Source organism: Streptomyces justiciae (assembly GCF_015163075.1).
GTDB classification, from domain to species: Bacteria; Actinomycetota; Actinomycetes; order Streptomycetales; family Streptomycetaceae; genus Streptomyces; species Streptomyces justiciae.
Genome location: NZ_JADDXU010000013.1, coordinates 1 through 115,343, shown reverse-complemented (window position 1 = coordinate 115,343; position 115,343 = coordinate 1). Strand labels below are relative to the sequence as shown.

General features: G+C 70.1%; 101 protein-coding genes and 4 pseudogenes (1 of these 105 running past the window's edge). 54 read left to right on the top strand and 51 right to left on the bottom strand.

The genetic code is table 11. The annotated features are described in order from the left end of the window. Together IQ210_RS31585 and IQ210_RS31580 are read right to left on the bottom strand one after the other, a co-directional pair. Positions 1-4,698: the 5' portion of a non-ribosomal peptide synthetase gene (locus IQ210_RS31585; RefSeq protein WP_194082581.1), read on the bottom strand. It extends 8,019 nt beyond the left edge of the window; 4,698 of the gene's 12,717 nt are visible here — the first part of the coding sequence; its start codon is at positions 4,696-4,698; its stop codon lies off the left edge, out of view. Beyond that, a complete protein-coding gene (locus tag IQ210_RS31580) occupies positions 4,695-12,521 on the bottom strand; it encodes a non-ribosomal peptide synthetase (protein ID WP_194082580.1) in 7,827 nt (2,608 codons plus the stop codon). Before IQ210_RS31580 ends, IQ210_RS31585 begins: the two co-directional genes overlap by 4 nt. 541 nt (positions 12,522-13,062) lie before the next feature. Here IQ210_RS31580 and IQ210_RS31575 point away from each other — a divergent pair. Genes IQ210_RS31575 through IQ210_RS31555 form a run of 5 tightly spaced genes read left to right on the top strand, consistent with a single transcriptional unit; the run spans position 13,063 to position 16,148 of the window. Next, the gene (locus tag IQ210_RS31575; protein ID WP_194082579.1) at positions 13,063-14,466 is read left to right on the top strand and encodes a class I adenylate-forming enzyme family protein; all 1,404 of its coding nucleotides are present in this window, start codon (positions 13,063-13,065) and stop codon (positions 14,464-14,466) included. Next, the gene (locus IQ210_RS31570) at positions 14,463-14,699 is read left to right on the top strand and encodes a hypothetical protein (protein WP_194082578.1); all 237 of its coding nucleotides are present in this window, start codon (positions 14,463-14,465) and stop codon (positions 14,697-14,699) included. The genes IQ210_RS31575 and IQ210_RS31570 overlap by 4 nt, the downstream gene beginning before the upstream one ends. A gap of 46 nt (positions 14,700-14,745) precedes the next feature. Continuing rightward, positions 14,746-14,946, top strand: a complete 201-nt coding sequence (locus tag IQ210_RS31565) for an MbtH family protein (protein WP_322657113.1) — start codon at positions 14,746-14,748, stop codon at positions 14,944-14,946. A 9-nt stretch (positions 14,947-14,955) separates the two neighbouring features. Next, positions 14,956-15,519 carry a hypothetical protein gene (locus IQ210_RS31560; protein ID WP_194082576.1) on the top strand — a complete coding sequence of 188 codons (564 nt, stop codon included), beginning with the start codon at positions 14,956-14,958 and terminating at the stop codon, positions 15,517-15,519. Continuing rightward, the gene (locus IQ210_RS31555) at positions 15,516-16,148 is read left to right on the top strand and encodes a DUF6875 domain-containing protein (RefSeq protein ID WP_194082575.1); all 633 of its coding nucleotides are present in this window, start codon (positions 15,516-15,518) and stop codon (positions 16,146-16,148) included. Before IQ210_RS31560 ends, IQ210_RS31555 begins: the two co-directional genes overlap by 4 nt. Positions 16,149-16,316: 168 nt before the next feature. On the opposite strand, the gene IQ210_RS47395 is transcribed toward IQ210_RS31555, so the two are convergent. Beyond that, the gene (locus IQ210_RS47395; protein ID WP_256785008.1) at positions 16,317-16,532 is read right to left on the bottom strand and encodes a GNAT family N-acetyltransferase; all 216 of its coding nucleotides are present in this window, start codon (positions 16,530-16,532) and stop codon (positions 16,317-16,319) included. A gap of 319 nt (positions 16,533-16,851) precedes the next feature. Between IQ210_RS47395 and IQ210_RS31545 the strand changes: the two genes are divergently transcribed. Together IQ210_RS31545 and IQ210_RS31540 are read left to right on the top strand one after the other, a co-directional pair. Then, positions 16,852-18,504, top strand: coding sequence for a glycosyltransferase family 39 protein (locus IQ210_RS31545; protein ID WP_194082574.1), 1,653 nt, complete (start codon positions 16,852-16,854; stop codon positions 18,502-18,504). Positions 18,505-18,771: 267 nt separating this feature from the next. Next, positions 18,772-19,140, top strand: coding sequence for a bleomycin resistance protein (locus tag IQ210_RS31540; RefSeq protein WP_228048654.1), 369 nt, complete (start codon positions 18,772-18,774; stop codon positions 19,138-19,140). A gap of 918 nt (positions 19,141-20,058) precedes the next feature. On the opposite strand, the gene IQ210_RS31535 is transcribed toward IQ210_RS31540, so the two are convergent. From IQ210_RS31535 to IQ210_RS31520, 4 genes are read right to left on the bottom strand one after another with little or no spacing between them, the layout of a single operon-like run. After that, the gene (locus IQ210_RS31535) at positions 20,059-20,532 is read right to left on the bottom strand and encodes a GNAT family N-acetyltransferase (protein WP_194082714.1); all 474 of its coding nucleotides are present in this window, start codon (positions 20,530-20,532) and stop codon (positions 20,059-20,061) included. Positions 20,533-20,558: 26 nt separating this feature from the next. Next, on the bottom strand, positions 20,559-20,978 hold the full coding sequence (locus tag IQ210_RS31530) for an arsenate reductase ArsC (RefSeq protein WP_194082573.1): 420 nt from the start codon (positions 20,976-20,978) through the stop codon (positions 20,559-20,561). A gap of 43 nt (positions 20,979-21,021) precedes the next feature. Then, the gene (locus IQ210_RS31525; protein ID WP_194082572.1) at positions 21,022-21,786 is read right to left on the bottom strand and encodes an aquaporin; all 765 of its coding nucleotides are present in this window, start codon (positions 21,784-21,786) and stop codon (positions 21,022-21,024) included. Then, the gene (locus tag IQ210_RS31520) at positions 21,783-22,169 is read right to left on the bottom strand and encodes an ArsR/SmtB family transcription factor (RefSeq protein WP_228048652.1); all 387 of its coding nucleotides are present in this window, start codon (positions 22,167-22,169) and stop codon (positions 21,783-21,785) included. The genes IQ210_RS31525 and IQ210_RS31520 overlap by 4 nt, the downstream gene beginning before the upstream one ends. Positions 22,170-22,256: 87 nt before the next feature. Here IQ210_RS31520 and IQ210_RS31515 point away from each other — a divergent pair, with 87 nt between their 5' ends. Continuing rightward, positions 22,257-22,766 carry an ArsI/CadI family heavy metal resistance metalloenzyme gene (locus IQ210_RS31515; RefSeq protein ID WP_194082571.1) on the top strand — a complete coding sequence of 170 codons (510 nt, stop codon included), beginning with the start codon at positions 22,257-22,259 and terminating at the stop codon, positions 22,764-22,766. A gap of 175 nt (positions 22,767-22,941) precedes the next feature. Here IQ210_RS31515 and IQ210_RS47390 read toward each other — a convergent pair. After that, positions 22,942-23,895: pseudogene (locus IQ210_RS47390) on the bottom strand (bile acid:sodium symporter family protein); the annotation flags it as partial. Positions 23,896-24,096: 201 nt separating this feature from the next. After that, the gene (locus IQ210_RS48305) at positions 24,097-24,423 is read right to left on the bottom strand and encodes a hypothetical protein (RefSeq protein ID WP_322657173.1); all 327 of its coding nucleotides are present in this window, start codon (positions 24,421-24,423) and stop codon (positions 24,097-24,099) included. Between the two features lie 22 nt (positions 24,424-24,445). Here IQ210_RS48305 and IQ210_RS48300 point away from each other — a divergent pair, with 22 nt between their 5' ends. Continuing rightward, on the top strand, positions 24,446-24,838 hold the full coding sequence (locus tag IQ210_RS48300) for a DUF4232 domain-containing protein (protein ID WP_322657158.1): 393 nt from the start codon (positions 24,446-24,448) through the stop codon (positions 24,836-24,838). Between the two features lie 484 nt (positions 24,839-25,322). After that, entirely contained in the window at positions 25,323-25,676 is a 354-nt protein-coding gene (locus IQ210_RS31500) for a hypothetical protein (RefSeq protein ID WP_194082569.1), read from the top strand. Between the two features lie 42 nt (positions 25,677-25,718). Here the strand turns inward: IQ210_RS31500 and IQ210_RS31495 are convergent, their stop codons facing one another. Continuing rightward, entirely contained in the window at positions 25,719-26,216 is a 498-nt protein-coding gene (locus tag IQ210_RS31495; protein WP_256784960.1) for a hypothetical protein, read from the bottom strand. Positions 26,217-26,723: 507 nt separating this feature from the next. Between IQ210_RS31495 and IQ210_RS31490 the strand changes: the two genes are divergently transcribed. The 3 genes from IQ210_RS31490 to IQ210_RS31480 all read left to right on the top strand — a co-directional run bounded on the left by IQ210_RS31490 (position 26,724) and on the right by IQ210_RS31480 (position 30,259). After that, positions 26,724-26,897, top strand: coding sequence for a hypothetical protein (locus IQ210_RS31490; protein ID WP_194082567.1), 174 nt, complete (start codon positions 26,724-26,726; stop codon positions 26,895-26,897). Positions 26,898-27,061: 164 nt separating this feature from the next. Beyond that, entirely contained in the window at positions 27,062-29,605 is a 2,544-nt protein-coding gene (locus IQ210_RS31485) for a DUF6185 family protein (RefSeq protein ID WP_194082566.1), read from the top strand. Positions 29,606-29,950: 345 nt separating this feature from the next. Next, on the top strand, positions 29,951-30,259 hold the full coding sequence (locus IQ210_RS31480; protein WP_194082565.1) for a hypothetical protein: 309 nt from the start codon (positions 29,951-29,953) through the stop codon (positions 30,257-30,259). Between the two features lie 341 nt (positions 30,260-30,600). Here the strand turns inward: IQ210_RS31480 and IQ210_RS31475 are convergent, their stop codons facing one another. Next, positions 30,601-31,056: a peptidase inhibitor family I36 protein gene (locus IQ210_RS31475; RefSeq protein WP_194082564.1), complete on the bottom strand. Its 456-nt coding sequence runs from the start codon at positions 31,054-31,056 to the stop codon at positions 30,601-30,603. A 190-nt stretch (positions 31,057-31,246) separates the two neighbouring features. On the opposite strand from IQ210_RS31475, the gene IQ210_RS31470 reads away from it, so the two are divergent. The 4 genes from IQ210_RS31470 (at position 31,247) to IQ210_RS31455 (ending at position 40,765) form a co-directional block, all read left to right on the top strand. Further along, positions 31,247-35,083, top strand: a complete 3,837-nt coding sequence (locus tag IQ210_RS31470; protein ID WP_194082563.1) for an nSTAND1 domain-containing NTPase — start codon at positions 31,247-31,249, stop codon at positions 35,081-35,083. A gap of 157 nt (positions 35,084-35,240) precedes the next feature. Further along, positions 35,241-36,983, top strand: coding sequence for a protein kinase domain-containing protein (locus IQ210_RS31465; RefSeq protein ID WP_228048651.1), 1,743 nt, complete (start codon positions 35,241-35,243; stop codon positions 36,981-36,983). 140 nt (positions 36,984-37,123) lie between these two features. Then, on the top strand, positions 37,124-39,196 hold the full coding sequence (locus IQ210_RS31460; RefSeq protein ID WP_194082562.1) for a DUF4139 domain-containing protein: 2,073 nt from the start codon (positions 37,124-37,126) through the stop codon (positions 39,194-39,196). Positions 39,197-39,202: 6 nt separating this feature from the next. Beyond that, a complete protein-coding gene (locus tag IQ210_RS31455; protein WP_194082561.1) occupies positions 39,203-40,765 on the top strand; it encodes a mucoidy inhibitor MuiA family protein in 1,563 nt (520 codons plus the stop codon). 692 nt (positions 40,766-41,457) lie between these two features. On the opposite strand, the gene IQ210_RS31450 is transcribed toward IQ210_RS31455, so the two are convergent. The 3 genes from IQ210_RS31450 to IQ210_RS31440 all read right to left on the bottom strand — a co-directional run bounded on the left by IQ210_RS31450 (position 41,458) and on the right by IQ210_RS31440 (position 43,650). Next, positions 41,458-42,276, bottom strand: a complete 819-nt coding sequence (locus tag IQ210_RS31450; RefSeq protein WP_194082560.1) for an SAM-dependent methyltransferase — start codon at positions 42,274-42,276, stop codon at positions 41,458-41,460. Positions 42,277-42,352: 76 nt separating this feature from the next. After that, a complete protein-coding gene (locus IQ210_RS31445) occupies positions 42,353-43,033 on the bottom strand; it encodes a DUF2461 family protein (protein ID WP_265680443.1) in 681 nt (226 codons plus the stop codon). Beyond that, positions 43,030-43,650, bottom strand: a complete 621-nt coding sequence (locus tag IQ210_RS31440) for a TetR/AcrR family transcriptional regulator (protein WP_228048649.1) — start codon at positions 43,648-43,650, stop codon at positions 43,030-43,032. Before IQ210_RS31440 ends, IQ210_RS31445 begins: the two co-directional genes overlap by 4 nt. Positions 43,651-43,710: 60 nt before the next feature. Here IQ210_RS31440 and IQ210_RS31435 point away from each other — a divergent pair, with 60 nt between their 5' ends. Further along, positions 43,711-44,541, top strand: coding sequence for a class I SAM-dependent methyltransferase (locus IQ210_RS31435; RefSeq protein WP_194082559.1), 831 nt, complete (start codon positions 43,711-43,713; stop codon positions 44,539-44,541). 54 nt (positions 44,542-44,595) lie between these two features. On the opposite strand, the pseudogene IQ210_RS48635 reads toward IQ210_RS31435, so the two are convergent. The 6 genes and pseudogenes from IQ210_RS48635 to IQ210_RS31405 all read right to left on the bottom strand — a co-directional run bounded on the left by IQ210_RS48635 (position 44,596) and on the right by IQ210_RS31405 (position 48,749). Further along, positions 44,596-45,702, bottom strand: a pseudogene (locus tag IQ210_RS48635) (cytochrome P450). A gap of 38 nt (positions 45,703-45,740) precedes the next feature. After that, positions 45,741-46,070 carry a hypothetical protein gene (locus IQ210_RS31425; protein ID WP_228048647.1) on the bottom strand — a complete coding sequence of 110 codons (330 nt, stop codon included), beginning with the start codon at positions 46,068-46,070 and terminating at the stop codon, positions 45,741-45,743. Then, on the bottom strand, positions 46,057-47,001 hold the full coding sequence (locus IQ210_RS31420) for a hypothetical protein (protein WP_194082558.1): 945 nt from the start codon (positions 46,999-47,001) through the stop codon (positions 46,057-46,059). The genes IQ210_RS31425 and IQ210_RS31420 overlap by 14 nt, the downstream gene beginning before the upstream one ends. Then, positions 46,994-47,245: a hypothetical protein gene (locus IQ210_RS31415; RefSeq protein WP_194082557.1), complete on the bottom strand. Its 252-nt coding sequence runs from the start codon at positions 47,243-47,245 to the stop codon at positions 46,994-46,996. The genes IQ210_RS31420 and IQ210_RS31415 overlap by 8 nt, the downstream gene beginning before the upstream one ends. A 114-nt stretch (positions 47,246-47,359) precedes the next feature. Then, entirely contained in the window at positions 47,360-47,524 is a 165-nt protein-coding gene (locus IQ210_RS31410) for a hypothetical protein (RefSeq protein ID WP_194082727.1), read from the bottom strand. Positions 47,525-48,140: 616 nt separating this feature from the next. Beyond that, the gene (locus IQ210_RS31405; RefSeq protein ID WP_228048646.1) at positions 48,141-48,749 is read right to left on the bottom strand and encodes a TetR/AcrR family transcriptional regulator; all 609 of its coding nucleotides are present in this window, start codon (positions 48,747-48,749) and stop codon (positions 48,141-48,143) included. 84 nt (positions 48,750-48,833) lie between these two features. Here IQ210_RS31405 and IQ210_RS31400 point away from each other — a divergent pair, with 84 nt between their 5' ends. Beyond that, positions 48,834-49,352 (top strand): cupin domain-containing protein, encoded by a 519-nt coding sequence (locus IQ210_RS31400; protein ID WP_194082556.1) that lies wholly within the window; start codon positions 48,834-48,836, stop codon positions 49,350-49,352. A gap of 50 nt (positions 49,353-49,402) precedes the next feature. Here the strand turns inward: IQ210_RS31400 and IQ210_RS31395 are convergent, their stop codons facing one another. The 3 genes from IQ210_RS31395 to IQ210_RS31385 form a co-directional block, all read right to left on the bottom strand. Beyond that, the gene (locus IQ210_RS31395; protein ID WP_194082555.1) at positions 49,403-49,702 is read right to left on the bottom strand and encodes a hypothetical protein; all 300 of its coding nucleotides are present in this window, start codon (positions 49,700-49,702) and stop codon (positions 49,403-49,405) included. Positions 49,703-49,787: 85 nt separating this feature from the next. Further along, positions 49,788-50,003, bottom strand: coding sequence for a hypothetical protein (locus tag IQ210_RS31390; protein WP_194082554.1), 216 nt, complete (start codon positions 50,001-50,003; stop codon positions 49,788-49,790). A gap of 477 nt (positions 50,004-50,480) precedes the next feature. After that, complete coding sequence (locus IQ210_RS31385) at positions 50,481-50,960, bottom strand: PIG-L family deacetylase (protein ID WP_194082553.1); 480 nt, start codon at positions 50,958-50,960, stop codon at positions 50,481-50,483. Between the two features lie 473 nt (positions 50,961-51,433). Between IQ210_RS31385 and IQ210_RS31380 the strand changes: the two genes are divergently transcribed. Beyond that, complete coding sequence (locus tag IQ210_RS31380; RefSeq protein WP_194082552.1) at positions 51,434-52,207, top strand: sulfite exporter TauE/SafE family protein; 774 nt, start codon at positions 51,434-51,436, stop codon at positions 52,205-52,207. A 91-nt stretch (positions 52,208-52,298) separates the two neighbouring features. Here the strand turns inward: IQ210_RS31380 and IQ210_RS31375 are convergent, their stop codons facing one another. Continuing rightward, the gene (locus IQ210_RS31375) at positions 52,299-52,691 is read right to left on the bottom strand and encodes an alpha/beta fold hydrolase (protein WP_194082551.1); all 393 of its coding nucleotides are present in this window, start codon (positions 52,689-52,691) and stop codon (positions 52,299-52,301) included. 33 nt (positions 52,692-52,724) lie between these two features. Here IQ210_RS31375 and IQ210_RS31370 point away from each other — a divergent pair, with 33 nt between their 5' ends. Further along, positions 52,725-52,874, top strand: a complete 150-nt coding sequence (locus tag IQ210_RS31370) for a hypothetical protein (RefSeq protein ID WP_194082550.1) — start codon at positions 52,725-52,727, stop codon at positions 52,872-52,874. A 254-nt stretch (positions 52,875-53,128) separates the two neighbouring features. Here the strand turns inward: IQ210_RS31370 and IQ210_RS31365 are convergent, their stop codons facing one another. The 4 genes from IQ210_RS31365 to IQ210_RS31350 are packed head-to-tail and all read right to left on the bottom strand — an operon-like array spanning position 53,129 to position 56,511. After that, positions 53,129-53,920, bottom strand: coding sequence for an MBL fold metallo-hydrolase (locus IQ210_RS31365; RefSeq protein ID WP_194082549.1), 792 nt, complete (start codon positions 53,918-53,920; stop codon positions 53,129-53,131). Positions 53,921-53,980: 60 nt separating this feature from the next. Beyond that, on the bottom strand, positions 53,981-54,775 hold the full coding sequence (locus IQ210_RS31360) for an alpha/beta hydrolase (RefSeq protein WP_194082548.1): 795 nt from the start codon (positions 54,773-54,775) through the stop codon (positions 53,981-53,983). Between the two features lie 11 nt (positions 54,776-54,786). Further along, positions 54,787-55,626 carry an alpha/beta fold hydrolase gene (locus IQ210_RS31355; RefSeq protein ID WP_194082547.1) on the bottom strand — a complete coding sequence of 280 codons (840 nt, stop codon included), beginning with the start codon at positions 55,624-55,626 and terminating at the stop codon, positions 54,787-54,789. Positions 55,627-55,686: 60 nt separating this feature from the next. Continuing rightward, on the bottom strand, positions 55,687-56,511 hold the full coding sequence (locus IQ210_RS31350) for an alpha/beta fold hydrolase (RefSeq protein ID WP_194082546.1): 825 nt from the start codon (positions 56,509-56,511) through the stop codon (positions 55,687-55,689). Positions 56,512-56,819: 308 nt separating this feature from the next. Here IQ210_RS31350 and IQ210_RS31345 point away from each other — a divergent pair, with 308 nt between their 5' ends. Then, the gene (locus IQ210_RS31345; RefSeq protein ID WP_194082545.1) at positions 56,820-57,749 is read left to right on the top strand and encodes a helix-turn-helix domain-containing protein; all 930 of its coding nucleotides are present in this window, start codon (positions 56,820-56,822) and stop codon (positions 57,747-57,749) included. 156 nt (positions 57,750-57,905) lie between these two features. Here the strand turns inward: IQ210_RS31345 and IQ210_RS31340 are convergent, their stop codons facing one another. Beyond that, positions 57,906-58,439 (bottom strand): sugar O-acetyltransferase, encoded by a 534-nt coding sequence (locus IQ210_RS31340; RefSeq protein ID WP_228048720.1) that lies wholly within the window; start codon positions 58,437-58,439, stop codon positions 57,906-57,908. Positions 58,440-58,584: 145 nt separating this feature from the next. Between IQ210_RS31340 and IQ210_RS31335 the strand changes: the two genes are divergently transcribed. Beyond that, positions 58,585-59,478 carry a phosphorothioated DNA-binding restriction endonuclease gene (locus IQ210_RS31335; RefSeq protein ID WP_194082543.1) on the top strand — a complete coding sequence of 298 codons (894 nt, stop codon included), beginning with the start codon at positions 58,585-58,587 and terminating at the stop codon, positions 59,476-59,478. Positions 59,479-59,509: 31 nt separating this feature from the next. Here IQ210_RS31335 and IQ210_RS31330 read toward each other — a convergent pair whose 3' ends face one another. After that, entirely contained in the window at positions 59,510-59,758 is a 249-nt protein-coding gene (locus tag IQ210_RS31330) for a winged helix-turn-helix transcriptional regulator (protein WP_194082542.1), read from the bottom strand. On the opposite strand from IQ210_RS31330, the gene IQ210_RS31325 reads away from it, so the two are divergent. Further along, positions 59,753-59,911 (top strand): hypothetical protein, encoded by a 159-nt coding sequence (locus tag IQ210_RS31325; protein WP_228048644.1) that lies wholly within the window; start codon positions 59,753-59,755, stop codon positions 59,909-59,911. The two genes, IQ210_RS31330 and IQ210_RS31325, sit on opposite strands and share 6 nt — an antisense overlap. A gap of 45 nt (positions 59,912-59,956) precedes the next feature. After that, on the top strand, positions 59,957-60,826 hold the full coding sequence (locus IQ210_RS31320; protein WP_194082541.1) for a PhzF family phenazine biosynthesis protein: 870 nt from the start codon (positions 59,957-59,959) through the stop codon (positions 60,824-60,826). Positions 60,827-60,990: 164 nt separating this feature from the next. Here the strand turns inward: IQ210_RS31320 and htpG are convergent, their stop codons facing one another. Then, positions 60,991-62,892: a molecular chaperone HtpG gene (htpG, locus tag IQ210_RS31315; protein ID WP_194082540.1), complete on the bottom strand. Its 1,902-nt coding sequence runs from the start codon at positions 62,890-62,892 to the stop codon at positions 60,991-60,993. A gap of 104 nt (positions 62,893-62,996) precedes the next feature. Further along, complete coding sequence (locus IQ210_RS31310) at positions 62,997-63,749, bottom strand: DUF4097 family beta strand repeat-containing protein (protein ID WP_194082539.1); 753 nt, start codon at positions 63,747-63,749, stop codon at positions 62,997-62,999. A 217-nt stretch (positions 63,750-63,966) separates the two neighbouring features. Between IQ210_RS31310 and IQ210_RS31305 the strand changes: the two genes are divergently transcribed. The 7 genes and pseudogenes from IQ210_RS31305 (at position 63,967) to IQ210_RS31280 (ending at position 70,308) form a co-directional block, all read left to right on the top strand. Beyond that, positions 63,967-65,091, top strand: coding sequence for a serine hydrolase domain-containing protein (locus IQ210_RS31305; RefSeq protein ID WP_194082538.1), 1,125 nt, complete (start codon positions 63,967-63,969; stop codon positions 65,089-65,091). Positions 65,092-65,156: 65 nt separating this feature from the next. After that, positions 65,157-65,810: a VOC family protein gene (locus tag IQ210_RS31300; protein ID WP_194082537.1), complete on the top strand. Its 654-nt coding sequence runs from the start codon at positions 65,157-65,159 to the stop codon at positions 65,808-65,810. Between the two features lie 187 nt (positions 65,811-65,997). After that, positions 65,998-66,918 carry an NADP-dependent oxidoreductase gene (locus IQ210_RS31295; protein WP_194082536.1) on the top strand — a complete coding sequence of 307 codons (921 nt, stop codon included), beginning with the start codon at positions 65,998-66,000 and terminating at the stop codon, positions 66,916-66,918. A 182-nt stretch (positions 66,919-67,100) separates the two neighbouring features. Further along, positions 67,101-67,169 (top strand): annotated as a pseudogene (locus IQ210_RS47970) (hypothetical protein); the annotation flags it as partial. Between the two features lie 167 nt (positions 67,170-67,336). Then, positions 67,337-67,660, top strand: coding sequence for an MmyB family transcriptional regulator (locus IQ210_RS47380; protein WP_265584721.1), 324 nt, complete (start codon positions 67,337-67,339; stop codon positions 67,658-67,660). A gap of 180 nt (positions 67,661-67,840) precedes the next feature. Then, complete coding sequence (locus IQ210_RS31285; RefSeq protein ID WP_194082535.1) at positions 67,841-68,689, top strand: DUF4253 domain-containing protein; 849 nt, start codon at positions 67,841-67,843, stop codon at positions 68,687-68,689. A 122-nt stretch (positions 68,690-68,811) separates the two neighbouring features. After that, on the top strand, positions 68,812-70,308 hold the full coding sequence (locus IQ210_RS31280; RefSeq protein ID WP_194082534.1) for a HEAT repeat domain-containing protein: 1,497 nt from the start codon (positions 68,812-68,814) through the stop codon (positions 70,306-70,308). Positions 70,309-70,312: 4 nt separating this feature from the next. Here IQ210_RS31280 and IQ210_RS31275 read toward each other — a convergent pair whose 3' ends face one another. Then, a complete protein-coding gene (locus IQ210_RS31275) occupies positions 70,313-71,488 on the bottom strand; it encodes an acyltransferase family protein (RefSeq protein WP_322657093.1) in 1,176 nt (391 codons plus the stop codon). Between the two features lie 284 nt (positions 71,489-71,772). Between IQ210_RS31275 and IQ210_RS31270 the strand changes: the two genes are divergently transcribed. The 5 genes from IQ210_RS31270 to IQ210_RS31255 all read left to right on the top strand — a co-directional run bounded on the left by IQ210_RS31270 (position 71,773) and on the right by IQ210_RS31255 (position 78,422). After that, entirely contained in the window at positions 71,773-75,489 is a 3,717-nt protein-coding gene (locus tag IQ210_RS31270) for an nSTAND1 domain-containing NTPase (RefSeq protein WP_322657091.1), read from the top strand. A gap of 116 nt (positions 75,490-75,605) precedes the next feature. After that, a complete protein-coding gene (locus tag IQ210_RS47965) occupies positions 75,606-75,734 on the top strand; it encodes a hypothetical protein (protein ID WP_265584720.1) in 129 nt (42 codons plus the stop codon). 299 nt (positions 75,735-76,033) lie between these two features. Continuing rightward, positions 76,034-76,804: a hypothetical protein gene (locus IQ210_RS31265; RefSeq protein WP_228048642.1), complete on the top strand. Its 771-nt coding sequence runs from the start codon at positions 76,034-76,036 to the stop codon at positions 76,802-76,804. Between the two features lie 80 nt (positions 76,805-76,884). Further along, complete coding sequence (locus IQ210_RS31260; protein WP_322657087.1) at positions 76,885-77,262, top strand: hypothetical protein; 378 nt, start codon at positions 76,885-76,887, stop codon at positions 77,260-77,262. Between the two features lie 170 nt (positions 77,263-77,432). Next, the gene (locus tag IQ210_RS31255) at positions 77,433-78,422 is read left to right on the top strand and encodes a winged helix-turn-helix domain-containing protein (protein WP_194082530.1); all 990 of its coding nucleotides are present in this window, start codon (positions 77,433-77,435) and stop codon (positions 78,420-78,422) included. Positions 78,423-78,434: 12 nt separating this feature from the next. Here IQ210_RS31255 and IQ210_RS31250 read toward each other — a convergent pair whose 3' ends face one another. From IQ210_RS31250 to IQ210_RS31230, 5 genes are all read right to left on the bottom strand, one after another. Further along, positions 78,435-79,058: a hypothetical protein gene (locus IQ210_RS31250; protein ID WP_194082529.1), complete on the bottom strand. Its 624-nt coding sequence runs from the start codon at positions 79,056-79,058 to the stop codon at positions 78,435-78,437. An 11-nt stretch (positions 79,059-79,069) separates the two neighbouring features. Then, on the bottom strand, positions 79,070-81,301 hold the full coding sequence (locus IQ210_RS31245) for a glycoside hydrolase domain-containing protein (RefSeq protein WP_194082528.1): 2,232 nt from the start codon (positions 81,299-81,301) through the stop codon (positions 79,070-79,072). A gap of 28 nt (positions 81,302-81,329) precedes the next feature. After that, positions 81,330-81,803 carry an RICIN domain-containing protein gene (locus tag IQ210_RS31240; RefSeq protein WP_194082527.1) on the bottom strand — a complete coding sequence of 158 codons (474 nt, stop codon included), beginning with the start codon at positions 81,801-81,803 and terminating at the stop codon, positions 81,330-81,332. 376 nt (positions 81,804-82,179) lie between these two features. Then, positions 82,180-82,971, bottom strand: coding sequence for a cyclase family protein (locus tag IQ210_RS31235; RefSeq protein WP_256784989.1), 792 nt, complete (start codon positions 82,969-82,971; stop codon positions 82,180-82,182). 222 nt (positions 82,972-83,193) lie between these two features. Next, the gene (locus IQ210_RS31230) at positions 83,194-84,810 is read right to left on the bottom strand and encodes an amidohydrolase family protein (RefSeq protein ID WP_194082526.1); all 1,617 of its coding nucleotides are present in this window, start codon (positions 84,808-84,810) and stop codon (positions 83,194-83,196) included. A gap of 230 nt (positions 84,811-85,040) precedes the next feature. Between IQ210_RS31230 and IQ210_RS31225 the strand changes: the two genes are divergently transcribed. After that, positions 85,041-86,048, top strand: a complete 1,008-nt coding sequence (locus IQ210_RS31225) for a TetR/AcrR family transcriptional regulator C-terminal domain-containing protein (RefSeq protein ID WP_194082525.1) — start codon at positions 85,041-85,043, stop codon at positions 86,046-86,048. Positions 86,049-86,077: 29 nt separating this feature from the next. Here the strand turns inward: IQ210_RS31225 and IQ210_RS31220 are convergent, their stop codons facing one another. After that, positions 86,078-87,298, bottom strand: coding sequence for an MFS transporter (locus IQ210_RS31220; protein ID WP_194082524.1), 1,221 nt, complete (start codon positions 87,296-87,298; stop codon positions 86,078-86,080). A gap of 120 nt (positions 87,299-87,418) precedes the next feature. Here IQ210_RS31220 and IQ210_RS31215 point away from each other — a divergent pair, with 120 nt between their 5' ends. Further along, positions 87,419-88,288, top strand: coding sequence for a LysR family transcriptional regulator (locus IQ210_RS31215; protein WP_194082523.1), 870 nt, complete (start codon positions 87,419-87,421; stop codon positions 88,286-88,288). A 134-nt stretch (positions 88,289-88,422) separates the two neighbouring features. Here the strand turns inward: IQ210_RS31215 and IQ210_RS31210 are convergent, their stop codons facing one another. Then, on the bottom strand, positions 88,423-89,301 hold the full coding sequence (locus IQ210_RS31210; RefSeq protein ID WP_194082522.1) for a helix-turn-helix transcriptional regulator: 879 nt from the start codon (positions 89,299-89,301) through the stop codon (positions 88,423-88,425). 103 nt (positions 89,302-89,404) lie between these two features. On the opposite strand from IQ210_RS31210, the gene IQ210_RS31205 reads away from it, so the two are divergent. Further along, positions 89,405-90,100: an SDR family NAD(P)-dependent oxidoreductase gene (locus IQ210_RS31205; RefSeq protein WP_194082521.1), complete on the top strand. Its 696-nt coding sequence runs from the start codon at positions 89,405-89,407 to the stop codon at positions 90,098-90,100. Between the two features lie 249 nt (positions 90,101-90,349). Here IQ210_RS31205 and IQ210_RS31200 read toward each other — a convergent pair whose 3' ends face one another. The 8 genes from IQ210_RS31200 to IQ210_RS31165 all read right to left on the bottom strand — a co-directional run bounded on the left by IQ210_RS31200 (position 90,350) and on the right by IQ210_RS31165 (position 100,875). Beyond that, a complete protein-coding gene (locus IQ210_RS31200) occupies positions 90,350-91,804 on the bottom strand; it encodes a DUF6351 family protein (protein WP_194082520.1) in 1,455 nt (484 codons plus the stop codon). 38 nt (positions 91,805-91,842) lie between these two features. Continuing rightward, positions 91,843-92,172 (bottom strand): DUF4387 domain-containing protein, encoded by a 330-nt coding sequence (locus IQ210_RS31195; RefSeq protein WP_194082519.1) that lies wholly within the window; start codon positions 92,170-92,172, stop codon positions 91,843-91,845. Continuing rightward, positions 92,165-93,550 carry an acyclic terpene utilization AtuA family protein gene (locus IQ210_RS31190; protein ID WP_194082518.1) on the bottom strand — a complete coding sequence of 462 codons (1,386 nt, stop codon included), beginning with the start codon at positions 93,548-93,550 and terminating at the stop codon, positions 92,165-92,167. The genes IQ210_RS31195 and IQ210_RS31190 overlap by 8 nt, the downstream gene beginning before the upstream one ends. Before the next feature lie 36 nt (positions 93,551-93,586). Next, entirely contained in the window at positions 93,587-94,567 is a 981-nt protein-coding gene (locus tag IQ210_RS31185) for a phosphoglycerate dehydrogenase (protein WP_194082517.1), read from the bottom strand. Positions 94,568-94,608: 41 nt separating this feature from the next. After that, positions 94,609-95,883: an MFS transporter gene (locus IQ210_RS31180; RefSeq protein ID WP_194082516.1), complete on the bottom strand. Its 1,275-nt coding sequence runs from the start codon at positions 95,881-95,883 to the stop codon at positions 94,609-94,611. A gap of 101 nt (positions 95,884-95,984) precedes the next feature. After that, complete coding sequence (locus tag IQ210_RS31175; protein ID WP_194082515.1) at positions 95,985-98,057, bottom strand: hydantoinase/oxoprolinase family protein; 2,073 nt, start codon at positions 98,055-98,057, stop codon at positions 95,985-95,987. Then, positions 98,054-99,733 (bottom strand): hydantoinase B/oxoprolinase family protein, encoded by a 1,680-nt coding sequence (locus IQ210_RS31170; protein ID WP_194082514.1) that lies wholly within the window; start codon positions 99,731-99,733, stop codon positions 98,054-98,056. The genes IQ210_RS31175 and IQ210_RS31170 overlap by 4 nt, the downstream gene beginning before the upstream one ends. Continuing rightward, positions 99,730-100,875, bottom strand: coding sequence for a tartrate dehydrogenase (locus tag IQ210_RS31165; protein ID WP_194082513.1), 1,146 nt, complete (start codon positions 100,873-100,875; stop codon positions 99,730-99,732). Before IQ210_RS31165 ends, IQ210_RS31170 begins: the two co-directional genes overlap by 4 nt. 148 nt (positions 100,876-101,023) lie before the next feature. Between IQ210_RS31165 and IQ210_RS31160 the strand changes: the two genes are divergently transcribed. The 10 genes from IQ210_RS31160 (at position 101,024) to IQ210_RS31115 (ending at position 109,740) form a co-directional block, all read left to right on the top strand. Next, positions 101,024-101,998 (top strand): LysR family transcriptional regulator, encoded by a 975-nt coding sequence (locus IQ210_RS31160; RefSeq protein WP_194082512.1) that lies wholly within the window; start codon positions 101,024-101,026, stop codon positions 101,996-101,998. 165 nt (positions 101,999-102,163) lie between these two features. Beyond that, a complete protein-coding gene (locus tag IQ210_RS31155; protein ID WP_194082511.1) occupies positions 102,164-102,883 on the top strand; it encodes a GntR family transcriptional regulator in 720 nt (239 codons plus the stop codon). Positions 102,884-103,106: 223 nt separating this feature from the next. Continuing rightward, entirely contained in the window at positions 103,107-104,354 is a 1,248-nt protein-coding gene (locus IQ210_RS31150; RefSeq protein ID WP_228048640.1) for an MFS transporter, read from the top strand. Positions 104,355-104,384: 30 nt separating this feature from the next. Next, complete coding sequence (locus tag IQ210_RS31145) at positions 104,385-105,746, top strand: acyclic terpene utilization AtuA family protein (protein ID WP_194082509.1); 1,362 nt, start codon at positions 104,385-104,387, stop codon at positions 105,744-105,746. Between the two features lie 3 nt (positions 105,747-105,749). Beyond that, positions 105,750-106,082, top strand: a complete 333-nt coding sequence (locus IQ210_RS31140) for a DUF4387 domain-containing protein (RefSeq protein ID WP_194082508.1) — start codon at positions 105,750-105,752, stop codon at positions 106,080-106,082. Further along, on the top strand, positions 106,079-106,954 hold the full coding sequence (locus IQ210_RS31135) for a PHB depolymerase family esterase (RefSeq protein WP_194082507.1): 876 nt from the start codon (positions 106,079-106,081) through the stop codon (positions 106,952-106,954). Before IQ210_RS31140 ends, IQ210_RS31135 begins: the two co-directional genes overlap by 4 nt. After that, the gene (locus IQ210_RS31130) at positions 106,951-107,130 is read left to right on the top strand and encodes a hypothetical protein (protein WP_194082506.1); all 180 of its coding nucleotides are present in this window, start codon (positions 106,951-106,953) and stop codon (positions 107,128-107,130) included. The genes IQ210_RS31135 and IQ210_RS31130 overlap by 4 nt, the downstream gene beginning before the upstream one ends. Positions 107,131-107,198: 68 nt before the next feature. After that, positions 107,199-108,548, top strand: a complete 1,350-nt coding sequence (locus IQ210_RS31125; RefSeq protein WP_194082705.1) for an MFS transporter — start codon at positions 107,199-107,201, stop codon at positions 108,546-108,548. Between the two features lie 114 nt (positions 108,549-108,662). Then, positions 108,663-109,067, top strand: coding sequence for a PaaI family thioesterase (locus tag IQ210_RS31120; RefSeq protein WP_194082505.1), 405 nt, complete (start codon positions 108,663-108,665; stop codon positions 109,065-109,067). 28 nt (positions 109,068-109,095) lie between these two features. Next, positions 109,096-109,740 carry a TetR/AcrR family transcriptional regulator gene (locus IQ210_RS31115; protein ID WP_194082504.1) on the top strand — a complete coding sequence of 215 codons (645 nt, stop codon included), beginning with the start codon at positions 109,096-109,098 and terminating at the stop codon, positions 109,738-109,740. On the opposite strand, the gene IQ210_RS31110 is transcribed toward IQ210_RS31115, so the two are convergent. Then, positions 109,663-110,286 carry a hypothetical protein gene (locus IQ210_RS31110; protein ID WP_228048638.1) on the bottom strand — a complete coding sequence of 208 codons (624 nt, stop codon included), beginning with the start codon at positions 110,284-110,286 and terminating at the stop codon, positions 109,663-109,665. The genes IQ210_RS31115 and IQ210_RS31110 overlap by 78 nt on opposite strands. Before the next feature lie 157 nt (positions 110,287-110,443). On the opposite strand from IQ210_RS31110, the gene IQ210_RS31105 reads away from it, so the two are divergent. Both IQ210_RS31105 and IQ210_RS48520 read left to right on the top strand, forming a co-directional pair. Further along, positions 110,444-111,832 (top strand): M1 family metallopeptidase, encoded by a 1,389-nt coding sequence (locus IQ210_RS31105; RefSeq protein ID WP_194082503.1) that lies wholly within the window; start codon positions 110,444-110,446, stop codon positions 111,830-111,832. A 59-nt stretch (positions 111,833-111,891) separates the two neighbouring features. After that, positions 111,892-112,066 (top strand): annotated as a pseudogene (locus tag IQ210_RS48520) (VOC family protein). A 12-nt stretch (positions 112,067-112,078) separates the two neighbouring features. On the opposite strand, the gene IQ210_RS31100 reads toward IQ210_RS48520, so the two are convergent. Next, positions 112,079-112,696 carry a class I SAM-dependent methyltransferase gene (locus tag IQ210_RS31100; protein WP_228048637.1) on the bottom strand — a complete coding sequence of 206 codons (618 nt, stop codon included), beginning with the start codon at positions 112,694-112,696 and terminating at the stop codon, positions 112,079-112,081. A 123-nt stretch (positions 112,697-112,819) separates the two neighbouring features. Here IQ210_RS31100 and IQ210_RS31095 point away from each other — a divergent pair, with 123 nt between their 5' ends. Together IQ210_RS31095 and IQ210_RS31090 are read left to right on the top strand one after the other, a co-directional pair. Continuing rightward, positions 112,820-114,016, top strand: a complete 1,197-nt coding sequence (locus IQ210_RS31095) for a sensor histidine kinase (protein ID WP_194082501.1) — start codon at positions 112,820-112,822, stop codon at positions 114,014-114,016. After that, complete coding sequence (locus IQ210_RS31090; protein WP_322657075.1) at positions 114,013-114,675, top strand: response regulator transcription factor; 663 nt, start codon at positions 114,013-114,015, stop codon at positions 114,673-114,675. The genes IQ210_RS31095 and IQ210_RS31090 overlap by 4 nt, the downstream gene beginning before the upstream one ends. A gap of 6 nt (positions 114,676-114,681) precedes the next feature. Here IQ210_RS31090 and IQ210_RS31085 read toward each other — a convergent pair. After that, positions 114,682-115,343, bottom strand: a 662-nt coding sequence (locus tag IQ210_RS31085) for a response regulator (protein WP_194082500.1), incomplete at its 5' end; no start/stop codon positions are given.

Below are 115,343 nucleotides of genomic sequence, written 5' to 3'. Positions count from 1 at the left end.
CGGACCCGCCCCCCGGCGCAGCAGGACGTGGGCGAGGCGGTTGGCGCGGCGGTCCAGCTCCGCATACGTCAGGGAGGTGTCCCCAGCGATCACGGCCACGGCGTCAGGAGTGGCGGCGGCCTGCTCGGCGAAGCGGACCGGCAGCAGCTTCTCGCCGACCTCGGTCTCGGTCTCCAGCCAGGTGCCCAGCAACTGCCGGTGTTCGTCGGGGGTGAGGATGTCGATGTGGTTGAGGGGCTGGTCGGGATGGGTGGTGGCGATGTCGAGGAAGTGCAGCCAACGGTCGAACAGGGCCTGGACGGTGGGCGCGTCGTAGATGTCGCTGGAGTACTCGATCGCACCGCTGATGCCCTGCGGCTCACCATGGGCACCGCGCTGCTCGGCGAGGCTGAAGAACAGGTCGAACTTCGCCGTCCCGGTCCGCCCAGGAGCAACCTCGATCGTCAGACCGGGGAGCTGAAAACTCGCCTCAGGGGCGTTCTGCAGCGCGAGCATGACCTGGAACAGCGGGTGGTGCGACAGCGTGCGGGTCGGGTTGAGCAGCTCGACCAGGTACTCGAAGGGGACGTCCTGATGCGCGTACGCGGCCAGGCTCCGCTCCCGCACCCGAGCGATCAACTCGGTGAAGGTCGGGTCCCCGGAGGTGTCCGTGCGCAGGACCAGCGTGTTGACGAAGAACCCGATCAGCTCATCCAGCGCCTGGTCGGTCCGGCCGGCCACCGGACTGCCCACCGGAACATCCTCACCCGCCCCCAACCGCGTCAACAGGGCAGCGAGTCCGGCTTGCAGCACCATGAACAAACTCGCACCCGACGCCCGCGCGACATCCGACAACCGCCGGTGCAGATCCGCATCGATATCGACCGTGAGGTAATCGCCCCGGTAAGTCATCACCGCCGGACGAGGACGGTCCGTGGGCAGCGTCAGCTGATCCGGCAGGCCCGCCAACGCCTCCGTCCAGTAAGCGATCTGCGTGGCGAACAGGCTGTCCGGGTCGTTCTGGTCCCCCAGCAGCTCGTTCTGCCACAACGTGTAGTCCCCGTACTGCACCGGCAACGCAGACCACTCCGGCACCCGCCCCTCCACCCGCGCCGTGTAGGCACGGGTCAGGTCGGTGGCGAGTGGGCCCAGCGACCAACCGTCACCCGCGATGTGGTGCAGGATCAGGACGAGGACGTGGCGGTCGGGGGCGAGGCGGAACAGCTGGGCGCGCAGCGGTATTTCGGTCACCAGGTCGAAGGGGTAGCGGGCCGCTGACTTCAGGGCGTCCGGCAGCTCCGTCTCGGTGATGTCGGTGGCGGGCAGCTCCACGTTCACGCTGTCGAGCACGTGCTGGTACGAGGTGCCGTCGGCCTCGGGGAACACCGTCCGCAGACTCTCGTGCCGGGCCACCACGTCACCGAGGGCGGCTTGCAGCGCGTCCCGGTCCAGGTCGCCGTTCAGCGTCAGAGTCAGTGGGATGTTGTAGGTGGCGCTCGGCCCCTCCATCTTGTGCAGGAACCACAGCCTGCGCTGGGCGAACGACAGGGGCACGACGTCGGGCAGTTGATGTTTGGTCAGGGCGAGCCGAGCGGGCCCGGCGGTGTCGAGCCGGGCCGCGACCGCGCCCGCGGTCCGTGCCTCGAAGAGCGTGCGCAGGCCGATCTCGACGCTGAACGCGGCACGGATGCGGGCGATGAGCCGGGTGGCCAGCAGTGAGTGGCCGCCGAGCTCGAAGAAGTCGTCGTCCACGCCGACGCGGGGCAGACCCAAGACCTGTGCGAACAGATCGCAGATGATCTGCTCCTGCGGCGTGCGTGCCTCCCGTCCGGATCCGGTCGGCGCGAAGTCGGGCGCGGGCAGGGCGGCGCGGTCGAGCTTGCCGTTGGCGGTCAGCGGCAGACCGTCCAGGAGTGCGACGGCCGAGGGCACCATGTGTTCGGGCAGCCGCTCACGGACGAACTCCCTTGCCTCCTCGGACCGCAGTGCCTCCCGGGCCACGACATAGGCCACGAGCCGGGTCCTGCCGGGCTGGTCCTCGCGGACGCCCACGGCGGCCTGGGTGATGTGGGGGTGCTCGGTGAGGACGTTCTCGATCTCGCCGGGTTCGATGCGGAAGCCTCGGATCTTGATCTGGTGGTCTGCGCGGCCGACGAACTCCAGCTCGCCGTCCTGGCTCCAGCGCACCAGGTCACCGGTGCGGTACATCCGCCCGCCGGGTTCGGACGCGTACGGGTCCGCCACGAACCGCTCGGCCGTCATACCGGGCTTGCCCAGATAACCGCGGGCGACACCGGCCCCCGCGATGTACAGCTCCCCCACCACGCCGGGCGCCACCAGCTCCAGCCCCGAACCCAGCACGTAGGCCCGGGTGTTGGCGATCGGTCGGCCGATCGGCGCGGTGAGCGGCCAGTTGTCGGGGTCGTCGCTCAGGGTGTGGGCCGTGACGACGTGGGTCTCGGTGGGGCCGTAGTGGTTGTGCAGCACGCGTTCTGGTGCCGAGGTGTGGAACTCGCGGACGACGCGGCTCAGCGTAAGGGCCTCGCCGGCCTGCGCGATGGTCCGCAGCCGGGGCAGCGCGCGGCCCTGCTCGACGGCTGCCTCGGCGACGGCCTCCAGTACGAGGTTGGGCGCGAAGAGTTCCTCCACTTCGTACTCGTCCAGCCACTCGACGAACCGGGCCGCGTCCCGCCGGACGTCCTCGTCCGGGATCACCAGGGTCTTGCCGAACATCAGGGCCGACAGCATCTCCTGCGCGGAGACGTCGAAGCTGATGGCCGTGAACTGCGCGGTCCTCGTGCCGGGTTCGCCGCCGATCGCCTCGTGGTGCCACTCCAGCAGGTTCACCAGCGCGCCCGCGGGCATGATGACGCCTTTGGGTCGGCCGGTGGAGCCGGAGGTGTAGATGACGTAGGCGGGATGCTCGGGCGCCAGTGCGGTGACGGGATTGCCGGAGGGCTGATCCGTCACGTCGAGCGTGTCCAGCAGCAGTACCGGCGTCGCGGCGACGGCGTCCGCCGAAGGACGGTGCCCGGTCGCCGTCAGCACCAGCACCGGCCGGGCATCACCGACCATGTGAGCCACCCGAGCCGCCGGATAGGCCGGATCAAGAGGAAGATACGCCGCGCCCGCCTTCAGCACCGCCAGCACCGCGACGACCAGGTCCGCACTGCGCGGCAGCGCCACCGCCACCACGTCCTCCGGACCCACACCACGCCCCACCAGCACATGAGCCAGCCGGTTCGCCCGCTCGTTCAACTCCCCGTACGACAGCGTGGACCCCTCCCACACCACCGCCGCCGCACCCGGCGCCGCCGCCACCCGCGCCTCGAACAACTCCGGCAACGTCACCCCCGACGACACCACAGCCGCCGGCACCCCCAGCACAGCCGCCCGCTCCTGCGCGGACAGCAGATCCACCCGCCCGATCGGCCGGGAAGGATCGGTGACGACGAGGTCGAGCACCCGGATCAGCCGGTCGACGAACGCGGCGGCCGTCGCCTGGTCGAACAGGTCGTCGCGGTAGTCCAGGCGAAGGTACAGACGCCGCCCCGGGGCTGCGATCAGGGTCAGGGGATAGTGCGTCGCGTCCCGCCCGCGCCCCAGGTCAGGGGTGATCCGCAGCCCCGTCTCCGGCCGCTCGCCGGGTTCGTCCCACGGGTAGTTCTCGAAGACCAGGGAGGTGTCGAAGAGGTCGCCCAGACCGGCCAGTTGCTGGATGCGGGCGAGTCCGAGGTGGTGGTGCCCGGTGAGCCGCGACTGCGCGCTCTGCACGTTTTCGACGATGGCCAGCAAGGACTGCGCCGGGTCGAGGGACACGCGCACGGGCACCATGTTGATGAGCAGCCCCACCATGCTCTCGACGCCGGGGAGTCGAGGATCGCGCCCGGCCACGACGGCCCCGAACACGACGTCGTCCTGGCCGGTGCGCCGGCTCAGCACAAGCCCCCACGCCGCCTGAAGCACGGCGTTCAGGGTCACCCCGTGCCGGCGCGCCCAGTCGGCCAGCGCTGCCGTGCGGGCCTCGTCCAGCTCCACCGTGATCCGCTCCGGCATCAGTCCGGGACGGCCCGGGGCCACCGGGGTGAGCAGCGTCGGCTGTTCGAGTCCGCCGAGCGCCTCCCGCCAGGCGGCCTCCGCCGCCGGCTGATCCTGCTGCGCGAGCCAGCCCAGGTACTGCCGGTAGGGAGCCACTCGGGGCAGCACGGTGGTGTCGCCCCGGCTGTCGTACAGCGCGGTCAGCTCACGCACGAGCAGTGGCGTCGACCAGCCGTCGAGCAGGATGTGGTGGGTGGTCATGATGAGGCGGTGCCGTTCGGCGGCCAGGCGCACCAGGGAGAAGCGCAGCAGTGGCGGCTCAGCCAGGTCGAACCGGCGTGCGTGCTCCTTGGCCGCGAGCCGGGCCAGCTCCGCCTCCGCGTCGGCATCGGGAAGCGGCGACAGGTCGAACTCGTCCCAGGGAACGTCGACCTGACGTGGTATCAGCTGTACGGTCCGGCCGGAGTCCACCTGCCGGAATCCGGCGCGCAGGTTCGGGTGCCGTTGGACGAGCGCGAGCACGGCGGCCCGCAGCCGCGCCGCGTCGAGGGCGCCCTCGATGGCGAAGACGTGCTGCACCGCGTAGACGTCCGCGCCGTCCTGCTCGTAGCGGGAGTGGAACAGCAGCCCCTCCTGCATCGGGGAGAGGGGGAGGATGTCTTCCAGGCCCGACGACGTCATTTCTGCACCCTCCACGCTGCTTCGAGCTGCTCGATGTCGTGCTGGCTGAGTTCGGTCAGGGGGAAGTCCGAAGGGCTGTGGCCGCCGGTGTCGAAGCGCTCGCCGTGCCGGACCAGTCCGCGGATCGCTCGGAACCAGTGGTCGGCCAGGGCTCGGACGTGCCGTTCGGTCCACAGATCCGGCGCCCAGGTCCAGACGGCCTCCAGTTCCGGCCCGTCCGGGGCGTCGCGGACCATGCTGTTCACCTCGAGCCCGTGCGCCAGGGCCGTCGCCGGGTCGGCGCCGCTCAGCAGGCCCGTCTCCGCGGCCACGGTCCATTCCGGGTGGCCGGGGACCACCGGTGAGCCCGCCGAGGGGAACCGGCCGAGGTAGTTGAATCCGAGTTGCGGTACGGCGAGCCCGGCCAGCACCGGCCCGGTGTCGGGATTGAGTTGCCGCAGCAGGCCGTAGCCGATGCCCCGGTCGGGCAGGGAGCGGACCTGTTCCTTGACCCGTTTCAGGGCCTGTCCGAGCGACGGCCCGCCGTCGACGACCTCTTCCCACGCCAGGGGGCCGGGGTCGACGCGGACCGGGTACAGCGAGGTGAACCAGCCCACGGTGCGCGAGAGGTCCACGCCCTCGACGATCTCCTCGCGCCCGTGTCCCTCCACGTCCACGAGGAGAGCCGTGTGCCGCCCGCGTGCGTGGGTCCGGCGCCACTGGGCGACCGCCAGGGCGAGCGCGGTGAGCAGGACGTCGTCGACCTTCGCGTGGAAGGCCGTGGGCACCGTCGTCAGCAGCGGGGTGGTGACCTCGGGTGGCAGGGAGAGCGTGAGCTCACGGGCCCGGCCCACGGTGTCCCGCGCGGCATCGAGCCGGCCAGTGGTCAGCGGTGGGTCAGCCGCGGTGAGCAGCCCGGTCCACAGCGCCGCCTCGGCGGTGCGGGCCGGCTGCCGGGCCTCGACCGTGAGGAGACTGGCCCAGCGGCGCAGGGAGGTGCCTGGCGGGTCCAGCCGTGGAGGTCGGCCGCCCCCGACGGCCTCGCAGGCGTCGATGAGATCGGGAAGCAGGATCCGCCAGGAGACCCCGTCGACGACGAGATGGTTGACGACGACCAGCAGCCTGCCCCGTTCGGCAGGTCCGGCGTCGAACCAGATCACCTGAACCAGCACGCCGCGCTCGGCCGACAGCCGGTGGGACGCCGCCTCCGCCTCTGCCCGGACCAGCGTCGCGTCGACGGCCGTGCCGGCGGTGTCGACACGATGCACCACGTCCGCGGCCGACACGGACCCCACCGGACCCACCTCGAGCGACCACGCCCCGTTGTCCTGACCGCTCGGTTTCCGGGTCAGCCGCAGCGCGTCGTGGTGGTCCACGAGTGCCTGCACGGCCGTCACGAGGTGGTCCTCACGCAACCCGGCCGGCACCTCCAGCAGCATCGCCTGGTGGAACGCGTCGATGCCGCCACCGCGCGCGTCGAACCAGCGCATGATCGGCGTCGGTTCCATCCCTCCCACGCCGGCGTGGTCGGAATCGGGTGCCGACACGCTCAGTTCCTCGGCGACCTCGGCCAGTCCGGCCGCGGTCCGCTGCTCGAAGACGTCCCGGACCGCCAGTCCGACACCCGCCGAGCGAGCGAGGCTGACGAGCCGGATCGAGACGATGCTGTCCCCGCCGAGCGCGAAGAAGTCGTCCTCGGGTCCTACCCTCTCCACGCCCAAGGCCTGCGCGACCAGCGCTGCCAGCAGTCGCTCGCGCTCGGTCCGCGGCTCCCGACGTGGCGCATCCGCCCGCGCCCTCTGCTCGGGTGCGGGCAACGCGGCCCGGTCGAGCTTGCCATTGGCCGTCAACGGCAGCCGGTCCAGGGTGACGTAGGTGAACGGCACCATGTACTCGGGCAGCCGCTGGCGCACGAACTCAACCAGGTCTGCCGGTGTTTCGCCGGTGTCGGGGACGACGTAGGCGATCAGACGGATGCTGCCGTGCTGGTCGTGATCGGCGACCACGGCGGCCTGGCCGATCGCCGGATGACCGGTGAGGACGTTCTCGATCTCGCCGGGTTCGATCCGGAAGCCGCGTACCTTGACCTGCTGGTCGGCGCGGCCCATGTACTCCAGATCCCCCCCGGCATTGACACACACCAGGTCACCGGTGCGGTACATGCGCCCGCCCGGCTCAAGACCGTAGGGATCGGCGACGAAACGCTCGGCCGTCATACCGGGCTTGTTCAGATAGCCACGCGCCAGACCGGCCCCGGCGACGTACAGCTCGCCCGTCACCTGCGGCGGCACCGGCCGCAAGTGTGCGTCCAGCACGTAGACACGGGTGTTGGCCATCGGACGGCCGATCGGCACCGTCGCACCGCCGACATAGGGGCGCGGCACACGGTGGTGGGTGGCGAAGGTGGTCGTCTCCGTCGGCCCGTAGCCATCCACGACCGTCAGCCCGGGGCAAGCCTCGTGCAGGCGCTGCACCGTGGCCCCGGAAACGGCCTCACCGCCGCTCCACACCTCCCGCACTGCCGACAGCGCGTCTACGGCGTGCTCGGCGACCACGTTCAACAGGGAATTGGTCAGCCACAACGCGGTCACACGCTGGCTGGTGATGGCCTGCTGGAGAGCGGGGACGTCCAGCTCACCGGCCGGGGCCACGACGACAGTCCCGCCGCTCAGCAGCGGCACCCACAACTCGTAGGTGGAGGCGTCGAACGCGGCCGGCGAATGCAGCAGCACCCGCTCATGCGCCGAGCGGTCAAACCGTGGGTCCAAAGCCAGAGCGGCGACATTGCGATGCGTCACCACGATCCCCTTGGGCGCACCCGTCGAACCCGACGTGTACATCACGTACGCCGCATCCCCCGACCCCACATCCACCCTGGGATCACCGGGGTCGGTCGCATGGGACCGAGGAGACTCGATGTGGAGCAACTCCACGGCCTCGGCACCTGATTCCGGAACCGACCGTTCGTCGGTGATCAGCAGGCGCGCGCCGGTGTCGGCCAGGACATGGCGGATGCGGTCGGCCGGATAACGGGCATCGAGGGGCACATAGACAGCGCCGGCCTTCATCAGCCCCAAGACCGTGGTGACCGTCGCGATCGAGCGCTCCAGAAGCACACCGACCGCGTCACCCCGCCGCACTCCCCGGGCGATCACCTCATGCGCGAACTGATCGGCACGCGCGTCGAGTTGTGCGTACGTCAGCGTGGCGGCGCCATCGGTGACCGCCAGGGCATCGGGCGTCTCAGCCACCTGCCGTACGAACAGCTCGCCCAGGGAGACATCCGGCACCACATGCGCCGTGTCGTTGAACTCGACCACTGCACGCCGGTGTTCCTCGGGGGTGAGGATGTCGATATCGGCCAGGGGACGGTCGGGCTCAGACACGGCCGCGTCCAACAGCCTCAGCCAACGGTCGAACAGGGCCTGCACGGTGGGCGCGTCGTAGATGTCGCTGGAGTACTCGACGGCACCGGTGATGCCCTGGGGCTCGCCGCGTTCCCCACGCCGCTCCGCAAGGCTGAAGAACAGGTCGAACTTCGCCGTACCCGTCCTGCCCAGCTCGACCCCGGCTCGCAGCCCGGGAAGCTCCAGCTCGGTCTCGGGGGCGTTCTGCAGCGCCAGCATGACCTGGAACAGCGGATGGTGCGACAGCGTGCGGGTCGGATTGATCAGCTCGACCAGGTACTCGAACGGGACATCCTGGTGCGCATAGGCGGCCAGACTCCGCTCCCGCACCCGAGCGATCAACTCAGCGAACGTCGGATCACCGGAGGTGTCCGTGCGCAGCACCAGCGTATTGACGAAGAACCCGATCAACTCATCCAGCGCCTGATCAGTCCGGCCGGCCACCGGACTGCCCACCGGAACATCCTCACCCGCCCCCAACCGCGTCAACAGGGCAGCGAGTCCGGCTTGCAGCACCATGAACAGACTCGCACCCGACGCCCGCGCGACATCCGACAACCGCCGGTGCAGATCCGCGTCGATATCGACCGTGAGGTAATCGCCCCGGTAAGTCATCACCGCCGGACGAGGACGGTCCGTGGGCAGCGTCAGCTGATCCGGCAGACCCGCCAACGCGTCCGTCCAGTAGCCGATCTGCGTGGCGAACAGACTGTCCGGGTCGTTCTGGTCACCCAGGAGCTCGTTCTGCCACAGCGTGTAGTCCCCGTACTGCACCGGCAACGCACGCCACTCCGGCACCCGCCCCTCCACCCGCGCGCTGTAGGCACGGGTCAGGTCGGCGGCAAGCGGGCCCAACGACCAACCGTCACCCGCGATGTGATGCAGGACGAGCAGCAGCGCGTGTCGGTGTTCGGACACCGTGAACAGCTCGGCGCGAAGGGGGATTTCGGCCGCCAGGTCGAAGGCGTGCCGGGCCGCTAACTCCAGGGCGTCCGGCAGTTCCGTCTCGGCGATGTCGGTGGTGGGCAACTCGACGCTCGCGCTGTCGAGGACGTGCTGGTACGGAGTGCCGTCGGCCTCGGGGAACACCGTCCGCAGACTCTCGTGCCGGGCCACCACGTCACCGAGGGCGGTCCGCAGCGCGTCACGGTCCAAGGTGCCGGTCAGTCGTACGACGAGGGGGATGTTGTAGGTGGCACTCGGCCCCTCCATCTTGTGCAGGAACCACAGCCGCCGCTGGGCGGACGAGAGGGGAAGGGCCGGGGGCCGTTCCCGCGCCGCCAGGGGCGGCCGAGCAGGTCCAGCGGTGTCGAGGAGTGCCGCCACCGCGGCCGGCGTCGGTCCGTCGAACAGTGCGCGCAGCTCCAGCTCGGCTCCGAACGCGGCACGGATCTGGGCGATGAGGCGGGTGGCCAGCAGGGAGTGCCCGCCCAGGTCGAAGAAGTCGTCGTCGACGCCGACCCGCGGCAGACCCAAGACCTGCGCGAACAGATCGCACACGATCTGCTCCTGCGGCGTGCGCGCCTCCCGCCCCGACCTGGTCACGCTGAAGTCCGGCTCCGGGAGCGCCGCCTTGTCCAGCTTGCCGTTGGCGGTGAGGGGCATGCGGTCCAGTACGACGACGGCCGCCGGAACCATGTAGTCGGGCAGCCGGTCCCGCGCGAACTCCCGTACGTCTCCGTCGCGGAGGGCTCCCCGTGCCACCACGTAGGCGATGAGGCGGGCATCACCGGACGGTTCGTCCCGGACCACCACCGCGGCCTCGGCGATGTCGGGGTGGTCGGTCAGCACGTTCTCGATCTCGCCGGGTTCGATGCGGAAGCCGCGGATCTTGATCTGGTGATCGGCGCGGCCGACGAACTCCAGCTCGCCGTCCTGGCTCCAGCGCACCAGGTCGCCAGTGCGGTACATCCGCGTGCCCGGCTCGGTAGCGTACGGGTCCGCCACGAACCGCTCGGCCGTCAGGCCGGGCCTGCCCAAGTAGCCGCGGGCGACACCAGCCCCCGCGACGTACAGTTCCCCCACCACGCCGGGCGCCACCAGCTCCAGCCCGGGACCGAGCACATACGTCCGCAGGTCGGGGATGCCGACGCCGATGACGCTGGCTGCCGCCGCGGTCGCTCGCTCCCGGGTCAGCGGCTGGTACGTCACGTGGACCGTGGTCTCGGTGATGCCGTACATGTTGATCAGGGCCGGCGTGTCGTCGGGGTGGCGCCGGAACCAGTCCGCGAGGCGGGACGGTTGGAGTGCCTCACCGCCGAACACCACGGTGCGCAGGGCGAGTTCGCGGCCCGGCGGGGAGGCGTCGGCGTCAGCCTGGGCCAACTGGTAGAAGGCCGACGGCGTCTGGTTGAGGACGGTGACGCCGTGATCGGCCAGCAGGTCGAGGAAGGCGCGGGGCGTCCTGCTGACCTCGTAAGGGACCACGATGAGTCGGCCGCCGTGCAGCAGCGCTCCCCACAGCTCCCAGACGGAGAAGTCGAAGGCGTACGAGTGGAACAGCGTCCACACGTCGTCGGGGCCGAAGCCGAACCACTTCCGGGTGGCGTCGAAGAGCCGCACCACGTTGCGGTGGGCGACGACGACGCCTTTGGGTCGGCCAGTGGAGCCGGAGGTGTAGATGACATACGCGGGATGATCGGGCGCCAGTGCGGTGACGGGATTGCCGGATGGCTGATCCGTCACGTCGAGCGTGTCCAGCAGCAGTACCGGCGTCGCGGCGACGGTGTCCGCCGGGGGACAGTGCCCGGCCGTCGTCAGCGCAAGCACCGGCCGGGCATCACCGACCATGTGAGCCACCCGAACCGCCGGATAGGCCGGATCAAGAGGAAGATACGCCGCGCCCGCCTTCAACACCGCCAGCACCGCGACGACCAGGTCCGCACTGCGGGGCAGCGCCACCGCCACCACGTCCTCCGGACCCACACCACGCCCCACCAGCACATGAGCCAGCCGGTTCGCGCGCTCGTTCAACTCCCCGTACGACAGCGTGGAACCCTCCCACACCACCGCCGCCGCACTCGGCGCCGCTGCCACCCGCGCCTCGAACAACTCCGGCAACGTCCCCCGCGACGACACCACAGCCGCCGGCACCCCCAGCACAGCCGCCCGCTCCTGCGCGGACAGCAGATCCACCCGCCCGATCGGCCGGGAGGGATGGGTTGTCGTGACGGCGCGCAGAGCCGTGAGCAGGCGTCGGTGGTGAACGGCCAGTTCGTCGTGCGTGCACAGTTCGGGGTGGGCGTTCACGTCGACGACCGGTCCGGTGCCGTCACGGCGGTCCCACACGGCGAGGGTGAGGTCGCCCACCAGGCCGGAGGTGAGGTTGTGCGCGGTGGTCGGCAGTCCGGCGAACGTGATCGCGTAGTCGAAGGACATGACGTTGACGACCGGTGCGTACCACGTGCCCGTGCGACCGGGCAGGGCGAGGTCGCGCTGGATGTCCTCGGCCCGGTACCGCTGGTGGCGGCCCAGTTCGCGCACGCGCTCGCCGATCTGGGTGAGGAGTTCGCCGAGGGTCAGCTCCGGTCGTAGCGTGAGCCGGAGCGGTAGGACGTTGGCAGCCGTGCCGGGAGTGCGACGCTCCACCTGGGTGAGGCGTGCTGTCACCGGCAGGCCGAGGACGACGGTGGCCGCGCCGGTCGTCCGGTGGACGTGGAGGGCTGCGGCGGCGATGACCAGGTGCGACCAGGGGGCGCGGGCCCGGCGGGCCGCGTCGCGCAGAGCCGTGTGGTCCGCCGGCTCCCACGTGGTGGTGTGCCGGAGATAGCGCTCCGGTGTGGTCGACGGCGTGCCGACGATTTCCGCCGGTTGTGGACGGTCGGCGAAGCGTTCTGCCCAGTAGGCCCTGTCCTGGGTGAACTGCTCCGATGCCTGGTAGGTGTGTTCGGCTGTGATCAGGTCGGACAGCGTGCCGAACGGGCTCGCTCCCACCGGGCCGCCTCGGGCGAGTGCGGTGTAGACGTCGGCGACCCGGCGTGTGATCAGCAGGGACCCGAAGGCGTCCATCACGGCGTGGTGGTAGCCCTGGTACCACCAGAAGCGGTCTGCGCTCAACTTCAGCAGCGCGTACTCGAACAGTCGGTCCTCGGTCAGGTTCATGGGCCGGGCGACCGCGGCGTCCATCCAGTCGCGGGCGGCCTGTTCCGGGTCCGGCTCCGCGCTCAGGTCGGTGACCGCGAGCGGCCAATCGGCGGGCTCCTGAAGGACTTGCCGGACCTCGTCACCTTCCTGGACGAAGCGGACGTGCAGCGCCTCCGCCTCGCCGACGACGAGACGCAGGGCTTGCACGAACAGCTCCGGGTCCACGCCTCCGTGGATCTCCAGGTACTCCCCCACCCGGAAAACTCGATTCCCTCTCCCCAACCGCTGCTCGGCGATCCATATTTCGCGTTGCGCAGCCGTGAGGGGCAGCGTGCTGCCGGCACTGACGGACAAGTCTCCACCTCCGAGAATTCCCCCGCACGGACGGCCGGAGAGGCAGGAATAGAAAACTCACAATGTCCTGGAATACGCGTCGTCATTCGATCGCGCAGAAGTGAGACGGCGAACTCCGCACTGTCGGATCTCGCGGATCGCCGTGTGCGTACAGGAGTCGGACGTAACCGCCCGGAAACACGACTGAGGGAAACCTAACCCTGGGAGATCCGGAGGGTCAAGGAGATCAATCGGCTATGCCACGCGCATGTCCGGCACCTTGTCCCGCCGGCGGGACACACGGCACGACCCGGCGGGACCCCGCGCGCACGCCTCCCATCGACTGTGCCGTCCGCCGACGCGGTCGGGCGGCCAACTGCCCCTGGACCGGCTGGTGGAGGCCTGCCGCGTGCGGCGACCGGCGTCGGGGCCCGGGCGTCGCCCGCGGGCCGGCCCGTCTTGATCGACGGCTCTTGCCCGTCGTTTATCGACGGTGTTAGCTTCAATTTCCACAAATGCCGATCGCACGTTTCCCGAGGCTGTTTCACAAAAGGAAACCCGTATGGCAAAAACACAGTGGGTGAGTCATCTGCTGAACCGCGGTGCGGACGACGACCGGTGGGCCGTGTCGAGCGCTCCGGTCACCCGGGGACAGTTACGCAGTGCGGTGGCCGAGTTCGAGGAGCGTTTCCGGAACCAGGGAATCGGCGAAGGCAGCTCGGTTCTCCTGAGGATGACGCCGAGTTTCACGTACGTTCAGGCGCTCTTGGCCCTGTGGAGCCGTGGGGCGCAGGTGGTCCTGGTCGACTTCCGGCTGAAGCCGGCCGAGTACGCACCGCTGGTCCAGCAGGTGCGTCCGCAGTACCTCGTCGCCGCGGCCGACGCCGGAGGGCCGGTGGCCGGATTCCGTCAGGAGTCGGACTTCACGGTCCAACAGCTGCCGGACGGCCGGCCCGCCGTCGACGGCATACGGCTGGTGCAGTTCAGCTCGGGCTCGTCCGGCCGGCCCAAGGTCATCGGCCGATCCGCCGACTCCGTACTGGCTGAGATCGACCGGCACGCCGCCCTCCCCGGAATCCCCGGCGCGGACGACCGGATGATGCTGCTGAACTCGGTCATGCACAACATGGGCCTGGTCAGCGGCGTGCTGCACGCCCTCGCGTCCGGGGCGACACTGATCATTCCGCCGACGCTGCGCCCGGCCGAGGTCGTACGGTTCATGGCCGCCACCGGGACGAGCGCCGTCTACGGAACGCCCGTGCACTACGACCTGCTGTCCCGCGTCGCCGACCCGCCCCAACTGCCCGCACTCCGCCTCGCGGTGTCCGGCGGCGAGCGGGTACCGCAGGAGACGTACGAGAACTTCCGCGCACGCTTCGGCCTGCCGATCAGCCCGGTCTACGGACTCACCGAGATCGGACTGATCGCGGGTGACCTGTCCGGCACGTCCGTCCCTCCGCAGCTGGGGCTCCCCGTGCCGGGGGCCGAGGTCAAGGTCGTCGACGAGGAGCTGTATGTGCGGATGGACCGCTCACCGTATCTGTACGGCGAGCACACCGACCGCTACACCGACGGCTGGCTGCGGAGCTTCGACCGGGTCCGTCAGGACCCCGCGACCGGGGTGCTCAGCATGCTCGGCCGGGCCGACTCGCTGGCCGTGATCGGCGGACTGAAGGTCGACCTCACGGAAGTCGAGAACGTGCTCCTGACCCACGACCGGGTGACGGAGGCCGTCGTGACACACCACGAGGTCATCGAGGCGTTCGTGGGCGCCGACCCCGCCGTCACCGCGGACGAGCTGACGGTCTGGTGCCGGGAGCGGCTGAGCCCTGTCAAGATCCCCAAGCGGTTCCACATCACGCGGCTGCTGCCGCGGAACTCGATGGGGAAGCTGATCCGCGACCGTGCGCTGATGCACGGACGCGTCCTGTCGGAATCGCCCTCGCGGGCGCAGGAGGACCGGTGATCTCGAAAGACGACCTCAGGGCGATATTGACCGAGAACGCGGGACTCGGGCCGCGCGAGGAGCTGACCGACGACGCCGAGCTGGTGATCGACTCCTTCACGCTGGTGGTCCTTCAGCACGTCCTGGAGCAGCGGCACGGCGTGGTCATCGAGCCGCAGTTCGACGACATGGCCCAGTTCACCTCGATCGACGGCATCCACACCTACGTGACCAGAGTCGCGCAGCAGCACTGACCGGCACACCCGGCCCTTATCCGACGGCATTGCGCAGGGAGCGATGATGAGCAACCCCTTCGAGAACCCCGACGGCACCTTCCTGGTGCTCGTCAACGACGAGGGCCAGCACTCGCTGTGGCCCTCGTTCGCCGAGGTGCCCGCAGGCTGGACGGTCGCGCTCGGCCCGAGCGACCGCCAGACCTGCCTCGCCTACGTCGAGGAGCACTGGACCGACATGCGCCCACTGAGCCTCGTGCGCCGATAGGAGACCTCGATGGACGACGCCGCATTCCAGCAACTGCTGTTACGGGAGGAGGACCTCGAGGAGTCGTTCTACGGCGAGGAGCCGAGCGCCGCCTACGATCCCGTCTACGTCTCCGGCGACGAGTCGGGGCGGGCCATCGTCGACCTGACCAACATGCTCACGCACGGCACGCATCCCGAGACGGTGCACCACGCCTCCGCGCTGTTCACGAACGTCGTGGGGTCGGTGGTGTTCCACCATGTCGCCGAGTTCGGCCACGGGACCTGCCGGCAGATCTACCAGGAGCTCCTCGACGCGGTGCACGCCTGCGCGCAGTACCGGATGGAACTCAACGACGGCGTGCAGCTGGACATCTCGAGGGTGGAACTGGGGCCGGTCGAGCTGGGAGACGGCGGCTTCCTCGTGCGGTGGCTGTCCACCGTCGACCACTTCCGCATCGAGACCGCCTGGGTGATCGTCGCCAAGGACGACATTCTCACCTTCGTCAACGCCCGTGTCCCGGACGAGTCGGAGATCCAGCGGCTCGCACGGGTCGCCGTCGACCGCGTCGCCGAACTGACCGGTGCATCATGACGTCCACGGCGTCCCTGGTCGACTTCGCGTCCGCGCTGGAGACCGTCGAGGAATGGCTGACCGAGTACATCTCAGCGAGCCATCCGGAGATCGGCCGCACCGGACCCATCTGCCCCTTCGTGGCACCCTCGCGCAAGAACCGGACGATGGAGATCCGCCTGCGGTTGGCCGGCCACGCGCCCACGCTCGACCTCATCGAGGAGATCGCCCGCAGCAGTCTGCGCGAGTACGAGCTGACGACCTGGCAGGGCCGCAATCCCATGCTGCGGGCCATGGTGGTCGCACTTCCCGACCTGCGCAGCGAGGACACCGGACTGCTCGACCAGGCCCACGCCCGGGTGAAGGACACCTTCGTGGCACAGGGGCTCATGATCGGCCAGTTCCACGAGAACTGCGAGGTGACGGCCGCACGCAACCCCCGCTTCACTGTGAGCAAGGCACCCTTGCCCCTGTTCGCCATCCGCGCCATCGCCCTGCACGACGTCTTCTTCCTGTCCGAGCGACCGCACTGGTTCCAGCAGTACCGGGAGCGGTTCGGCAAGTTCTTCGGACCAGGGTCCACCGTGATGGACCCGCACTTGGTGCAGCGTTACCAGGAGGCCGAGCAGGCGTACGGGGGGCCGCCGTAGACTCCGCCGATCTCTTGGCCTCGGCGGGGTCAGCGCGGCACTTCCACCTCGATACCGCCGAGCGGGTATTGGCAGCGCCGGTCGGACCGGGAGCCGCTTTTCCGGGCGCCCTTGAGGTTCTTCACGAAGGCCATGAACCATGACCGGCCGGTGCCCTGCGGTTTTGACTCAAGGTCTCGCACACGTCGACGAGGCGCCCTCGTGCCGGTGCCAGACGCTGTCCATCTCGCGGCCGTCGGGCAGGGTGTGGCGGGTGCGGGGACCGGGGGCCGCCACGAAGCCCGCGCGCTCCAGGGCGCCGCAGCAGGCGAGGTTCTCCGTCGCTGTTCCCGCCCGTAGCGTCGGCAGACCGGTGTGGCTGTGGGCGAACTCCGCGCCGGCCAGAAACAGTTCAGTGCCGAGGCCCTGGCCTCGATAGTCGGGGCGGGATTGCCGCCGATCTCACCACTGTCGTGGTGGAGTTCGAAGGGCTCGGCCAGCTCGGGGTTGGACCGGATGAACCAACAGGGGCACCCATGCCCAACAAGGCCTGTCTGGTGTCCGCGTCCGGTACGACCTGGCCCATCTGGTTCCCCTGCCAGTGCTGGGCATCGGGGTCCGCTCGTGTTCGAACCGCTCGGGCAACCGGTATGTTCCGTCTGTTGCAGCTCGAACTGCACAACTGGGTCCGGGATGGCGGGGGTTGGTAGTGGGGGAAAGCCGTGTGCGGGCCGTTGCGCTGGGCAGCCGCCGGGTTCTGCTGGAGCGCTTACGCGTCTCGCCGGCTCTGTTCCGGGCGCGCGCGACAACGGTGCTCGGCTATCTGGAGACTTGGACGGCACCTGCCCTGCGGCATCCGGTGCTTGATCAGGATCGGCTGGAGCGCAGGTATCGGCAGCTGCTCGCCGCCGGCCTCGTCCTGCTGACTTCGCTGGTGAGTCTGTGGAAGCTCGACCGTGACGCGACGTCTTGGCGGGACGAGACGGTGAGCTACGCCGTGGCCAAGCGCACCCCAGGAGAACTGTGGCTCCTGGTGCAGAACATCGACGCTGTCCACGGCCTCTACTACTTCCTTGCCCATCTTGCACTTGAGGTACGGGACGACGGCATCCTGACACTGCGGATCCTGTCGGTGCTCGGCACGATGACCGCTGCGTTGGGGGTCTACGCCATCGGGAACCGACTCGGTGACCCAGCAACCGGATTCCTCGCCGGAGTTGCCTTCCTGTGCATTCCCCAGGTGCAGTTCTACGCGCAGGAGGCCCGCTCCTATGCGTTGGTGAGCGCCGCGGTGATATGGGCGACGTGGTTCTTCGTGCGCGCGCTGCACGACGGCCGACGATGCTGGTGGGCCGGGTATGCAGGGCTGCTGATGCTGGGTGGATGGCTGCATGTGTTCGCGCTGTTGGTCATCCTCGCGCACGCCGTGACGCTCTGGCGCGGTGGATACCTGCGCCGCCTCGGACGCAGCTGGATGGTGATGATCGCCATCGTCGGTTGCGCCGTGGCGCCGCTGGCCGTTGTAAGTGCCGGCCAGGCGTCAGCGCAGTTGGACTGGCTGGGCCGCCCGAGCCTTCAGGACTGGCTGGGGTTCGTCGTTCCCGCCGCCGTGGCAGCCGCTTTGGGGGTCGCGCTTCGTGGGCACGACGCGGGCGCGGCCAGGACCGTCACGTTTTCGACGCTCGGCGTGCCCCTCCTGATCGTCCCCGCCGGATTCCTGCTCACGGTGTCCCTCGCAAAGCCGTGGTACGTCGACCGCTACGTCCTGTACTGCATGTCCGGCCTGGCGCTCCTTCTCGGCCAGGCCCTACGGCAGTGGCAGCGGATTCTGCGAGCGGAGGCAGCTTCAGGGCGCGAGCGGCGCAAGCTGTACGCCACAGCGGCCGTGGCGTTCGCTCTCTTCTCAGCGCTCGGCCCCTGGTACTGGCAGATGCGCTCCGCTGCCAGTCGCACCGACACGGTGGAGAGCTATTGGGGGCTCACCGTCACCGTCCCGGGAGACCCCGAACCCGTTCTCTTCCAGCCTGCACGCCGCCGCGCATGGGTACTTGCCCGGCCTGCTGTTTTCGGGCCGCTCGACGACATCGCGCTGCAGCAGACGCCGGCTGCGTCCGGAACGTTGTACGGCGTCGAGGCCTCCCCCGACGTCATCCGGCAGCGTATGCTCCAGCATCGCGAGATCAATGTCTTGCGCGACCGTCCCGGTCAGCCCCTGGACGACACTCCCGCCGAGATCACCAAGAGAGCAGTCCTGCGCCAGCACTACCAGCTCTGCTGGGTGATACCGGTCAATGGAGGCGAGTCCGCAATCTTCATCCGTCGCGACGCCGCATTGACGAACCCCCTGTGCGCACCCGGGCGCGATATCTACAGCTGATCGGCTCGGCATCCGACTCAGGGCGGCCCCGAGTCGGTGGTTTCGCTGACGCTGATGCCGAGGGTGTCACTGAGCTCTGACGCGGGCAGGTCAGCGGGCCGAGCGCAGCAGGGCCTCAACAGCGGACGACCACCTCGGTCACCTCCAGGCACAATTTCTCCAGCGAGGACAGCAGCAACTCCTCGCGTTGCCGCAGTACTTCACTCATTGCGCCGCACTGTCGGCCGACCCGGCGACGCTCCGGGCACCGCATGCGAGACTGACCAGATGTCAGAAGTGGTCTTCACCAGCGTCGCGCCCGTGGTCCCCGTCCGAGACCTTGACGCCGCGCTCGATCGATACCGTCGCCTGGGCTTCGCCGTGCACGCCTACGAAGGCCCGCACCGCTACGGCTTCGCCGAGCGGGGCGCAATGTCCGTTCACGTCAGCGAGTGGGCCGAACACGATCCTTCCCGCACCGGCGCTGTGATCTACCTCTATGTGAGCGACGCCGACGCGATCTACGCAGAGTGGAAGAACTCCGGTGTTGAAGGGCGCTTCACACAGCCCGCGGACACACCCTACGAACTCCGAGAATTCACGTACGTCGACCTCGACGGAACAGCCCACCGCGTGGGATCACCCCTGGCAACCTGACGCGGCGTCTCAAGAGGCAGGAGCCGGCACCGCCTCAAGATCGCGTCGTTGGGTGAACCGGTGGACGACCACGGCGTACGGCTCGGCCATCGAGTTGAGCGTCGGCGGCCCCGGCGACAGGGAGCACTCACGCCCCCACCGCAAGACCCGATGGAGAGGTCCGTACCGTCCAGCGGTCCCGTTCCCGAGCGAACAATTGTACGACTGTGCGGCGCGGAAGAGGGAATCTCAGGCCCTGTGCGATGGTGCCTGGACAGTGGAACGCCCATGCTTGCCGACGGCGCCCTCCGCGCCGTCGCCATGCTGCGCGCGGTTCCGGATCCGGAGACCGAGGTGTACGGCAGGTCCGCGAACGGACGTGGCTGATGCGGCGGCCACGTCACTGGAAGGCAGATATCAGACCTATCGCCCGCTCTGGCTTGGACCGATCGCCCCGCGGCGCGGAATCAAGCCCGGTGGGTTCAGGGTCAGTTCAGGGGTGGTGTCAGTGGAGCCGACGGTAACCCGCGGCCAGGACATTCCCGAACACCTGCGCATCGCGCGCACAGCCCAGCAGACACTGGCCGGCAGAACGAGGACCCGCACCACGGCCCTGTTACCCCACCGCCTCGCTCCCCTGCCCCTCTTCACGAGAACCCAGCCAGACCGGGCGGCCTCCGCGCAGAGCGAGGCGAACGCGCTGTACCAACAAGGCCTGCAGCAACTGCCCAAGCGCACACCTCTTGGCGCGCCGTCCACCGCAGGTCCGTCGGCACACCCTGCGACGACGCGCAGGACCGCGACGAGGTCATCCTGCTGCCGGCCCTCACCGAATGGCACAACGCCCCCGCCTCCCTGGCCTACACGCATGTCCCTGGACGCGGCACACCGCGGCGTTCGCCGGGCGGAGGGGCCGCCCGGCCTTACCCGAAGCCCGGGTCAGGCCACGGCGGGGCTGCGGCGCTCGACGAGGACGACGTCGCGCCAGCGACCGCGGTGGCGGCCGAGGCGTTCGCGGGTGCCGACGATGCGGAAGCCGGCCTTGATGTGCAGGGCGAGGCTGGCGGTGTTCTCCGGGAAGATGCCGGACTGGACGGTCCAGATCCCGGCCGCGTCCGTGGAGGCCAGCAGCGCCTGGAGCAGGGCGAGGCCGACGCCGCGCCCTCGGGCACCGGGATCGACGTAGACGGAGTGCTCGACCACCCCGGCGTACGCACACCGGTCGGAGACCGGGACCACGGCGGCCCAGCCGAGCACCCGGCCGTCGCCGTCGAGGGCGGCCATGCGGTGCTCGGTGAGCCGGGTGGCGTCGAAGGCCTGCCAGGTGGGGGCGGCTTCCTCGAAGGTGGCGTCGCCGTCGTCGATCCCGGCCTGGTAGATCGCCAGGACCTGGTCGGCGTGCTCGGGGAGCATCGCGGCGACGGTCACCGCGGCGGCCGTCACGGTGTGGCCTCGATGTCGAGCTCGGCGAGCAGGCCGCGGATCCGCTGCTCGATCTGGTCGCGGATCGGGCGGACGGCGCCCGTGCCCTGGCCGGCCGGGTCGTCCAACTGCCAGTCCAGGTACCGCTTGCCGGGGAAGTAGGGGCAGGCGTCGCCGCAGCCCATGGTGATGACGACGTCGGAGGACTGGACCGCCTCGGTGGTGAGGACCTTGGGAACCTCGGCGGAGATGTCGATGCCGACCTCGGACATGGCCTCGACGACGGCCGGGTTCACGGTGTCGGCCGGGGCGGAGCCTGCGGAGCGCACCTGGACGCGGTCGCCGGCGAGGTGGGTGAGGAAGGCGGCGGCCATCTGGGAGCGGCCGGCGTTGTGCACGCAGACGAACAGCACGGAGGGGATCGCGGGAGCGGTCACGGGGAGGGTTTCCTTCTGGGGCGGGCGGGGTGGTGCAGCAGGGTCAGTGGCCGATTTCGGCGGGTTGGCGTTCGCCGTGCGGGACGACCACGGCTTCGGCTTCAGCCTCGGCTTCGACGGCTGGAGGGGTGCGGCCGAACAGCGCGGTGACCAGGCCCAGTCCGGCCATGAGACCGACGAGCTGGGCGGCGATGAACGGCAGCACGGAGGCGGGCGCGATCCCGGCGAAGGTGTCGGTGAAGGCCCGGCCGACCGTCACACCAGGATTGGCGAAGGCCGTGCTTGAGGTGAACCAGTAGGCCGCGCCGATGTAGGAGGCGACCGCGACCGGGGCCAGGTGCGCGCGGCCGGTCCGGGCCAGGCCGAGGATCAGCAGGACCAGGCCGGCGGTGGCGACGACCTCTCCCAGCCACAGGTGTCCGGACCAGCGGGCGTGGGCGGACCAGCGCACCAGCGGCTCGGCGAACATCGCGTTGGCGAGAACGGCGCCGCCGATCGCACCGGCGATCTGGGCCGGTACGTACGCGGCGACCTCGCGCAGGCCCCTGCCCTCACCGTCACGGCGGGCGGTCCACCAGGTGGCCAGCGTGACCACCGGGTTGAAGTGTGCGCCCGAGACCGGGCCGAGCAGCGCGATGAGCACGCCGAGGCCGAACACGGTGGCCAGGGAGTTGGCCAGCAGCTGTAGCCCGACGTCACCGGTGAGCTTGGTGGCCTGGATGCCCGAGCCGACCACGACGGTGACCAGCGCGGCCGTCCCGACGAACTCCGCGGCCGTCCGGCGGCCGAGTACCCCTGTCGCGGTCATCTCGCCGCTCCCGCACTCGCGCCGGCCGGGGCTTGCAGCAGGGAGGAGAGCTTGGCCAGGGCGGCGGGCAGGACCCAGTAGTAGACCCAGGTGCCGCGCCGCTCTGAGCCGACCAGTCCGGCCTCGCGCAGCACCTTGAGGTGGTGGGAGATGGTCGGCTGGGAGACGTCGAACGGGCCGGTCAGGTCGCACACGCACGCCTCGCCGCCTTCGTGGGAGGCGATCAGCGACAGCAGCCGCAGCCGGACCGGGTCCGCCAGCGCCTTGAACATCTTCGCGAGGTCGGCGGCGGCTTCCTCGTCCAGCGGCTCGCGGACCATCGGCGAGCAGCACGCGACCGCCTCCGCGTCCTGGTCGAGCACCTTCAGCTCCAGATTCGACATACGTCTATGTTGACATCCGTCTAACCGGAGAGGCAAGCTCGCTGTATCGACAGACGTCGAAACAAGGACCGAATCAGGGAGACCGCCATGTCCCGTGTTCAGCTCGCCCTGCGCGTCGCCGACCTCGAAGGCTCCATCGCCTTCTACGCCAAGCTGTTCGGCGCCGAGCCGGCCAAGCTCCGCCCCGGCTACGCGAACTTCGCCCTCACCGAGCCCCCGCTCAAGCTCGTCCTGATCGAGGGCGAGGCCGGCGAGGACACCCGCCTGGACCACCTCGGCGTCGAGGTCGACAGCACCGAACAGGTCACCGCCGCCACCGCCCGGCTCAAGCAGGCGGGCCTTGCCACCTTCGAGGAGAACAACACCTCCTGCTGCTACGCCGTCCAGGACAAGACCTGGGTGACCGGCCCGGGCCAGGAACCCTGGGAGGTCTACGTCGTCAAGGCCGACGCCGACACACTCGGCAAGACCACGGCAACCGCACCGGACGCATGCTGCGGCACCACCGCCTGCTGCACCCCCGACGAGCAGGCCATCGATCCCGTCCAGACACCGGCCGAGGCCAAGACGGCAGCGGGCTGCGCCTGCGACGGCTGACCGGGAACCCGCGCCGGACCGATCGGAGTCCGGCTTGTCCGCGTCTCGCATGGCGCCCTGCTGCGCGGGGCACTACACGGCGTGCCCCTGTACGGGGGCCCACAGATGGGGGCTTCTGCTTCGGACGGGGTGGCTTGCCTGCTGTTCCTGCGACCAGTTTCCGCAGCAGGCTGTAGGAGAGGGTCGGCAGCAGCACCTCGGGGCGGTGGGAGAACCAGCCGGCGGCCAGCACGGCCGCGGCGCTGCTGTTGTTCATACCGGTGGCGAAGGTGAGAGAGAGCCGCTCCGGCTGGTCGTCGCCCGTCCAACGGGCCATCCATCGGCCGCAGGCGAAGGCCAGACAGCACACCGCACCGGACAGACCGAGCGCGAGCACCAGCAGGTCCGGGTCCGGGTGGGCGAGGGCCTGCCCGAGGGCGCCGGCGGCGTTCAGGTAACAGAGCAGCAGAATGTTCAGCAGGTTGACCGCTTTGGCCGTGGGCAGGAGCCGGCGCGTGCGGGCCTCGCCGAGCGCGGCCCGCACGGCGATTCCGGCGAGGCACGGCACCACCACCGACACCAGCGCGAACGCTCCGGCCCCGGTCCGGGCGATGAGGTCGACCGCGCTCGTGTCGTCCAGGACACTTGCGCCGTCAGGGCCGACCAGGACGCCGGCCAGCTGCATCCCCAGCGGGATGGTGAGCGGGCTGAGCAGCGCGGAGCCCATCACCATGGCCACGATCAGGGGGACGTTGGCGCCCGCGTTCTGCCCCCAGGAGGCGGCACCGCCCGCGATCGGCATCGCCAGCACCAGCATCAGCCCGACCGCCAGCCCCTCCGCCTCGGCCGTATCGGGCCACGCACGCAGACCCAGAGCGACGACGGGCAGCACGAGCAGCGGAAGCACGGCGTTGGCTGCGAGGCCGAGCACCAGCCGCACCGGCCGGGACACCACAGCGCGCAGGTCCGCGACCCGTACCCCCAGACCGGCGCTGAACAGCATCACCGCCAACAGCACCATCGACACCGTCACAGCTCTGCCACCCGCAGAGATCGGCAGCGTCAGTCCCCGCAGCTTCTCGCCGGGAGCCGGGAACACGCCGGCCAACACGTAGCAGGCCAGCATCAGCCACAGCAGCCACCGCTGCACGATCTTCACGCAGTGGAGTCTATTGGTTGCACACTGCTACCTTCGCGCCGCACTGCGAGCGACCAGGCAAGAGCGGCGCCATGACGGCTACCCGCCCTTCTCGGACAGCCCCCAGGGTCAGTCCGGCCCGTTCCACGGTGGCTATGGCCGGATTTCGTCACCAGTGGGTCACAGGCCACAGTGCGGCAGAACTGACCACCTTCACCGTTCTGTCTGGTTCGACGGAGCGGCGAAGAGCCACGCTCCGGACAACTGGGATACGGGGGACAGCATGCGGTACATGAACGCAGTGCGCGGTTCGGCGTTGGCGGTCATCGTGGCTTCAGCGGCGCTGGCAGTGTCGGGATGCCAGCCCGATGGGGGCGGTGCGGACAACGGAGACAGCAGCGTCACCCCGTCCGCGGCCGTCAGCTCGGCGGCCCCGTCCACACCCGACGCCCCGGAACCCGCCGACTCCGTCTCCGCGCCGCCGTCGTCCGCGCCCGCTCCGGGCGGTTCGGCGACAACCTGTTCCGCGGGCAGTCTCAAGGCGACCGCACGTCAGGCCGACGTGCGGCCGGCCGGTACGGGGACCGGGGCGGCCGTCGTCGAGTTCACCAACACGTCCGGAGGCACGTGCGTCCTCACGGGGCACCCCACCGTGGCCGGCGCCGGAAACGGCTCTCCCGAGATGAACGTGCCTCTCACCGTCAAGCAGAGCGGAGCCACGGCGTCAGTGACGGTGGCCCCTGGCGGCAAGGCGTGGGTGAAGCTGACGTTCGTGCAGGTGCAGGGAGAGGGCGACGGATACTGCGTGTCCGGTTCAGCGCCCGTGCTGTATCCCACGATGGTCGTCGGGCTGCCGGGATCTGGAGCGCATCAGGTGGCCCTGGACGACGGGCAGTTCGCCGAGTGCGACGACACGGTGACCGTCACCGCCGTATCGGCGGTCAAGCCCTCTTGACCGGTCCAAGGCGGCAGCGGGCCGGCAGTGCCACCCGCAACTGGTGAAGGCCATCGTCACGCCCTGGGCCGGGGCCCGCAGCAGGGTGGGAAACAGTTCCTGGGACCAGACCTTGTAGATGGACCCTCCGGCGAAGGAGTTGCCCAGGCCGGAGAGGAGCATGACGGCGACCAGGGTGAACCGGCTGGGGCCGAGCAGCACGGGAAGCGCCCAGGCGAGGACGATGAGAGCGCTGCCGACGCCGAACCAGGCATGCCGGGCGGGCCGGTCGACGACCCGCATGAACACCAGGCCGGAGAGGAAGCCGGCCGGTAGTCCGAGGAGGGGCAGCTGGGAGAACCGGGCGACCTCTCCGTCGGCGAGCGCGGTCCACAGGAAGGTGCCGAACTGGCCGAGCGTGTTCGCACCGAGGTTCCAGGTCGCGTAGTACGTCAGATAACCCCATGGCCCCGAAAGAGGGACGGCAGCTCCCCCGATAGAGGCCATGCCCCTCTCCGGGCGTGCCACCGGCGTGCCCCGGCGCGTTGGCCTCGCCATGGATTGCACCGTCACCACCGGGCCGCTCTTCCTGGAGCGGGACGACCGGCCGACGTCCTTCGGCGCGCCGAGCCCGCTACGGCGACCGGACCCGCCCATCTACGCCCGCCTGGTCGCGGAGTGGCAGGCCCGCGGCCGGACCGTGCCCGGCGCGCCGGACGCGCAGTGGACCGACCTCGCCTCCGATGCCCCCTCGGTGACACGAGGGTCCCGGTACGTCACCCCCCAGGGACAGGGCCGGCGAGAACCTCGTATCGACCCGCCCTCGGTGAGCAAGGCCGCGCTGGTGCCGGTGCGTTGACCCCACCCCCGCTCCCCTTTCTCTCCTCTCGCACGCGAGGGGTCAGCCCGTGCCGTCGGTGCCGCGCTGGAGGGGCCGTGCCCTGGGTGCCCCGCACATCGGGCAGCGCCGCTTCGGATCACCGTGGGTGGCGCGCCGGCCGAGCGCCAGCTGCAGGGCCAGTTCCACGGCTGCCGGAACGAACAGCGAACCGGTGCCGTCAGGTGGGACCAGCCAGCGCAGCCGTCCGGCCACCCGGTGTGGTGCGGGCACGGCGATCCACGCGCCTCGGCCTGCGTAGCGGATGCCCGAGCCGATCCAGCGGCCCTGCGGATCCGGCGGCAGGAAGAAGGCCACCCGACGGGCGGCGGCGTCCGCCAGCGCGGGCCCGGGCGGTTGCGGGATACACAGCAGCGCGTCCAAGGCCGGCACACCCAGGTCCTCCGGCACACTCAAAACGTCCCAGAACCGCCCGCAAGCCAGTACGGCGACCCCGCCCTCGTCGTGCCACTGCCGCTTGCATATCCGCGGGTCGCTCGCGGCGGCGGCTAGCCATTCCACAGCCTGCTTCGTCCCTGAGCGCAAGGTGTCCTCCGGGATCCGTTGGCCCGCGCGAAGCGGGACCGCTCATTCCTCCCACTGCCAGGGCGGCCGACCAGGCTCTTTACATGCTGGTAGATATTTCTATGGACCGGAAGGGGTGGCGCACCATGGCGAATACCTCCCGAGTGTTCGCAGACGCAACAGATGTTCCCTACGTGCCAGTCGATCGTGCACACCCATGAAGAACGTCGTGTCGTGGATCCGGCGCCGCCGACAGGCGCGTCGCAACAGACCCTCCGCACCGTGGCGGCCTTTCACGAAGGACCCTCTCGAATCACTGGTGGAGACGGCACGACGCCTGGACTACGGCACCGGACAGATCCACTACAGAGAAGATGGCGATACGTAATCAGCTGGGGGGATGGTGCCGATGTCCGACGTGCGTGAACCCGTGATGCCCGCACCACTGCGAGCCGTACAGCGCTCTGCCTCACGTACGACGGAAGCGCACGTGGCGGGGTGCGGATGACGACCGTCGTGCTGATGGCGCTCATGGTGCTGCCGACCGTCACTCGCCTGGGCGAGGCGGAGTCGGCCGGGCCGTTCCTCGAAGCGGCGGTGCGGATCCTGCTCGGGGTGCCCGTGGTCGTGCTGTTGTTCCTGCCCGAGTCAACGGCCTGGTTCGACCGCGAGCGGTGACCAGATCGCCCGGTGTCGCGCAGGGCGAGGTGGCGGGGGCGCACGGTGCCATCGGCATGGCGCGTTTCGTGCGGGGGGAGTCGTGGTGTGAGCTCGTGGGCAACATGACCGGCATCACAGCTTCATGAGTCGGTCGGGGGGCAGGCTTGTCGAAGAGCCGGGCGTTGGCAGGGATTGTGGCAGCGGTCGTGGGGGTTCTGCTCTTCTCCGCCTCCGCGCGGGCCTCGGACGTTCCGGATCCCGCGTGCGTCAGTGCAGGCCTCACCGATGCCCGGGTCTCCACCAGTGTCGAACTCCTCCATGACGACCGTACGTTCACCAAAGTCGTCACCAAGCTCACCGTCGACGTGCCCGGCGACTGGGTCTTCGCGGAGGCGCTGCTGCTCAGTGGGCACAGTCCCGGATACACCACCGCGATGGCTTGCCTCACTCGCCAGGCGACGGGCTGGCAGGAGCCGCCGCGCTGGTGGGAGTGGCGTCCCGGGCTGCCCGAGGTCACGGCGGAGAAGGACGGCCGGGTCCATGTGGTCTACGAGGCGCACTCCTGGGTCAGCCAGTTCGACAAGGACCTCGACGTCGGGATCTGGCGGCTGCGGGCCGGAACCAACACCTGGTCCCTCACGCTCCGGCCGCCGCCCGCGCTGGGCGGCGCCCAGTGGGACAAGATCACGGTCGATCCAGGTGCGCCCGGGATCGAGAGCGCGCAGCCGTGGCCGGCGGCCGAGGAGGACGGTTCCCGACTGGTGTGGCGTCCGGAAAACCGTGTGTCGGGGGCGCGTTCGGCTCCAGCCATGGTCGTGGTCGTCAGGCCGTCCTGGCAGCGCTCATGGGCCGCGCAGAACGAGCGTCTGACTGCGCAGGGCCTTGGCTGGGTCGGCGGGCTGCTGTGGACGGCGGCGACGTCCGCCCTGCTCCTGTGGGCGGTGGCTCGCTACGGCCGGCGCCACCGAAGGCCTGACCTGGTCCTGGACAACCTCGCCCACTGGGCCGTCGTCGCCGTCGCACTCTTCGTACTGACGTACACCGACGATCTGATCCGCTGGTACGACGAGAGCCGCCGCAGCGAATGGTGGTTCGAGGATGCGCTGTTGCGGGGGCACGTCTTTGCGCTGGCCGCCTCCGCCCTGCTGCTCGCCTTCGCGAAGCCGCCCCGGCGCGTCTGGATCGCTGGTGGCCTGTTGATGCTTCCGCCCGCGGTGATCATGGCCCGGCCGCAGACCTTCCACCTCCGCCACGACGGTCGGCCGATGACCTCGGATCTCGCGCTCGCCGCCGAGACGACGGCCTCGTGCTGTCTGCTGGCGGTGACGGTCCTCGGATTCCTCGCCGTGGCCTGGCGGCTCGCCGCCGACGGCAAACTCATACCGAAGAGCCGCCGACCTGTTGCGCGCGGCGCACCACCGGCGGACCGCGAGCTGAGACTGCGGATAGTGGTACCCGCCGTAGTCGCATGGACCGTGGCTGTGGCCCTCTGCTACGCCTTCATCGAGGAACGCAACTGGCAGCGTGCGTCCTGGCTCAGCGACCGCGGCGACCCCCTGTACGGATACCGGCATCGCGAGGACTTCCTCTGGGAGGCGATGCGGTCCGCCTCCGACGGACAGGAATGGCTCCTCGGCTACGCCTGGATTCTCACCGGCATCGCCATGCTCGCCGTCCTGCGCACCAAGCACGCCTCGAAGCACTCACCCCTGGACGATCCGGCGGACCGCCTGTTGTTCCTCGCGTTCTTTCCCATCGCGGTGTCCGTCAGCGGCGACCATCTCGCGAACTCACTCGCCGAATTCCTGTGGACTCCCGTCTACATGCTCGCCCTGTACGCGGCGGTGGCCCCCTGCCGGGAATTCGCCGTCCTGGAGCAGCGCTTCGAGCGCTCCCAGTGGCCCCTCGCGGCGGCCGCCGGCACCGCCACCCGCCGCAAACTGATGAAGGACTCACGGATCTACCGGGAGACGCACGCGGCGCTGCGCCGCCTCGACCAGGGATTGTTCGGCGACGAACCACCTCAACGACAGTCGCTGGAAGACGAGTTGGACAACCTGCACGACTGGCCGGCCGGCGGCCCCCTGCCGTTTCGCGACCGCCTTCCCGCCCATGTGTCCGTGGTCGACGCGGCACTGGCACTGGGGCCGCGGGACAGCTGGTGGGACAACGGCGTACGCGGGGCCCGCTGCGCGCTGATCCCCAGCCTGCTCGCGACACTCCTCAGCATCTGGGCAGGCTTCGTCCGCGGAGGGGCCTGGCGAGACACCCTGCTGGACCTGTTCGGCCTGCCCAGCATGGTGCTCGCCATCCTCTACTGGATGGCCACCTGGGTCGGCGGCGGGTTCTTTCTGGGGGCGCTGTGGCGTGTCCTGCCCGGGCGGCGCGGCGCGGTCAAGGCGATTCCGGTCGCGCTCGCCTTCGCTGTTCCGGTTGCGCTGGACGCGCTGTTCGGCTGGTTCACCCGGGAAGGCGCCGCCAACCTCGCGCTGCACGCCGCGACGATGCTGCTCGTCCTCACCGTCACCGGCATCGCGCTGGACCTCGACACGTTCCGAGGTGAACGCCGGTACTGGCAGAGCCGCCTGGGGCTGCTGCTGTCCATCTACCAGATGCGCTACTACTCGTTGCAGGTCGCCTACGTGATCGGTCAGATCATCGCCGTGATCACGATCTGGCAGTTCTTCGCCGAGCCCGCGGCGACACCACCCGCCGGCGGCAAGTGACGTCCCCGGAAAACCTGACCGCCGAGAACGTCCGAGGCTTCCCATCACTGCCCAGACGCCGGGTCGTAGAGCGGTCCGTTGCCTGGGTTTCTCCGCCGGCGCCTGGATCAACAACGGATCGAGACTCCCCCTCAGGCTGCAACCTTTTTCAGGGGTTGTTTGTTCGCCACCGGTGCCCGAACACGAACAACGCCCAAGCCACTACACCTGGGACGGACGGCGCCGTCCTGCCGGCCCGTCCCGACTGATCGCCGCATCCGACCGCATCGCACGGGCCCGCACGGCCAGGCGCATGCGTCCTCGATGCGACCCGACGTCCCGCTCATGCGGGAGAAATGAGATTCGATGATCAAGAAGAGGATAGTGGGCCTCGCGGCTGGCATCGCCCTGACCCTGAGCGGCACCGCCTCGGCCGGCGTCGCGGCGGCCGCGCCTGCCGGCCCGGACCGTCCGGCGAGCGCGCCGGCGGTGTGCGGATACAACGACAACATCAACGGCCGCGCCCTCTGGCGGAACTGCAGCAACGACGGCGACTACATCCGCACCACCAACTTCATCGGTGGTGAGAGCTACCAGTGCACCGCAGCGCACAGCGATCACGACCTGGGGCCGACCTGGTTCATCGACCACTCCGTCCTGCTCGGGAAGTGCTAGCCACCGATACCGCGCGGACCGGGCCAACGAACCTTGCAGGTGCGCGCCCTGGTTGACAGTAGGTGGCACCGGTCGAAGTAGTGCCGTAGGGCGGCATCGTCTCGCTCTCGGCGGAGCCGTGGAACACCACTCCGGGGGTGGCGGTGTCCAGGCGTTCGTCCAGCGAGCAGAAGCCGATCTCGCCGCGCCGTCGTTCGCCGACCATGTTCACCAGGTCCTTGAGTAAGTGCCGGACTTGAGGGCGTGGCCTCCCCCAGCCCGCCGGCTGCCTATCGCTGTGCAGGGTGTCGTCCAAGCCGACCACCGTCAGGTCGTCGGCTTGGACGACCAGGTGCGCCGACCTACACGTAGCCCATCCCGTCCGCCTTGTCGCTGTTCACCCAGCCGCTGGCGACCCAGGTGCCAGGGTTGAGACTGCCGATGGGGGTCCACGTACTGCCGTAGATGTTGAAGAAAGTGATCGGGACGGTGAGGGTGTTGTTGAACGCCGAGTACACGTGGTCCTGCCACACGGTGTTGAACCACGACACGGCGTCACCACGCGCGATGCTGCCGGTGAAACCGATGCCGCTGCCGGTGAAGTTCGTCCCGGTCCAGATGCACACGTAGTGCACCGGACAAGCGCCCCGTCCTTGCCCGACGCTGATCGTGCGGTCCCAGCCGGCCGGTTGGGCCTCGTCGCCGAGTATCGCGTGTTGCTCGGTTTCGGTCGTGGCCGCGGTGTCCGCCTGCGCGGACGGGGCAGCGACCAAGGCCGCACCCACAACGATGGTGATCGCTCCGAGCTGAGCCGTCATTCTCCGTAGGACAGACATCTGCGCACCTCCGCAATCCATTGCGCCTGACCGGGAATTGGCCGCTCCCGTTGTAGCCGCTTTCACGTTGTTCGCTTTCGAGGCACTGGTGCCGGACAAACAACTCGTGAAAAATGTGACGCGGCTTCAGACCGGGTCCTGAGGGACCGGGAAGCAACGGGGAGGTGCGGCGATGCCGCGCAAGGAGCGACCGATCGACGCGGACGGCGGTCCGTTACCCGAGTTCGCCGCGGGCTTACGGGAGTTACGGCGGAAGGCGGGCAGTCCGCCGTACCGGATTCTGGCAGAACGGGCCCACTATTCGATCTCGACGCTGTCCTCCGCCGCGGCCGGGCAGCGGCTGCCGACCCTTGCGGTGACGCTGGCGTACGTGCGCGCCTGTGACGGGGACGCCCAGGAATGGGAGCAGCGTTGGCGGACGGCGGCGGACCGGCTCGGTTCTCAGGAGGCAGCTCTCGGCCCGGCGGAAGGGTCCGCGGCGTCCTCCCCATACGCGGGGCTGCGGTCGTTCACGGAAGAGGACGCGGAGTGGTTCTTCGGCCGCGAGCAGTTGGTGGAGGAGGTGGCCGGGCGGCTGGAACGGCAGCGGTTCGTGGTGGTGATCGGGGCGTCGGGCTCGGGCAAGTCGTCACTGCTGCGGGCGGGTCTGGTGCCACGTCTCCAGGCCGCGGCAACGGTCGTGGTGCTGACGCCGGGGACGCGGCCGTTGGAGGAGTGCGCGGTGCGGCTCGGTGCGCTGGCCGGCCTGACACCAGGGAGCCTGTACGCGGAGTTCAGGCAGGATCCGGACAACCTGGACCGGGTGGTACGGCAGATCGTCGCCCGCGGCGAAGGCGGCGAGGGCATCGTGCTGGTCGTCGACCAGTTCGAGGAGACCTTCACCCTGTGCCAGGAGGACGGCGAACGGCGCTGTTTCATCGAGGCATTGGTCACGGCCGCCTCTGCGGCCTCCGGCCAGTGCCGGGTGGTGCTCGGGGTGCGCGCCGACTTCTACGCCCACTGCACCCATCATCCGCCGTTGGTGGCGGCGATGCGCGACACACAGGTGCCGGTCGGGCCGATGACCCTGGACGAGTTGCGCCGGGCCGTGGTCAGTCCCGCGCAGCGGGCCGGACTCAGCGTCCAGAGCGCCCTGTTGGCGTCCCTCACCGCGCAGGCCCACGGCCAGGCCGGCACGCTGCCCCTGCTGTCGCACGCACTGCTGCAGACGTGGCGACGACGCCGAGGCAACGCCCTGACACTCGAGGCCTTCGAGGCAGCGGGCGGCCTCGAAGGCAGTCTGGCCCGCACCGCGGAGGAGTTCTACCAACACCTCGACATCCAACAACAGGAGTTGGCCAAGCGGGCGTTCGTGCGACTGACCGCGCTGGGGGACGGAACCGAGGACACACGTCGGCCGGCGCGCCTCCAGGAACTGGCGGAACTCACCGAACCGGCCGACACCGAGGACATCACCGCCGTACTGGAACGCGCGGCCGTCGCGCGGCTGCTGACGCTGGATCACGAACGGGTCGAGCTCGCCCATGAGGCTCTGATCCGCTGCTGGCCCCGACTGCACGGATGGCTGACCGAGGACCGCGAGGCCATGCGGGCGCTGCGCCAACTCACCGACGCGGCACACACGTGGGAAGCGCTGGGACACGATCCCGGCGCACTGTACCGAGGCACACGTCTGGCCATGGCCGTCGCGCTCGACCGTACGTCCTTGTCCGTCACGGAGCGGGCGTTCCTCGACGCGAGCCAGGCCGCCGCGGAACATGAACAAGCCGCCGCCCGGCGCGGTACCCGCCGCCTGCGCAGGCTCACCGCACTGTTGGCCGTGCTCTTCCTCACCGCGTGCGCCACCACCGTCTACGCGCTGCGCGCCCAGGACTCCGCCACCCGGCAGCGCAACATCGCGCTCTCCCAGAAGGTCGCACAGCAGGCCGACGCGGTGCGCTCCACCAACCCCGCGCTGGCCGCCCAGTTGAGCCTCGCCGCCTACCACCTGGCACCCACCACCGAGGCCCGTGGCAGCCTGCTCAGCACCTTCGCCACGCCCTACGCGACCCGGCTCACCGGCCACACCGACAACGTCAACGCGGTCGCCTACCGCTCCGACGGCCGCGTCCTGGTCACCGGCAGCAACGACAACACCGCCCGCCTGTGGAGCGTCACCGACCCCCACCGCCCACGCACACTGGCCGTCCTCAGCGGGCACACCGAGAAGGTCAGCCACGCCGCGTTCAGCCCGGACGGCCGCATCCTGGCCACCGCGAGCTGGGACGACACCGCCCGGCTGTGGGACACCACCAACCCCGCCAGGCCCCGCCCGGCAGCCGTCCTGCGCGGCCACAACCGCGACGTCAACGCGGTGGCGTTCAGCCCCGACGGCGACAAGCTCGCCACCGCGAGCACCGACGGGACGGTGCGGCTGTGGGACCTCACCGACCCCCGTCGGCCCCGGACGAGGGACACGCTCCCGGGCCGCAAGGACGCCAAGCGCGCGGTCGTCTCCGTCGCGTTCAGCCCCGACGGCCGCACGCTCGCCACGGCCGTGTTCGACAACACCGTGCGGTTGTGGAGCCTGGCCCGCTCATCGGCGCCCGCTCGCGCCGTGGCCACCCTCAAAGGCCATACCGCCGCCCTGAACTGGGTGGCGTTCAGCCCCGACGGCCGGACCCTCGCCAGTGCGAGCTGGGATCGCACCGTACGGCTCTGGGACGTCTCAGCGCCCGAACACCCGGCCCGGGTGGCGACGTTGACCGGGCACGCGGACGGCGTGCGCTCCGTCGCGATCAGCCCGGACGGGCGCACTGTCGCCAGCGCGGGCATGGACCAGACGGTGAGGGTGTGGGACATCGGCGATCCGCGCCACCCCGTCCGGCAAGCGGTGCTGACCGGGCACACCGACGCCGCCGTCTCCGTGGCGTTCAGCCCCGACGGCCGGACCCTTGCCAGCGCGGGAGACGACCAGACCGTACGGCTGTGGGACCTCCCCCTGGTCTCCACCGTCAGCCACACCGACACCGTGTGTGCCGTGGCGTTCACCCCGGGCGGGCGCACCCTGGCAACGACCGGCGACGACCGCACCGTACGACTGTGGAACGTCACCGATCCCCTACGCCCGCGGAAACTCGCCACCCTCACCGGGCACCGGGACACCGTGTGCGGGCTCGCATTCAGCTCTGACGGGCACACACTGGCCACCGGAAGCTGGGACCGGACCGGGATTCTGTGGGACGTCACCCACCCCCGCCACCCCCGGCAACTGGCCACCATGACCGGGCACGACGCGCACGTGAACACGGTGACGTTCCGCCCCGACGGGCAGGTCCTGGCCACGTCCGGCGGCGACGGCACCGTACGCCTGTGGCAGGTCGCTGATCCGCGCGCGCCCCGCGAACTGACGGTCCTCACCGGACACGCGGGCGGTGCCAACACCGCCGTCTTCAGCCCTGACGGACGCACGTTGGCCACCGGGGGCTGGGACGGCACCGTACGGCTGTGGGACGTCACCGACCCCCGCCGCCCGAATCTGCTGGACACCTCTCCGGTTCTGGAGGAAGGGGTCAATGCCGCGGCGTTCAGCCCGGACGGAAAGACCTTGGTCACCACGGACTTCGGCGACACGGTGCGCCTGTGGCGCGTCACCGGTGGTCGCTTGCACGGGGCGGCCACCCTTGTCGGCCATGTCGGGGCCGTCCACTCCCCCGCCTTCACCCCCGACGGCCGCACTCTGGCCACGACGGGCGCGGACGGCACCGCCCGCGTGTGGGACCTCACCGATCCGGCCCACCCCCGCGCACGGGCCACCCTCACCAGCGGCGGCAAGCACGTCTACACGGCGGCCTTCGCCCCCGACGGCCACACCCTGGTCACCGCGGGCGCGGACCGCACCGCCCAGATCTGGGAGACCGACCCGGAACGCGTCGCCGCCCGGGTGTGCCGCGACAGTCACCCCACGATGACCCGTTCCGAATGGAAGCAGTACTTCGGGAACCTCACCTACCGGCCTCCTTGCCCGTAGCCCCCGACGGACCGTCCCCTGCACGCTCGTTGCGGGGCACCGGATGCCTCCGTGGGACCGAAGTCGTCGATTCGCTGAACACCCGGGCGGGCTGGGTTAGCCTCCTCTTCCACCACATACGAACTGGCGTACGCCGAAAGCAACTTCGGGGGATTTCTTGTCGGGACAGCGGCCGGAGCCGACGGACGACGCGGGTGCCGCGCTGCGGCGGACCGGTGCCTCGCCCCTGCGGCCCGGCGACCCGCGACGGGTCGGCCCCTGGGTGCCCGTGGCGCTGCTCGGCAGCGGCGGTATGGGACGGGTCTATCTGGCGCGCCCCGCGCACGACGACCCCGGACTGGTCGCGGTCAAAGTGATCAGGCCGGAGTACGCGGAGGACCCCAGGTTCCGGCGCCGCTTCGAACGGGAAGCCGCGGTTCACGCCCGCCTTCGCATGCCGTACGCGCCCCGGTTGTGCGGCACCGGCTTCGACGACGACCTGCTGTGGATGGCGACCGACTACATCCCCGGCTTCGACCTGGCCGAGACCGTACGCGAGGACGCGCCCCTGACGACGGATTCCGTCTGGCGGCTGGTGGCCGACCTCGGGCAGGCCCTGGCAGGGCTCAGCGCCGAAGGCATCGTCCACCGGGACCTCAAGCCGTCCAACGTGCTGCTGTCCGTCCACGGCGCCCATGTGATCGACTTCGGGGTCTCCAAGGCCGCCGACGCCAGTGCGATCACCGGTACGGGCAATCGCGTCGGCACTCCCGCGTACATGTCGCCCGAGCACCTCAAAGAGGGCCGCTCCGACATCCGGTCCGATGTGTTCTCGCTGGCCGGGACCCTGGTCTACGCGGCCACCGGACGCGCCCCGTTCGGCGACGGCACCGGCGTCGACGTCATGCACCGGGTGGCGTACGAGAACGCCAATCCCGAGGTGATCGGCGAGATCTCGGCGGCGGACCCGGACCTCGGCCGCTTGCTTACCTCCTGCCTGGCCAAGGAGCCCGAACAGCGGCCCACCCCGCAGGAACTGATCGACGCCGCCGCAGCGCGTACGGTACCGGCCGCCTGGCCCGAACCGCTGGGCGCCAACCTGCTTGCCCGGCAACAGGCGTACGAGACACTGCGCCGCCTGCCCGTGGCGGACCTGACCCGCCTGTGCTCGCCGGCCACCCCCGCCGCGTCCCTCCCCGCGCGAGCAGCCAGCCCTGTTCCGCCACCGGTGCCGGTCGAACCCGGCCCGGAGACAGCACCGTCGGACCGGGCCAGGACGTCGTCCCCGCGCGGCCGCAGGGCGTTATGGGTCGCCACCGCCTCCCTCTCGGCCTGCGTCCTGGCTGCCGCGGCCTACTGGAGCCTCCCCGGCGAGCGGCCCGCGACCGCCGACGCTCCGGAAGCGGGCACCCGCTCCGGCAGCGACATCTCAACGGTGCCCGGTGGCCGTACGTCCGCCCCCGTGCCCTCGGGCACCAGCGGGCTGACCCGCCCGGACGTCGACGGCGCCGTGGACGAGGACGTCGACGGCGGGGCGGAGACGGCCACTTCGCAGCCCGAGGCCCAGCGCTCCGCCGAAGACGACGCCGAAGCCGACCCGAGCGACGGCGTCCCCGCTCCCACGGCCTCCCCTAACCACTCCCCCTCCGCCACCGCGTCCACCGGCACCGCCCCGTGGCTCTCCGAGTGCACCTACTACGCCGGCAGCGGACGCACCCGCCTCGGTGACTCCGGCAAACGCGTACAGCAGGTGCAGTGCATGCTGACCAAGCGTGGGTACGGCGTCGGGAGCACGGGCGTCGACGGGGAGTTCGGGACCGGCACAGAGGCCGCGGTGGAGGCGTTCCAGGGTGACCGGGGCCTGGATGCCGACGGAGTGGTGGCACACGACACCTGGGTCGCCCTGCGCGACACCGAGTAACACCCTGCGGTCAACGCCGAGTCGGTGTCGCGAATCCCGGTCCGGACCCACACCGTCGCGCCCGAACCCGGGATCGCGCAGATCCCGGACCGGCACGGACGTTAGGCTTCGCCCGCACGGACATGACGGGGGCTGAGTGCATGAAGTCCGAAGGGGTGCCGCGGTGGGCGTCGACTCTGGACGCGGTGGTGGTCTACGCGCAGGGCGCGCTGTGCAGCCGACTGGCGCGGGGAACGGTTCCGCCCGACGGCCGAGTGCTGGTGACGGGGCTGCCGCGCACGGTGGACCCGGGTTCCGTGCGGGCCCGCGTCACGGGCGACTCCGGTGCACGGGTCACCTCGGTGCGCGTCGAGGTGGAGGCCGAGCCCGCCGACGACGACTCCGCTGACGGGCTGCGGCAGGAGAGGGAACGGCTGGAGGACGCCTGCGCCGCGGCCCGCGCGCGGCACGAGCGGCTCCTGGTCCGGATCAAGGAGATCACCGAGCTGCGTCCGGTTCCGCCGCCGCGCAAGCGTGATGATCCCGATCATCACCGCCGTACCCCTGCCGAGGCGTGGTTGACGCTAGGCGACTTCGTCGACGAACGGCTGACGCGGCTGCACGAGCGCCTCGCCGAGTCCGCGGAGGAACTGCGCCGCCTCGAGCACGACCTGTCCGTCGCCGTGGACCGCTGCGAGCGCGCTTCAACCTCCGCACCGTCCGGGCGGGTTGTCACCACGGTCTGCGCGGCCGTGACGCTCGACAGCGGTACCGGTGAGGTGGGCCTGGAGATCGAGTACGGCGTCCCGGGCGCCGTGTGGGTGCCCGCCTACCGTCTGACCTGCCGTCAGGGCGACGACAGCGGCACCCTCGTGCTGCGGGCCGGCGTGGCCCAGCGCACCGGTGAGGACTGGACCGGCGTACGGATCGCGCTGGCCACCGCCGACCTGGGGCGCGGTGCGGAGCTGCCGCGACTGCGCTCGCTGCGGATCGGCCGCCGCCAGCCCGCCCCCGAGCCGTCCGGCTGGCGAGAACCGCCCGCCGGGCTCGCCGACCTCTTCACGGCGTACGACGCCGCGGGGCCCCGCCCGGCTCCGGCCTCCGCACCGGTCCACGTCGGCGCCGTTACCCGGTCCCCAGACACGTACGGCGCCGCCCTGCCGCCCGTACCCCCGGCCGGTGTTCCCGTCCCGCCCGCGCGTCCGGCGTACGGCGGCATGCCCCCGGCGCCCGCAGCGCCTGGCGGCCTCCCGGCACCGGTCGCGTCCGCGCAAGCGGCGCAGCCGAGGAGGGCGGCGGCACTCCACGCCGCACCCCAGGCGGCCCCCGCAGCCGCGTCTGCGGCGCCCTCGGGGGTGATGGCCCCGTCCCCGGCGCCACCCGCCCCACCGGTCGGCCCGCCGCAACCCAGCAGCGCCGAACTCGACTACGCCGCGCTCGTCCTCAGCGGCCCCGAGGAGCCGGCGGCCCGCAGGGGAAGGCTGTTTCCCGCCCCGTCCTTCGACGCGGTGGCCGTGGAGCACCGTCGACGGGCCGAGGCGGTGGCCGCGCTGCCGCTGCCCGCACACGCCGTGCGGCCCCGTGCGTCGGCGGGTTCCTTCGACCACCGCTACGACGCCGTCGCCCGCGCCGACGTTCCCTCGGACGGCACCTGGCACACCGTCACCGTGGGCCGGATCCCGGTCGGTCTGCGGACCGAGTACGTCTGTGTGCCGTCGGTGGAGCAGCGGGTGTACGCGGCTCTGGTGCTGTCGAACGCCACCGATCAAGCGCTCCTGGCCGGTCCCGTCGAGGTCCGGGTGGACGACGACTTCGTGGTGAGCGCCGCGCTGCCCACCCTCGCTCCGGGCGGAGCCCGGCGGATGGGCCTCGGGCCGGCCGAGAGCATCCGGGTCACCCGCCGCACCAGCCTCAAGGAGTCGACGGCCGGGTTGCGCAACAACGTCACCGTCCTCGCCCACGGCGTCCATGTGGAGCTGGTCAACACCCTGGGCGAGCCCGTCACCGTCGAAGTGCGCGAGCAAGTGCCGACCGCTGCCGAGGCGGACATCCGCATCGAGGAACAGGCCGACTGGACCGTCCCCGAGGACACCGCTTCCGCCGACGATCCCGACCCCGGCACGCGCGTGTGGCGCGTGGACCTGCCCGCCGGAGGCACCGCCACCCGGAGCGGCGGCTACGAGATCCGCATCCCGGCCGCGAAGGCCCTGGTCGGCGGCAACCGCAGGAGCTGACACACCATGTCCACCGACCTCGCCCCGATCCCGCTGCCCGTCACCGCCGTCACCTGCCTGGAGGACCGGGCCCAGATCGAACGATCCATCACCCTCGACCTCCAGGCCGGCGTGCAGCGGCTGCGCCTCGGGCCGCTCAGCGCCTTGGCGGTCGACCCGACCCTCCACGCCGAAGTGACCGCCGCCGAGGGTGAGGCAACCGTCCTCGACGCCCGGATCGTCCGCGCCTGGACACCGCGCGGGCCGCTGCCCGGCGCCGACGACTCCGCTCTGCGGCTGCGCGTCCACGCCGTCAAGGAGGAAAGCTCGGCGCTCGAACGGCAGCGCGACCGGCTGCGCGCCCGCCTCGACCTGCTCTCCCGTCTCGCCGCCGACCTGCTGCGGGAGATCGGCGAAGGGGCCGGTCACGGAGAGACCGACACCGCACGGTGGACGGCTGAACTGGACCGGGTGGACGACGAACGGGACGCGCACGGCGAGCACTTGCGTACCGTCGAGGCCCGTCTGAAGGCCCTGGCCACCGAGCTGCATCAGGCGGAGCACGCCGTCGAGCTGTCGGAACAGCGCCAGGCCGAACTGGTCGGCCACGTCGAGCTGACCCTGGAGGCCACCGCCGCGGGACCGGCCCAGCTGCGGCTGAGTCACCTCACCGCGTGTGCCCTGTGGCGCCCCGCCTATCGGGCCGTGCTCGACGGAGAGCACCTCACCCTGGAGACCGACGCCATGGTCTGGCAGTGCACCGGCGAGGACTGGACCGACGTACGCCTGACGTTGTCCACGGCCCGCTCGGCGCTGGCCACCGAACCGCCGCGCCTCACGCCGGACCGGCTGACGCTCACCGACCGCTCCCCCGCGGAGCGGCGCACGGTCGCCGTCGAACTGCGCGAGGAGGAGATCGCCGAGCTGGGCCCGACCCCGGTGCTCGGCCTGCCGGGCGTGGACGACGGCGGCCGCACCCAGGTCCTGCGCTCCCCCACCCCCGTCTCCGTCCCCGCCGACGGCCGCGCCCACCGCGTCCCGCTGTCCACGGCCGGCGCGGTGGCGCGCAGCGAGTACGCCTGCTCCCCCGAGCTGTCCCCGCTCGTGACGCACGTCGTGCGCTGCGAAAACCCGGCGGGACACACGCTGTTGGCAGGCCCGGTGGACCTGGTCGGGGCGGGCGGCTTCGGCGGCCGTGGGTCACTGCGCTTCACCGCTCCCGGCGCGCCCCTGGAGCTGGCCTTCGGCAGCCACGACGACTACCGGGTGCTGCGCGAGGTGGAGGAATCCCGTGACTCCTCCACACTGTCCCAGCGCACCACCGTCACCCGCACGGTTCGCGTCCACCTCTCCCGCTTCTCCGCCCCGGGTGAAGCGGGCGAGCAGGTGGTGACCGTACGGGAACGCATCCCGGTCTCCGAGGTGTCGGCGGTGGAGGTACGACTACACAAGGACGCCTGCTCCCCGGCTCCGGACACGATCGACGCCGAGGGCATCGCCCGCTGGGACATCACCCTGCCACCGAACAGCCGCCGCACACTGACCCTCGTCTACGACATCTCGGCGAGCGGGAAGGTGACCGGGCTCTGAGGCGGGCGCAGTGTGCGCTTCAGGCGCTCTGCCACCGGCCTGACGAACCGCGTGGGGTGCTTGGACTGTCCTCCTAGTACGTGCGGGCGTCGGCGACGCGGTCCCCGCCAGGACCGACGGTCGGGATGCCTCGCACCACACGTGCAGACCCAGGTGGCCACGAAGACGATCGCTGCCAGAGTTTCGCGGTCGCCGGCCCGCCGCCGGCCGCCCCGTAGTGAGCCGGCCGCCCCGTAGTGACATGCGTAACCACGTTCGCTCCGCCGCGCCTGTCCAATGCCTCCAGCGCCGTTGCTCGACGGCTTGGCGACGGGCGCGCTCCTGGCTACCCATGAGATATGGAGGGATTCGGCGTCGCCATCATCGCCATTGGTGTTTTGTGGATGATTTGGGACCGCACTCGTCCCATTGCTGACGATGCATGCCGTACGTGCAGAGGCAGGGGGCGTACTCCCAGTTGGAGTCGCAATCACTTGCGGGACAAGACGGAGTGCGAATGGGTGGAATGCCGCAGCTGCGGAGGTTCCGGGGTGAGGTGAAAGGGATCGCGCTGCGGGCGTTGGCTGCCCGGCCAACGCCCGCGAGCTGAAGCGCTGTGACCGTCGGGCAGGTCAGCAGCCAGTGTGAGCAAACCTGGGCTTCGGGGTGCAGCCACCCGGCACCGGCCGGGGCCATGAGAGGTCACTCGGTGATCACGCCTTCCGGGCCAGCCCGGCGGCAATGAGGTGTTCCCAGACCGTGAGTTCTCGCCTCTGCCCGATGTCCATGGTGTCGTCGTCCTCGTCGGGACGCCACAGGGACGCGGGGACGATCCCTGGTTCGAGGATCTCCAGACCGTCCAGCAGGGAGGCGATCTCCTCGTCGGTCCGCCACCGGCCGCGGCCGAACGTCTGCTGCAGCACCGCCTCGGCCTCCTCGGTCTCCGGGTTGTTGCCGGAGCGGAAGTGGCTGATGAAGAAGTAGCTGCCCGGCACAACCTGGTCGCGCCAGTAGCGGACGATGCCGGCCGGGTCCTCGTCGTCGTTGACGTGATGGAGGATGGCGCTGAAGATCACAGCGACCGGGCGATCGAAGTCGATCATCTCGACGGTGTCGGGGTGCGTACGGATGTCCTCGGGGTTGCGCACATCGACCGCGACGACGCGGGTCTGGTCGTTGTCCTCCAGCAGCGCGCGTCCATGCACCAGCACCTGGGGATCGATGTCGACGTAGACCACTCGGGACTCAGGAGCGTGCCGTTGCGCGACCTGGTGGACGTTGTCCGCGGTCGGCAGGCCGCTTCCCAGGTCCACGAACTGCCGAATGCCGGTGGTCCTCGCGATCTCCCTGACCGCCCGGGTCAGAGCCGCGCGGTTGGCAAAGGCGATGGCCACCGATCCGGGCAGGTCACGCTTGAACACGTCCCCGATCTCACGGTCCACGGCGTAGTTGTCCTTGCCGCCGAGCAGATAGTCGTAGACACGGGCGATGCTGGGCTTGGCCGGGTCGATGGAGGAGCCTTGGTACGTCATGGCGGTCATTCTGCCCAACAACACCGCCAGCGCACCCCCGAGTTGAGCCCTCCAGTCGGCCAAAAAACGCCTCCTGCTAATCCGAGGTCGCTGGTGGGACGCAAGCAGCTACGTGGACGGTCAGCCAGGTGAGCAGGGGTCTGAGTTCCTCGTGCGTAGCCAGCACGCGGTCGACAACCGCCGGCGTCTGCAGCCATTCGTCACTGCCGAGGTGTCGCACGGCGAGCAGCGAGCGGTGGCGCAACAGCGCCGCCCGAGGGTGGTCGGTGGGGTATTCGCGGGGCGCACGCTTCAGCCGGTCGCCGGTGATCTCGAAACCTTTGTCACGTAGTTCCGCCACCACATCGTCCAATGCGGAGCCGCTTGCCTCGGCGGCAACCGCCGCCCTGAACCTGCTGATCTGGTCGGAGTCGGCGTACCACCACGCACCCTGCACTCGCAGGCCGTCCAGATTGAAGCGCAGCCCGATCTCCACGTTCCGGGCGATGCGTGCCACGGCGGACTGGTTCTGCCACCACCACGGGGTCTTCCCGTACCGCCATACAGAGTGGTCCTCGAACGCGGGATCTTCCCATGCCAAGTCATGCAGGAGCGCGACCATCGGTTGCCGCACGAGGCGTTCGCGATCCTTACGGGTCTCGCGCATCACCTCCTGGGACGGCTCGCCATCAAGACGCAGCAACACGTCGAACGCTGACTCGTCCCAACCGGCGAACTGCCTCGGGATATCCATCAACTCTGCCCTCTTCTCCGTCACCTGGTCTGCGGCTCGACCTGCGACAGAGGTGGTCGCAGGACGCCGGCGACGACGGTGGTCACCATTTTCCGGACAGCGGCCATCTGCGGCGGGGCACTGGCCCGGTCGGCGAACAGCAGGTGCCCGGCCCCGACCAGGGCGGGGGCGAGTGTGTCGATGTCGGCGTCAGGGGCCAGGCGCCCCAACTCCCGCTCGGCGGTGAGGTATGCGGCGATCATGGCGGCGCCCTGCGCAGCCAGTGGAATTCCGGGCAGCTCGGCCTCGCGCAGCCTGGCGCGGAGGCCGTCGCGAAAGGTGATGAGGGCGACGATGGCCACGGTTACGGGCCCGAACAGGTCCTGCAGCGCTTCGGCGACGTTGTCCTCCACGCTCCCGGTCCCGGCGGCCGCGCACAGAGTCGTGGTCCGCTCCTCGATGCCGTGGACGCGGTCGAGGACCAGTTCCGCCAGGAAGGCGTCGAAGTCGGTGAAGTGCCGGTGCAGCACGCCCTTGGCACAGTTCGCCTCCTCCGTGACCGCCCGGCTGGTCAGCGCGTCGGGCCCATCCCGGAGCAGGACGCGTTCCGCGGCTTCGAACAACTGGCCGCGCACGTTGTGGATGTGCACCCCTGACGGCATTGCCTCCCTTTCCGCGCCGCCCGCCTTAACAAGTGGGCAACCGCCCATTAGTGTGGGCGCATGCCCACTTTAGCGCAGGGACAGCCTGACAAGCCCGGACCGGAGCCCCACCGCCACCGGCAGACAGCCGAGTCGTTCGGCGTGGACCCCGAACGCTACGACCGCGCCCGACCGCCCTATCCCCAAGCCCTGGTGGACAGGATCGTCGCGGCAAGCCCCGGTCGGCACGTCCTCGACGTCGGAGCCGGGACCGGCATCGAGGCCCGGCAGTTCCAGGCGGCCGGCTGCACCGTGCTCGGTGTCGAGCCCGACGAGCGGATGGCCGCCTTCGCACGTCGCAGCCGTATCGAGGTCGAGGTCTCCAGGTTCGAGGACTGGCAGCCTGCTGGGCGGCAGTTCGATGCGGTCATCGCCGGCACCGCCTGGCACTGGGTGGACCCCGTCGCCGGCGCGGCCAAGGCGGCCCAGGCGCTCCGGCCGGGCGGCCGTCTCGCCCCCTTCCATCACGTCCCACAGCTCCCGGCCGAGCTGATCGCCGCCCTCGCCGAAGCCCTCCAACGAGTCGCCCCCGACTCCCCGTTCAACCCCGGCCTGCTGAAAGGGTCAGCCCTGGACGCCTACCAGCCGCTGTTCGCGAAAATCGCCGACGGCATCCGTCAGACCGGCCAGTTCAGCGAGCCGGAACAGTGGCACTTCACCTGGGAGCGCACCTACTCCCGAGAGGAGTGGCTCGACCAGCTCCCCACCTTCGGCGGCCTCACCCAACTCCCCGCAGACAAAATCGCCGACGTCCTGGACAACGCCGGAACCGCGATCGACAAACTCGGCGGCCACGCCACCATGCCCTACACCTCTGTCGTGATCACCTCGACCCGTTCCCACACCAGCTGAGCGCGGCAACTGTCGGGCGCAACCGGATATCCGGCGAACACTCAGGGGCCTTGGTCAGGCAGACGTATCCCAGGTGACTGGAAGACGGCGCACACCGTAAAGCTGCTGGTCGTCGCACATGGGCACGTCCTGCGGGAGAACCGCGAGGCGCAGGGTGGGGAATCTGCGCAGCAAGGCGAGGAACGCAACGCGCATTTCCGTCCTGGCCAGTTGCTGACCGAGGCACTGGTGTACCCGTAGCCGAACGCCACTTGGCCGCCGGGCGTTCGACTGAGGTCCAGCTGGTCCGGGTCGTCGAATCGGTGGGAGTCTCGGTTGGCAACGGTCAGCGAGACCGTGACGGCCTGTCCCGCCTTGATCAACTGGCCGTTCAGCTGGACGTCCTCCAGTGCGGTGCGGTGCAGCCCGAACTGAACGACGGTCAGATAGCGCAGCAGTTCCTCGACCGCGGTGTCGATCAGGTGCGGATTCTGCCGCAGGGCAGCCAGTTGTTCCGGGTGCCGCAGTAGAGCGAACGTGCCGAGGCCCAGCATGTGCGCGGTGCTCTCGTATCCGGCGAGCAGCAGCAAGAACCCGATACCGGTCAGCTCGTCGTCATCGAGGTCCGAGTGCGCGACCAGGCCGCCGAGGATGTCGTCGGTCGGCGCCGCCCGTTTGGCGGCGACCAGCTCGCTCGCTGTCAGGTACGCCCAGCAGCTCCGAGACCACTGACAACGGGATCGGCAGGGCGAATTCCGACACCAGGTCGACGGGAGGCCCGACCCGTTCCATCTTGTCCAGGCGGTCCGCGACGATCTCCTCGATGCGGGGCCGCAACCGGTTCAGCCTGCGCGCGCCGAACTGGCTGCCCACCAGCTTGCGGTAAGGGCTGTGCTGGGGTGGGTCCATGCCGATGAACAGGCCGGGCTCGGCCGGCTCGGGTTCCTCGGAGAGCATCCTGCGCGTGGCGGAATGACGTATGTCCCACCGGGAGCTGAACCGGGGATCGCTGAGCACGGTCCTGGCGAACGCGTGCCCTGTCACCAGCCAGCCTTGCGCGCCGTCAGGATAGAGAAGCGGACTGATCGGCTGCTCTTGCCTCAGCCGGGCAAGTTCCGCGGGCGGGTCGAAGGGGCGGGTTCGCGCCGTGGGCAGAGGTTTCGGCAGGGAGGAGTCCTGCATGTTTCTCGGTCTCCGTGGTGGTCAGGGCCCAGCCTGTATCAGGACAACTCCCTTGCCCTGTCACCGCTTGACTCGATCCAGCCGAGAACCGTGAGCTCGTCCACGAGTCGGGCGACCGGCTCGACCGCCTCGTCGACGCCGCAGTCGGCCGCATCGGCCAGAATGGTCGCCAGTTCCCGCTGTGTGCGCGGCTCGTTGAGGGCTTCCAGGATGATGCGGGCCGCTTTGTTGACGTGGGCGGCGGTGAACGTCCGATCGTCGATGACGCGTGCGCTGCCGTCGGATTCCTCTTGCAGGTGGAGGGAGTCGGTGCGCCGGATCGTCCCCTCGGACGGGGACGACGCCCCCTCGCCGTCATGCGATGTCAAGACGTGCCTCCGTGGAGATGAAGTCGAGGTGCATGCCGGTCAGGCCGTTTCCCACTCCGAGATGGATGCCGGCGGCGCCCTCGTTGAGCAGGCAGTTCAGGTTCCAGTCCAGACTTTCCGGGGGCAGCATGCCTGTCCCGAGGGCGACTTCGGTCACCGCTCCCTGGTATTCCGGCCCGCTTGTGGCATCGATTCCCTCCGCCCATGGGCCGAAGCCGCCGACAAACCTGTTGTCGACAATCGTCACGTACAGCGGGCAGGCTTTCCTCATTTCCTCGGCGATTTCGGCCGCCGCGGCGAACCGGTCCGCACGCACGCCTTTGAGTTCACGGTGTTTCGCGACGAGCACCGAGTCGATCCGAAGCGTCCCCGATATCGAGAGGTCGGTGTCGATGTTGCCGGCCAGGTCCGTCGGTGACATGGCGACTTCGAAGTAGTTCCCCACCGTGGAATGCTCATCGGGCAGCAGCTCCAGGCGAGTGCGGCTGACGAGCTGGAGAGCATCCGGGAGGCGGAGTCTCAATTCCGTACCCGGCCCGGAGAGAGTCACCTCCTCCCGGGCGAGGAGGAGTTTGGTGAGGACACGGCGGTTCATCGCCACCGAGCGGGGAATATCGATTTCCGAAAACTTTTCGATCGCGTACTTGGCCGCTTCGAAATCGGACGAGAAGGACGCCAGCGACATCCAAAGCACGCTGGTCTCGGCGAGCATGTCGCGCAGCGCGCGGCGGGACGGGAGCCGTCCGTAGTCCAGAGGCACCACGATGGCCTGCGGCGGCGGCGCGTCGCGGCCGGACAGCATGCCGCCGAACGTCGCGGCTCGCACTCCGCTCTCTGTCAGCCAGTGCGACAAGCGGGCATCGTCCGTGAGGAGAACCACGTCGTCGGCGCCGAAGATCGCCCGCATGTTGTCCTTCAGGCCGTCACGCATCGGCCACTCCCGCCATGCGGGGCTCGGCGTCCTGGTCCTGGGACACCAGCGCGGCAAGGCAGGGGCAGGAAGGAATGTCCCCCAGGTTGCTCTTGAGAACCGACGCGGCCTTGCGCTGCACACCGGCTCCGTCGCCGTCCGAGGCAGCGCCATGCCGCGCACCCATGTCCGGCAGTTGGAGGGCTCGACCGTATATGTCCCCGTCGCTCGCCACGCCCTCGGCAACCCATATTCGTCTCGACATTTTCGCCCTCAATTCTCGACCACACGAAGCATGGGACTCGTGCGGTTGGTGCCGACAATCGCCGAAATTCGCCGACACCAACCGCACAAACGGCTTGGCCGAAGCCAAGTACCGTTACATGTTGCCGTTGTAGATAATGGCCAGAACCGGCTTCGGGGACGCGCCGTCGAGCACGATCCCGTTCGCCCCTTGCCCGTCGTCCAGAGATCCGAGCAGGGTGACCGCCGGAGCCTCAAGGCTCCCCACCATCAGAGATTCTTCGATGACAATGCTGGTCAATTCACCACCTCCGTGTACGCGAGCGAATGGTGCTGTCAGCATGATCAGCTGACCAATGATTATTCTTCGCCGCCAGCTGTACACGTAAAGCAATCCATCGACCAAAGGTTGGCAATCAATACTCGCCCGGTTCTTGCCCTGCGATGCGGCTCGCCGGGAGCCGGCACCATGGCGAGCGCGCGCCCCCCGCGCGGCACTGAGCACGAGAACAGCGCCGGGCGCCGGCCCGCCGCGAAACGCGCCGGCGGCACCTCAGGCCCACCTCTTCTCCGCCCTCCGCCACCACGACGCGCTGACCCCGACCGCCCGCGAAGTCGGGGCGCAGCCAGATGAATTCCCCGAGTTCCAGCCGCTGATCGCGACGGTCGCCCACGAGGAACTGCGGGACGCGGTGGTCACTCAGGACTCCCTGGACGCGCGCCGCCGGTGAGCCAACACGGCCCGCGCCCGACGCGCCCACCCCGACCCCGCCGCCGTCCTCCGGCTACACGCATCACGCGATCGAACCGGCAATCCCACGACCACTCCACGACCCTGATGCACCCTCACACACCACTTGGCAGCCGTGCCAAGGTTGTTCAAACATCAGGCAACGCACGCAGAGCGTCCCCTGGTTTCAGGACGACGTGCCGACCGCTTCCGCCAACGTGACCATGACCCCGACTGCGTCGCGGTCTGTGAGCCCTTGTTCCCGGCACAGGGAACGCCACGTCGAGAATGCCGCGGCATGGCCGATGACCGCCCGCCGGACCGGGTCGTCGGCCTCCGGCCAGGCGTTGGCCAGCACCTCGACGTACTGCCTGGTCATCTCCTCCCAGGCCGCGCGGATCGGCTCGGGCACGGCGTGCTGGTCGCGGATGCCCAGCGTCAGCATCTGCTCGCCCGCCCGGTAAAAGCGGTAGATGTCAGCGAGCCCGGCCGTCAGCCTCTCCAGGGGGTTCTCGATCGCGCCCCACTCCTCGGGCCGAGGCGGCCTCTGCTGGGACAGCCAGTGTCCCGAGCACGCCTCGAACAACGCCGTCTCATCCGGAAAATGCCGGTAGACGGTCAACCGGGTGACCCCGGCGTGCTCGGCGATCGCCGAGATGCTCGTCAATGCCGGGCCCGCGGTGCCGTGAAGATGCACGGCGGCCTCGACGATGCGCTGCCGTGTCCGCTCCACATCCGCGGCGCGTTTGCGCATCTCGTAGCCGCGCGATTTCGACGAACGCTTCTGTTCACTCAATTCTTGACGCCTCGGGAGTCGCGGCGGAGACTCTTTTTAGGAGAACACCAGCGTATCCCCAAAATACGCCGAGGAGTGATCACCATGACAGAGTCGCCGGCCCCGCTGCTCACCATCGTCCGTCCAGGCGAGGGGGCCGAGGGCTTCCTCGGTTCCATCGGGGTCGCCTTCAAGCTGTGGGGTGCCGACACCGGTGGCGCGGTCTCGGTCGTCGAGCACCCGTTCCCGGTCGGGGCGCTGGTGCCCCCGCACCTGCACACCCGGGAGGACGAGTACTCGATCGTCACCGAGGGCGAGATCGGCTTCCGTTCCGGCGACCGTGAAACCGTCCTGGGGCCTGGCGGCTACATCACGAAGCCGCGTGGCGAGCTGCACGCGATGTGGAACGCGGGCTCCGTTCCGGCCCGCATGATCGAAATCATCAGTCCGGCCGGATTCGAGCACTGCTTCCGCGAGATAGCCGACATGCTCGCCGACGGGGGCCCGCCGACCGAGGATGCGGTGGCGGTGCTCGCAGCCAAGTACGGGCTCGAGTTCGGGAGGCCCGACTGGCTGCCCGACGTCATCGCACGCTTCGACCTCACGCCGCCGCCCGGCGTCTGACCGGGATCCGGCCCACCCGGCCAACCAGTCCGAGGCGGATGAGGAGGAGATCAGATCCGCCAGGAGCGGATGCGATCGGCAGTGTCGTACCCGCCGGAGCGGCCGGCGTCTCTGTCGCGGGCGAGCTCGATCAGCGCGCCGTACGGCGGGGCGACGCGTTCGCCCACGGTGTCCAACCCCACCCCGACGATCGTGGCGCCGTAGAGCACGTTGCGGGCCGGGAGGCACAGCTGGATGACGGCGTGATCAGGGCGGCCGCCCGGCACGCGTTCTCGACGGAACCGGCCGGCGGGCACAACAGTCCCGGCGGTCTCGGTCGGGAGCCGTACGTACTCCACGTCGGCGACCACCGCGGCGGACTCGTGGCCATTCGATGCGTTACGGCAAGATCGAGGAGGTGCCTGCCGATGGCACGTGGTCATCGCAGCCCACGCGTCAGTGCGCCCACGCGTCCGGGCCGGCGCCCCGCCATTCGATCAGCGACGACCGGACCACGTCCATTTCATCCCACCCCTGAAGGCCGGCCTCCTGCACGAAAGCCACGACGTCGAGCAGGCCATAAGCGATCCCGACGAAGTGCCCATCGATGCGAACGCGCCGCCCACCGTCTTCCGCAGGCGGGTAGATGACGACGGGCTGGTCGGTAGCCATGATCTCAGCGTGAGGCCGGGTTCCGTCGCGCGCATCCGGGCCGCCCCTGCGGGCCCGTAATTTGAGCGTGCTCGGGACTGCAGGGAGGTGCCCATGCCCCGAACCGCCTGGAGTGGCGCCGTCTCTTTCGGCCTGCCCACTTCTCGGAGCTGGCCGCAAACTGGATCAGGCACCAGGTGCAGCCGTGAGGTCTGTATAGCGCTCGGTCTGCCATCCAATGGCGTCCAGAACCGCACGGAGAAGAAGTGAGTCGCCGCGACCTGGAAAGACGCGGACCAGTTCCGTGAGCGCCAAGGTACCCAGTCCGCTCGCATACTCGTCGAGGGCCGCGCGTCTGACCTCCGCAACGCGCGCAGGCGCCGCCAGTGGGGTCGGGGATGGTTCTTCATGGCCCGTCATGCGTCCTGATCCCACGCATTCCCCAGGCAGGATCTCGGCCAGGAGATCACGACCCTGCGCGATATCGGCCGGGAGAAGTTACGAACCGAAGATCGGGACTTCGCGCGGTGCTGCCGCGCTGACCACGGCTTGGTGAATCAGCATGTGGTCCGGGTGGCCGGTCAGGCCGTCCGGCCCCACTGTGAGCACTACGTCAGGGATGATCTTGTCGATCTGATCAGCAATGACCTCGACCAGGTCCGTGACTGACGCGCTGGTCAGCGAGCCAGGCACGTGCCGCCCGGCGGTATCCGTCCATCGCCCTTCGGCAATCCATTGCCACTCGCTCACGCCGAGCCTGGTACATGCCGCATCCAGCCGAGCGGAACGGCGTCGACGCGCCTCCACGCTGGAAGTGACGTCACCTTCAGCTGCTTCGCCGCCCGAAGCGGTGAGCAGGACGACTCGGCTTCCCTGTCGGCTCAACATGGCGATCGCCGCACCATGAGCGAAGACCTCGTCGTCGGGGTGCGCTGTGACAACGAGGCTCGTTGATCCCCTGCCCAGATGAGTGAACAACACAGCAGCCTCCCCCGGTTGCAACTGATCGAGAGGTTAACGCCGTACTCGCATGCCGAGGAGTAGGGTCGCCTGCGGCAGCCGTGTCTCCTGACCCGGTCAGCCCGTTGACTGTCTCATCAGTAGTAATGAGCGTTCCGCAGAAGCGACGGTGAGGAGGCAGTCCGTCTGCGAGCGCAGATCACCCAACTCAGCGAGTAGCTCTCGGCCGTGGAGCTCCGTCTGGAGCGGCGGGGAACTCACCCAGGACGCCGTCCTGGGTATCGCCGAGGGCAGCGATCGCGGCGGCTTGGAGGTGTTGCCGTCCGCGGATCGCCAGGTCCCCCCGCCCCGAGCGACGCGACCCGCGCCCGATCACGTACTCACATGCTGAACACACATGCTGGCCCCTGCCCCTGATCGTGCAAGATCGATACGAGCCCCTCGACCGCCTGCCGCGCGGCGGGGAGGCGACACGCTGATCAGGTAAGGAGATGGCCGTGTCCATCTGGGAAGCATTGGCCGTCCTCGTGGCCGGTATAGGGGCCGGCACGATCAACACCATCGTCGGCTCCGGCACTCTGATCACCTTCCCGGTACTGCTCGCCACCGGGCTGCCGCCCATCACCGCCAACGTCTCCAACGCCCTGGGACTCGTGCCCGGTTCCATCAGCGGAGCCATCGGTTACCGCGCCGAACTGCGCGGACAGCGCCGCCGCACACTCGTCCTCGGCCTCACCGCCGCCGTCGGCGGACTCGGTGGTGCCGTCCTGCTGCTCGCGCTGCCCTCCGAGTCCTTCGACACGATCGTCCCCGTACTGATCGCCGTCGCACTGGTCCTCGTACTCCTCCAGCCGCGCCTTGCCAAAGCAGTGCAGCGCCGTCGTGAGAACAACGGCAGCACCGGCCACCCGCACGGCGGCCCCGTCCTCCTGGTCGGACTGCTCCTCGCGAGCGGGTACGGCGGGTACTTCGGCGCCGCTCAAGGGGTCCTGTACCTGTCTCTGATGGGTCTGCTCCTCGACGAGGACCTGCAACGCGTCAACGCCGTCAAGAACGTCCTTGGCGCCGTCGTCAACGGCATCGCGGCCTGCTTCTTCCTCTTCGTCGCCGAGTTCGACTGGTCGGCAGTGCTGCTGATCGCCGTAGGTTCCGCGATCGGAGGCCAGATCGGCGCCAAGGTCGGCCGACGCCTCCCGCCCGCCGCTCTGCGCGCGGTGATCGTCGCCGTCGGTGTCATCGCGGTCGTGCAGCTCCTGGTGCGCTGACGCGCCGCCACAGTGCCGGGACGGGGGGCAGGACGGCACGTATCGAAGCCGGCGAAGAGCCCTCGCCCGGGCGCGACGTGCCCCGACGCCTTTATTCGCTTGTGGAGGCGACGAAGGTGGCGATGTGGTGGGCCAAGGCTTGTGGATGTTGGTGGTGTGGGCCGTGCCCCGCGCGCGGATAGGTGAGCAACTGGGTCGTGGGGAGTTGCTGACTGAGGGCGTTCCAGTTTTCGACCGGGGAGCAGATGTCGTGATCGCCCGAGTATCTGGGAGTGGGGTTTGCCGGCGATCTGTTCGGCGGCCCAGCGCCAGGGGACCGCACGCTGGTGTCAGTTGTGCGTGCGGCGATGCGGTCATGTGAGCTCTGTGCGGCCTGGAGGCTTTGCTTGGAGGCCAGTTCGAAGAACAGCACGCCCTCGTCGATGAGGTCGTTCTCCGGCTTGCGGGAGATGTCGTAGAAGAGCTGTTTGGCCTGCCTGATCAAGGGGCCGGGAGGGCCTGTGCCGATGAGGATCAGGTGACTGATGAGCTGGGGGTACTGGGCGAGGGCGACTTGCGCGGCGACGCCGCCGATGGACCAGCCGGCGCGGACGGTTCACCTGCGTCCCGGGCCAGGGAGGCCGGGTCGTACGAGGGGGTGCCGGTGGACAAGCCCAGACCGCTGTAGTCGAAGGTGATGACGCGGAAACCCTGTTCGGCCAGCGTGTCCAGGAAGGCCGGGCCCCAGGTGCCGATGTTGCCGCGGAAACCGATACACAGCCAGGTCGATGGGACACGACCGTCCGCTTCTGGCGAGTGGAGGGGAGGCTTCTGAGGGTGCCGTGGTCACGGCTGTGCGCCTTGGGGTGGTGCCCCGCGCCCGGGGACATTGCTGGGCGAAATGGTCCGCCGGTCGCGGGCCAACGTTGGGCACGCCTCGGATCAGGCGCTGATGTCCGTGGCGGCTCCGGTGGGTAGCCAGCGGAAGCGGTTGCGGATATCGGCGGGCGCGCGGGCGAGTTCGTGCTCGATGGCGTCGCGGCCTTCGTGGAAGTGGTGCCAGCCCTCGTAGTGGACGGGGATGGCGGTGCGGGGTCGCAGCAGGTGGCACAGGCGCACGACCTGGGCGGCTGTCATGGTGTAGCGGACAGGTCCGGTGATCGGGAAGCGCACGCCGCCGACATGCAGCAGTGCGGTGCCCACGGTCAGGCGTTGGGCCACCTCGCGCACGCCGCCGTACAGGACGGTGTCGCCGGAGATCCACAGCGCGCCGTGCTGCTGGCCTTCCCAGGTGAGGGCGAAGCCGGTGACGTGTCCGGTCAGCGGCCGGGACAGGGGCGGGCCGTGGCGGGCCGGCGTGGCGGTGACGGTGATGGTGGGGCGGCCCGGGGTGTGCAGGCGGGTCACCGTCCACGGGGCCAGGCCGTGAGCCCGCTGGCCGATGCGGCGGGCGCCGGCCGGGGTGGTCAGGACGGTCCGGGCGGTGCGCAGGACGTCGCGTCCGGTGCGGTCGAGGTTGTCGCCGTGCTGGTCATGGCTGAGCAGGACGGCGTCGATCGGCGGCAGGTCGGAAGCGGCGAGGGCGGGGCCGGTCGACTTGTGGGAGGCGGTGCCCCAGCCGAAGCTGTAGCGCTGTCCGGGCGGGTCGAAGGTGGGGTCAGTCAACAGCCGCCAGCCGCCCGTCTCGATGAGGGTGGTCGGGCCGCCGATGTGGGTGATCCGCAGGTCGCTCATGGGGAGGCTCCCTTCCCAGGGCCGGGCCGGAGGGCGCCCTCTCCGACCCGGCCCGTCCCGTCAGGCGTGGGCGAGGGCCCAGTCCAGGGCGTGGTCGGCGACCTCTTCCCAGCCGTCCTGGGCGGGCATCAGATGGGAGCGGCCGGGGAACACCGTGACCTCGGTGACGGTGCCCCCGGCCTTGTAGTGCTTGGCGTTGGACTGCTGCACCTTGGGCGGCATGAGGTGGTCGTTCTCCCCCGAACAGAACAGCAGCGGCGCCCGGCCCGCGTTGTGGTAGTCGACGTAGGTGTCGGTGTGGCCGGGGTGGATGTTGGCCAGGGCGCTGCCCCAGACGATGCTGCCGGGAGCGGGGATGTGGTAGCGCTCGTAGGTGGCGTGGGCCTGGTCCTCGGGGAAGGTGTTGGTGAAGGCGTAGCGCCAGTGGTCGTAGTCGAAGCCGACGGCGCGGTGGCGGTTGGCCGGGTTCTTCAGCACCGGGAAGGTCGAGCGGACCTGGGACAGCGGTACGACGGACACACCTTCCGTGGGTGCGGAGTTGATCGCCACTCCGGCCGCGCCGAAGCCGCGGTCGAGCAGGAGCTGGGTGAACGCGCCACCGGCGGAGTGCCCCATGATGACGGGCGATCGGTCCAGCTCGGTGATGACCTTCTCCAGACTGGAGATGATGGCGGGAACGGTCACGGCCTCGATCGGGGTCGGATCGGCGTTGAGGGCCTCGACCTCCACCTCGAAGCCGGGGTAGGGCGGGGCGATGACCCGGAAGCCCTTGTCCTGGTAGTGGGCGATCCAGTTCTCCCAGGCGCGCGGTGTCACCCAGAAGCCGTGGACGAGAACGATGGTGTCGGGTTGCATCGGTGTGCTCCTCAGCGGGTGGCCTGGTGGGCGGCGTTGATCTGGCGGACCACGACGTCGGGGTGGGACATCATCACAACGTGGGAGGCGCCTTTGACCTCGACGGTGCGGCTGTGGGCGCGGTCGGCCATGTAGCGCTGCACGGCGGCCGGGATGACGTTGTCCGCGGTGGGGATGACGTACCAGGACGGCAGGTCCTTCCACGCCGGTGCGCCGCTGGGGCCGGCCAGCCCGCCCACGCTGCCGGGACGTTGTGCGGCCGCCATCAGCCGGGTCTGGGAGGACGGCAGGTCGGCGGCGAACACGTCGCGGAACTGGGCCGGATCGATGTAGCCGTCCGTGCCGGTGCTGCCGTCCGGCAGCGGATAGTCGCGGGTGATCAGAGCGTCCGGCAGCTTGCTGCCGGGGAACTTGCCGGCCAGTTGCAGCGCGCTCTCGCCCTGGTCGGGGGCGAACGCGGCGACGTAGACGAGGGCCTTGACGCCTGTGTGGCCGCGGGCGGCGTTGGTGATGACCTCGCCGCCGTAGGAGTGGCCGACCAGGATGACCGGGCCGTCGATGCTGTCGAGGATGCTGGAGACGTAGGCCGAGTCGCCGCCGAGGTCGCGCAGCGGGTTGGCCGGGGCGATGACCGGGTAGCCGGCCTTCTGCAGGGCGGCGATGGTCCGGTACCAGCCGGAGGCGTCGGCGAACACGCCGTGGACGAGCACGACGGTCGGCTTGGGGCCGCCCGTGTGCGCCGTGGTGGCGGAGACGGGGGCAACCGCGCCGCCCACACCGGCCACGAGCGCGGCGGCGAGCAGGCACGCGCTGACGGTACGGCGGCGAGGCCGCTGACCGCTGGAGATCATGTGTTGGCTCCTGTGCTCGGGCGTCCCCGGAGGGCGGCCGGGGACGCGGGCGTCACCGCGTCAGGAATTGAGGAACTCCAGCAGGTCGGCGCTGAGTTGGTCCTTGTGGGTGTCGGTGATGCCGTGCGGGGCGCCCGGGTAGACCTTCAGCGTCGCGTTCTTGATGCGGGCGGCCGACGCCTTGCCCCCGACCTCGAAGGGCACGACCTGGTCGTCGTCGCCGTGGATGACCAGCGTGGGCACGTCGATGGCGTCCAGGTCGGTGCGGAAGTCGGTCGCGGAGAAGGCCGCGATGCACTCGTAGGCGCCCCGGTGCCCGGCCTGCATGCTCTGGAGCCAGAACGCCTCGCGGATGCCCGGGGAGACGTCGGCACCGGGCCGGTTGTTGCCGAAGAACGGCCCGTCGGCCAGGTCGTGGTAGAGCTGCGAGCGGTCGGCGAGCGATCCGGCCCGGATCGCGTCGAAGGTCTCGATCGGGACGCCGCCGGGGTTGTCGTCGGTCTTGAGCATGAACGGCGGGACCGCGGAGACGAGCACGACCTGGGCGAGCCGGGCGGTGCCGTGGCGGCCGACGTAGCGGGCGACCTCGCCGCCACCGGTGGAGAAACCGACCAGGGTGGCGTCCCGCAGGTCCAGGGTGTCGATGAGCGTGGCCAGGTCGTCGGCGTAGGTGTTCATCTCGTTGCCGTTCCACGTCTGGGTGGAGCGGCCGTGGCCGCGCCGGTCGTGCGCGATGACGCGGTAGCCATGGGTGGCCAGGAACAGCTGCTGGGCCTCCCAGCTGTCGGAGTTCAGCGGCCAGCCGTGGCTGAGGACGACGGGGCGGCCCGTTCCCCAGTCCTTGTAGTAGATCCGGGCGTCGTCGGATGCGGTGACGAAGGGCATGGCTTCTCCCAACCGGTGGCCGGGGCGCCGCATGAACCCGTCCTCCCTGCCGCACCCCGTAGTTGTGAAGGACTTGTGTGCGAGCGTGGCACGGGCGCCATCAGTCGGCTTGACCCTGCCTGCCAGAGCCTGTCCCCTGCGTGCCACGGCTCCGGCCGCAGGCCACCCGCGCACCTGCGGCATCGCGTGCCCCAGCAGACGTGTACGCATACCTGTGCGCCGTACATGCATCTTTGCCCGGAAAGCTTCACACGGCGGACACTCACACCCTAGGCGGCGACCTGACGCCGCCCGGAACGGGAGGCGCCGTGCTCGTCCTCGACACAAACGATCTTCCAGTCGGTGACCGGATCGCGACCTTCGAGGCGGTGGCCGCCGGTGAAGGCGGCGTCTCCTCCGTCCAGGAGGAGCAGGCCGAGGCCACGACCTGGAAACGGCTCGAACTCTGGCACCTCGGCCCGCTCACGCTCTTCCACACCCAGGGCACAGGGATGCGCATCACGCGCTCGCTCCGACAGGCCCGGCGCGATGTGATGGACACCGTCGCGATCAATATTCACCGCCAGGGAGTCGGCGGTTTCGCCTGGGCCGACCATCGCCAGCGCATCGGCCCGAACAGCGCGACCATGCAGCACATGCCGGCCGGCTACGAGTACTGGTGGTCCGGTCTCGGCAGCACGCTGGCCCTGATGTTCGACACCGAACGCCTCAGCCTGCCCGCAGAGACGATCCGCGCATCCATACCGACGCTTGAGCACAGCCCCATCGGACGGCTGCTGATCAACCACGTTCTCGGCATGCGCCGCATCGCCGACCGGATCAACAGGGGCGCCGAAGCCGACGCCCTCGCCTCCGCCACCGTGGAACTCGTCCGAGCCTGGGTGGTCTCCGTCGCCGGCGACGACCTCACCCGCCGAACCGTCGCGAGGGAAACCCTCCTCACCCGCGTCCTGGCCTACGCCCGCGCCCATCTCAGGGAACCCGACCTCACCCCCCAGCGGATCGCCTGGGCACACAACACCTCCGTGCGGACGCTGTACCGGCTGTGCGACGACGGCGGAGTCAGTCTCGAGAAGTGGATCATCCGCCGCCGGCTGGAGGGCGCACGCGCCGACCTCGCAGCCGCCCGACACTCGCACCGGACGATCGACACCATCGCCCGCAGCTGGGGCTTCACCAACCCCGCCTTCTTCTCCCGCCGCTTCCGCCAGACCTACGGCACCACCCCGAGCCAATAGCGAAGCCTCTCCCAACAGGGCCGACTCCTGCTCCCGCCGGACGACCTCTGACCAACCTCCCCGGCGGCAGCCGGACTTCTGATGCGCCGCTCGGCGCGAGCCTGTGCGGCACGCGCGGCGATGTGGGTCAGTGTGTTCGTCGGCCGCGGCAGCGGTTCACAGGCTCCGCGTCGGCCGCGCCGGATTGCCGACCGCGACGACGCCCGCGGGGATGTCCTTGGTGACGACGGCGCCCGCGCCGATGACGGAGTTGTCGCCGATGCTCACGCCGGGCAGGACGATCACGCCGCCGCCCAGCCACACGTTGTCCCCGATGGTGATCGGCCGCGCGGCCTCCAGCTTGTCCCGGCGCGGCTGCGGCTCCAACGGGTGGGTGGGGGTGAGCAGTTGGACGTTGGGGCCGATCTGGCAGTCCTCGCCGATGGTGATGGCCGCGACGTCCAGCGCCGTGAAGTTGTAGTTCACGAAGGTGCGCGCGCCGATGGTGACGTTGCTGCCGAAGTCGACGTACAGCGGAGGCCGCACCTGCGCCTCCTCCCCCAGCGAGCCGAGCAGTTCGGCGAGCAGCGGCCGGGCAGCCTCGAAGTCCTCGGCGAAAGCCGCCTGGTAGCGGGCGGCCAGGCGGACGGCTCGCTGCTGGCGGCGGACGATCTCGGGATCGTCGGCGATGTAGAGGTCGCCCGCGAGCATGCGCTCCAGGTTCGTGCGGGGGTCGTCCGCGAAGTAGTCCGTCACCCTGCGTACGATCGCACAGCCCGGCGTGTACGGTCGTACGCGCCGGCCGTTGCCGGGCAGGCCATGGGGCGCGGTGGGAACGTCACTACGATCATCGGTCATGGACTGGCTCGAACGGACCGCGCAGCTACGGCAGTGGAGCAGGGGTGGTGCGCGGGCACCGCACAAGCCGCTGCTCCTTCTCTACGCGTTGGGCCGGTTCCAGGAGGACGCCGACGGCGAGCTGCGCTACAGCGCGGTGGAGGAGGACCTGGCGCGGCTGCTGGCCGAGTACGGGCCGCCCCACAGAACGACCCCCGCCTACCCGTTCCACCACCTCGTCAGCGACGGGGTGTGGGAGGTGCGGACCGACCGGGGGCCGGGCAGTCCGGGCAGCGGTGTGCGGGATCTGCGGGAGACCGGCGCGGCGGGCAGGCTCGCGCCCGAGCTGCGGGCCGCACTGCGGCGCGAACCGTCGTTGCTCGCCCGTATCGCGCGGGTCCTGCTCGATCTGCATTTCCCGCCTTCCCTCCACGGTGACTTGTGCGAGGCCGTCGGGCTCGAACTGGAACCGGCGGAGACCGGACGTCCTTCGGACGTACGTCGGCAGCGCAGTCGGCGGATGCGCGACCTGGTGCTGACCGCGTACGAGTTCCGGTGCGCGTTCTGCGGCTACGACGGCCGGATCGGCGCGGTACCGGTCGGGCTGGAGGCCGCGCACGTGCGCTGGTGGGCGTTCGACGGTCCGGACGAGGTCGACAACGGGCTGTGCCTGTGCTCGTTGCACCACAAACTCTTCGACAAGGGTGTGCTCGGGGTCGGCGACGGACACCGCATCCTGGTCTCGCAGCGCTTCGTCGGCCACAGTCCCGCGGCCCGGGACCACGTCATAGCGCTCGCGGGCCGTCCGCTCCTCGGCCCGCAGCCGGGCGCCCGCCCGGTCGCGGCCGCCCACCGCGACTGGCACACCAGCCAGGTCTTCCACGGCGCCCCTCGCCCCGCCGGCACCGCCTGACGCATCCGCCCGGGGGCGCCGGGCCTCGCCTTCACGCCTCCGTGGGCTCCTGATCGTCGCGTTCTTGCTCCTGCGCCCAGGCGCTCGCCCATTCGTCGAGCGGACGGAGGGCATCACGGAGAGCTGTCCCCAGCCGGGTCAGCTCGTAGCCGTCGGCCGAGGGCGCGATGATCCCGCTCGACACGAGTTCGCGGAGCCGCTGGTAGAGGACGCTGGACGACAGCCCTTCGCACCGTGCCAGCAGTGCGCGGGCGCCGAGCGGGCCCGCACGCAGTTGCATTTTGCGGTCTTCGAAGGCGACTTCGCCGACGCCGACGCCATGGCCGCGGCGCGGGCGTCGTCGCACGGCCAGCGCGTGGCCGCCGATTTCGCCAACTACGCCACCGGCGGTGCGGTCGTCATCCACTATCCGGTGCAGGACGGCACCGGCTGAGGCAGGCCCGTAGGTGCCGGTTCGTCGAGCGACAAAGGTGGGCCGATGTCCTGGCCGGATGTGACGGTGGTTGATGCGTGCGTACGGCGTGACGGCCGGGGCGGTAGCCCCACGGCCGTCACCTACGACGACCCGGCGGCGGCGGACGCGGACCGGCGTGCGGTCGCTGCGGCGGCCGGCACCTCGCACGCGGCGTTCCTCGGCCCGGGGCGGGCGCCGGACGGTAGCCGGCCGGTCCGGTTCTTCACCGCCACCGCCGAACTGTTTGGCTGCGGCCACGGCACCGTTGCCGCGCAGGCGGTCCGCTTGGCCCGCACCGCGCTGGACGAGCTGAAGGGCCGTCAACACACCGGCGGGCGCACGTTCGACACCGTCGCGATCCGCCGCTCCGCCGGCATCGAGGTGTGGTTCGACCAGGGCCTCGTCGCGCTGCGTGACCCGGCACCGGACGAGCGCGCCGCGATCGTCGCCGCGCTCGGGCTCACCCCGGACGACCCGCATCCGACCGACGCGCCACGAATCGCCGCGCCCGGCGCACCACGCATGCTGATACCGGTCCACGACCGTTCGGCGCTGCTCAGGGTCCGCCCACACCTCGGCAGCCTGACAGCGGCGTGCCGGCGCTACGGACTCCTCGGCTGTTTCGTGTACGTACCGCCGGTGGGCGACCGACCGGGCGCGGCGCGGATGTTCGCGCCGGCGATCGGCGTCGACGAGGACGTAGCCAACGCCAACAGCACCGGCTGCCTGGCCGCCCACCTGCTCGACACCACAGGGGCGCAGACGGTCGAGATCGAGGTCGAGCAGGGCGACACCCTCGGTCGACCGTCCAGCGTGCTCGCTTCGGCCCGACGCGGGCCGGCCGGCATCACGACCCGGGTCGGCGGGTTGGCGGTGGTCCGCGGCGGACACTGAGGCGACGACTGGAGCCACGGCTGATCGAGCGGGAGATCCAGAGCGACCAAGCCTGAATGCGCAGCGCCGAATGACACCGGCCCGGCATGCGGAGGAGCCCCATGACTCCTCCGCCCCGGGCTGCCGGGGGCACAACCGCCGTGCCTCATCGACAGCTTCGCGGCTCAGCGCAGCGTCCGCTCCAGCCGTTCCGCCACCAGCTTCACGAACCGGGCAGGCTCCTTGGGCTGTCCGCCTTCCGCGAGGACGGCGAGTCCGTGCAGCAGTTGGGCGGTCTCGGCGAGCTCCGCCCGGTCCTCCTGTTCCACGTAGGCCTGCCGCAGGCCACGGACGAGCGCGTGACCGGGATTGAGTTCGAGAATCCGCTTGGTGACCGGCACCTCCTGGCCCATCGCCCGGTACATGTTCTCCAGCGCCGGGGTGAGGTCATGGGCGTCGGAGACGACACACGCCGGTGAGACCGTCAGCCGGGTCGACAGCCGGACGTCCTTGACCTCCTCCCCCAGCTGCTCCTTCATCCACTCCAGCAGGCCGGCATAGCTCTCGTCCTGCTCCTCCCGTGCGCTGTCCTGCTGTTCGCCGCCCTGGACGTCGAGGTCGATCTCGCCCTTGGCGACGGACCGCAGCTGCTTGCCCTCGAACTCGCCCACGGCGTCGACCCACACCTCGTCGACGGGGTCGGTCAGCAGCAGGACCTCGACGCCCCGGGCCTTGAACACCTCCATGTGCGGGGAGTTCTCGATGCTCTGCCGGGACTCGCCGGTCAGGTAGTAGATGTGCTCCTGACCGTCCTTCATCCGCTCCACATACTGCTGGAGCGTCGTCGGCTCATCCCCCTCATGGGTGCTGGCGAAGGACGCGACCGCGAGGATGGCGTCGCGGTTGTCCGGGTCGCCGAGCAATCCCTCCTTCAGCACCGCGCCGAACTCACGCCAGAACGTGGCGTACTTCTCGGCGTCGTTGGCCTTCATCTCCTTGACCGACGACAGGACCTTCTTGGTCAGCCGCCGCTGGATCATCCTGATGTGGCGGTCCTGCTGGAGGATCTCCCGGGAGACGTTGAGCGAGAGGTCCTGCGCGTCGACGACACCCTTGACGAAGCGAAGGTACGGCGGCAGCAGCGCCTCGCAGTCGTCCATGATCAGCACGCGTCGGACGTAGAGCTGCAGACCGCGCCGGAAGTCCCGGGTGAACAGGTCGTGCGGGGCGTGGGCCGGCAGGAACAGCAGCGCCTGGTACTCGAAGGTGCCCTCGGCCTGGAGCCGGATCGTCTCCAGCGGGTCGCGCCAGTCGTGGCTGACATGCTTGTACAGCTCGTGGTACTCGTCCGCCGAGACCTCCTCGCGCGAGCGTGCCCACAGGGCCTTGCGCGAGTTCAGCGTCTCCGGCTCGGCCGTCTCCTCGCCATCGCCGGCCTGGGGGACGAGACGGATCGGCCAGGTGATGAAGTCCGAGTACCGCTTGACGATCTCCCTGATCTTCCAGGTGGAGGTGTAGTCGTGGAGCTGGTTCTCGGGGTCGGCGGGCTTGAGATGGAGCGTCACGGACGTGCCCTGCGGCGCCTCCTCGACCTTCTCCAGCGAGTACGTGCCCTCGCCACGGGACGACCAGCGCGTACCGCTGCTCTCGCCGAGGCGCCGGGTCACCAGGGTCATCTCGTCGGCCACCATGAACCCGGCGTAGAACCCGATGCCGAACCGGCCGATCAGCCCCTCCGCACCGGCCTCGTCCTGGGCCTCCTCCAGTTCCTTGAGGAGGGCGGCCGTACCGGAGTTGGCGATGGTGCCGATCAACGTGCCGACCTCGTCGTACGACATCCCGATGCCGTTGTCCCGCACGGTGAGCGTACGGGCCTCGGGGTCGACGTCGATCTGGATGTGCAGGTCGGACAGGTCCACGTCGAGGCTGTCGTCGCGCAGGGCGGCCAGGCGTAGCTTGTCGAGCGCGTCCGAGGCGTTGGAGACGAGCTCCCGCAAGAAGACGTCCTTGTTCGAGTAGACCGAATGGATCATCAGCTGAAGCAGCTGACGGGCCTCTACCTGAAACTCAAACGTTTCGGTGGACATGGTTCGCGTGTCCCTCACAGGTCCCTGAGTCGCGGAAAACGAGCGACAGTACTTTAAAACACCACGTCAGGGTGTTTCACGTGAAACTGATAGCTCGTCACCTCTTAGTCCCGGCGGGCCGTGACGTCTCCGTTGACCGTGGTCACCGTCATCACACGGTTTCGGTCGGCATCCTGGGCGTGGACATCGGTTGTGGTGCGCCCGTTGTCGGTGGTCATGGTGACGCGGTAGGCCGGGGCATCGCGAGGGACGGTGACTTCGACCGAGCCGTTGACGGTCCTCGCGGTCACGCCCGCCGGCGCGGCAGCGCACTGCATCACCACATCGCCGTTGACGGTGCTCGCGTGCAGTCGGCTCGCCTCGAGGGACGTCGCGCGCACCGATCCGTTGCGGGTGGACAGCCGCAACGGGGCGTCCTCCTGGCCGGAGTGGGTCAGTGTCACGTCCCCGTTGACGGTCGTGACGTCCAACGCGGCGGCGACGTCCACCACGTCGACGCCGGCGTTGCGGGCGGTGACGGTGACCTTCGTTCCGTCGGGGATCTCGACGTACGGCATCCGTGGACATCCGCGGTCATCGTGGTCGGCGCAGTCCAGATCCAGGGTCCAGCGGTCGCCGTGATGGGACCAGTGCCCGTCGATCCGGTCGTCCACGCTGATGTGGTCGCCGTCGGCCGGGCGCAGCCGCAGCCCGTTGTCGGTGCTGATCAGCACTTCGTCCCCGGACTCCGCCGCGCGCAGCGCGTTGTCCGCTCGGGAGGCGTCGCTGCCACCATCGTCGCAGGAACTCGCGAACGGCAGCGCCAGCAGCAGCAACAACGTCGTAGGCATCAGGTGCCGTTGGGGCATCAGCTTCATGCCCCAACGGTTGCCCCGCATCGACGGGGCCATGGCGGCGTGCGCGGAGTCGGCAGGCCGGGGCAGGCCTAGGCCGGGCCCTACGGGATGTCCCGGCAGGGTGGGGGCAACCCCCGGCCGGATACGGCGATCAGCCCCATCGCCGTTGCCCGCTCCCTCCAGCAGGCTCAGTGCGTACAGGACAGACCTGAAGGGCTGATCGAGAAGCGAGGAAGAAATGAGACACGTGCGACGGACGCTGTTGACCGCTACGACAGCCTTGGCGGCGGTGGCGGTACTGGCGGCACCGACTGCCGTCGCGGCGACGCCTCAAGGAGCGGATCGCGCGGGGCTTCAGGAATCACTGGACGGGGTCGTGGCCACGGGGGCCGTGGGTGCGTTGGCGGAGGTGAGTGGCGCGGACGGGGTGTGGCGGGGAGTCAGTGGGGTCGCCGAGTTGGGCACGACGCGGCCGGTTCCGGACGGCGGGAGGTTCCGGGCAGGCAGCATCACCAAGACGTTCGTCGCCACCGTCGTCCTGCAACTCGTCGACGAGGGCCGGTTGCGGCTGGACGACACGGTGGAGAAGTGGCTGCCGGGTGTCGTGCCGGACGGCCACCGCATCACCCTGCGGCAGCTGCTCAACCACACGAGCGGGCTGTACGACTACAGGCGTACGTTGCCGATGCCGCCCGGGCAGGAGTTCCTGGCCAACCGCTGGCGGACCTGGACGGCGGCCGAGCTGGTGCAGCGTGCAGTGGCCGAGGCACCGATGTTCGAACCTCCGGGTTCGGACTACAGCTACTCGAACACCGGTTATGCGCTGCTGGGCCAGATCATCGAGGAGGCGACCGGCCGGGCGTACGGTGAGGAGATCGAACGCCGGATCATCCGGCCGTTGCGGTTGCGCGGCACCTCGCTGCCGGGCACGTCCCCGCGCATCGACGGACCGCACCCCCGCGGCTATGTGCCGATCGAGGGAGGCGACGGGACGCGCCTCGTCGAGTACACGGAGATGAACCCTTCGGTGATGGGCGCGGGCGGCGAGATCATCTCCACCACGAAGGATCTCAACCGGTTCGTCGCCGCCCTGCTCGACGGCCGGCTGCTGCCGGATCACCTCCTCACCGAGATGAAGACACCGGGCATCGCGGGCAGGAACTACGGGCTGGGGCTGGCCTGGAAGGACACTTCGTGCGGGGTGCGGTTGTACGGCAACGACGGTGACGCCCTGGCATACCAGGCCTGGTCGTTCGCCACGGAGGACGGGCGACGTCAGGTCACGGTCGCCCTCACACCCGACTTCCGCGGCGACCCCGACGACGCGGTCGACGCCCTTCTGGAGCAGGCCTTCTGCGACTGACCGACGGCAGGACCGGTCAGGATCGGAGAAGCGTCGGGCCCCATGCCGGTCCTAGCGTGAGGGGCATGGCAACCAAGACTTCCACCGCAGCCGGCATCTCCCTCACGTCCGTCACCCTGGAGGTGAACGACCTCGCCGCCGCCCGCGCCTTCTACCGCGCGTTCGGCGTGGACGCGTACGTACGCCTCCAGACGTCCCAGGCGCCGTCCACCGGGTTCCGCGGCTTCACGGTCGCGCTCACGGTCTCCCAACCGGCCACCGTCGACGGCTTCGTCGCCGACGCCGTGGAGGCCGGCGCCACCGTGCTGAAGGCCGCCTCGAAGTCGTTCTGGGGTTATGGCGGGGTCGTCCAGGCACCTGACGGCACGATCTGGAAGATCGCGACCTCGGCGAAGAAGAACACCGGCCCAGCCACCCGCACGGTCGACGAGGTGGTCCTCCTCCTCGGCGTCGAGGACGTGAAGGCCACCAAGCAGCACTACGTCGGCCAGGGACTGAGCGTGGCCAAGAGCTTCGGCGGCAAGTACGTCGAGTTCGCCCCCACCTCAAACAGCCCCGTGAAGCTGGCGCTGTACAAGCGCGCGGCCCTGGCCAAGGACCTCGGTGTCCCGGCCGACGGCACCGGCTCGCACCGCGTCGTCCTCGGCGGCGCCACCGAGGACTTCACCGACCCGGACGGCTTCGTGTGGGAGGCCGCACGGCATGCCGCCAAGCCGTAGGCGGGGCCGGCACTCAGTCCCCGCATCACGCGCCGCGACGAGTATCCGGTTCACCCGTACCAGCAAATGGCCCAACTGAAGCGGGCAGCAATGGCCCACATGCTTGGGCCGCCTGGATCCTAAGGTCGAAGGTGACCGTCGCGGCGCACGCCGCGCGCCCACCTCCCGCACCCCGGAGGAACCACTCATGCAAGCCATCACCGTCCAGGACCGTGAGGCCGGTGCCAGCGGCCTCGTCCTCACCGAGCTGCCCCACCCGCACGCCGCGGAGAACGACGTGATCGTCAAGGTGCACGCCGCCGGCTTCACACCCGGCGAGCTGGACTGGCCCAGCACCTGGACCGACCGGGCCGGACGCGACCGTACCCCGAGCGTGCCCGGCCACGAACTGTCCGGCATCGTCACCGAACTCGGCTACGGCACCACCGGCCTGACCATCGGACAACGCGTGTACGGCCTGACCGACTGGGCCCGCAACGGCACCCTGGCCCAGTACACCGCGGTCGAAGCCCGCAACCTCGCCCCACTGCCTGCCGACGTCGACCACGCCACGGCCGCCGCGCTGCCCATCTCCGGACTCACCGCCTGGCAGGCCCTGTTCGACCACGCCCACCTCCACACCGGTCAGAGCATCGTCATCCACGGCGCCGCCGGCGGCGTCGGCTCCATCGCCGTGCAGCTCGCCCGTGCGGCAGGCGCCCACGTCATCGGCACCGGACGGACCGCCGACCGCGACACCGCACTGAGCCTGGGCGCCCACGCCTTCCTCGACCTCCAGGCCGAGAAGCTGGAGGACATCGGCGACGTCGACGTGGTGTTCGACGTGATCGGCGGCGACATCCTCGAACGTTCCGCCGCTCTGGTCCGCCCTGGCGGCACCCTGGTCACCATCGCCGAGCCCGTCACCGTCCACCCCCGCGACGCACGCGCCGTCTTCTTCGTCGTCGAACCCGACCGCGCCCGCCTGAGCGACCTCGCCCAACGCGTGCGGGACGGACACCTCAAGCCGATCATCGGCGACGTACGTCCGCTCACCGAAGCCATCGCCGCGTTCACACCCGAGAAGCGGACTCACGGCAAGACGATCATCCGCGTCGCCGAGGACTGAGCCCCTGAGCCGGCTCAGCTCGCCGACCGCAGGTATCAGAGGCGGCGGCGCATCACGGGCACAGGCCCGGAACAACTCTCGGCGGCTCACCGGCAAGCGCTGAACCGGCACCTCGTACGCGGGCAGGTCTGCCGGTCTACGGTCAGCGGCGGGTGCCAGGACTGCGCCGGGGCGAAGTCGCGATGCTCGCCGGGGTGAGCGTGGAGTACTACACACGGCTGGAACGCGGCAGTCTCAAAGGCGTCTCCGACAGCGTGCTCGACGCCCTCGCCCAAGCCCTGAGACTCGACGACACCGAACGCATGCACCTGTACGACCTCGCCCGCGCGCCCCAGCGGGTTGGCGGCCAGGACGTCGAGGCGGTTGTTCTGCACGAACGCCGGCAGGGCCGGCATGCCCTCGAGCCCTGTACACGCAGATGTACGCCGACCCGACCTGCGGAGCCAACACCGCCCGCTTCGCCTTCCTCAACCCCGCAGGCAGGCAGTTCTACCGCGACTGGGAACGCGTCACCCACGCCACCGTGGGCGCGCTGCGCATCGAAGCGGGCAAGAACCCCTACGACCGGGACCTGTCCAACCTGATCGGCGAACTGTCCACCCGCAGCGACGCCTTCCGCATGATGTGGGGCTCCCACGACGTGCACGTCTTCCACGAGGGCACCAAACGCCTCCACCATCGGGTCGTCGGCGACCTGGAACTCGAGCACGAAACCATGCGCCTGCCGGTGACAGCGGACTGACCCTGGTCGTCTACAGCGCGCCGGCCGGAACCGCCGCCGCGGACGGCCTCAAACTACTCGCCAGTTGCTCCGCCAACGCCGCCGACCACGAACACAACGCCGACGCGGGATCCCCGAACTGATCGATGGATAGCGTCCAGCTTCGTTCACTGTTGTCAGCGGGCGCCTACAGTCCTCGTCATGGCTTCGCCGGAAAATCCTCTGCGTCGCATCGCGCTCGATCCGAGCGGCCGGGTGCTGGGACTCAACCTGCCCCCTGGATCGCTGATGGACCAGACGGTTCACGGTGGAGCCTGGCATGAACCACTGCTGTGGCTCTCCGACGGCCCTGCCCTGCCCGGGAGTTGGAGCATGTTGTTGCCTGCGCGTCAGGCGGGCCTGCAACCAGTCCTGATCGGCCCCGACCTGGGCATCCACGACGGCAGCGACCTCAGTCCACAGGTGTCCTCTCGCCCCGGGGACCTTGACGCCAACGCTGTCCTGGCCGGCTTCTGGCACTCGTACAACTGGCAGGAGCCACAAGCGGACGAGGATCTGTCGGAGAGCAAGACCGGCCCCTTCGGCCCGCGCTGGCCAGGCCTGGCACCCCCTGGCACGCCCGCTTCGGAATCCGACCCCGAGATCGCCGCCGACCAACTCGCCCGCACACTGATCGAACCCGGCCCGGACCAGTTGACCCACAACGGCGAGCATGCGCACATTGCCCTGGTCCCCGCCCCGCACAGCGCCGACATCCTCGCGTCGATCGGCTGGACCGGTGCATCCAATGCCCAGCGCGACGCGCTCCACCTCAGCACGGTGCTGCGCTCCTGGGAAGAACGCTTCGGTGTTCGGCTGGTGGCCGTCGACGGCGCCGCGCTGCACCTGTCCGTCACCGCACCACCCGGCACCTGTGCCGCAGCCGAACATGTCGCCGCCGAACACCTCGCCTTCTGTCCGGGCGTCATCGCTGACGGTGGCTGGTGGTCCTACCGTCAGTACGCCGAAAGCCTGCTCACCAGGACCCGCTGGACGTTCTGGTGGGACTGAACACACATGCACGCAACAGTCAGCGGTGACACACGAAGGTCGCGGGGATGACGGCGAAAGGGAGGGCAATCTGTCCGGCACAACCTCCCGCCAGTTCACCGGTCTTACTTCCCGGGGTGCACATGACGACGGACCATCAGGTTGCCTTCTTCCTGAAGGAACTGGAGACGGGCGACACCTGGCGACGGGCCGCAGCGGCGAAGGGGCTCGGGAAGATCGGTGACAGCGAGCACGCCGCGGTGCTGATGCGGGCGGCCGCCGACCCGGCACCCGAGGTACGGGAAGGCGCGGCGGTAGGCCTGGGCAGGCTGGGGGTGTACGCAGCCGGGCTCAAGACCTTGCCGGCGCTCATGGGCGACGACGATCCGTGGGTGCGCAGGCAGGCCTCTCTGGCCTCTCGTCGGCTCGGGCTGCGCGATCGTGAGGTCGTGGACGCCTATGCGCGGCTGCTCGGTGATCCGGACTATCACCTGCGGATCAACGCCTTGGACGGTTTGCGGGAGTTGGGCGTACCCGGTGATGTTCCCGCGCTGCTGCGGCTGCTGGGTGATCCTGACTATGGCGTCTGGGGCCGGGCCCGGGCCATGGTCTTCTTGTTCGAGAAGGACCCGGACGTCGAAGCGGAGTTGGTGCGTACGGCCCGGTGGGGAGCGGACGCCGCCCGTGTGCGCGCCCTGTGGATGCTGCCGAACCAGCACATCGACCGGTTGCTGCCTGAGCTGTTGCGGGATCTGGCCGGCGGCCCGTCTTCCGAGGTGCGGTGCGCCGTGGCTTTCCGACTGGCGCGCGTGGACCGCCCACCGGCGCAGGACGCGCTTTTCACCGCCCTGGCAGCGGAACGGGACCCACAGGTGGCGTCACAACTGCTCTCTCTGCTCGAGCGATCGGGTGACGAACGGCTGCTGGCGCCGGCCTCGCGCTGGCTGGGCGACGAGCGGGCGGGGCCGGCGGCCGCCGCTGCTCTGGCATCCGTCGGCGGCAAGGCCGCCACGAGGCTCTTACGGGCTCTTCTCACCGACCCGGCAACGCCCGCCCCCACACTCGCGGCGGCGGCAAGGGCGTACGGCGATCTGGGCAGATGGGACGCCGTGTGGCTGCTGCTCCCCCTGCTGGGCCGTGCCGCGCCCGAGGTGTACGAAGGTGCGCTGCGCGGCCTCGACGCCCTGGCGGACACCGGATTCCGACCGTGGGAACGCGCGGCGGTCGCCCGGGCGCTGGTGCCCCGACTCGACGCCCGTTCCACCCTGGTCGGGGTGGCGGAGAGGGTCCTCACGGGCCTGCCGGAAGCCCTGCCCGGCCTGCGGCAGCTGGTGGACCGTACCGCCTCCCCCCTGGTCCGAGCCGCCGCGCTGTCGCTCCTGGACCCGCACCTTGCGACGGACGCCGGCACCCCGCATGATCTTCCGCTCTTCGCGCGGCACTTGGACGACGTGGATGGGTGGGTGCGCCGGGCCGCCGCCCAAGGGATCGCCCACTGGGTGAAGGAGACCGGCCTGATCCCTCCCGTCAAGGAGCGGCTGCGTGACCGGCTCACGGCCCTGGAATCGGACCCCTCCAATGCCGTACGCGAGGCGGCGGCCGAGGCAGTACGGGCCTTGGACGACTGCCAGCACCACTGATTTGTCAGCGCGCACATCCGCGTCCCCAATCCTGGCTCGGCGCTTCGATATAGCGGTGGGTCAGGGCGCACAACGGCAGCAGTACGAGGAAGAACGCCGCCAACAGCACAGGACTGTCCCGCTGTTGACGTCCGAGCGTGTGGTCGATCACCGCCAGCAGCACCGGATGCACCAGATAGACGGAGTAGCTGATGGTTCCCAGCGCGGTGAGCGGGCGGGGGAACCGCCGGTGGCGCAGCGCGAGTGCGGCGCCGAAGGTGAGGACGGCGAGCACGAAGGCCGTGATCCAGCCGCGTCGGGTGAAGTGGTCACCGTCGCCGAACCGGTACGCGCTGCCCACGGCACAGGTGATGACGACGACTGCGGTGCCGGTCGCGAGTCGTCGGCTCGTCTGTTGTTTGTCGGCGCGGTAGACGGCCGTACCGAGGAACATCACAGCGAGGATCACCAGGCCCTCCCATGTCGGGACCGTGCCGTTGAACACGACCAGGACGAGCGACAGCCCGCCGCCCAGCACTCCCCCGAACCTCCGCAGGACGGGTGAGCCGGCGCTCGCACAGCAGACGGCGACCGCCATCGCGATCGCGGCGACGGCAACCGACAGGCCGGTGCCGACCGTGCCGGACACGGCGGAGGGCCGCAGCACCGTATGCGCCACCACGCTCACGGCGGCGAGCACGGCCAACGTGACGGCGAGGGCGGCAGATTGCCGATGCTGACGAATCGTGAAGAGGGCTACGACCAGGAAATAGAACGCCATCTCGTACGAGAGGGTCCACAGGGTGAGCAGGAGGTTCGGTGTGCCCAGCAGTTCCTGGAGCATGGTGGCGTGGGCGACGGCGACCGTGGCGGCGCTGTACCCGCCGAGGTCAGGCAGCCGGGCCAGTCCCATGAGGTGCATGGCAATAAGCGCCGTGACGGCTGCCGCCCACAGGGGGTACATGCGGAAGAACCGTCCGGTCCAGAACGTACGGATGCTGCCCCGGCGTTCCAGCGACGCGGGGATGATGTAGCCGCTGACCAGGAAGAACACCATGATGCCGTAGCGGCTGGTGTTGAACTGCGGCATCAGCTCCCGTCGGAAGTCCGCCATGAAGGTGTACGACGCGTGGTCGAAGACCACGACGAGTGCGGCGAGGCCGCGCAACGCGTCCAGCCAGCCCAACCGCGACAGCCCCACGGCCGCGACGGATCTCGGTGATGTTTCAGGGACGGAAGGTGAGGCGGGGGCGTTGGGCGGTGATTCCATGCCTGGGCAGAGTCCTCTTCGGTGACGTGAGTGTCGGGGTGCGGGCGGGTTCCATTCGGAGGGGCGCCGCACGCGTCAACGAGTTCAGTCGGCCGGGGTGTTGTTCGGCAGCACCGTTTTGGCGATCGAACAATTGCGGGCCGTATATGTCCTTCGTAGAGGTGTGCGGATTGGCCGCCTGCTGTGGTGCAGTGCGGTGCGAGGAGGTGGACGAGGTGGCGGGGCGTCGTGAGGTGCCGGTGGACCCGGCGGCGGGTCCAGTGCAGCGGTTCGCGTACGCGTTACGTCGGCTGCGGGCGGAGGCGGGCGGGATCACCTACCGGGCCCTGGCCTCGCGCGCGGGCTACTCCGTGACGACGCTGTCGCAGGCGGCAGCGGGCGAGCAGTTGCCGACGCTGCCGGTGGTGCTGGCCTATGTGCGGGCCTGCGGAGGTGATGCCGTCCGATGGGAGGCCCGGTGGCAGCAGGCCGTGGAGGAGTGCGCCGAGGGCGCCCCTGAGGAGGACGCGGCCCTCGTGCCGTACCGCGGCCTGGCACGGTTCGAGCCCGGTGACAGCCATCTCTTCTTCGGCCGGGAGCAACTCACGGCCGACCTGGTCGACTTGATGCACCGTCAGCGTTTCGCCGCGGTGTTCGGGCCGTCCGGCAGCGGCAAGTCATCCCTGCTGCGGGCCGGCCTGATACCCGCCCTACGGCGCCCCGGCCTGTCGGACCCGCCCGCGGCGGCGATCCGGATACTGACGCCGGGCGAGCGCCCCGCCCACACCCACGCGCCCCTGCTCACCCCGGCCGAAGGCCCGGACGGCGCCGACGCGGACACGTTCGTCATCGTCGACCAGTTCGAGGAGGTCTTCACCCTCTGCCACGATCCGGCGGAGCGCGCCCGCTTCATCGACCTGCTGCTCAGCGCCCGGCAGCCCGAGCGCCGCATGCGGGTGCTGCTGGCGGTACGCGGCGACTTCTACGGCCGCTGCGCCGAGCACCGCGACCTGGCCGACGCCCTGCGCGACGCCAACCTGCTGGTCGGCGCGATGACCCCGGCGGAACTGCGTCACGCCGTCGTCAAGCCGGCCACGCACGCCGGGCTGAAGGTGGAACGCGCCCTGACCGCCCGGCTGGTCAAGGACGTCGCCGACGCGCCGGGCGGGCTGCCGCTGCTGTCCCACGCACTCCTGGAGACCTGGCGCCGGCGGCGCGGCAAGACCCTCACGCTTGCCGGCTACGAGGCGGCCGGCTGCCTGGACGGCGCGATCGCACAGAGCGCCGAGCAGTTGTACGGCCGTTTCACCGCCGACCAGGCAGCGGCCTGCCGCCGGATCGTGCTGCGCCTGATCGCCCCGGGGGACGGCACGCCCGACACCCGCCGTCCCGTCGAGCGCGCCGAACTGCGCAGCGCCGAAGCGGGCGACGGCGCCGCGGTGCTGGAGGCGCTGGCCGCGGCCCGGCTGCTCACCCTGGACGGCGACCGGGTCGAGCTGGCCCACGAGGCCCTGATCACGGCCTGGCCCCGGCTGGGCGGATGGATCGAGGAGGACCGCGAACGCCTGCGCGTGCACCGGGGCCTCACCGAAGCGGCCCACGCCTGGCGGGAACTGGGCCGCGACGAGGGCGCCTTGTACCGAGGCAGTCGCCTCGCCCTCGCCCGCGAAGCCCTCGGCGCCGCGCCGCAGGAGGAGTTGACCGACGTGGAGCGTGCCTTCCTCGACGCCAGCCGCGCGCATGCGGACAAGGGCCGCCGCCGCCATCGGCTGGTGCTCGGCGCCGTCACCACCGCCCTGTGCCTCGCCCTGGTCGCCGCCGGCCTCGCGGTCAGGCAGTGGCACAACGCGGTCAGCGCCCAACAGCTGGCCCAGTCCCGGCAGTTGGCCGCCCAGTCCCGTGCCCTGCTGGACACCGAACCCGACCTCGCCGCACTGCTCGCCGTCCACGCCTACCGCACCAGCCCGAGCCGCGAAGCCACCGCCGCCCTGTATGCCGCCGCCGCGCCACCGCCGCCCCAGCGGTTGACCGCCGGTACCGCACCCGTGCAGTCCCTCGCCCTCAGCCCGGACGGACGCACCCTCGCCACGCAGAGCGCGGACGGCACCGTACGGATATGGAACCTGCCCGAGGGCACACTGCACCGCACGCTCGCCGACCGCCACATCGCCGCCGTCGCGGCGTTCAGCCCCGATGGCCACACCCTCGCCACGACCACCGAGGGCACGACAGCCCGGATCACGCTGTGGGATGCGCAAGCGGGTCGCAGGCTCGCCACCTTCGCCGTACCCGACAATCCGGTACGCGCCGTCGCGTTCAGTCCCGACGGCCGCAACATGGCAGCCGCCGGCCGTACGACCGTACGGGTCTGGGACGTGACCACCGGCCGCGTCCGCCACCGTTTGACCGGACTGCCCGACCCGCGGGCGGTCGCCTTCGGGGCCGACGGAGGCACGGTCGCCGGGGTCGGTCTCGACGGGCACGAGCGCGTGTGGGACACGGCCACCGGCCGTACCCGCGCCGCCCGTGACCACCACGCGAACGGTGACACGGCCGTGTTCGGGCCCGACGGGCGGACCTACGCATATGTCCGCACCGACGGGACCCTGCAAGTGCGGGACGTGGCCACCGGCACCCTCCGGCACACCATCGACGGCAGCTTCGGCCGGTTCCCTCAGGTCGCCTTCTCCCTCGACGGACGTACCCTCGCCGTCCCGGGCACCGATGACACCGTGTGCCTGTGGGACACCGCCACCGGCTCCGCGCGGGCCACGGTCACGGCCGGCCATCGCGCACGCGGGACCGTGACGGTGGCCCTCGGCGCGGACGGCCGCACCCTGATCACCGGCAGTGCCTCGGACCCCACCGTCCGCGTGCACCGCCTTCCCACCGACCGTCCGCGGACCACACTGCACGGCCGGACCGGCACCGTCGTCACCGACCTGGCCTTCAGCCCGGACGGGCACACCCTCGCCACCGTGCGCCAAGGTGCGCCCGGCCGCTGGGGCATCAAGCTCCACGACGCCCGGACCGGCCGCCCCCGAGCCGAGCCGGGACTCGACGTCGACCCGGCACCGCGTGCATCGGGCGAGCCGTTCGTGGTGTCCCGCCCCGCCGCCGTGACTCTCGGCCCGACCGGCCAGGGCCTGACCGCCCGGACCGTCCGGACTCTCCGCGGCCAACGGATCGAAGTCCGGGACGTCACGACCGGCCGCCTGCGCCACAGCCGCGCCCAAGGCGCCCTCGACGCGGCCGTCTTCAGCCCTGACAGCACACGCCTCGCACTCGTCGGCAGGGACGGGTCGGTGCGGATCTGGCACCTTTCGACGAACGCCCTCCGTACCGCCGGCACCGGGCACGACCAGCCCGTCAGAGCGGCCGCCTTCACTCCCGACGGCCGCACCCTCGCCGTCGTACGCATCACACCGACCGGTGAACAGATCACCCTGTACGACGCCGCGACCGGGCACCCCCGACGCACCATCGACCCCGGCACCACAGGCCCACTGACCCTGACGTTCAGCCCTGACGGACACACCCTGGCCACCGCGAGCAGCGGCAACGGAACCGTCAAGACCTGGGACGTCCGTACCGGACAACTCCACGACACCTTCCGTGTCAGCGCCCAGGTGTCCTCACTCGCCTTCAGCCCTGACGGACACACCCTGGCCACCGGCAGCCCGCGCGGAGTCCAGCTGTGGGACCTCACCACTCTCCAACCCCGCACCACCCTGCCCGCCCGCACGCCGACCACCCTGGAATTCAGCCCCGACGGAGACACCCTCGCCGTCGCCGACGACAGCTCCGCCGAACTGTGGAGCGTCGACCTACCCGACCCCGACCACGCGATCCGCACCATCTGCCAGGCCGACAGCACCCCCCTCACCCCACGCGAACGATCGACCTACCTCCACGACCAGTTCACCGAGACCGGCTGCCCCACCGCGCAGTAGGTGGCCGTCGTGCGGTGATGTCTGCCGGGTGCCGGTGTTGGGCTGGCACATGCTCGTGTTCAGGAGGCCGGGACGGGCCAGTCCTGCTGTTCGGCCCACCGTTGGAATGTGGTCGTGTGCAGGCCGTAGCTGTCGGCATCTTCACCTGCAACATCTTCACCGACGACGTGATCCCCAAGACCATCGGCTTCCGGAGGCCGAGGCAGAGCGCCCCGCCCAGCACCTCGAACCGCACGAGCCCGTGAACCTTTCGATCGTCATCGAAATCATGGCCGGTCATCTACCAGCTACGCGAGTATCTGCTGGCGATTCCAGAGTGACGATTTCGTGCCGGGACGGGTGACCGGCCGGGCCACGACAGAAGGGGCAGTCAGTGACGGCATTCCGGCGAACTCCCGGTGCAGGTCGCCCCTTTGTGGTGGTCGGTGTCGTGTGCGTGGCCTTGGCCGCCGTGGCAGGGGGCATTCACACGTTCACCGATGCCCCGCCGTCCTCCACGGCTGCTACGGCCGGAAGAGAACCCCGTGAGCCGTCACGGCAGGAGTTGGGTCTTCTGCACGAAGCCGGTCAGATCTTGCTGCGTGACTGCATGCGGCGCAAGGGCTTCGCATACCAGCCGGTCAAGGAGAACCCCGTTCCGGAGGCCCGGGCGTTTCCCTACGTGCTCAACGACGTGGCGTGGGCCCGCGAACACGGCTACGGCACGGATATACAGCGCGAACTGTCCGAGTTGAGGAAAACAGATGCCAATCAGCGGTATTTTCGCGCACTTCCGGCCAAGCGGCGGGCAGCGGCTCTGGCAGCAGCCAACGGTTCTCGCCCCCTGACCGTGACGGCCAGGACCCCCGACGGCATGTTGTACCAACGCAGCCCTGAGGGCTGCCAGTCGGAGGCCGACGCGACGCTCTACGGAGACCTGGAGAAGTGGTTCCAGGCGAAAGTCACCGCGGACGCGCTCACGGAACTCCGCTATGCCAAGGTCACCGCGGATCCTCGGTTCGCCGAAGCCGTCAAACCCTGGTCCGCGTGTATGCGGGCAGCCGGTCGCCCCGCCACGAGCCCGGCCGACCTGCGAGCGGCGACCGGTTCGCGCAGGTCCCCGCTTCCCAGGGACGAGGAAATCGCCCTTGCCGTCACCGAGGCGCGATGCGCCCGCACTTCAGGCCTGGCCGACGCTGCACGGGACTTGGACCTGCAGTACGGCCGCAGCCTTGACCGGCAATACCAGCCGGCCGTGCGTACCTACCGGGAACTGCAACTCAACGCGCTCTCCCGTGCCCGCGATCTCACACAGAAGGCGGGCACCTCCCCATGAACCCGAATTCCGCAACGAGAGGAAAGAACGTGGGAACATTACGCAACACTCTGGTCGGCGCAGCTCTCGCCGCTGTGACGGTGGCAGCCACACCGTCCGCCGCTCAGGCATCCGAACCCGTTCCCCTGCCCTCAGCGAGCCAGGCCGCCGGCGGTTTTCTCCACGTCTACTACAACACCGGCTACTCGGGGTGGTGCGACGACTGGTCGGGAGAAGCCCCGGACTGGGGCAGCTGCCGGAACCAAGTGAGCTCGCTCTGGAACAACGGCTACCCCGGCAACCTGGACGACATCTGGGTGTACTGGGGCCTGAACTACACAGGCGCACGCCGGGGCGTCTACAACGGCGTCGGACTCAGCGATCTCCGCCAGTGGACCTTCGACGCGAACACGGGCCCCGGGTCAGGGGAATGGCTCAACGACAACATTTCCTCGCATCGGTGGACGAACCTGCCCTGAGTTCACGTTGTTGTCGACCTCCTTCAGAGCCTGCCGGACGAGGGGAAACTCGCCATTCTCCAGCCGGTATCGGCCACTCCCGCAACCCTCGTCCCAGCATGGCGCTCCTACTCTTGCGGAACCATTTCCAGGCCCCTGACCAAGGCCTGCCTCGCATTTCGGGGGATGACATGTTGACGTTCCATTTCACGAGCGCGGACATCGCCCGCGTACGGGTGGCAAGCAGGCCGGATCCGATGTGGGAGCTGCTGCTCAGCCTGCATCTGGTCAAGGGGGACGACGGCGCGGTCGTCTTCGGCCCGTGGAAGAGACAGGTGCGGTCGCGGCTCTCCGCTGCCGTCCAGATGCTCTTCGACCTCGCCCCGCCCCGGGGCTACTCGGCCGACTTCCTCACCCCGGCCCCCGGCGGGGCCGGGCTGGAGGACGGACTCGACGCCGTGCTGTCCACCCCGCGCCGAGTGCTGCGCCGGGACGTCGGAGGGCTGGCTGCCGCCCAGCGTCCCGGCACCTGGATCCGCTCCCTGGCCGAGGGGGATCTGGGCACCGTGCGCCGCCTCGACCGGACCCTGCGCCACTACTTCGCCGTCGCCCTGCGGCCGCACTGGGCCCGGGTGCGCACGGCCTTCGACCGAGACCGTGGGCTACGGATGCGGGCCGTGACGGACGGGGGCGTCGAGGGCATGCTGGCCACCCTGCATCCGGACCTGCGCTGGCGGTCCGGTCAGCTCACCATGACCAGCGCCTGCGACCGCGACATCCACCTCGACGGGCGGGGTCTGCTCCTGCTGCCGTCGTTCTTCTGCTGGCGCGCTCCGATCACCCTGCGCGATCCCGGTCTGCCGCCGGTGATCGTCCACCCGATAGCGCACGACCTGGGCTGGGCGCAGCCGGATGCCGAGCTGCTCCGCGATCCGCGGGAGGCCCTGCGCACCCTCCTGGGCCGGACCCGCGCCGATCTGCTCGCCGCCCTCACCGCGGGCGGTGGGTCGACCGGGGAGCTCGCCCAGCGGCTTGTCGTCTCCCCCGCCTCGGTGTCGCAGCACACCGCCGCTCTGCGTGACTCCGGGCTGATCGTCACCCGGCGCCGCGGACCGGCCGTCCACCACAGCGCGACCCCGTTGGGGGAGGCGCTGGTGGACGGCCGCCGTGCCATCCCGTGACGCGGGCCCTGATCAGGCGCCCAGGGTGAACACTCCCGCGCCCTGGCCCGGGGCCTGGGTCCAGCCCGTGATCCGCTGGGCGAGGCCTCGGAGGCGGGGATCACCGGGGCGTACGGCGATCTGGAAGTGTGCCGCGTGCGGCCGGCGCAGGTGGCCGCCCCAGGCCACCACTCCCCCGCACTCCTTGAGGATGTCGCGCACCACGGCCAGCTGTTGGGGGAACAGCACGCCGGTCGCCGCTTGCGGGTAGGCGGCCGGGCGTATCTCGACGGCCGTGCCGGAGGCGTAGTTGGTGGTGTGTCCCGTCAGCCCCGCGGCGGGGCGGTGCCCGGCGAGTTCGTGGCGGGCGACCTCCTCGACCTCGTAGTGGAAGCGACGGATGACGTGGACGAGCACCGTGGAGACGTCTCCCTCCAGCAGTGCGACGGAGGCCGGAGTGCCCGGCACTGGCAGGGTGCTGATGCCGGTGGTGGTGACCGGCCATCCGTTGGTACTGGCGGTGCCGGCCGCGGCCGAGGCGGGGGCGGCCGTCGGCAAGGAGATGCCGGCCGCCACCGCCCCCGCGAGTCCGGTGAGCAGCAGGGTCCGCCGGGGCAGGCCTCTGCCACCTGGTGTGTCCGTGTCTCTGGTCTGCATGCCGGTTCCCTTCAGCCGCGCACGACCGCGTTGTAGGCCTCGAAGATGTTGTAGAGGTCGCGAGCTCGGCGACCGTACTCGTCGGCGCCGTTGTACTGGGCGAGCACCGTGACGATGTCGGCGTCCGAGTAGTTCAGCCGGTCGGCGGTGACGCCGGTGATGGCAGCGGACCAGATGTGGATCAGCGGGACGGTGCTCACGTTGTAGTCGTCGTCGTTGCGCAGTTGGTCCCAGACCGCCCGGCGCGCCCGCCAGTCCTCCGTGTCCTGGAGCGGGCCCGAGATCACGCCCGCGCGGATGCAGTGGTTACGGGCCTTGATCCCGGTCCTGCCGAAGATCTGGGCGACGCCGGTGCTGGAGTCGTCCTTGATCACGGCCGGCGGAGTCGGCGGTTCGCCCACGGGGTTCTGCTCCCAGGCGGCCTGCGCCTCCTCCCAGTTGAAGTAGGTGGCGACCAGCACGTCCACGGCCTCGTCGGTGAAGTCGGCCTGGTACTCCCAGAAGGCCACGGCCTGGATGAGCGACTTGCGCATCCGGAAGGACCGGGCGAGACCTGTGATCAGCGGGTCCATGTCGAGGACCTTGGCGACGCACTCCTCGGGGGTGCGGTCCCGGTACCAGTCGTCGTGGCCGTTGGCCACGATGTACTTCACGAGACCCGAGGTCAGGGAGTTCCGCAGGCTCATGTCGAAGGGCACGTCCAGCGCGGTGTCCGGTCCCCGGGGCGTGAACTGGGTCTGCCCGGTGTCGCGTCCGGACGCGACGTCCTTGTCGATCTCGATGAACCCGGTGCCCGAGCCGACCGTGATCGTCGCGATCTGGTCGAAGGCCCAGTCCTTCGGCAGCGGGAAACCCAGGTTGCCGCTGTAGCCGGTCGACATGTCCGACACGAAACTGGCCGTCGTCAGACCGGCCTTGGCGAGCCGGCTGCAGATGTTGCGGGGCGCGTAGACACCGACGCAGTACTCGCTGCCGTAGGCGGCCATACGGCCCGTCAGCCCGCGGAAGTGCGGGATGACCCGGCTGGTGATCTCCTCGTCGACGGCGTCGTAGTCGACGGAGAAGTAGATGGTCGTCCCGGCACGGAAGCCGTGCCCGCGGGCCGCCTCCAGGGCCGCCAGGGCGTCCGTGGCGCCCTGCTGCACGTTGAAGTACTCCGGATCGCCGCCGTTGGTCTGGTAGATCGGGAACACCGACAGGCCGCCCGCGACGATGTTGGCGAGTTCACCGGGCTGGATCTTCTTGTTCTTCGGGTTGGTGACGTTGGCGTTGGTCAAGTACCGCCCCACCGTGGTGTATCCGGCGGCGCGCAGCGCCTGGGCGCGGGCCGGGGTGATCTCGGTGATGCAGTCCGCCGCGGTGCCGGGCCGACTGGGGTCGCCGGTGCTGACCAGCAGCGAGGCCCAGGTGCGGAAGTCCGCGGTGCCGGTGGTGGGCAGCAGCTGGGCGAAGCGCTGGAAGTCCACGACCGTACTGAGCAGCGACCCCGAGTAGAAGCCGTCGAACGCGACGTCCCAGCCGTTGAACCGCATCGCCGCCTGGAACAGGTGCACGAACTGCTTGGCGCCGTCGGCCGAACCCTGGCCGAGCATCGCCTGCGCCCTGATGCCGTCCTGCGTGCCGGGGCCGAAACGCCCGTTGGCGACGTCGTCGCTCATGCCGATCTCGTACTGGAGGGCGAAGACCAGCGCCTTCTGCACGTCCCGGGAGAAGTTTCCGTCGGCCGGGCAGATGAAGAACTCCCGCCGCTGGACGTACCGCCCGTTGAGCCACTGCTGGATCCGGCGCACCTGCTCGGTGCCGTTGCCCACCCGCACGTACGGGTCCATCGTGAGGAGCGCCTTGAACACCTTCGGTTGCAGCCCGCTGCCCGGATAGGCCCCGCCCACGCCCATGTTGGACTTGAGCTCGGCGACCGAGTCGGCGGTCCTGCCGTTGTAGGTGCCGTCCATGCCGCCGCCGTCGTAGCCCTTGCAGTACAGGCCCGACTGGATGATCCGGTAGACGTTGCCGTGCCGGGTCAGGTCGTCGATCTGCGGCCCGAACCGGGACTGGAGCGTGCTCAGCGTCGTCGGACCGAAGGAGTCCGACAGTGAGGTGATGCCCAGCTCGTACTGGAGCGCCCGGGTCAGGGCGTACATCACCGTCCAGCTGGTGCGCCCGTTCACCTCCACCTTCGGGATGCCGGACACGTTGTAGGAGTTGATGAACCGCTGCGCGAGTTCCACCATCTCGTCGGCCATGTGCGCCTCTTCTCCCTGTGGTGGGGCGTCAGACCCAGTCCTGGTAGATGCCGCCGTTGCAGCGGGTGGTGCGGAATCCGCTGTCGTCGCTGTCGTCGATGCAGTGGTCGGTGTACTGGTTGCGGAAGGTGAGGCGCACCGAGTGGTGGTGGGAGACGTACCAGCTCACGTACTCGGAGCTGTCGCAGTACTGTGCGCTGAACCCGGCCGGGCCGTCGTAGAGGCAGCGTCCCGTGACCTTGTTCTGGAAGCGGCGCGTGCCGTCGTTGAAGACGTGGACGTCCCACTGCTGGTAGGCGCCGCTGTTGCAGGGGAACGTACGGAACCCGTACTCCCAACTGTCGTCCATGCAGCGCTGCGTGCCGAGGCTCTGGAAGGTGTTCACGACCAGGACGGCGCTGCCGCCGTCCTGGGACTCCTGCGCGGCCTCGGCACTGCCGGTCGCGGTGACCAGTGCGCCCGCGCAGAGCAGGGCCGCCGCGGCGGTCTTGAGTGACTTCATGTCATCCCCCGGGTAGCTGAGTGGTCGCACTCGCACGCCAAGACTGGAACGGGGGTCCCATCGTCACCAAAGGTTTCAGCTATATCCGAAAGGGGGTTGGCGGCTATGGCCCGGGAAAGCCAGATCCCTGCGAACTCGGCCCTATGGAACTCGACAAGCACGGCGCCGGGCCGGGGCCGGGCGATCGGCCACCAACGGAAGGAGGTGACGCTTTCAGGCTCGGCCGACCTTGTGAAGGACGGTCGTCAGGCGCGCCGGACCCTCTGGCCCGACTCGCCGAAGACCTGCCGCGGACCGACATGAACCGCCTACCATGACCGCGTTCCGCGTGCCGGCCGGATTCTTCACAGCCCGCACACCCCCTCGTGAACCGCGGTCAGAACATGGCGATCGGGTTGACCGGGCTGCCGGAGGTACCCGCGAAGCGGACCGGAGCGACCGCGAACTGGAAGTCCCACTGGCCGAGTTCGGCGGCCGTCACCGCGCATGCCTCCAGGTCGCAGTTGTCCACCAGCCACAGCCCCATCGCGACGAGGCCCACGGTGTGAACCGGCATCGCCAGGTCTTCGTACCCGGACGGCTGAACGTCCTGAGGGGTGTCGGCGGCGATCAGCGCAACCTGCCTTTCATGAAGCCATGGCAGGCAGGACGCGTGCCATCCGGCCTGCGTGACGCCGGTGGTCGCGCCGGCCTCGTGCCGGGCGCGGCCATAGCCGGTCCGCAGGAGAACCGCGTCGCCGGGTCGCACGTGCACACCATGGCGGCGCTCGGCCTCCTCGAGATCCTCGGGAAAGACACCTTGTCCCGGTTCCAGCCACGGCACACCGCGGACCTTCGCGATGTCCAGCAGGACGCCGCGCGTCATGATTCCGTTCGCCGCCGCCGTGACGGCCGCCCACGCCGACCCCGTTGCGGCGCCGACCAGCGAGTGCGGCCGTCCGTTGTACATCGTGCCGTCCCAGAAGATGTGGCACGGCGAGTCGACGTGGGTGATGGTGTTGCCGTGGAACAGGATGCCGAGCCGCTCGTTCGAGAAGCCCCAGTGCCGGTCGTTACGGAACCCGGGCAGCGGCATGGTGGCCATACCCGGCATGTCGGCGGCGCACGGGCACGTCGTCGTCGATCTCTCCATCTCCTCCGGCACGGTGATCTCCCATGCGCACGACACGCTCCGGCCGTGGCGCACGGCCCGCGCCGCCGCCAGCCGGACGTCGTGGGTGATGTGGTTCAGGGTGCCGAGCTCGTGGTCGTCGCCCCACCGCCCCCAGTTCGACAGCGTGTCGAAGTATCCGAGGGCACATCGTTTCTCAGCAAGGCGTCTTCCCCTGCCCAGGAGGCGACGAGCTCGGTGCGGTTGTTGAGACAGTCGGCTCGATCAACGCCCCGCCTGTTACCGGAGTTTGTCCATGCAGCCGCAGCCTTGGGCCGTCGCCGTGCCTGTCGTGGAGGGCTGCTCGGAACCGGCCGTCTTCTCGATGTCCTTCAGTAGGCCCGCCCGCTCCTGGTGGGTGATCAGACGTCCGTTGACGACGAGCGCGTGAATGCCTCTCGTGTTGCGGATGTCGGAGAGCGGGTCCGCGTCCAGGACCACCAGGTCGGCCAGCTTGCCGCTTTCCACCGTGCCCAATGCGTGGCCCAGGCCGAACACCCGGGCCGGCTGCTCGGTAGCGGCCTGCAGGGCCTGCATGGCCGTCAGGCCCGCGCCGACGAGGAGCTCCAATTCGTCGTGCAGCGCGAAGCCCGGCACGACGAAGGGGTTGCCGGTGTCGGTGCCCGCGAGGATCCGCACCCCGCTTCGCCGCATCTGTCCCACGAGCTTCCGCTTGTGGTCGAAGATCTCGCGGATTCGCCTTGCCTGCTCGGGTGTACGGCCGCCGGTCACGACGTCGGCGACCTCACGCCACCAGCCGGTCATCGAGGCGGGCAGGTACTTCCACTCGTCGGTCTCGTGGTTTTCTTCCGGCACTTCCAGAACTCGGTGTATGACGAGCGTGGGCACGACACCGCTGCGGTCGCCGGCCAGATCGGCGAACAACGCGCGCGCCTTGGCCCGGTCGTATCCGAGCACGGCCTCGTACTCCAGCGGATGCACCGCCGCGTACCAGTCACGGTAGCGGTGGAAGCCGTCCTGGGACGCGTCGACGGTGATCGCCGCCAGGCCTTCGCGGATCTCCTTCTCGTGTGCCGATGTCGCCAGCATCAGAGAGTCCATGTGCTCGAAGGTCTGATGCCTGGTCCTGATGGCCTCGGGAACGCTGACCGTGTCCGGGCAGTGCCCGGCGAACGGGATCCGCCGGCGCCGCGCCTCGTCGGCGATCGCCAGGTACGACGCGCGGTTGAGCCGCGAGTAGACCTTCACGAAATCGGCGTTCTCCCGCTGCGCCTGCCGCACCGCCTGCCTCGCCTCCTCCGCGTTCGCGACCTCGATGAGCGAACCCGTGTCGTGTGTGTGCAGGGAGGGGCGTCCGTCGACGATCGCGCTGCCGATGAGCCATCGGGGGCCCAGCAGCCGACCGCTCTCGATCTTGTGCCGCCACTCGTGGTGCAGTGCTTCCCCGCGCATCTCCCGTACCGTCGTCACGCCGGTCAGCGCGTACAGCGGCGGTACCACCGCCTCCGGCCCGACGCTGTGGACGTGTGATTCGATCAGGCCCGGTATGACGTACTTGCCGGCGAGGTCCACCACCCGTGCACCGGGCGGGACCGCGACCGTACCGGTCCTGCCCACGGCGGCGATACGCGCGCCGTTCACCACCACGGTCATGTCACCCCTGGCCGGCGCGCCTGTCGCGTCGATCACCGTGACATGCGTCAACGCGTAGGACTCGTCAGCATCGGCACCGGCCGGTCCGCCGACGTCCGTCGTTGCCCTCGCAGGCGTCGGCGCCACGGCGGTGGCCGTCAGCGCAGTGCCGGCGAGCGTGACCGCCCTGCCGAGCACCTCACGTCGCGACCTCGCCCCGCCGCCTCCACCGTGGCGGCCGACCGTTTCCTTGCTGTCGGGCATGTTCCCCACTCCCTGCGCCGCAAGGCCTCTTCGGCCGTACGGGCGTCTCCGCTGCGTCGGGTTGTCGCGCGTACAACGTATCCGTGTCCATGCGCGCCGACCAGAGAATGGCCAAGCCATAGGCAGGTTATTAATGGCCGGTATCCGTACCGTCCTAGTACGGTAGAGCTATCTCGGGCTGATCGCCGCGCCACGAGCCGCAGTGCACTAGAACGGTTGGAGCTCACCGCATGACCGCATCACCTCCTCCCCCTTACCTCCGCATCGCGGCGGAGATCCGCGATCGGATTCTGTCGGGCGAGCTCGTGGCGGGGCAGCGGGTGCCGTCCACGCGGCAGATCGTCCGAGAGCACGGGGTGGCCATGGCCACGGCCGCCAAGGCGCTCGGCGCGCTGCGCGACCAGGGCTGGGTCCGGTCCGTGCCCGGCGGCGGGACGATCGTCCTCGAGCGCCCGCCCGCCGAGGAGCGGCATCCCGGCGGAGACGCCCCCGGCCCGAGCCGCCCGGACGAGGCCGATGCGGCCACCCCGGGCACCGCCCGGCCGAGAGCGCGGGGCACGGTCGAGCCGGGCTCGACGCGAGAGGTGGTGATCCGGGCGGCGATCCGGCTCGCGGACCGCGACGGGCTCAACGCGCTGACGATGCGTCGCCTGGCGGCGGACCTGGAGGTCGGTCCCATGTCGCTCTACCGCTACATCCCGGACAAGGAGGAACTGCTGCGCCTGATGGCGGACGTGGCGTTCGGCGAGGAGGAACTGCCCGAGCCCGGCCCGCCCGGCTGGCGCGCCAAACTCGAACTGGCGGCACGGCTGCAGTGGCGCGTCTACCGCAGGCACCCTTGGCTACCTACGATCATGCACAATTCCCTCGTCCGCCCGCCGGCGGTGTTCAGCGGGATCCGGATGGTCGACTGGGAACTCAGAGCTCTGGACGGACTCGGGCTCAGCCGACACGACATGCTGCACACTGTGCTCGCGCTCGACGGCTACGTCGGCGGCATCGCCGCGAGCAACGCACTGGAGGTGCAAGCCGAGCACGACACCGGTGTGACCGGGCAGCAGCGAATCGCCGCCGAGCGCGCCCTGCACGCGGAAATATTCGGGTCCGGGCGCTTCCAGGCCCTCGCGGCCTGCATCCCCACCGACGCCACCACCACCGCCGACCTCGACGAACTCTTCGAATTCGGCCTGCGCCACCAACTCGACGGCATCGCCGCGATGGTGGCGCGCATTCCCTGAGCTCGAACGAGCGGCGGGCCAAGAGTGTTTCAGGGGCGTTCGGCCAGTGCCTGCGCAGGGGCCGGCTGTGGTCCGGGCGGCGGGGTCCCGTTCGACGGCAGGCGCAGGGCGGGGCTGAGCATCGAGGTGACGGCGAGCGATGCCACCGCCATCACGGCCATCGCCGTACCCGCGGGCAGGTACTGCGCGAGCAGTCCGGCCGCCGTGGCGCCGACCGCCTGCATCGCCTTCATGCCGGTGACGTGCAGGCCCAGCGCCTGGCCGCGGACCTCTTCACCGATCAGCGTCATCAGCCGTTCCTGCAGCAGCAGCGTGGACGCGAAACCGGTCGCGGCAACCGCGACGACGCCTGCCGCGATCGGCGTGCTCAGCGGCATCACGAAGAGCAGGTACGGCAGCGCGAGCGCGAATCGCAGCGGGGTGACGCACCGTAGCCGTACCTGTGGCGACATGAACCGCCCGGCGACCAGATCGCCGAGCAGCATCCCCAACGCCGCCGCGACGAACAGCGCGGCGGCAGACCGCGGTGCGTAGGGTACGAACAGCGCCTCGCAGCCCACCACCAGGCCGTTGGGCACCCACATCGCCAGGTAGACCGCCCGGCGGGCCGGCGTGGCCAGCAGGTGCCGGTTGACCTGCCAGGTGGCCGCGACGGACGGGCGGCCGGGCACCCGCGCCGGCCGGGCGCTGAGTCCGCACCGCAGCACCAGAGCCGCGAGGAAGGCCAACGCGGCGCTGATGGCCAGCGTCGCACGCGGCGACACCACCGCCAGCAGGATGCCGCCGAGCGCGAAGCCGGCGATCTGCATCGCGCCGACCGAGATGTTGAGCACCGAGCGGCCCAGCACGTACCCGTTCGTCGGCACGATCTCGTTGAGCAAGCCGTACCGGACACCTCCGCCGATCGAGCCGACCAGGCCAAGAGCCAGGATCACCGCGAACATGGCCCACAGCGGCAGGCCCGGCACGGTCAGCGCCGATCCGCCCAGACCCCCGGCCACCGCGGTCAGCGTCAGCGCCGCACGCGGTGGCACCCGGTCGGCCACCGACAGCAGCGTGGCCGCCCCGACCAGTTCGGCGAAGGACGGCCCGAACATGCTCAACGCCGCCATCAACGGCGAGTCCGTGCGGGCGTACACCAGCGTGGCGAGCGCCAGCCCGTTCAGCGTCGTCGAGGCGACCTGCGCGCACGAAGCCGCGAACAGCGGGGTGAACTCGGGCGTTCGAAACAGTTCTCGGTACGTACGCATGCCGTGGACTCCTCAGCTCTCGTCCGCTGTCGGGCCTTCAGCTCACCGACGAGCCTGCAGCCAAGAGGTCTTATGCGTCTAATGCCAACTCCGGCGCGAATCCATCGATAGCCTTGATGAATGCTCGATATCGTCCGGCTTCGCGTCCTGGCGGCGGTCGCCGCCCACGGCTCGGTCACCGAGGCGGCCAGGGCGTTGCACTATTCCCAGCCCTCGATCAGTCACCATCTGGCCCGGCTCGAGGCGGCGACGGGAGCCAAGCTGATCCAGCGCGCCGGCCGTGGCATCCGGCTCACGCCCGAAGGCGAGCTGCTCGCCCGCCGCGCGGCGGAGATCGTCGCCCGGGTCGACGCCGCCGGCGCCGAACTGGCCGCCCAGATAGGGCTGCAGACCGGCCGGGTCCGCGTCGCGGCCTTCAGCTCAGCCTTGAGCGTCCTGGTCCCGCCCGCGGCCGCGGCGCTGGCCCGCTCGTACCCGAACATCGAGCTTCAGCTGGCCGACGCCCATCCCACGGTGGCCCTGCGGCGGCTGCGCGACGGCTCGGCCGACCTTGCGATCGTGCACCGCTACGACGACGCCGTGCCGCAGGACGGCGTCCGCTACTCCTATCTCCTCGACGACCCGATGTATCTGCTCAGCCGGCGCCCTGACCAGGCGCTCGCCGACCATCGGGACACGGCGTGGATCGCCGGGTGCGAGAACTGCCGTGGTGAGCTGCTCCAGTTCTGCGAAGCCGCCGGGTTCAGTCCGCGCATCACCTACAGCAGCGACGACATCGTCGTCGAGCAGGCGCTCGTCGCCGCCGGACTCGGGGTCACCACCATGCCCGGCCTCGCACTGCGCTCGCACCACACGGACGGGGTCGTCGCCAGCGAACTGACTGAGTTCCGGCGCCGCATCTACCTCGCCACGTTCGGCGAACCACCCGACCCACCCGCCACGACCGCCTTCATCACCGCCCTGCGCACCGCCATCGACACCCTCGGATGACGAGGCCGGATTCGCCGTCAATCCTCGGTGTCGTGGGCGTCAGAAGGCCGTACTCCGCCGCTTCTGAATCGCCCGGGAAATCAACAAACGTTGTCCGCTGAAGGTCGGGAACCGCCTGCCGTGAGGCCCCGCCCTTACGGCGTGGAGAACAGGCCGGGCCCTGAAGGCGTGGGGCCTTCGGCACCGACGCCGTTGGTGACGCGTAGGAACTCCAGCTTCTCCGCGTCCGGGGAACCCGCGGCCACCGTGTAGACGACGAGGCGGATGTCGCAGCCCGGCACGGTGAGCACGTCGCAGTCGCAGATCACCTCACCCACCCGGGGGTGTACGACGGTCTTGCGGGCCGAGACGTGCGGGCCGACCGTGCCCTCGTCCCACAGGCGGGCGAACTCCGCGCTGACCGACCGCAGTTCCTCTACGAGACGGCTCAGGCCGCGGTCGCGGGGGTAGTCGACGAGCGCCGTGCGCAGGTCGGCGACGAGGGCGGGTTTCAGGGCGTTGTCGTCGTGGAGCACGGGCCAGGACGCGAGCCGGCTGGGCCCTGTGGCGAAGACCGCCCGTGCCAGGTTGCGCTCGTCGTGTGTCCGCGCGCTCGGGTCGCCCATCAGGACCGACCAAGCGGGGGTCCAGGACAGCAAGGTCCAGTCGGCGCTGAACACGCCGGCGGGGAACTCCCCGAGGCGGGCCAGCATCCGTTGGACACCGGCCGGCACATGTGTGGAGATCGTCCCTTCCTGGGGCGGCAGGAGACCGGCCAGCCTGTAGGCGTGATCGCGCTCCATGGGCTGCAGTTGCAGCGCCCTGGTCAGGCTCGCGACGACCTGCGCCGAAGGGGTTTTGGCGCGTCCCTGTTCCAGGCGGACCACGTAGTCGACCGACAGCCCGGCGAGTTCGGCCAGTTCCTCGCGGCGCAGCCCCACCGCACGTCGTCCGGGCCGTGAGGTCAGTCCGACGTCGGCGGGAGAAAGGCGGTCGCGCCAGCGGTGCAGTGCCGTGCCCAGGGTCTCGTCCACCCGGCAATTGTGTCCGCCGGGCCGTCGTCGTGCCTGGTACTGGCTGTCCTACCGTCATGGAGGGCACTGGCTGGCCTCTCGCCACGGGCCGAGAGTGGACGGCATGACGACCACATTCATCACAGGAGCCAACAAGTCCCTCGGCTACGAGACCGCCCGCCGCTTGATCGAGGCCGGACACACCGTCCTCATCGGCGCTCGTGATCCGGAGCGCGGACAGGCGGCCGCCGACGCGCTCGGGGCCCGCTTCGTACGGATCGACGTGACCGACGACGCATCGGTGGCCGCTGCCGCCGCCCATGTCGAGGCTCGCGAGGGTGGTATCGACGTCCTGATCAACAACGCGGGTGTTTTCGGGACGCACCATCCCGCCGACCAGATCACCGCCGCTGACGCCGAAGAGGTGTTCGACGTCAATGTCGTGGGGATCGTCCGGGTCACGCACGCGTTCCTGCCGCTGCTGCGCAAGTCCGCGCACCCGGTCATCGTCAATGTGTCGAGCGGCATGGGGTCGTTCGCGGCCACCCACGACGCCGAACGCGTCGAGTCGAAGATCCTCGCGCCGCTCTACACGGCGTCGAAGGCCGCGGTGACCATGCTGACCACGCAGTACGCGAAGTCCTGGCCGGATGTGAAGGTGAACGCGGCCGACCCGGGCTACACAGCGACCGACTTCAACGGGCACAGCGGCCCGCAGACCGTGACCGAGGGCACCGACGCGATCGTCGACCTCGCCACCATCGGACCGGACGGCCCGACCGGAACCTTCCGCGACCGTCACGGTGAGATGGCCTGGTGACCCACCCCTGAATCCGGGGCGCGCCCGCCACGGACGCGGGCTCCGAAGCTGCGAATGCATGCCGAGGCCGGCGCGTCCCGGTCGGCGTCGAAGGGCGCACCGTGACCGTGGCCGGCACCGGCCCACACGTCCCCGCCGACCGGGTACCGGACCTCTTCGAGTCCGTCCACCGCCTCGCCCCCGACACCGGACACCCTGGCTTCCGGGCCGCAGGCCCGTGAGAGCAGGATCGGGAACCGTCGAGCGGCTTCAGGGGGCTATGCCCACGCCCTCGATACGGCTCCACGTCTCTTCCTGCGCCGCCGACATGGCGGGCCAGTGGAGGCCGCCTGGCCGGGGTCGGACCTGGGTGGCGAACGGGGCGGGGCGGAACGTCGGATCGTAGAAGCAGCCACCGCCGTAGGTGGTGTCGAAGGCGCTGCACGTACGCGCTATCGAGGTGGCGGTGGGTTTCCGGCCGGTGCGGGCCCATGTGTCCAGGGCCGCAAGGGAGTTGGCGTACTCGGCGTTGCTGAGGGCGCTGTGATCGCTCTCCCTCGTGAAGGTCTGGACGAGGTTCTCGCTTCGGCCGGCGGCCTGGACCGTGGCGCGATAGGCCGCCTCGTGCTCGACGAAGACCTGGGGGTCGTCGATCGCGTGCAGCGTGAGGACCGGGAGGGCGATCCGGCCGGTGAGGTCGCTGTCGTAGGAGAGATCACGGCGCGCGCTGGGGTCGGCCGAGAAGCGCTCCACGCCGGCGTTGAGCGCCTTGTCGTCGTGTGAACCGTCGTAGTGGACACCGCGGTTGCCGAACGGGTTACGGCCGTCGAGGCGGTTGGACACGATGTCGCGGACGAGGAAGGCCGCGTACTGCATGTTCGTGGCCAGGGAGCGTTCCGGGACGCGGGTGACGGCGAGGATGTCGTCGAGGTTGCGCTGTTGCCGTGCGGTCCGGTCGGCCGGGTCGGAGTCGATGCCGGTGCACTCCTGGAGTCGGCCGTGGACCTCCTCGGGGGTCATTTCGGAGTCCGCGGGCAGTCCTTGCCACAGCGGGTACTGCGGCTCGGTGGGACGGGGCAGGTTGCGGCAGTAGTACTGGTAGACCGTGCGCAGGTCCACACGTGTGTCGTAGCCGCGCGAGCCGCCGGCCAGGAAGCCGTTGGTCAGCAGGACTCCGTCGTAGGCGCCGCGCTTCCCGCCGTAGGTCTCGGCGACCTTTGCGGCGACATTGCCGCCCCAGGACTGGCCGTGCAGATAGGTGCGGTCGGGGCGGCCGAAGTGGCCGACGAACAGGCGGCGTACGTTCTCCGTGTCCGCGGCGGCCATCCTGACCCCGTAACCGCCACGGCGGTAGGAGGAGCCCGTCCAGGCGTAGCCCTCGTCGACCATCACCGCCCAGCGTTCCAGGTCCTCGGTGCTGGTGGACTCGTCGTAGGAGAAGTCGGGGCCGCCGTGGGCGTGGACGACGAGGGAGCCGTTCCAGTGCTTCGGGACGGCCATCGTGTAGTAGGCGCCGTTGGTGTCCCGGCCGGTGTAGCAGGTGGCCTTCTCCGCCAGATGTCCCGGGCAGGCGGCGGGAGTCGGGCGCGTGGTGTCGGCCGCGGTGGCGGGCGCGCTGCCGAGAGTGCCCACGACCGCGGCCGCGAGCAGCGCCGTCAGCATCGTCGAACGGCGGCCGCGGGCCCGGCGATACGTACCGGGTTCGGGCAGGGCAGGTGTGCTCAAGGAACTGCTCCTTCAGGTGCTTGGGGGGCCGACATGGGTCAGGTGGCGGGTACGGGGAGAACCGCCAACGGCACGTGGTGCTGGCCGGAGTGGACGTCCCGGTCGCGCAGCGACGCCTGGCTGACGGGACGTGGGAAGGAGATCTTGACGACGTTCAGCGACGGGATGCGGAACATCTGGACGTCGGCCTCGTCGAGTCCGTAGAGCCGGGCGATCGTGCCCTCGTTGAGGAACGTCTCGTCGGCGGCGATGCGATAGCCGTCCGCGTCCCGCATGAAAAGTTCCATGGTCACCCAGAACGGGCCGGCGTTCTTGGAGCGGACCTCGTACGCCAGGTCGCCCAGGGTGGTGGGGGCGGTCTCAGGCATGGTGGGAGGCCTCCTCGAACTCGGTGCGGAACATGTCGGTGGGGGTGAGGGTGTCGACGACGTGGTGGAGCACGAACTCGTACGCCGGACCGCGTTCGACCTCGGCCGGTGAGGTGGCGAACGCCAGGCTCGGCAGGTAGTCCATGTCGGCCGTCGGCAGGTGCAGCATCAGGGGGTTGGCTATCTTCGCGACGGCGGTCGCGGTGCTCTGGTCCGGTGCGTTGACGAGGAGCATGACGCCCACCTCGCGGGGCGGACCGGCTGCCGGATCGAGGTCCCCGAGGATGGCGTTGTGCCCGTAGAGGCGCAGGTCGAAGGCGTACTTGTCGTCACCGAGGCCGATCGTCTGCTCCACCCGCTGCCGGATCATCGTGCGCATGAGGTCGGCCCAGTCGTCGATGTGCGCCAGGATGTGCGGATCGCGGATCGCGCTGAACGACATCGTCTCGTAGCCGGTGATCCGCGCGCCTTCGAGCTTGATGGTGTGCTGCTCGGCGACGTGGAACTGCGAGCCCTCGACCCGCACGATGCGGTCGTCGAGTGCGGTGTAGACGGCCTCGCGGACGTCCAGCGTGCCGTCCGGCTCACGCATCCGGAACGGGTCCACCGTCTCGTAGAGCATGTGGGCGGCCACCAGGATCGGTGTGCAGGCGGCCGTCGGGTCGAGCGGCTCGATGGTGAAGCCACCGGCGTCGACGGTGGCCAGGACTCCGCCCGCGCGCGGATTGCTGGTGCACTGCCCGCCGCATTCGATGATCTTGGCGGCGTGCCAGGACGGCCCGGCCGGCATCCCCTTCATCAGGGGATAGGCGGCGGCGATGGCGGTGTCCGTGGCGCGGCCGGCGAGCACGACCTGCGCACCGGCCTCCAGCGCGGCGACGATCGGCTCGTGCCCCATCGCGCCCACGATGTGGGCGCAGCTCTGCAATGTCTGCGGATCCAACTCGCCCAGTGGGGGCAGGGGATGGATCCGGCCCTCGGCCAGGCGCTCGAGGAGTACGTCGGTCGACTGCTCGCTGTAGATGCGCGCCACCTTCAGCCGCAGTCCTTCGGCCGCCAGGATGTCGGCGACGATGCCGGCGACCCAGTCGACGCCGGAGTCGGTTCCGCTGGTGCCGCACGAGCCGACGATCAGGGGGATTCCGGCGCCTGCCGCCGCCTTCAGCAGGACGCGCAGGTCCCGGGCGACCGCCGCACGGGTGGTCTTGGGCTGCGACGCGCCGAGGTAGTAAGGACCGGAGTCGGTGCTGCCGCCGTCGACGGAGATGACATCGGCGCCGAGCGCCAGACCTCGCTCGATCGTGGCCTCGGGGAAGCCGGCTCCGAGCATGCCGGTCGGTGCCAGGACCTTGACCTGGTCGACCCGTTCGTTGTCCATGTTCCTCTTTCTTGTCGATGCGGTGGCGGGCGGGTGTCACCCGCGGGCAGTGGGGGCGTGGGGCAGCAGGTGGGCGTTGACCGCGAAGCGGGGGCGGCCCGCGAGGGCGGCCACCACCTCGGCCGCACCTTCGAGACCGGCGGCGGCGCGGGCTTCGGCGGTCTGGCCCGCGAGGTGGGAGAAGACGACGATGCCCTCGACGTCCCGCAGCGGGCTGTCGGCCGGGAGTGGCTCCTCGCTCACCACGTCGAGCGCCGCCGCGGCGATCTCGCCGGTGCGCACGGCGTCGGCGAGGGCCTGTTCGTCGACGACGGCCCCCCGCGCGGTGTTGACGAGCACCGCCGTGGGCTTCATCCGCCGGAAGGCGGCGGCGTCCAGGAGGCCTCGGGTGCGGTCCGTCAGCGCGGTGTGCACCGACACGTAGTCGGACGCGGCCAGCAGCTCGGGGAGCGCGACGAACCGCACCGCCTGGTCCGGCCGTTGGTTCTCGGGCACAGCGGTCGTGCAGAGCACGTCCATGCCGAAGGCTCGCGCCAGCGGCACCACGGCACGTGCTGCCGCCCCGTATCCGATGAGGCCGAGCGTCGACCCGCGCAGCTCGTGACCGTCCGCCCTGGGCCACCGGCCGGCGGCGACGCCCGCCGCGCTCTGCACGAGTCGCCGCGCGGCCGCCAGCAGCAGGCCGAGGGTGTACTCGGCGACGGCGTTGGCGTTGATGCCCGGCAGGTTGCTCACCGTGATGCCGAGCCTGCCCGCGGCGACGACGTCGATCGAGTCGTAGCCGACGCCGGTGCGCACGACGGCGCGCAGCCGGGGCGCTTCGGAGAGGACCGCGGCGGTCAGGGGGTCGTGGCCGACGAGCGCCGCGTCGATTCCGTCGAGGGCGGCGACGAGTTGCTCGGGACCGTGCCGGCCGACGAGCGGGGCGTGCACCGTCGTGTGGCCGTGTGCCCGAAGGTGGTCATCGACCTCGTCGCCGGGTCGTAGGTAGTCCGTGGTGATCAGAACGCGGGGCACGGTTCCTCGTCTCTTGCTGCGTCGGGCGCGGGATGGGCTGGTTATTTGGCGAGGGTCAGGCCGGTGCGCCGCTGGAGCACACTGATCCTGGCCACGACGACGATCGACAGCGTGGCGACCAGGGCGATGTCGATGAGCATCAGGGGCCAGCCGGTGATGTCGACCGTCCCGCCGACCACCGCCGGGCCCAGGAAGCCGCCGCCGGCCCAGCCGACGGTGTACATGCCGGCGTAGGTCCCGAAGACCCGTGCCGAGGGTGCGAGGTTCCACAGGACGACCACCGCGTTGACCAGGAAGCAGGTGGCGCCGGCCGCCGCGAGGCACAGGGCCACGGTGGCCCCCATGGGGGTCTGGACGATGGTCCCCAGCACCATGGCGCCGGCGAAGACCGACATGCCGACGGCCATGACCCGGAGCCGTCCGTACCGCTCGGCGAGCACGGCTGCCGGGTAGGCCGCCAGGATGAAGGCGATACCGCTGGGCAGGGTGAGACCGCCGGCGGCTCCCCGTGACATGTCCAGGGCTTCCATCCCGTACGGCGTGATCAGCGACCGGGACGCGGCCCACGCGCTGCCGAAGAGGAGGATCGCGAGGAGCAGCAGGAGCCGGCTGCGATCGGTGTCCTTGAGGATCTCGACGAAGGTGTCCCGGACGCGTGGCTCGGTGCGCTCGCCGCTGTGCTCCTCCTCGCTCTCGGCCACGGCGGCCCGGTAGGCCGGGGAGCGGTTGTCGCGCACGGTGGCCGCGAGCACCCCGATCGAGATCAGCATGATGATCGCCGGGATCGCGAACGCGAGACTCAGATGGTCGTCGACCAGGAAGATGCTGATGAGCGCGGCGACGATGGCCGTGATGCTCGACGCGATCTTGACCGCGGCGTTGGCCCGGCTGCGTCGCTCGGGTGCGATGAAGTCCGGTACGAGGGCCTCGGCGATCGGCTTGAACGTGTTGGCGACGAGCGCGTACGAGAACAGCACCACGACGAGCAGCGGCAGGGACCCCGCGCTGTGCGGGATGAGGACGAAGAGCGTGGCGGCGATCGGCATCCCCACCACCAGGTAGGGCATCCGCCGGCCCCAGGAGGTCCTCGTGCGGTCGGAGCGGTTGCCGATCCACGGCTGGATGAAGATGCCGAGCAGGTTGTCCATGCCCATCAGCAGGCCCACGACGGCCGTGCTGGTGAGGTGCTCCCGCAGGAGCGGCGGCACCTGGGATTCGTAGAAGTTCCAGGTCGACTCCTGCGCGAAGACCGCGAGAGCGACCAGGAAGGTGATGCGCCGGGTTCGTGTGCGCTGCCCTACTGACACCGTCGTCATAGGGGTCGTCCCTTCGCGCCGCCACCAAGTCGGGCAGCTACTGGATGGTTTGTCGGTGTGGGCATGGGGGGAGCCGTTCCTCGGGCTGGTCGCCGGAGGGTTCAGACGCGGTCGATCTCGACCACGAGGGTCAGGTCGTCGGTGACCCGGATACGGCAGTCCGGCCCGAAGGAGCAGGACGATTCGCGTTCCTCGAAGAGCGCCGGACCTGTCAACTCGGCGCCAGGCATGAGCTCGTAGCGGTTCCATACGGTGGTTTCGAGCGACCCGTGTCCCGGAAACCAGACCGGCCGGACACCGCGGCTCGCCTCGCCGCCGCGCGCATGGCCGCCCTCCGTCGACAGCTCATGACCGGGCAGTCGCATCGACAGCCGCCAGTTGACGACTTCGACGGCCCCGTCGAGGGAACGGCCGAACACGGCGCGGTACGTGGACTCGAAGGCGGCGCGGATACGTGCGAGGCCGGCTGGGCCGAAGTCCTGCTCGGGCACACCGACCTCGATCTCGAAGCCCTGGCCGAGGTAGCGCATGTCGGCCGAGCGGCGGACCCGCACCAGCTCCGGGTCGCCCGGCTGGAGTGTTTCGGTGGCGCTGGTCGTCATCTCGTCGTAGAGCGCGGCGACTTGGTCCCAGTCGACGTCGGTGAGCGGCGACGGCAGACTGCGGACCTCGTCGACCGTGGGAGCGGCGGCCAGCAGCCCGCAGGCGGACATCACGCCGGCCCGCATCGGCACGATCACCTTGGGAATCCTCAGCGACTTCGCCAACCCGTAGGCGTGGGCGGGGCCGGCGCCGCCGAAGGCCAGGAGCGCGAAGTCGGCGGGGTCCTTGCCCTGTTCGGACAGGTGCATACGGGCGGCGGCGGCCATGCTTTCGGTGACCACCTCGACGATCCCGGCGGCGGCGTCAGCGGTGTCGAGTCCCAGGGGGCCGGCCACCTCGCGGGTCAGCGCCTTGTGGGCCTCGCGCGTGCGCAGTCTCATCTCGCCGCCGAGGAAGTTCTCCGCGTCGAGAAAGCCGAGCAGGAGGTCGGCGTCCGTCACGGTGGGCCGCTCGCCGCCACGCCCGTAGGCGACCGGGCCGGGTACCGAACCGGCGCTGCGCGGCCCCACCTTGAGCAGTCCGAGCGCGTCGGGTGCGGCGATCGAGCCGCCTCCCGACCCGATCTCGATCATGTCGACGACGGTCAGGCGCACCGGCAGCCCCGAGCCGGGTTTGAACTTGTCGACCCGTCCGGCCTCGAAGTCGTGCTTGAGCCTGGGCCTGCCGTGCTGGACGACGGCGATCTTCGCGGTCGTACCGCCCATGTCGAAGGAGACGACGTCCTGCTCCCCCAGTGTCCGGGCGACGGCGGCAGCGGCGATGGCACCGGCCGCGGGACCGGATTCGAGCAGTCGTACGGGGAACCGCTTGGCGTCCTCCAGGGTCGTGACACCGCCGCCGGAGAGCATGATGCGAAGCGGTGCGTCGATGCCCATGCCGGTGAGGTCCTCGCGCAGGTCGTCGAGGTAACGCGCCATCAGGGGCTGCACATACGCGTTCAGACAGGCGGTGCCGGCCCGCTCGTACTCGCCGATGACGGGGGCGACGGCGCTGGAGAGCGTGACGGGCAGGCCGGGGTGGGTGTGCGCGACCAGGTCGCGCACGCGGTGTTCGTGCCCGGGGTTGCGGTAGGAGTGCATGAGGGCGACGGACAGGGCCTCAATGCCCTGGTCCACCAGATCGCGTACAGCCGTGCGGACGGCTCGCTCGTCGAGGGGTTGGAGTTCGCTGCCGTCCGCGGCGATCCTCCCGGCCACCCCGCGGCGCAGATGGCGTGGCACCAGCGGCTGGGCGGGGCGGGCGAGCAGGTCGGTGGTGTCGAACCTCGTCTCCCGTCCCATTTCGAGGGAGTCGCTGAACCCGCTGGTGGTCAGCAGGCCGACGACGGCTCCGGTGCGTTCCAGCAGGGTGTTGGTCACCAGCGTGGTGCCGTGCACGATGCCCGCGACGTCAGCGGGGGCCGTGGAGGTCTCCTCCAGCAGGCGTGCGATCCCTGCGGTGATGGCCTCGTTGGGGGCGTGGGGCGTGGTGGGCAGCTTTCCGGGCCGGATCAGGTGTCGGCGCGGGTCGTGCAGGAGCAGGTCGGTGAACGTGCCGCCGACGTCGACGCCGATCCTGGCCGTGCGGTTCATCGGGCCACCTCCTCATGTGCGCTTTCGGCCGCCGTCCGGGCGGTGCGTGGGTGATGCCGGTCGGCGGGGACGGTGTAGCCGGCGATCTCGTCGGCGACGAGGAGTTCGGGCTCGCGCTCCTCGGGGTGGCCGAACCCGCCGCCGCCGGCGAAGGAGATGACCACTGATGCGCCGGGGGCCAGCTGCGAGATCGACTTCAGGGGGACGCGCTCGCCGGAGTCCAGGACGACCTGTGCGGTGGCGCCGGGTTCACCGCCGGCCAGTCCGAGCGCCGGGTGCTGCTCGCGGTCTCCGAGCAGCACCATCTGCACCGGTCGGCTCGTCGGGTTGCGGACCTCGATGCTCTGGCCCAGGCCGCCGCGGCGTCGGCCCCGTCCGCCCGATCCGGGCCGCAGCTCCTTGCGCAGGAAGTGCAGGGGGGAGGCGGCCTCCAGTGCCTCGATGCCGCCGCCGCCCGAGTTGGTCGGGAAGGCGGTGGTGGACAGCCCGTCCGAATCCTTGGACGCGCCCATGCCCGCGTTGGCGAAGAGCATGAGACTGAAGGGCCGTCCGGAGTCGTCGGCCCCGGCGAAGCGGACCCGGAGGGCGGGGGCGCCGCCGCTGTCGGCGATGACACGGTCGGGCAGCACCGGGGCCAGCGCCTGGTAGACCGCGCAGGACAGGAGGTGGCCGGTGAGGTGCCGTGCCACGACGGGCGCGGGAAACGTCGGGTTGACGATCGTGCCCTCGGGCGCGGTGACCTGGACGGACCGGTAGGAACCCCAGTTGGTCCGCGTGGCCGGGTCCAGCAGGATCTTCAGCGGATACATGGAGTAGGCGCGGGTGTAGTTCAGCGTCGAGTTCGTCGCGAAGGGCACCTGGGGGGAGCTGCCGATGTAGTCGATCTCCACCTCCTCGCCGCGCACGGTCACCGCACACTCGATGTGCGTGGGGTGGCCTTCGACGCCGTCCGCGTCCAGGGCGGCGCGATAGACGCCGTCAGGCAGATCGCGCACGCCGGCTCGCATCGCGGCGTCGGTCACCGCGTGCACCTGGGCCGCGAACGCCTCGAAGTCCGGCTCACGGAAGTCGTCGAGGAACTCCTGGGCACGTCGGCGGCACACGGCGTGTGCCGCGGCCTGCGCCTCCAGGTCACCCCACACCTGGTCGGCCAGGCGTACGTTCGCCAGCAGCAGGTCCTTGACCCCCTGCTCGACCCGTCCGGCGCGGAACAGGCGCAGCGGGGGAATCAGGATGCCCTCGGAGAGCAGCTCGGTCGCGCTCATCGAAGGTGTGCCGCCGATGTCCGGGGAGTGCGCCACGGTGCCGGCGAACGCGACGAGCCGTCCTCGGTGGAAGACCGGGGAGATCATGGCGATGTCGGGCAGGTGCCCGGTGGCGATCCAGGGGTCGTTGGTGATGACGCTGTCGCCGTCCTGCCAGTCGTCCGCCGGGAACCGTTCGAGGACCAGTGCGGTCAGCGAGCTCATCAGGGCGGCGAAGGCGGGGATGCCGGCGCGTGACTCGGCCATCGTGCGGCCCGCGCGGTCCATCAGGACGACGGTGTAGTCGTTCGACTCCCGGATGATCGTGGAGAAGGCCGTGCGCAGCATCGTGGAGGCGGCCTCGTCGGTGGCGGCGGCGAGCCGGTCCCAGCGCACTTCGAGGCCGACCGGATCGTGGACGGGTCTGATCATGACGCCGCGACCTCCTCTTCGACCGCGCTGCCGGCCGCTGCTCCCCCGCCGTGGCGGACGGGTGAGCCTGCGGCGATCCGGGCCGCGACGGCCCGGCCCAGCCCGACCGTGGTCCCCGTGCCACCGAGGTCGGGGGTGACCGCCTCGGGCTGCTCGTCCAGAACGCTCTCGATCGCGGCCACCACGTGTGCGGCCGCCTCGTGCTCGCCGAGGTGGGTGAGCATCATCGCGCCGCTCCAGATCTGGCCGACGGGGTTGGCGACGCCGAGGCCGGCGATGTCCGGCGCCGAGCCGTGCACCGGCTCGAAGAGACTGGGGAAGGAGCGGTCGGGGTTGATGTTGGCGCTGGGGGCGATGCCGATCGTCCCGGTACAGGCCGGGCCGAGGTCGGAGAGGATGTCGCCGAACAGGTTGCTGGCGACGACCACGTCGTAGCGGTCGGGCTGGAGGACGAACTTCGCGGTCAGGATGTCGATGTGGTCCTTGTCGGCCCTCACGTCGGGATACCGGGCGGCCATCTCGGTCGCGCGCTCGTCCCAGTAGGGCATGGAGATCGAGATCCCGTTGCTCTTCGTCGCCCAGGTGAGGTGCTTGCCGGGGCGGGACGAGGCGAGTTCGAAGGCGTAGCGCAGGACGCGGTCGACGCCGGTGCGTGTCATGACCGTCTCCTGGACCACCGTCTCGCGGTCGGTGCCCTCGAAGATGCGGCCGCCGATGCTGGAGTACTCGCCCTCGGTGTTCTCCCGCACGACGAGGAAGTCGATGTCGCCCGGCCGGTGGTCACGCAGCGGGCTGCGTACGCCGCGCAGCAGCCGGACGGGGCGCAGGTTGACGTACTGGTCGAAGCCCCGCCGCAGTTGGAGCAGGCTGCCCCACAGCGAGACATGGTCGGGGACGACCTCGGGCCATCCGACCGCGCCGAAGAAGATCGCGTCGAAGTCGCCGAGCACGTCCCGCCAGTTCTCGGGCAGCATCGTGCCGTGCTTCAGCCAGTAGTCGGCGCTGGCGAAGTCGAACTCGGTGACGTCGAGGGCGAACCCGTGCACCTCGGCGGCGGCCCGTAGGCACCTCAGCCCCTCGGGGACGACCTCGCGACCGATCCCGTCGCCCGGAATCGCTGCGATGCGATAGCTGTGCGGCACGAATTCACTCCCAGTCCACGGATAGATGCGCGACTTCGGTGGCGAGCACTCCGTCCAGAGGCATTCCGCTCACGGCGCGACTGGCTCCTACCTTGGCCAGCGCAGACACCCGCTACAAGGCCGTAACGGGCAAGGTACGTTTTCCCCCATGGAAAGCCTTCGGCGTTCTGGTCGCCCCCTGTCCAAGAGCCGTACAGCCGTGGACGACCTGCAGTTCTTCCACGTGGTCGCGTCCAGCCAGACGCTGACAGCCGCGTCGCGCGAACTCGGCTGCTCCCTGCCCGTCGTCAGCAAACGCCTCAGCGCGCTGGAGCGGCGTCTGGATGTCCGGCTCGTTCAGCGCGGCGCCCGCCGACTGGTGCTGACGTCGGAGGGCGAGCTGTACGCGGCGCGCGTCGAGGCGATCCTCGACCAGGTACGCGAGCTGGAGGACACGATCACCGACGCCGCCGGGGGCTTGCGCGGGTCCCTGGTCGTCGAGGCCACGCTCGGGCTCGGTCGCGCGCACATCGCGCCGCTGGTCGGCGAGTTCGCCGCGGCCCACCCGGACCTGCACGTCCGGCTTCAGACGTCCGCGCTGCCGCTGCGGCCCCACCAGCGCGAGTTCGACGTGGCCGTCCACGTGGGCATCCCGCCCGACTCCTCGCTGCGCATGCGCCGGCTGGCCAGGAACCGGCGCGTGCCCTGCGCGGCGCCGTCCTACCTCGCCGAGCACGGCACGCCGGCCGGCATCGAGGACCTGGCCCACCACAACTGCATCGTGCTGCGGGAGAACGAGAGCGACTTCGCGCTGTGGCGCTTCGGGGACGCCGACCGGCCCCGGCATGTGCGGGTGCACGGCAGCCTGTCCAGCAACGACGGTGACGTGGTGACCGGCTGGGCGCTGGAGGGGCGTGGTGTGATCATGCGCTCCGAGTGGCACGTCAGGCCGCATCTGGAGCGCGGCGAACTCGTCCGGGTCCTGCCGCACCTGGCGACACCGGCCGCCGACATCTACGCCCTCCTGGAGGAGGACGGGCACGTCCCGCGACGGGTCAGCGCACTCATCGACCACCTCGCCGAGCGGCTCCCGCAACGCCTGGATCACGCCGGGGACCAGCCCACGACCACGGCCGAGGGCTGAGGCCTGCCTGGTCGGTCTGGGGGTCTCCTTCGCCGGCAGCAGCTCCCCCGGGGTCGCCGCCCCAGACAGCCCTGTCGTCGGGCCCAGCGAGCTGACCGGACTGGGCGTCGCCCTGAAGACCCGTAACCGGTTGACAATTCTGCTGTAGCAAATACCGTACTGCCCATGGCACAGCTTCCGCAGCTCACGATCTCCGCGACCCTGGGCGACCAGGCGTACAAGGCGATCCGTGAGGCGATCGTCTCGGGCGTCCTCGAACGGGGCCAGAAGGTGACCGAGCGAGGGCTGGCCGAGTCCCTCGACATCAGCGCGACACCGGTACGTGAGGCGTTGCGCCGTCTGGAGCAGGACCGGCTGGTGGAGAGGACCGGCCCGCGTTCTGTCCGCATCGCGAAGTACGCGGAGGACGAGCTGCGGGAGTTCTCCATGATCGGGGACTCGCTGCGGGCTCTGGCCGCACGTCTGGCCGCGGAGAAGTCGACCGCGGAGCAGAGGGAGCAGATGCGTGCCGCCTTGGACGAGGCGGACCAGCTGCGCAACCAGGCCGGCGGGCTCACCGCGGGCAGCGAGGAAGAGCGGGAGCTGATCGAGGAGATCCTGCACTGCATGCGGCGGTTCCACGGCCTGGTCGACCAGGCCAGCGGGAACGCGACGTTGCAGCAGATGCTGCACATGGTCGACGCCTTCGGCGCGGACGAACGACGCAACAGCGTCCTGTCCGAGGTCAGCGACGAACGGCGCAGCGCCGTGGATGCGCGCTATCACCAGCATCGCGCCATCTACGACGCCATCGCCGCCGGAGACGGCAGGCGGGCGGAGGAGCTGATGACCGCGCACAGTCGGGCGTCGAGTTCCTCCCTGCTCACGGCGCGTTTCTCGCACTGAGAGTTCGCCGTAGAGGTCGCTAGGGGTCGCCCCTTCTCCGTCAAGCTATAGCAAATAGCGGAGGCGCGAAGAGGGCACGCCGGAGGTCCACCAGCAGGCGGATCGGCCGGCACACAACGTACGTGCTATGGCATATGGCAAAGGAGCCGCCGTGCCCAACATCGCACCTCAGCCCGAGTCGCTCGAGGACACCCCCGTGGCAAAGCCCGCCACATCACGGCGGATGAGCGCCACAACGGTCCTGTGGGTGACGCTCGCCGTCTTCGCCCAGGAATCGGTGTGGAACTTCTACGACGCCCAGGTCCCCTCCGAGCTGCGGCAGTACATCGCCTCCGCCGGCCTCGTCGGCCTGATCATGGGTCTGGACAACGTCCTCGGAGTCCTGATCCAACCCTGGATGGGATTCCTGTCCGACCGTCGCGCACGCCACGGCAAGGGCCGATGGGCGATCATCCTGACCGGGGCCGCCCTGGCCGCGGTGCCCTTCGCCCTGATCCCCTGGACGCACAGTCTGCCCCTGCTCGTGCTGTGCGTCGTCGGCTTCGCGGCCATGGCCAACGCGTTCAAGGGCATCACGGAGACCCTGGTCCCCGACTACGTCGCCCCCTCCCACCGAGGCAAGGCCCAGGGCTTCGTGAAGGCCGGCGTCAGTCTCACGATCGTCGTCTCGTCCCTGATCAGCCTGCTGGTCGTCGACCGCAGCATCACCCTGGCGTTCGCCATCCCGCCCGCCCTCATGCTGGTGCTGCTCACCACGTCCTGGTTCTTCCTGGGCCGCCGGCACGACACCGCCGCGCTGCCGCACCCCAGCCGGCCTTCCCCCACCGAGCCCAGTGCCCTCGCCGAACCACCGTCCGCCGACTTCGCCTCCCCCTGGGCCGTCATCAAGGACATGGTCCGCGACCCGTCCCGCGCCCGGACCCTGCTCATGCTCGGCATCTTCTGCTTCGCGGGCATGTGGTCCGCGCTGCGCGCGCTGCTGACGCCGTACGGCACCGAGGTGCTGGGCCTGTCCCGCGGCTCGGCGGGTGGACTCGCGCTGCCCGGCGCCGTCGCCTTCCTGGTCTGTGTCGTCCCGCTCGCCTACGTCTCGTCCCGGCTGGGTCAGGTGCGCGCCATGCGCTACGGCGTCGGTGTGTTCGTCGTCGGCCTTCTCATCGGCTTCTGTGTCCCCACGGTTCCCGGCACGGTCATCGCCATGGCGATCGCCTCCGTGGGCTACGCCGCCTTCGCGGTCAACGCCCTCGTCGCGTTGTGGAACCTCGCTCCCAGCAGACACGTCCTGGGCACCTACACCGGCCTGTACACCGTCGCCTCGTCCACCGGCGCCGCACTCGGCCCCGCCCTGCTCGGGCTCACCGTCGACGCGACCGGATGGCGCTTCATGCTCCTCAACGGCGCGGCGTTCGCCGCCGTCACCTTCACCGTCTTCACCCGCCTGGCCCGCCGTATCGCTCCTGCCGACCACTGAACATCCCCCTCACGAAGGACACAGACCCTCATGGAGTTGCGCATCCTCGCTCCCACCGGAGCACTCGGCGCCGGCTTCGACGCCGCCGCCTTCCGACGCGGTGTCGATGCCCGCCCGCATGTCATCGCGTGTGACGCCGGCTCGACGGACTCGGGGCCGGCCGCGCTCGGCTCGGGGAGCCCCAAGCTTTCCGACCAGGCCGTCGCCCGCGACCTGCGCCTGCTGCTCACCGCCCGCGCCGAGTTGGGCGTGCCGCTGATCATCGGGTCCTGCGGCACCAGCGGTCGCGACACGGGAGTCGACCATGTGGCCGCCCTCGTACGCGAGATCGCCGCGGCGGAGAACCTGCACTTCAAACTGGCGCTGATCTACTCCGACCAGCCGACCGAACGGCTCCAGCGCCTCTACGACGCCGGCCGAGTCCAGCCGTTGCCGCACGCCCCCGAGATCGACCGGGAGCTGTTCGCCCGCAGTCACACCGTCGCCATGATGGGGGTCGAGCCCATCCAGGAGGCCCTGGCAGCCGGCTGCGACGTCGTCCTGGCCGGACGTGCCAGCGACACCGCGCTCTTCGCCGCACTCCCCCGCATGCTCGGCGCCGATCCGGGCCTGACGTGGCACATGGCCAAGACCATCGAATGTGGCGCCGCCTGCGCGATACCGCCCTCCGCCAACGGCCTGCTCGTGCACCTGCGGGACGACCACTTCGACGTCACCACGCTCGCCGAGGGCAGCCGCCTCACCCCCCGGTCCGTAGCCGCCCACACGCTGTACGAGAACGCCGACCCGTATCGGGTCGCGGAGCCGTCGGGCACCCTCGACACCAGCGACGCCACCTACGAGGCGGTCGACGAACGCACCGTCCGGGCGCGTGGAGCGCGCTTCATTCCCGCCGACGGTTACACCAACAAACTCGAAGGCGCCGAACTCGTCGGCCACCAGACCGTCATCGTCGGAGGAGTGCGCGACCAGGTGGTCATCCGCCGCCTGCCCGACCTACTCCCCTTCGCCCAGAAGTACTTCGCGGACAAGATCCTCGACGTGTTCGGCGGCGCCGTGGACCCCGACGACGTCGACATCGACTTCCGCCTCTACGGCGACGGAGCCGTACTGGCCGGCGGGGAACCGGAATCGCTGCGCCCCCGCGAACTCGGCGTCCTCATCACGGTGACCGCGCCCGACCAGGCAACCGCCCACGCGGTCGCCACCTTCGTCGCACACGCCAGCAGCCACCTGCCCATACCGGAGTACGACGGGCTGGTCTCCACCCTCGCCTACCCGTACTCCCCGCCCGAGATGAACCGCGGCCCCCTCTACCGGTTCACCCTCAACCACGTCGTCACCGGCGTCACTCCCACGGAACTGTTCCGCACCACCACCGAGGAGCTCTAACCCATGGCCACCCTGCTCGACTACTGCTCACTGGTGCGCTCCAAGAACGCCGGCCCCTTCACCCTCACCTTCGACTTCATGTGCCACGACCAGGCCGCCTATGACGCCCTCGTCGCCAGCGGCTTCCTCAACAGAGACCTCTTCGCCGCCCTCTACGGCGCCGACCCCGCCGACATCCTGCTCGTCAACCACCCACTGGCCCTCGCCGTGAAGGTCTCGCTCCCCCGCCCGACGGTCCAGGGCGACCTGAACGACAGCGACTGCTACGCGGGCCAGCAGTACGCCCCCCTCATGGACCTCGCCGTGACCGACGCGGACAAGGAGCCCCACGCGTGACCGCCGAACGCCCCTTGGCTCCCTGGGACCTGCCCGCCGGGCACCCCGGGATCACCTTCCTCACCGGCCCCACCACCTTTTTCGCCGTCGCCGACGATCCCCGCTTCTCCTACTGCCTCTACGTCCCCACCGACCACGCCCCCGACGGCCCGCCGCTGCCCCTGGTGGTCACCGTCCACGGGACGCGGCGCCGCGCCGAGGCACTCCGCGACGCCTTCGCCGACTTCGCCGAGCGTCACAACTGCGTCGTCCTCGCCCCGCTCTTCCCCGCCGGGATCACCGGCCCGAACGACGTGGACAGCTACAAGCTCCTCTCCCTTGCCGGATTCCGTCCCGACGAGGCCCTCCTCGCCATGGTCGACGAGGCCGCCGCCCGCTGGCATGTGCGCACCGACCGCTTCCACCTCCACGGCTTCTCCGGCGGAGGCCAGTTCGCCCACCGCTTCGCCTACCTCCACCCCCACCGGCTGGCGTCGCTGTCGGTGGGCGCCCCCGGACGCGTCACCCTCCTCGACCCCACGACGACGTGGTGGCACGGCACGGCCGACATGAAGGAACAGTTCGGTACCGACGCCGACCCGGCAGCTCTGCGCGGCCTTCCCATTCAACTGGTCATAGGCGAGAACGACACCGTCACGGCCGAACTCGCCCCGGACGACGACCGCGGGCCCGTGGCCCCGGGAACCAACCGCCTCGAACGCATCAACGCGCTGCGCGCCAACTGGCGCGAACACGGCATCGACACACGCCTCGACATCGTGCCCGGCACCGGCCACAACCACTTCGCGGTCCTCCCGGCGGTCCAGCAATTCCTCGCGACGCACATAGCCGCACCCCCGCGCTGCCGGGCACCGGAGGTCCCACAGCCGTGACCCGCCACCGACTTGATCCGCAGCTCGCCCGGCTGATGGCCGACCGTCGAACGGGCCACCGGGCCGCGCCGACCGACCTCCAGGCTCTTCGCGCGGCGTCCGGCGCCCCGGCCGGGGAGGAGGTGCGGGCGGTGATCACCGCCATGGCGCTGCTCGACAAGGTGGCGGAGGCGTGACCCGCACAGCCGCGCGCAAACAACGTCGGACAGAGACCGGCGGCTTCGACCGTCGCCTGATCGCACCGATGATCCTGGGCTCGATCCTCAACCCCATCAACTCCTCGATGCTCGCGGTCGCGTTGGTTCCCATCGGCCGCGCCTTCAGTGTGCCGCCTTCCCAGACGGCATGGCTGGTCTCCGGCCTCTACCTCGCGACGGCCGTCGGCCAGCCGGTGATCGGCCGCCTCGTCGACATCTTCGGCCCGCGTCGGCTCTATCTGCTGGGCACCGCCCTGGCCGGCCTGGCCGGACTGCTCGGCACACTCGCGCCGAACCTGTGGGTGCTGGTCGCCTCCCGCGTCCTTCTCGGATTCGGCACCTCGGCGGCCTTCCCGGCGTCCATGTCGCTGCTGCGCTCGGAGTCCGAGCGCACCGGCCGGAAGAACCCGAGCGGCGTCCTCGCCGCGCTGTCGATATCCAACCAGGTCATCGCGGTCGTCGGCCCAACCCTCGGCGGTCTGCTGATCGGCACGGGCGGCTGGCATCTGATCTTCGGTATCAACGTGCCGCTGTCTCTCATGTGCCTCGTCCTGGGCGCACTGTGGCTACCACGGGCCACACCCCCGGGCGGGACGACACGTATCGACGTACTCGGCATGCTGTGGTTCGCCGGATCGCTGACCGCGCTGATGCTCTTCCTGATGAACCCCGCGCTCGCACACTGGTATCTGCCGGTGCTCGCGCTGGCCGCGGGCGCGGTGTTCGTCCGCCGCGAACTCGGCATCGCCGAGCCGTTCATAGACCTTCGCGTCCTCGGCGGGAACGTACCGCTGCTCGCCACGTTCGTCCGGCAGTGCCTCGCCTACACCACGTCGTACGCCTTCTTCTACGGCTTCAGTCAGTGGCTCCAAGAGGGCCGCGGACTCAGCGCGTCGCAGGCCGGGCTGCTCCTGCTGCCGCTGTCGGTGACGGCCATCGGTGTCACCGCGCTCACGGGACGCCGTAGCGAGGTGCGGGGCAAACTCGTCACCGGAGCGCTCTTCCAATGCCTCGGCTGCGCGGCGTTGTTGGCGCTGCGCGACGACAGTCCGATCTGGCTGCTGGTCGTGCTCAGCGCGGTCGTCGGCATCCCGCACGGGCTGATCGGGCTGGCCAACCAGAACGCCCTGTACGCACAGGCCGACCCGGCCCGCATGGGCTCGTCGGCGGGGTTACTGCGCACGTTCATGTACGTCGGCGCCTTGTTCGCGGCCGCGGCGAGCGCGGTGTTCTTCCGCGACGGTGCCACCAGTTCCGGACTGCATGCGATGGCCTGGTCGCTCATCGGGGTGGCCGCTGTCTTCCTGGTCCTGTGCGCGGCCGACCGGTCGCTGGCCCGCGTCGGCACAACACCTGACGACACGGCCGCCGCTTCCCCCAAGAGGGCAGCCCCGTAGCCGACGTCCGTCAGTCGAGCCACACCTGAGACGTCCGCCCGGCCGGAAGTCCCGTATTGACGGCCTGAGTTAACGCCGATAACTTATCGGCCTTAACTCAGATGGGAGCAGCCCGTGCCCGCACTCGCAGCCGAAGACGTCTACGCGCTCGCGCCGTACGCCAAGACCCTCGGGGTCGCATTCGACGAAATAACGGCAGCCGGCGTTCGAGCCACGCTGGCACACGATCATTCGCTCTCCACGGTGGGCGGTGGCCTCCATGGAGGAGCGTTGATGGGCCTCGCCGACGTGAGCGCTGCCGTGTGCGCCGCCCTCAACGGTCCGGTCGGCGCCGCGCCGGCCACCGTGGAATCGACCACGCACTTCCTTCGGCCGGCACACACCAGCGTCGTCGCGACCGCTCGCCCCCTGCGTGTGGGGCGTAACACCGTCATCGAGGTCGACGTGCACGACGCCGACGGCGAACTGTGCGCCCGGGTGACCCAGGTGGTCACCGCCGTCAAACCGAAGACCTCCTGATGCCGCCCTCTCCCGAAGGCCCCTTCCTGTGACCGGCTCCCGCGTTCGCGCCGCCAAGGGCCAGGGCGGTCTGCTCCGTGAGCAGTTGCTCGACATCGCCGGTCAACTGCTCGAAGACGGTGGTGCCGAGGCTCTGACGATTCGCGCGGTGGCGACCAGCGCGGGAGTCACCCCGCCGGCCGTCTATCTCCACTTCGCCTCGAAGAGGGAACTCGTCCACGCCACGTGCCTGCGGGTGTGGAGTTCGCTGTTCACCGAAATGGAAGCCGTGTCCCAGGGAGTCCGGGACCCGGTGACGGCCCTCTACGAAACCTGCGTCGCCTACATCGCCTTCGGGCTTCGCCATCCCGCCCAGTACCGACTGGTGATGGATGGCGAGGCAACCGAGGCCAGTCGCCAGAACGAGGACGCGTGTTTCCGCTACTTCCGGGACAAGGTCGCCGCGTGTGTCGACGCCGGAGTACCCGTGGAGAGCCCCACTGAGACCGCCAGACTGCTGTGTTCCGGCGTACACGGCGCGGTCTGCCTCCTCATCCACCAGGAACGTGACGTATGGCCGCCGGACACCGCCCGCTACGCCGACAGGGCGGCATCCTCAACGGTCCACGGCGCGCTCCTCACCGCCGCTCACGCCGTCCAGCCGTCGATGTCCACCGTGATCCGGTCGGGCTGAGCCAGATGCGTCGGCGGATGCTGGTTCCGGACCGCCCGCGGCGCCCAACTCGCCCAGGACGGCGACCTCTCGACCGATCTGTTCAAGGAACTCCTGGATGTTTGGTGCGACGACCTCGAAGTCGTCGAACCAGGAGGCCGTCGTCGATCGCCACACCCGTCCGCTCCCCGTCACCGCGAACAGGTGGCCCCCGCCATCGCTTGCGAACACCAGAGCCGGCCACTCGTCAGCGATCGGGACGGATCCATACTCCCGGAAGTGATCGGCGACCATCGTGGCCGAGTGGACGAAGTATCCGTTGCCCACGTCCGGCAAAGAGACCTCGCAGATCACCCAGTAGAGGGTGGTCAGGTCCGAGGGGATCGGCGTCAGCTCCACCAGCGCGCCCGTCGCCGCATGGCTCTCGTCCGTTGCCAGAGTCACGACGTTGCCGTCGGGAGCGAATCCGTGTGTCTCCAGAAACGTCGGCATCAGAACGCTGAGCGCTGACGAGGTCTGCTCGCACCAGTCGCGCACCCACTCCGCGTCGAGCCGCTCACCAGACACACTCAATCCTTTCGACAGACCCGCGGTTCAGCGCCACGGACTCCGGAAAATCTATCGAAGTCGCGTTACCGACATGCCCGCGCCGCAAAGCCGCTGGCACAGCTGGGGTATCCGTCAGGGAGGTCCGCGACGGGCCGGTGTGGCAGGATCCGCTGGCATGTCGTCTCTTCGTGCACCCGCCTGGTGGTCAACAGCCGTTCGACGTCTGCTCGTTGTCCCCGCCACCCTGCTGGTGGCGGCGGGCGTCACCGGTGCCGCGGCCGGGCCGGCAACCGAAGCCGCCACCGCGACGCCCGACCGGGCTCGCTACGACGTGTCCCTGACTAGCGACGCCGACGGCTCCCACTGGGCGGGCCGCCAACGTGTGTCGTTCAGGAATGCCTCCGACCGGCCCCTGCGTGAGGTGTACGTACGTCTGTGGGGCAACGGCGACGACAAGTGCGGTAGGCCGGGCAAGCCCAGCCCCGTCAAGATGTCCCACATCCACGGCGGCACCGCGGACCGCCTGAGCGTGAACTGCACCGCACTGCGCATCACCTTGCCGAAGCCACTCGCACACGGCGAGCGGACGGCGCTCTCCTTCGACGTGTCCATCACCGTGCCCCAGCGCAACGCCCGCTTCGGCCGTGAGGGAGCGTTCCGTTTCCTGGGCAACGCGCTGCCGGTGCTCGCCGTGCACGACGCGAAGGGATGGCACCTCGATCCCTACGTGTCGACCGGCGAGAGCTTCTACGCCCTGGCGAGCGACTTCCGTGTACGGATCGACCATCCGTCAGCCCTCAAGGTCCCGGCCACGGGCCGCACTTGGACCACCCATGGCGAGCCGGGACGTACGGTCACGCACAGCGTCGCGCACCAGGTGCGGGACTTCGCGTGGGCAGCGGGCCCGTTCCGTACAGCGACGGACACCTCGCCCGGTGGTGTGCGCGTGAAGTCGTACTGGGCGCCGAACACACCCGCGGCAGGTGTGCGCCTCAACCGCAAGGACGGCGTCGCCGCCGTCGACCGGTTCAGCAAGGAATTCGGCCGATACCCTTACGGCGAGATCGACTTGGTGATGACCAAGGACTTCGGCGGCGGCATGGAGTACCCCGGCCTGGTCATCCTCGGCACCACCGACGAAGGCAGCGCCGTCGTCCACGAGGTGGCCCACCAGTGGTGGTACGGCATCGTGGGCAACGACGAGTACGGCGCACCCTGGCTCGACGAGAGCTTCGCCCAGTACGCCAACGCACGTTTCTACGGCTGGGACACCCGCGACTGCTGGTCGGACGTCTACTGGCCGAGCGAATCCGGCGCGATCACCAACTCGATGGCCTACTGGAGCACACACCCAGGCGAGTACCACCTCATCTACACGGCCGGCCCCTGCGCCCTGGCAGACCTGGAGCGCACCATCGGAACGGACACGATGGCCCGACTCCTCAAGCGGTACGCCCACGACCACTGGTACGGCGTCTCCACCACCGCCGACTTCAAGAAGGCCGCGCAGTCCGTGACGGACAAGGACCTGGCCCCCTTCTGGAAGGAGCACCGCATCCGGTGAATCGGCGGTCGCCCCTAGGGTGTGCATCACGAACGATCACCGACCGACCTTGAGGTGTCATGCCCCTGCGAATGAAGCTGTGCGCGATCACCCTCGACTGCTCTGATCCGCTGGCCCTGGCGGCGTTCTATCAACAGGCCACCGGCGGGTAAACCGGATCACCAGCCGCACGAGGACAGGTGGCGGGTTCTCATTGATCCGGCCGGGCATCCCTTCTGCCTGGTCAGAGGCTGACCGACGTTGAGCTCACGCCGGAGGACCCGATCCGTCGTGCCTGTGCATCCGAAGGTTCTTCGGTGCACGTGCCCGGTGTACGAAGGCCGGTGGCAAGTTTGGCCACACCACCGGGCTGCGATCCACCGTGCCGAAACGCTCGCGGAGCCCGGCCGCGAGGTGTCGGCCGGGCGGGGTCCATGCGGCGTGCAGATAAGCGAAGGTGGTGAAACGCCCGCTCGGTGCGAGCGCCGCCGCGACGGCGTCCAGCGTCCGGTTCCGGGCTGCCGTCGACATCACCGTCCACGGCAGCCCGGACACCACCGCGTCCACCGGCCCGCCCGCCACGTCCGCCAGCTCGGCCGCCGCACCGTGCACCACGGTGAGCCGCTTGTCGTCGCGGGAGGCGGCCAGGCGCTCGGCCAGGTCGGGGTTGAGCTCGATGGCGACCAGCCGGGCGTCCGGAGCGAGCCGCCGCAGCACGGCATCGGTGAACACGCCCGTGCCCGGGCCCAGTTCGACGACGAGCCGTGCCTGGCCGAGTCCGATGTGCTGGGTCATGGCCCGGGCCAGCCGGCGCGAGCTGGCGGTCACGGCCCCGGTCATGAGGGGCCGCTTGAGGAACTCAGTAGTGATCGACACGGCAGCCATGCTCGGAAGGCGCCGGGTAGCCCCGCGTCGTATCCCGGGACCGGCCGGGTAGTCCTGCGGGAGGACGCCTATGCCGACTCCGGAACGACGTGCGGCGGGTGCGGACCGCCGTAGCGTGAACCGGTGCGACACCTGATGGAGACCCTGCCGCGGTGGCGGCTGCGCCACCCCTGGCTGACCGATGTCCTGCTGGTGGTCCTCGTGGCCGTGCCCCCGGTGATCCGCGAGCAGTCCGGCTGGCGACCGGTGTGGGTGCAGATCACGGTCTACGGCGCCTTCGTGCTGCCCCTGCTGTGGCGGCGCCGCCGGCCCGTGCTCGCCGCCGTGGTCGTCACGGCCGCGTTCTGGGCGCAGTACCTGGGTCATGTGTGGGGGCAGGAACCGGGGCGCGGGGTGATCGCGCTGGCCGCGGTCTTCTACACGCTGGTGGTGCGGGGGCTGCGTCGCCAGGCCGCCGTCACGGCGGTGTGCGCCGCGTCCTGTGTCCTGCTGTGGGTGCCGGACTGGCTGACCGCCACCGCCGGGAGCGACCGGAACGTGTGGTTCACGCCGGCGTCCGTGGTCTTCTGGCTCACCGCGTCCTGGGCGCTGGGCGCGTACGTCCGGGCCCGCCGCGCCCTACTCGCCGAGTTCGCCCGCCGCGCCGAACTGACGGAGTCGCGGCGGGTGGCTCTCGCGCGCGCCGCCGCCGCCGAGGAACGGGCACGGATCGCGCGCGAGATCCACGACGTGCTCGCCCATGGAGTCACCCTGATGGTCCTCAACGCCGAGGGCGCCCGGCTGGCCCGGCACACCGACCCCACCGCCGCCGACCGGGCCCTGGCGGTGATCGGCGCCACCGGCCGCGACGCCCTCGGCGAACTGCGCCGCCTGCTGGACGTCCTGCGCGGCGACGAGCCGGCCGCGCACGGCCTGGACGACCTCCCCGGCCTGGTGGCTTGCTGTCCCGCCGACGCCACACTCGAACTCCTCGGTGAGCGCGCCGGGTTGCCCGAGGAGGTGGCCGAGGACGCGTACCGGATCGTGCAGGAGGCCCTGACCAACGTCGCCAAGCATGCCGCGCCCGGCGCACAGGCACAGGTCCGTGTCGACCTCGGCGAGCCCGGCCCGGACCGCCGGGTCCACGTCCACGTCACCAACACGGCAGGGAGTGGGGGCGTACGACGGACTCTGCCGCCGTCGAGCGGGCGCGGCCTGGCCGGGATGCGGGAACGCGCCGCCCGCCACGCCGGCACCGTCGACGCCGGCCCCACGCCCGACGGGGGCTACCGCGTGACGGCCGTCCTGCGCCCCCTGCCGAGCCCTGCGGTGGTCTCGTGAGCGGCGCGTACCGGATCCTCCTCTGCGACGACCAGGAACTGATCCGCATGGGGCTGCGCATGGTCATCGACAGCCAGCCCGACCTCACCGTCGTCGGCGAGGCGGCCGACGGGCACACGGCCCTGGAACTCGGCAGCGAACTGCGGCCCGACCTCGTCCTGATGGACGTCCGCATGCCCGGCGTGGACGGCCTGACCGCCACCCGGAAGCTGTGCGCCGGACCGGACGCGCCGAAGGTGCTCGTCGTGACCACCTTCGACCTCGACGAGTACGCGTACGGGGCCCTGCGTGCCGGGGCGAGCGGTTTTCTGGTCAAGGACGCGCTCGGCGAGGAGATCCTGGTGACCGTACGCGCGGTGCTGCGCGGGGACGTGATGATGGGGCCGTCGGTGATCCGCCGTCTGGTGGAGCGTTTCGTGCTGCCCGCTGCGTCCACCGCGCCCGACGAGCGCCTCGACCTGCTCACCGGCCGCGAGCGCGAGGTGCTGACGCTGGTCGCCCGGGGACTGAGCAACCAGGAGATCGCCGCCCGGCTGTTCCTCGGCGAGACGACCGTCAAGACCCATCTGGGCCGGATTCTCGGCAAGTTGGAGCTGCGGGACCGGGTGCACGCCGTCATCTTCGCGTACGAGAGCGGGCTGATCCGCGTCGGCGGCTGAAGCCGTTCACCGCCCGCCCGGGCGCACCAGGCCGTGGTCGAAGGCGAACACCACCGCGTGGACGCGGTCGCGCAGCCCGAGTTTGTCCAGGACCCGGCCGACGTGCGTCTTCACGGTCGCCTCGCCCACCTGGAGCCGTTCCGCAATCTCCGCGTTGGCGAGGCCGCGTCCCAGCAGGAGCAGCACCTCGCGCTCCCGGCCGGTCAGCCGGGCCAGCCGCCGGGCGGTCTCCGGGGCGGGGTCGCCCGGTGTGGCACGGGCGAACTCGGCCAGCAGGCGGCGCGTGACGGAGGGCCCGAGCAGGGCTTCGCCCGCCGCGAGGGTGCGGATGCCGTCGATCAGCACCTCGGGCGGGCTGCGCTTGAGCAGGAAGCCGCTCGCACCGGCCCGGACGGCGGCGAACACGTACTCGTCCAGCTCGAAGGTGGTCAGGATCAGCACCTTCGGCGCGGCTGGTCCGGTGCACAGCTTCCGGGTGGCCGCGACCCCGTCCAGGACCGGCATCCGGACGTCCATCAGCACCACGTCCGGCGCCGTGGCGGCCGCGGCCAGCACGGCCTCCTGCCCGTCGGACGCCTCGCCGAGGACCGTCAGATCGGGCTGCGTGTGGAGCATCATGCGCAGCCCCGCCCGCATCAGTTCCTCGTCGTCGGCGAGCAGGACACGGA

Coding starts and splice junctions, on each gene's coding strand:
- IQ210_RS31575 (WP_194082579.1), top strand. CDS start 13,063: ATGGCAAAAACACAGTGGGTGAGTCATCTGCTGAACCGCGGTGCGGAC.
- IQ210_RS31565 (WP_322657113.1), top strand. CDS start 14,746: ATGAGCAACCCCTTCGAGAACCCCGACGGCACCTTCCTGGTGCTCGTC.
- IQ210_RS31560 (WP_194082576.1), top strand. CDS start 14,956: ATGGACGACGCCGCATTCCAGCAACTGCTGTTACGGGAGGAGGACCTC.
- IQ210_RS31555 (WP_194082575.1), top strand. CDS start 15,516: ATGACGTCCACGGCGTCCCTGGTCGACTTCGCGTCCGCGCTGGAGACC.
- IQ210_RS31540 (WP_228048654.1), top strand. CDS start 18,772: ATGTCAGAAGTGGTCTTCACCAGCGTCGCGCCCGTGGTCCCCGTCCGA.
- IQ210_RS31535 (WP_194082714.1), bottom strand. CDS start 20,532: ATGCTCCCCGAGCACGCCGACCAGGTCCTGGCGATCTACCAGGCCGGG.
- IQ210_RS31525 (WP_194082572.1), bottom strand. CDS start 21,786: ATGACCGCGACAGGGGTACTCGGCCGCCGGACGGCCGCGGAGTTCGTC.
- IQ210_RS31520 (WP_228048652.1), bottom strand. CDS start 22,169: ATGTCGAATCTGGAGCTGAAGGTGCTCGACCAGGACGCGGAGGCGGTC.
- IQ210_RS31515 (WP_194082571.1), top strand. CDS start 22,257: ATGTCCCGTGTTCAGCTCGCCCTGCGCGTCGCCGACCTCGAAGGCTCC.
- IQ210_RS31500 (WP_194082569.1), top strand. CDS start 25,323: ATGCCCCTCTCCGGGCGTGCCACCGGCGTGCCCCGGCGCGTTGGCCTC.
- IQ210_RS31490 (WP_194082567.1), top strand. CDS start 26,724: ATGACGACCGTCGTGCTGATGGCGCTCATGGTGCTGCCGACCGTCACT.
- IQ210_RS31480 (WP_194082565.1), top strand. CDS start 29,951: ATGATCAAGAAGAGGATAGTGGGCCTCGCGGCTGGCATCGCCCTGACC.
- IQ210_RS31475 (WP_194082564.1), bottom strand. CDS start 31,056: ATGACGGCTCAGCTCGGAGCGATCACCATCGTTGTGGGTGCGGCCTTG.
- IQ210_RS31470 (WP_194082563.1), top strand. CDS start 31,247: ATGCCGCGCAAGGAGCGACCGATCGACGCGGACGGCGGTCCGTTACCC.
- IQ210_RS31460 (WP_194082562.1), top strand. CDS start 37,124: ATGAAGTCCGAAGGGGTGCCGCGGTGGGCGTCGACTCTGGACGCGGTG.
- IQ210_RS31455 (WP_194082561.1), top strand. CDS start 39,203: ATGTCCACCGACCTCGCCCCGATCCCGCTGCCCGTCACCGCCGTCACC.
- IQ210_RS31450 (WP_194082560.1), bottom strand. CDS start 42,276: ATGACGTACCAAGGCTCCTCCATCGACCCGGCCAAGCCCAGCATCGCC.
- IQ210_RS31440 (WP_228048649.1), bottom strand. CDS start 43,650: ATGCCGTCAGGGGTGCACATCCACAACGTGCGCGGCCAGTTGTTCGAA.
- IQ210_RS31435 (WP_194082559.1), top strand. CDS start 43,711: ATGCCCACTTTAGCGCAGGGACAGCCTGACAAGCCCGGACCGGAGCCC.
- IQ210_RS31420 (WP_194082558.1), bottom strand. CDS start 47,001: ATGCGTGACGGCCTGAAGGACAACATGCGGGCGATCTTCGGCGCCGAC.
- IQ210_RS31415 (WP_194082557.1), bottom strand. CDS start 47,245: ATGTCGAGACGAATATGGGTTGCCGAGGGCGTGGCGAGCGACGGGGAC.
- IQ210_RS31400 (WP_194082556.1), top strand. CDS start 48,834: ATGACAGAGTCGCCGGCCCCGCTGCTCACCATCGTCCGTCCAGGCGAG.
- IQ210_RS31390 (WP_194082554.1), bottom strand. CDS start 50,003: ATGGCTACCGACCAGCCCGTCGTCATCTACCCGCCTGCGGAAGACGGT.
- IQ210_RS31380 (WP_194082552.1), top strand. CDS start 51,434: ATGGCCGTGTCCATCTGGGAAGCATTGGCCGTCCTCGTGGCCGGTATA.
- IQ210_RS31365 (WP_194082549.1), bottom strand. CDS start 53,920: ATGAGCGACCTGCGGATCACCCACATCGGCGGCCCGACCACCCTCATC.
- IQ210_RS31360 (WP_194082548.1), bottom strand. CDS start 54,775: ATGCAACCCGACACCATCGTTCTCGTCCACGGCTTCTGGGTGACACCG.
- IQ210_RS31355 (WP_194082547.1), bottom strand. CDS start 55,626: ATGATCTCCAGCGGTCAGCGGCCTCGCCGCCGTACCGTCAGCGCGTGC.
- IQ210_RS31350 (WP_194082546.1), bottom strand. CDS start 56,511: ATGCCCTTCGTCACCGCATCCGACGACGCCCGGATCTACTACAAGGAC.
- IQ210_RS31340 (WP_228048720.1), bottom strand. CDS start 58,439: ATGCTCGCGGGCGACCTCTACATCGCCGACGATCCCGAGATCGTCCGC.
- IQ210_RS31335 (WP_194082543.1), top strand. CDS start 58,585: ATGGACTGGCTCGAACGGACCGCGCAGCTACGGCAGTGGAGCAGGGGT.
- IQ210_RS31330 (WP_194082542.1), bottom strand. CDS start 59,758: ATGCAACTGCGTGCGGGCCCGCTCGGCGCCCGCGCACTGCTGGCACGG.
- IQ210_RS31320 (WP_194082541.1), top strand. CDS start 59,957: ATGTCCTGGCCGGATGTGACGGTGGTTGATGCGTGCGTACGGCGTGAC.
- htpG (WP_194082540.1), bottom strand. CDS start 62,892: ATGTCCACCGAAACGTTTGAGTTTCAGGTAGAGGCCCGTCAGCTGCTT.
- IQ210_RS31310 (WP_194082539.1), bottom strand. CDS start 63,749: ATGAAGCTGATGCCCCAACGGCACCTGATGCCTACGACGTTGTTGCTG.
- IQ210_RS31305 (WP_194082538.1), top strand. CDS start 63,967: ATGAGACACGTGCGACGGACGCTGTTGACCGCTACGACAGCCTTGGCG.
- IQ210_RS31300 (WP_194082537.1), top strand. CDS start 65,157: ATGGCAACCAAGACTTCCACCGCAGCCGGCATCTCCCTCACGTCCGTC.
- IQ210_RS31295 (WP_194082536.1), top strand. CDS start 65,998: ATGCAAGCCATCACCGTCCAGGACCGTGAGGCCGGTGCCAGCGGCCTC.
- IQ210_RS47380 (WP_265584721.1), top strand. CDS start 67,337: ATGTACGCCGACCCGACCTGCGGAGCCAACACCGCCCGCTTCGCCTTC.
- IQ210_RS31285 (WP_194082535.1), top strand. CDS start 67,841: ATGGCTTCGCCGGAAAATCCTCTGCGTCGCATCGCGCTCGATCCGAGC.
- IQ210_RS31280 (WP_194082534.1), top strand. CDS start 68,812: ATGACGACGGACCATCAGGTTGCCTTCTTCCTGAAGGAACTGGAGACG.
- IQ210_RS31255 (WP_194082530.1), top strand. CDS start 77,433: ATGTTGACGTTCCATTTCACGAGCGCGGACATCGCCCGCGTACGGGTG.
- IQ210_RS31250 (WP_194082529.1), bottom strand. CDS start 79,058: ATGCAGACCAGAGACACGGACACACCAGGTGGCAGAGGCCTGCCCCGG.
- IQ210_RS31245 (WP_194082528.1), bottom strand. CDS start 81,301: ATGGCCGACGAGATGGTGGAACTCGCGCAGCGGTTCATCAACTCCTAC.
- IQ210_RS31240 (WP_194082527.1), bottom strand. CDS start 81,803: ATGAAGTCACTCAAGACCGCCGCGGCGGCCCTGCTCTGCGCGGGCGCA.
- IQ210_RS31230 (WP_194082526.1), bottom strand. CDS start 84,810: ATGCCCGACAGCAAGGAAACGGTCGGCCGCCACGGTGGAGGCGGCGGG.
- IQ210_RS31225 (WP_194082525.1), top strand. CDS start 85,041: ATGACCGCATCACCTCCTCCCCCTTACCTCCGCATCGCGGCGGAGATC.
- IQ210_RS31220 (WP_194082524.1), bottom strand. CDS start 87,298: ATGCGTACGTACCGAGAACTGTTTCGAACGCCCGAGTTCACCCCGCTG.
- IQ210_RS31215 (WP_194082523.1), top strand. CDS start 87,419: ATGCTCGATATCGTCCGGCTTCGCGTCCTGGCGGCGGTCGCCGCCCAC.
- IQ210_RS31205 (WP_194082521.1), top strand. CDS start 89,405: ATGACGACCACATTCATCACAGGAGCCAACAAGTCCCTCGGCTACGAG.
- IQ210_RS31195 (WP_194082519.1), bottom strand. CDS start 92,172: ATGCCTGAGACCGCCCCCACCACCCTGGGCGACCTGGCGTACGAGGTC.
- IQ210_RS31190 (WP_194082518.1), bottom strand. CDS start 93,550: ATGGACAACGAACGGGTCGACCAGGTCAAGGTCCTGGCACCGACCGGC.
- IQ210_RS31180 (WP_194082516.1), bottom strand. CDS start 95,883: ATGACGACGGTGTCAGTAGGGCAGCGCACACGAACCCGGCGCATCACC.
- IQ210_RS31175 (WP_194082515.1), bottom strand. CDS start 98,057: ATGAACCGCACGGCCAGGATCGGCGTCGACGTCGGCGGCACGTTCACC.
- IQ210_RS31170 (WP_194082514.1), bottom strand. CDS start 99,733: ATGATCAGACCCGTCCACGATCCGGTCGGCCTCGAAGTGCGCTGGGAC.
- IQ210_RS31160 (WP_194082512.1), top strand. CDS start 101,024: ATGGAAAGCCTTCGGCGTTCTGGTCGCCCCCTGTCCAAGAGCCGTACA.
- IQ210_RS31155 (WP_194082511.1), top strand. CDS start 102,164: ATGGCACAGCTTCCGCAGCTCACGATCTCCGCGACCCTGGGCGACCAG.
- IQ210_RS31150 (WP_228048640.1), top strand. CDS start 103,107: ATGAGCGCCACAACGGTCCTGTGGGTGACGCTCGCCGTCTTCGCCCAG.
- IQ210_RS31145 (WP_194082509.1), top strand. CDS start 104,385: ATGGAGTTGCGCATCCTCGCTCCCACCGGAGCACTCGGCGCCGGCTTC.
- IQ210_RS31140 (WP_194082508.1), top strand. CDS start 105,750: ATGGCCACCCTGCTCGACTACTGCTCACTGGTGCGCTCCAAGAACGCC.
- IQ210_RS31125 (WP_194082705.1), top strand. CDS start 107,199: ATGATCCTGGGCTCGATCCTCAACCCCATCAACTCCTCGATGCTCGCG.
- IQ210_RS31105 (WP_194082503.1), top strand. CDS start 110,444: ATGTCGTCTCTTCGTGCACCCGCCTGGTGGTCAACAGCCGTTCGACGT.
- IQ210_RS31100 (WP_228048637.1), bottom strand. CDS start 112,696: ATGGCTGCCGTGTCGATCACTACTGAGTTCCTCAAGCGGCCCCTCATG.